The following is a 115,343-nucleotide window of genomic DNA, read 5'->3' as shown; positions in this document are numbered from 1 at the left end:
GAGAATCGGTTTTATTAAGGCTTAATCCAGATTTTGCATCTGCAGTGGATGCGATTTGAGTTACATAATCGCAGATTTGAGTGGTGGTTGCAACTACGTTTACTTGATTACCGTTAGTCTTTTGATCTGCTGTCTTAGCTGTTGATCCACATGCGCACAAGCCAACAGTTAGCAAAGCGGCGGTGGCTGCGGTGGCAAAAATTCGTGCAGTTTTCACTATTTTCCTTTCCGGAATCTATGAATTCACATTATTGCAAGTCTTGTAATCTGTTTAAAAAGCGTTTTCACTTTCTCCATTATTTTTAATTAGGAAAGATTATCGTTAGCAATAACGTTTAAAAGCATAGAAAAAATATGATGGATGGTCAATGAAATTTTGAAAATTTATTATATTTTTTCAAAAGTGGCGTGTCGCAAATTTTTTGTCTGATATAATTGCGATTTTTCTTGCGTTATATAAATAAATGGTGTATATAGCGAATGCAATGTGACAAATAACAAAACCACAAATAACAAAACCACAAATAACAATCCCAGATATTCACTACAATCGTAAGCATGAGTGAACTTCTAAACATAGAAGCAAAAGATGTAAGCAAATGTCTAAAAAAGCCTAAGCCTTTTTACAATAAATACTCGCGTGGGGTTCTAGGATTAGTCACAGGTTCTAATGAGTATCCTGGAGCTGCAATATTAAGCGCGAGTGCTGCGTCACACGCAAATATTGGAATGGTTCGTTATGCCGGTCCTCTTCGCGCACAAAACTTAGTATTACAAACATCTCCAGAAGTAGTAGCCTCGGAACAATTGACTGGAAAAATCGACGCTATAACAGTTGGATCTGGAATACCAGATGCGGATCATTGCAATACTGAAGCTAGCGCAAATCAAAGAAAATACATTGCGAGCATTCTTGCGCAATATGCGAAAGAAAATAATAATTCGAAAGAACAATCAATAAGTCAAAAAGATAATCTTCCACCAATATGCGTAGATGCTGGAGCGTTAGATTTACTGCCAAAACAGGTTTGCACAAAAGTAGTTCTCACTCCACACGCAGGAGAATTAAGCTCACTTTTTACTAGATACGACTTGAATATAAGCGCACAACAAATATATAGCAATCCAACACACTACGCTCAAGAAGCAGCCGATCTTACTGGAGCAACTGTGCTAGTTAAAGGCGCAACAACAGCAGTTGCATCACCATCAGAACTACACTCTCCCATTTATATTGCAAAATGCGCTCCATCTTGGCTTGCAACCGCAGGTTCAGGAGATGTACTAGCAGGAATTCTAGGAGCATTATTAGCGCAACGCGAAAGAAAAGAAAATAATGAAAATTGTGCAGAAAATTGTACAGAAAACTACGCGAATTACGCAGAAAACGAAAACTATGCTTTTATTGCAGCGAGCGCAGCTGTAATCCACGGAATTTCAGCATCATTAGCATCTAAAATCAACAGCGAAAACAATTACACTCAATTGGCGCAAGACATAGTGGAATCAAATGATGCTTCAACTTCAGATCACCCAATTGTAGCAAGCGATATTATTAATGCGCTGCCTTACATTATTGGTCTTTTAATGAATCTTAATTAGTGAAAGAAGAAAAAATGAAAAACACAAATATCAACACAAATGAAAATGTAGAATCTGTTGAAATTCACGACGTAATGTTTGATTATTGCAAGGTCTTACTCGAGTGGAATTGCAGGAATTGTTTACAAAAACAGTTCCCGGATTTAGTAGACACTATTTGTCCTAATGGCACTTTTGGAAAAGACGATTTGGCTGGATTCTATGAGTTTGAAGACCGCATGGACGGCGGCGAACTACTAAAAGACCTTTTGCCAGAATATGAAAGGCGCTTTGGCAAGGAGCTTAGTAACGCTTTTCAATGGTATTGCGCACACTATGACCAAGTTCTTACGCAAATGATGCCTGGAATGGTTGATTTATTGCACGATTTGCGCAAAGCTGGCTACGGAGTTTGGGGATTGACTAACTGGTCTAAAGAAACTTTCCCACTCGCATTGCGTAAATTCCCAGAATTGAACACGCTTTTACAAGGTACGATTATTTCTGGCGTTGAAAAATTGCATAAGCCACAGCCAGAGATTTTTGAACTTGCTATGAACAGATTTGGATTGAAACCGCAAACAACTGTTTTCTTCGACGATAAGCCAGTAAATATTGATGGCGCGCATAATGTTGGTATGCATGGGTTTGTTTTTACTACTACCGAACAAGCTCGCAAAGATTTGGCATCGCTGGGCGTTAGATTATAAGCACTAAGCCAAAGTCGCAAGATTATAGGTGTTAGTTTATAGTTGTTATAGTTGTAATAGTTGGAAATAGTCAAGTATAAATCCCAAAATCGGAAGGCTCTTAATAATGACGCTGCTGCAATTAAAGTACATTGTGAAAATCGTAGAGTGCGGATCTATGAACGAAGCTTCGCATGAACTTTATGTTTCACAGCCAGCGTTAAGCTCTTCCGTAAAAGAATTGGAACGAGAGCTTGGAATTGAGATTTTTACAAGGTCTTCCCAAGGAATTGCATTAACTGTTGACGGAGCTGAGTTTTTAACATACGCACGACAAGTTTTAGACCAGGCAGATTTGCTTGAAGAGCGCTACAACAGTACTAAGCCTAGAAAACAGCTTTGCAGCGTTGCAACTCAGCACTACATGTTTGCTGTTGAAGCTTTTGTAGACATGATTCGCAGCATTGATTCTAACGAGTACGAGTTTTCACTAAGGGAGACACGTACAAAAAATATTATTAATCAAGTGACTTCAATGCGCGCAGACCTTGGCTTGCTTTATCTTTCCGACTACAACAAAGACGTTATTGGAAAAATGCTTCGAGAAAAGCATCTTGAATTCCATCCACTTTTCCGCGCTAAATTGCATGTGTTTATTTCTAGAAACAATCCACTTGCGAGCCATAAAAAACTCACTTTGGAGGATTTGCGACCATATCCGTTTATTCAGTATGAGCAGGGTGAGGATGGTAGCTTCTTCTTTACAGAGGAAGCGGTATGGCCTCAACATCCGCCTAAAAAGATTAATGTTACTGATCGCGCAACCATTTTGAACTTTATTATTGGTCTTAATGGTTTTACGATTTGCACTGGAATCGACAATGGCGACTTGAATAACGAGAAAATCGTGACCATTCCGCTGGATTGCGAAGAAACCATGCTTGTTGGGTGGATTAAGAATGAGCGCACGAATCTTTCTCCTGCAGCGCTTGCGTATCTTTCTCAACTCGAATCTGTGTTAATTAAACACGGATATCAAGTAATAAGTAGAGCTAAATAGTAGAACTGAGCAGCATAACCGAGCAGCATAACTGCGAGATTTTGGGAATTACACTATTCAGCACCGTTACATTATCCAATACTATTTTTGTGCATAACTCAAAAATAGTGTTTAATTTTGACGCTACGCTTATTCTTAAATCAACCTATACGCGAAAAATGTATTAACAAAATGCTGACTAATACCGAGACATACCAGTAGATACAAAAAATGCGGTATATCATACCGCGAAACTGAACAATATTGTGGGTGATATAGGAATCGAACCTATGACCCCTTCCGTGTGAAGGAAGTGCGCTAGCCGCTGCGCCAATCACCCAAAATTTTTTTAATTATGCGTGAAAGGCAATCCTTTCGAGTGGGCGATACAAGGTTCGAACTTGTGACCCCTTCCGTGTCAGGGAAGTGCGCTACCACTGCGCCAACCGCCCAGGTTGTTTATTAAGCTAACCCGCTTAATCGAGGTGGGTACGAGAGTCGAACTCATCTATACGGCTTTGCAGGCCGCTGCCTAACCGCTTGGCTAACCCACCGTAAGGTCGAATAACTCACCGGACCTAGAGCGGACAACGGGACTCGAACCCGCGGTCTCAACCTTGGCAAGGTTGCGCTTTACCAACTAAGCTATGTCCGCAATGCTCTCACACTGACAACTGCCAGCGCCGAAGCACGAGTAACTACTATACCCGAAATATTCTCAAATGCAAGCTTTGCGTCTTTTGGCGTGTCGCTTGGTGCGCTCAAGCAGGTTGTCTCGCCCCGCGTATGCTGGAAAGACATAAATTCGAATCCCATTAAGCCCGCGATATAGTAAAAATGGCTTGTTTTCAACGTTTTTGACAAGCGTTAACAGGTGACGACACACCTAAAACATATGGTTACGAGCAGTTATCGCGAATAGAAACGCTCAACAATTAGCTTCAACACGCTTACTACCATTATACCATTTCGCAAAGGTCAAGGGTATAAAGAATTGCCCCCCGCGTAAAACGAGGGGCAATATATCTACTATTTGTTTCTGCTAGTTGCATCTTCTATATTTGCACTGCGATTAGTAGGCTCTGCATTATCACCAAGAATCGCCGCGTGCTTACCAGCTTGTAATTGCGCTTCGTTTTTCAGCGCATCGTTAAAGTTCAAAAACACTTTGAAAATGCCACTATGCACAAGCTCCGGGTTTAATGCTACGGCATTTTCGAGTACGTTCACTATTTCTGCAAAAATAATATACAAGCATACGGGCGCAATTAAAGGCACCGTGAAACCGAGACTCACATACTGTTGCGCGTGTTCTAGTAGGAAAGCTAACGCGATTACTACAACATAACCTGATTTATGGTATAAACCCGAACGCATTTTACTACTAGAAACAGTTCGAGTTGCGAATGCTTTCATCAGCCCAGTAACATAATCTAAAGTTATTAAAATAGCTGTGAGTCCAATAATAATTACTTCTTGTTTTGTCATATTTTTTCTTCTCCTTATTTATTTTGATTGATTATCTTTTGTTATACACGCGCCATTGATGTGCGTGTAACATTTTTTACCGTCGCCGTCCCAATAGATGCTTCCGTCGGGTTTGACGATGAGGATTCCTGTACCGTCTCCGGATAAGCGGATGGTTGCGTTGCTTATAGGTCGAAACCCGTCTGGCATGTGTTCTAATGCTTTAACCCACGAGCCGCCGGATTTTATCCATCCGCTGCCGTTTACGGTTACAATGCTTCCTGCGCGCGCTATTCGCATTACTTGCCCGTCGTTTTCACCCCATGGAACGTGCATTGTGATGCTACTGATATCGCCGTCATGCTCTGTAGGTGTTATTGATGGTTTAGATGCAGGTTTAGGTGTTTGCGTGGTTGGCGCTTGTGTGCCATGAGTCATACTGTCGTCCCCTTGTTGAACGCGCAACTGAAATCTTTAGACGTTTCGGACTGTTTAGTTTCCTGCTTAGAGTTTTCAGCTTCTTTAGTAGAATCATTTTCCTCTGCTTGCTGAGAATCAGTATCAGACTGTTCGCCGCCGCCAACCGCGTCCGTATTGGCAATAAAGCGAATGTAGAATGGTACTTTTCTGTTCATTTGTTCTCCTTAGTTAGTCGCGCAATTAGCAACGCGGTGCGCGGTGTCCGCGAAAAATAGAAAAGCCACACAATCGTGTGGCTAACAGTATGCTATGTTTTGCGCTAGTTTATAGCGTAAACTCGTTAGTGTCATTTAAGTATTCTTTAAGTTCTCGCTCAAATTCTTCTTGTTTAGCACGATAAACTTTCGTGCAATCAGCACATAAGTGCTGATTGTTCCCAACGCTTATCCAGCCTTTAAGTGGCGAATTCCCTCCCCAGTCAGATCCTAGTGTTGGTTCTGCTTTTAGAAGCACCGCAGTTAGTGCAACGGTATCTAGTAGTACCAGAATTGGCGTGACCATTCTTGCTCATTTTATGATGACAGTTATCGCATAGTGGGTTATTCATACAAATGAAGAATAATCTACATTCGATATGCTACGAGCCTTACTGCTATAAGGGTTATGAGCTTATTTTTTACACACTTTTTGTCCGGGTGGCGAATGTGCAGAAAACAGATTCGATTACCGCAAAACGCTTGTATTGCAATACATGAGACATGATTTCTTACACACTTTTTGGCCTATAACCCTAGTTGTGTCATGATATGGGTATTAAAAAAGCGGCTTTAATGCCGCTTATCGTGTCTATATATAGTCTTATTGCTATTGCTTTTAGCATACCATATTGCTGTACTAAAATACTGTTTTCATATAGAATAAAGGTACAATATGAACTATAATAGTAGGTGTTGGAGGAAGTGCGTAATATCAACGTTTTCAAGAAATATTATACGACACGCCAATATAGAACAAAGGTACAATATGACTGAACAAGGTTTCCAAGCTAAGAAAGGCGCGCCTGTATATTTAACGACTCGCGATGTGGCTGTGTTGCTGGATTTGAAAAAGCGCGCTGTTGCGCAATATTTATTTGTGACGCGTAAGCATTATCGTGACGGTTGCGTTAAGCCGTTTGATTTGCCGCTTCCTGACGCGTTGGCTGGTTTTAATCTTCGTGCGCCATTGTGGTGTTATGAGACTATCCGCGATTGGGCTGCGCGCCGTCCGCAAGCGCCTGTTGAACTGCCTAAGAGTGAGGAGGATGGCTTGGCGTTGCTGCGTGAATATAGCGAGGTCGCTAAGGATTAATATTTTTTGTTCACCCCCTTGCTTATGTTCTCACATTGTGGTAGTATTTTAGTTATGAAAGGAGGTGAACATGGAAACCAAAGATTGGGTAGCACTCGCGCTTAACGCTCTAACTATCGTTATTATGATTTGGTTAGATTTGCGACACGACAATAAGCGTAAGTAAAAAACTGGGGTTCCAACCAGACTTATTGGCTAGAACCCCTAGTCCTCAATCTTCCCATACGATTATGAGTAAAACAAGAGTATTAGGCATTATTTCAGCTGTTTGTGCTATTACAGCGGCAACAAACGTTGTCCTACAGGTACCATTCGCTGGTATAGGGTTCACTTTAGCCGCTGGCATAGCTGGCTTATCTGCTGGCTTAACGGGTAGTAGTAAAGAAAAATAAAGGAGCATATTATGCTAGATGAGAACGGTCAAACTGTGCTCGTATCACTGCATGATATTGCGCGTCTTCTTGGTGTCAGTTATGAGTCTATGCGCCAGTATTTAGTGCGCTCTAGGCGTGCAGCCTTAGAAGGTCAAGATGTGAGTATCCTCCGCGGTTTAATGCCACTGCCAACGCACTCGGTTGGCATATTAACGACAAAGCCCGCGTGGGATTATGACATGATCCGTAATTGGGCAGCACTGAGACCGCATCGCCCTGTAGAGTTGCCGCCATCATGGCACGCGCTACAAGCGGCGGTTAGTAAAGCGGCTAAAGCCGAGTCAAGCAGCCAACAGTAAAAAATAAGGGGTAGGCAAGTTTTTTATTTGCCTACCCTATTGTTAAAGACAATCAGCGCACTGTTGACGATAGCGCGCAATATTTTCATAGTGTTTCGCACCATGTACGGTTGTAACGCGTCTAAACTATCGCGGAACTCGTTTACCATTTGCGTGCTTAATTCTGCGAGCGCAATCTCGCCGAGCACTGGCTTAATGTGAGGATCACCCCCGCACACGCGGGAAACTCTATCAAAAGTGATTATACATCAACAACATCATTATTTTGATTCCTTAATCTAGTTGCGTATCCAGTTAAGCCAGTCTGTAATGAAAATCCTAGATTGTTTAGAGTGTTATAAACTTTACGAACATTATGCTTATTAGAAATTACATCAATCAATAAATCAGCATCCAAAGTAGGACGTGCTGTAATTTCATTCATTATTGCATGCAACTGAACCATAAGTCCGCCAGTTAAGAGCCATAGTGAACTATCACACGATTTAGATAGTGCATATATCGTGCTCCACGGATGTGCACTGCTAGAAACTTCAACTGTAGGTGTAGATACACTTATGTCAATCATAAAATTCCCCTCAAAACTCCCAAATATTATTTTTTAAATTTTAGCAAAAGGCATAATTTTTATTCTTTTATTGCATGATTATATTTAGTGATTATATTTAGTGATTATATTTAGTGATTATATTTAGTGATTATATTTAGTGATTATATTTAGTGATTATATTTAGCAAGCAATTCCGCAAGCTTGTTTAATCCTGCTTGGCGCTCGCGAACATCAATAGATTCAGACAAATCTGCAGCACACACAGCGATTGGCATAAAGGATTTTGCCAGCGTTTCTTGTGTGCATTCAGTAATATGCAAAGACATATTTTGGTGAATAAAATCGAAAACTTTAGAATCTTCAATAACACGAAGTTTAACGTTGGCTATTGAACTACTTACACCATCTTCACTATTCTTAAGATGAAATTTATTTACCAAATCTTCTAAATTATTACTGATTATATATCCTTCTATTTTGTCAGTTTGCGTAAGCTGGAATTGTGAGTGCATATTTCCAGTTGCAGCAGAAAGTATTAAGTGGTCCGAAAGTTCTGCTAAACGCGATTTTCTACACCAATACTCCATTGTTTTCGCGCGATTTTTAGATCTATTAACCATCTCTTGTGGAGTAATTGAACGCAAATATGCTTCTATACGATACTTCTGTTGCCTATTGATCCTGATATGTACCCCTTTTTCTGGACTGTTAGTGAAAAAAGGGGGTATTTAATGCCAACTAGTAAATATAGTTACGAGTTCAAAAAGAAGTGTGTTGAACTATACCGTCAAAACCTAGAATTACCAACACCTAATACTATTAGTAGAAATAATTTCCGCGGTATTGTCTCATACTGGTCGTGTCTAGTAGAAGCTAAAGGGCTTGAAGTACTTAAACCACGTATTAAAAAACATCGGTATTGGGATCCCAAGGAAGAGCTTTGCTTGGTTAATCAAGTTCTCTCTGGGAGCAGTATGAGACAGGTAGCAATTAAGAACGGGTTACTAGAAGGACAATTAAGAAGATGGGTACAAATATATGAAACGGAAGGTTATAGTGGTTTAGTAAAACATACTCGTAAAAAACCAGTAAAAGAGACTTGTATGAGTCGTAAAAACACAAAAAATTCCCAGCCTTTAACCGTGAGCGAGCGTGAAGAACTTAAGTTTCTTCGTGAAAAAAACGAGTATCTTAAAGCAGAAAATGCAATACTAAAAAAACTAGATGCCTTGAGGAGGGCAAAGAAAGCTGCTCTACTCAAGGCGAAAAAGCAGAATCAGTAAAAGAACTAGTTTGTCAAGGATATAAGCTGAAACATCTTCTTCATACTATAAGAATGTCGAAGTCTACTTACTATTTCGAGTTAAGCAAAATAAATGTGGTAGGACTACGCAATAAAACCTTAATGAGTATTATTCAAGAAATATTTACTCACCATAAAGGCAGGTATGGTGTTAGAAGAGTATATGGTGAGCTAGTAAACCGTGGGATTAACGTTAATCACAAGCGTGTTCAACGTTTAATGCACATCATGCGACTGGTTGGGAAACGTCCAAAGGAAAAATATCACTCATACTTGGGTGAGGTTGGTAGAGTCGCAGCTAATGTTATTAACCGTGATTTTTCTACTACTGCTCCTTTACAGAAGTGGACTACTGATGTTTCACAGTTTACTTTCCAGTGGGGTAAGTGTTATCTTTCGCCAATACTTGATATGCATACGAATGAGATTATTGCTTATGATTTATCGTTGCACCCTAATTTAGGTCAGGTAAAACGCATGTTAGATAAGGCTTTTAAACGTTTCCGAATGGTTGAAGGGCTTGTGTTTCATTCTGATCAGGGTTGGCAGTATAGGCATGCTTATTTTAGGAGTGTTTTGAAGGCACATGGGATTATTCAGTCTATGAGTCGTAAAGGTAATTGTTATGATAATGGGATTATGGAATCGTTTTTTGGTAGGCTTAAGAACGAGATGTATTACGGGCATGAGCATGAGTATGCTTCGTTTACTGAGTTTGCTAGAGCGTTAAAAGAATATATTTATTATTACAATAATGAGAGGATTCAGAAGAAGACTGGGTGGATGCCTCCTGTTAAATACAGGGAAGCATCCACGCGGGCGATATGATTAAGTAAAAGGGATATGTGTCCAGAAAAAGGGGTACATATCATCCACGAAACTTCACAACCGCTAAGCATAAACAATGCTGCAAAAGCTAATGACGGAGCATATGCCCTACCGCTTTTAGAGTTTTGTTGTTTATAACGATTTACAGAATCTAATGAAATTAAAATCTTCCTACTTCCAAATGCGTATGTTGTTAGTAAATGATTAGAGCATAATGCGCTAACTCTTTGAGCGCTAACTGCTAGCTTGGCTGCAGCTTCCTCACGCGTAAGAAGAGTATCATTCACAAAAATAGACATAACACGAGTGTATCAAAATTGTTGCATTAAGGAAACAGTTTTGATACACTAGGTTGGTCTGTTATTAAATAATTTGTGAGTTAATTGATAATGGCAAAATATTGGTTACTAAAGCGCAGTGTGCTAGAGCTCAATATATTTATCATTTTGCTAAGTTAATTTCAGATTTCCACTTTTCTATGAGTTGCAATCCTTCTCGCTCATACGCATGATTAAAGTCATCATTACTATTTTCATAATTCAGCACAAACGACGCTAATATTATTTGCTCTTCTTTAGTAAATTCATCTAAATGATTTTTAGCGTAATCTTTAATTTCATTGTAAAGATCTTCTCTAGAAATATAAGTTGAGTAACTTTTTAAATCAATATCCCATCCATAATAATTCGAGTCACTGAAGAAATATGCTTTAGTGCATATAAATTTAAGCTTACTGACTCTATCATTAAATAGTTTTTTAACATAATTTTCAGCTCCTTCTTTATCAAGATCTTCCCACAAATAAAATACTATGTTAAATACTCGCATATTTATCATATTTTCAGATTTTGCAATGAGTTTAATTTTATCAATATAAATTTTTTCGAGATATTCTAAATGCTTTAAGCTAACGAATTGCAAATCCGTACGTTCGGTTTTATTACCAAATCTCCCAAATGCCATTTCTTCTTGATTAAGAATATCTGCAATAAGTCCAATATTAGATTTATTAGAATTTTTAAGAATAGAATAAATTATTTCATAACGTTTACATTCAGAGTCTATTGTTTTAATAAAACAGAGTACAAATTTAAGTACTGAATCAGAAATATTATTTATCTTATTTCTTTCTGTTACTTTATTTACAAATTCTCCATACAAATTTACAAGCGTAAATGCAACGAACTTAAAACGCTCATAATGTTCTTTGTCAAACAATGACTCCATGTTTCTTAACAAATAGTCAAGGCTGCCTTGTGAATTAATATTTTTAACAGTACTAATTAAAAGATTTTCATCATATTTATACAAGCAATCATAAATTTTCTCTCTTGAAACCTTAATTCTATTTATATCGAACATAAAATATAAATCGAATTTTTCAACAGATGCGATGCGATTATCTCTTAAAAGTTGCAAATCATCTGTATGAGAATATTCGCCAATGTAATGAATCGACCTAGCAAATGGAGGAAACATCAATATAAGCATTCGCATAGATGATTCTGAATTTAATCCTAACTGTTTGAATTCATTTTTATAGTATTCATAAGTTCTTTTTTCATATTTTCTTAAATCGTCATATGATTGTGGTCCACATACATAGATTGCATTATCAATAATCCATTCATATAATTTAGGCTCGAAAATTTCTATAGCAGTAATAGCTAATAAATCAACAAATGATGTTTCCTTCCATAAAGCGCCATATTTGAATTGGAACGCGTTAAGTAATCTATTAATATCTCTCATATTTTTAATATAAGGATTTACGCAATATTCAAGTACTTTTTCAAAATAATTATTGTTTTCAAATTCTTCTTCACAATCATTTTTGTGTATAAATTTACTGAGTCTACCTTTTAGTATTTCAGGCAATAGTGATCTATCAATTTCAGGAACTTCAAAAGAAACTTGAACAATTTTCTTTAAATACTCATCTCCATCAATATTGTGATATTCAGACAAAGCATTGCAAACAATTTCCCTATCCATAGTAAGAACATAAATGATGTTAGGAAAATCGCCTACTTGTTTCACCAATTGGAAAATGTCTTTAATCTGAGGAGTAGTCAATCTATCTATATCATCAATAAAAACAATAATTTTGTGGTTAAAATCTTCTAGCGCCTTACACAGTTTCTCTTTAGCTTCATACAAACTAGGAGCTTGCATCAATTTAGCTCCTTTTGATTTGGAAATAGTTTTTAATATAGGAGCAATTGCAGGCCCAGCTACTGGAATAAATGATAAAACGTCAATAATATCGGAATATTGACTTATAGCCTTTCCCATTTTTTCTTTATTCTCTTCGTCTTTAGCTACACCTAATTTATTCTTCAATTCATAAAAGAACAAACTGATTAAATTGTTCTTGTCGGAATAATTCCATGGTGAGAATTTGATAATTATTGGATTATGATTTTGATCTTCTTCAGTTTTTTGTGAAGTAAAAATTTTTTTGATTCTTTTGTATACTCTTGAATACCATTTTTCATTCTCTATTTTTTGGGCTTCGACTACTGGAATCTCGGATATTGCCATGTTAATAATAGATGTCTTGCCACTACCCCACTTTCCATACAAACCGATTACAAGACCATCTTTGCTATCATATTCGCAAATCGATTTTCCAAATTGTTTCGCAAAATCAGATCTTCCCAATAAATCTTCATCAGCTTTTTCAATAGGTTTATCTGCGACGTAACTCATATACTTTCTCCCTACTTTTGCAATTGCAGTATTTCGTATAATAATTTATATTCTAATTATTTATGCAAATTATTCTTTAGCTAATCCTTACAATATTAGGTATTTTAAAAAATTGAGTTATAAGGTTATAAACACAAAAATTTGAAAATACTATTAAATAAAATACAAACTGGCATACAGAGTATTGATGGTTGAAAATCAAAAAAATAAAGGAGCCCACACAACGCCTAAGGCGAGTAAATCAACCGACGGAATGAAACCGACTTTCAACGCAGGAAGACTCCTATAAAGGATATTAGTAAATATTGCATTATTACACAACATTGATCTTGTTTGTATACCAAATCTAATTTACAAAGTTAGTGTGAAGATGTATCAAAATTGTTGCGTTAAGGAAACAGTTTTGATACACAGGTGCGTAATATTCTCAAAAGAAATTATCGATTGCTGTATTGGTTTATAGTACTAAAACTGCAAACAATAAATTGTAGTAATTTACATTTGTATATTAAAATATTCTCATTAAAAGTAGAAACTTAGTTGGAGATTAAGAGATTATGGAAGATAAAAGCCTTGATTTAACTAAACCCATTCTTGGTTTTTTGAAGACAGAGAATAATGATTCCTCTGAAACTGTAGTTATGTTACATGATAACGGACTGAAATTTGAACTGTCTGTATTATTCAAAGAGCTTAGTGGTCAAATTTTTAGGTGGTTTTTAGGAAATAGCGTTATATATGTAAACTCTGATGCAGGAGATGAAATAATAAATAGATTGCCTGTACCTAATATTTTGCAAGTTTTATCACCAAGTAAAACATATACATTAGTTGGATGTAGATATGTAAAATCATCTACGAATGTAATGCGTCAAATTGGAATTGGTACAATTAAATGCAACTACATAATCGTTGGTTCAAATGAAAAACAATTCGAAAAAATAACTAATTTGCGAACGAGTTGTTCCAACCTATATGATTGGTTCACCTCGGGAGGAATTAGCGTTAATAAGCTTTCTGATGATGGTGAAAGCATAAAAATAGATATTAAAAAATCTAGTAGCACAGAATTATGCAAAATAAATCCAATGCAAAATGAAAGCAATAAATCATCCATCAGTCTATCGCTTGCTATTAATCAGCATTTAAGAAAACTATCAAAAAATGGCAGTATTGTAAGCTTTACAGAAGAAGCATTTATTGAGACTCATAGTGAAACTGAATTGAATTGGGAAAAGCATATTTCAATTCATAATTGGATTTTAAATCTTATCTCTATATCTAAATTAGAGCGATGCGAATTTTCAAAAATGGAAGTAGGCGTGGAAAACAATAATACTCGCAATGATTCAACAGTAAAATGGTTCCATGTCCTTCATCATTTAAATGCTGGCACACAAAACATTTATAAAAAGCACAATAAACAATTCTTGTTTGATTTTTACGATATTAATATTTGTGGAATAGAAAAATGGTTTAAATTATTGCAAAAATATGGAAGAGCGATGGGAGTAATATCTCACTTAGCAAAAGAGCAAGATAATCTTCCAGTCGAATCTGTGAATATACTCTTAGGTGTTGCACTAGAAGATATTGGGTGGGAAATAATAAAAAGTACAGGTCGTGAAGATAGAATGAAAAAGAGAAAGGGAAAAACAATTGAGGAATTGAAATGTTTTTCTTGTGCATTAGACGCTATAAAAGACGAATTTGGCGAATATTTTCCAATAGATATCAAAGATTTTGATTGGGTAAAAGAAATGAGTGATATTTATAGGAAAAATAAACATGCGGATGCTAACAAAAATATAGAAAAAACTCCGAAAGATTATGAAAAAATGTACAGAATTAATGTTTGCTTTATAAATATTATTAGATTGTGGATTGGCAAACAGCTTGGAGTTGAGTTACCAACAATGCTTGAAAGACTTAATTTGGATATCTTTAAATACAATGAAACGTCTATATAAAAACAAGCATACCGAATCATTTTATCTTGTATAAATATTAATTTTTATGCAAGATAAAATGATGAATAGAGTAAAAAATAATTAAGATAAACCTAATTTACTTTTTAGGTACAATTTAGCCAAACTAGTGAGAATATCAAAAGGAATATTAATAATTTTATCCGAAAAATTATTTTTTATCTTTTCCCATATTTCGTTAGAGCTTATAGAATCAAGAAACTCATTGCCATGCCAGGTTATGTCCATAACGTAAGCATCTACAACGCCAACTTCGCGCTCATCGATATATACATTAATTAAATTACCTTCCCCCATTATTTTTATGTTGTAAATAATTTCTTCAAGAGAGTATTTACTACTTTTCTCAGCAATATCGCTTGCTTTAACTTCTTTATCACTTTTAGAAGCTTCAATTAAAATTTCACGAACTAAATCCATATTCCTTCTCATAACTCATTTCTCCTTTATAGATTGTTATTTAAATTTTTTACACAAATATCATACACAAAGTTATACAAGCGTATCAATCACATCTAAACCATTTAATTTATGTTCGGAATCCAGCGCGCCCCAATATATCGAATCTTTAGTAAGTTTTGATTTTAGAAATTTTAGGTTTCATAAGCCTAGTCTGTAGTGATTGGTACAGATATTTTACCTTTTGCTATTACCACGCCGTAGTATATAGCGTAGCATTCAACATAGTGTTCTCCTCGAAAAACCGTATATTCTTCTCTGGTGTTAGAGCTTGTACCATCAATAATTTGTCCTCTTATACAATTTCGTTTTTTAGCTTCTTCTCCACAGTTGCATACTTTCCATTTGAGACTATATGGTGTTGGGAGATCTGTATTTGTTATATAAAATTCTAGTTTTTTGTTTGGTTTAAGCCAAATATGATTCATTATCATATCTCTTAAATTAGCTGGTCTAAATCCATCTTGTGTTACTTTGCACTCAAGATTAAGCTCATATTGTAAATCAATAGGATAAAAACTTTCGATAAACTGTTCCGTGTCATCATACGACGTAAAAAGATCCTTGGCTACTTGTTCATGGTCACTTAATGGAACAAATCTTCCAAAGACCTCCCGCCATTTCTTGTATGACTTAACTTCATCGCTTTCATCAATAGCAGCACAACAGAGATCATAGGCTTCTAAAGCTTTTACTTGAAAATTTTTCTTGACCTTTACTCTTTGATTGCTGCCTAGAGCATTCCAGGATTCTTGTTTGGGTAAATTGCTTAGATATTTAAAGAAATCTCTAATCATATAATCAGGATGATTTATAGCATTAAAATATTCATCGTTATCATTGAGAAATCTCCATGCCATAGTATCTATGAGAAGACCACCCATAATAACATCGTGTTTATTTTTCCATGCCCGAGCCAATTTGCATATTTTTCTAGCATTTCCATTAGAAGCTGTATCAAGGTCAGATATAGCCTTAATCTCATCTCGTGGTTTTGTTGTTTTCCAAGAATCGTAATACGTATCTGGATACGAAAATGAACCATCATTTTGTTCAAAGACAGGTTGCACTTCAAATTTATAATTTTCGAAATTAACTACAACAACTAGTTGATTTACTCGAATATCAGTTCGTGAATAATGAGTTACTATAGCTTGTTTTACTTTGGACAAAACCTTTGTCGTGCCATCAATTGTATGATAATCATCCCATAAGCTAGAAGGTAAAATATAAAGTAAATCCAAGTCAGAAACGCCATCTATGGCTGTACAACGTCCCCATGAACCTACCATTAACCGATTGTCTGATTCTGAATCTAAATCTCTAAATTCTCTATTAAGAGCTTTTGTAATTTCATCTCTACGGTTTCTAATTTCTTCCTTATTAGAAATCTTAAGATTGTCGAAGATTTTATCAAAAACGTCTAATGCACTCATGTAACTGATATTTCTTCCTTATTCTATTCTTCCTGGGGTTCTGTTATCAATTTCTTCTTGTGATGACTGAGGTTTTTCATTACCGTTTATAGCAGCATTAGCCTTGTTATAATCTCTGGATGTTGTTCTAGGTGCTGTTGATAGTACGTCATGTTCTTTAAGTTCTAGCTCATCTCGAATTTTACGTGCATTTTCGTCTGAAATGGCTGAAGATCCAAGATCAGAAATTAATGATTCATATCTTTCGAATAAATAGCGAATTTCAACAGCTGACTTTTGATGTTCTGCTATTTTTGCCTTAAAATCAAAAAATTCACCCGAAAAAGAAGCACCTGTTGCTAAGGTCGCGATAAGTGCTACGGCGAAATTTCCCCAAATTTCGTTTAACATAATCCCAGCAACACTTGTAATCAGTGTGCCTGTAGTCACGACAGTTAAGCCAATTGAGAATCTTTTGCGCCATCTTTCCCAAGATTCATATCTATCAGCAGCTTTTTCTTGTGTGCGATAAGTGTATAAAAGACGATCTGCGCGAGCATCAAGTAAATGGATTAGTTTGCTTTTATTTTCCATGGCATACCTCGCACTATTCCATATCTTTTATAGAGTTACGGATATGCTGCTTTTCTTCCTCGTTTAGACCATAAAAGTTGAAAAGCTGCTCATCAATTTCATTTAAAGATAAGTTCCAATTAATTGGTGAATCTTTACTTAAATCAGGAACCGGCACAAAGCGATAAGTTTGTTTTGAAGCATCCTGACTAACTTTAATTAATCTATGCAAAAAGCGAGCAAATTTGGTTTTCATGTACTTAGCTAGGAATGTTGCAGTTTCTTCAGTCAGAGACATTTGAGCACCAGCTAAAATATAGGTCTCTGAGCAGACTTCTTTTGGTAAACCAACAAATACATTTTGGTTATCATCGTTTAATTCTGTGCCAATATTATTAGCACGTGGTATGAATACCTTGTAGCAATCAATCCATTCTGGATGATTCGGTATAGATGACCTTTCAACATATCCTTTTAGCTGAGCTTTCCCATAACATAAGATAGGTTCTTGCATTTTAGAAGGTTCTTTATGGAATTGACTTGATTGTATTATTTTTCCGTCATATCCGAAGGGTTTACGGCTAGATATTTCGTTTGACAGAGGAGAAAACGTTTCATTCTCTATAAGTTTTTCTGCGATTTCTACACCTATAGAATCACGAATAAAAATACCTAGCGATAATGAATTTAGTGGGCGTATGCTAATAATATCGTTTTCCACTTTAGTATGAGTAATTATCTTAGTTTGATGCTCAGTTTGATTACACATGGACTTGTCAATCAAAAAATAGCAAACACCACCACGATTATTTGTACCAGGGAATACGGTTTCTGGGTTAATAAAATCATGAAGCTGACTTATGTGTGTATTTGCAAGCATATGCTCTCTAAATTGATCGAGTCCTTTTCCTCCTGCGTACCAACGTGTCGGGATAATAAGAGTAGCCTGATTTGTACTAAGCTGATTAGTGATTTCAACAAATTTATGGTAAATAGGGCGAGCGCTAGCTTGAGCTCCGCCATCACTTTCCTGATACGGAGGATTCCCCACAACTGCTCCAAATTCCACTTTTTCACCCCCTTGAATGTTATCTTGTAGTGTAATCTTTTCAAAATCTTTCTTCTGACTAAGAAGTTCAGTTATTCGATTATAGTCCACCTCCTCGTTATCTTTTTTAATATCGAGAAGATTGTAGCTTGTAAAGTTCTTGGCAATGCAAGCAATATTTAGTCCAAGTATTTCGTAGAAACGTCTTGTGAACTCATATGCAACGCTTGAAGTAGGAATAGCGTAGATGCTGTTTCTTATTTCGTCAAGCGTAAAGCCTAATGCCTGTAGACGTTTTACGAGTGCTACTGTATATTCTCCTGCCTTTGATGCAATATCAAGTAATTTTTCACCTGATTTAATGATGTTGCGCAATTGGTCTTCGGAAAGCATCGCCACCATTTCATCAGCCACTTTTATTGGAGTTATGATTTCAGAAGCAGACATACGGCTAAATTTAGCAAGTGAAGTTACAGCACGATCAAGGGGTTGCAAGTTTTCGTCAGTGGCAAGTGTAGATATATTTTGGATTTTATAATCTAAAGCACTGAGCTTAAAAGCATTGAGTGAATTTCGCAAAACCTCGATATCATCCGTATTGATACCTAAGTTGTGAGCAAGTCTATGATTTTTACCTTGACGCAAATTTTCTAAAATATCATCAAGCGATTTTACAGGTTCATAACAAAGGAATGAGAAGAATAATATTCGCTGATAATAAGTTCGAATCTTATTTTCTAAATCTTTGATTCTCTCATTATTAACGTTCAACGTATATTGGTCAAATTCTGATTGTTTAGATTTATTATCTTGCTTCGACTGCTGTTCGTCATCCAAATCCTCATATTCAACATCAAAATCCTGACCATCTGTTTCACTTTCATTGGCTTCCAGAGTTAAGCCTGCCTTAGAGCCAAATGGATTTTGCGCTTCAATTACATCCCGCATATGCTCGTTATTTAGGATAGAGAGATCTATCGGTAAATCCATTACCTCGTCGCTAATTGAACGAGAATTGTTGTAATGACTAACCTCTTTTAAGATATCAGTAGCTTGCACCTGTTCCAGGCGATTATGATTCATCGTAATAACTGGCGATATACGAAGCTCATCAGCAATACGCTTGTCAAGCAATGAATTACCATTCTTTTCAGTATTAGCATTGTAAATCAAAGATTTTTGCTCCTGCATAGTAAAAAGACGATGTGGATCAAAATCTACCAGCAGAGTTTGCGGTTTTAGGCACTCTTTGATAACTTTTGTGCCGTCACTTAGTTCACGAACATATTGGTTTTGTAAGCGAAATATCGCTTGATCGTATTCTTGCGGACTAGATGTGTCTTTTAGATAAATCATCGTATCCCATTGCTCAACAGTTGAGCCCGTAAGCATTCTATTCACTGTTAAAGTGAGTGTCTTTTTACCTTCTGATTCAAGTTTTGCAATACGATTTTTAATATCGGTTGGCGTGTGGAAATGGTGTTGTGCATCTACGCCCGAAATATTTAAAATCTCATACTCACCGAGATTCTTAAATTCTAAAGCATGATCTGAAATTAGCTTTTCCATTGCATCGCAAGAAGCACAATATGGCAAAACCATTACCATATGCCTGCACATTTGACCTTGCTTAATTTTATCGTAGTCTAAAAATCCTAAAAGTTTTGAGTCACTAGAAGTACCATCAATAATTTTTAGAAGGTCCAAAACTTCATCTTCGTGTACAAATTTTTGATGCGCATTTGTTTTTGTATCTTTCTTAATGGATTGCGGCTTAAAGAGAGCAGATAAAGCAAGACTTACACCATGCTTTTTCAGCTCGTTCATTTTTTCTATAGCTCGCTCGCTTGGGTGAAAAGCAAAACGAATCATTTGAGGAAAACCAAAATAAGGGTTGTCCCATTCCTCAACATCATCCTTATATAAGTTTTCAGCATCCCAAGCTGCCTGTTCGTGAGCGATATCTGTAAATTGAACAAAAGAAATAATATCTTCTGGTTCAAATTCTGATCCCATTAAAATTCGATAAGGTGTGCCGGAGAGATGCAACCGCACTTTAGCCTTTAATTCCTTGATTTGCTTATTGGCATCTTCCAGATCTATTTGGTCATCTTCCTGCTTATCAAGAAACTTAATATTTTCTTTTAGGTCTTTTTTCTCGTCTGTTTGCACATTGCGCAAAATTTCGCCATAACTTTGAGCGCGAGCGCCAAAATGTGTTTCATCAACAATTAATAAGTCAATTTTATTTTCAAAGACTTGTGCATGTTTTGCCTTAATCTCAGTGCCTTGTAAGTCTTGTAATGTTAGGAAAATGACTGCCGTTTCATCTTTGGCATGAATATCTGAAATTGCGTTATCGTTCTCTAATAATTCTTTTGAAGTTAAAAAGTTGTAGTCTTCAAAATTGCCGGGTTGTTCTACGTTCTTCTTCCATTCTTCACGAACGTCTGCTTTAGCAGAAACAATAAGCACAGTCTTTGCATTTATGGCTTTGGCGCATGCAAGTGACGTGAATGATTTGCCAAATCGCATAACAGCATACATTAAAAGATTTGTACGCCCCAAGTTCACTGCTTTTATAAAATTATCAACTGCTTCTTGTTGATTTGGGCGTAGTGTCCACTTTGCTCCTCGCTCATAGTGTACTGTAACAGCCAATCGTTTATTGGAATCATAGTATGCATATGTAGAGTTTTTTAATTTATATTGCTCGCATATATCGTTAATAGCTTCATCTAGTTCAGAAGTATTAACATCTTTAAAAAATTCCCTACTATAGTAAACATTATTTGTAGATAAATCTTCTGGTTCAAGGCGTTTTTTGCCAAGCGAATTTTCTAAATAATCATGCACAGCATAATCACGAAAATATACATTATCCGAAACTGTTGCTTTATGCTCATATTTTTTGATTAAATCAGGGAATTTGCGCTCCCATTCTTTTAAACGAATACTAACAGGTCGATAGGTATCTCCTACCTTTAAATAATTTGGTATTGTACCAGTTTGGAAAGCATAAATGTGAGGCGTTACTCTTCCAACAATAAGATTATCTAACAATTCAAGATTATCTACTTTCTTCATTCTTTTTCTCCTGTGAAAGTAAGTCATTAAATTTGTTGATTTTATTAGCGCGCCAATCTTTTATTCTGCAGGATGATGAAGTTTGTGAATCTACATTCTCTTCAAATTCTTCAAAATCAAATAAAGTTGGCTGAGTATTTGCATGTATCTCACTACAATAAGGCGGATACCCTGTAAGTCCATCCATTTGCCAGATGTTCCAAGAGATAATCGTTGCTATGTTTAAAAGCTCTGATTCTGTAGGTTTTCTATTAAGTGAATCACGCATATAATCAACATATGTTGCAAGAAGATTTTCTCTTGCTAGAAGCAGACTATCTCCTTGATATTCAAAACCATATATAGATTCAAATGCACGTTTAGACCATTTGAGCCAATCTATTTCATCACTAGTATTCTCTTTAACTACTCTAAGCTTGCGATCCAAAAGTCCGATACGTTGCTTAAGTGGAATTATTTCGCCAGTTGTTGCATCATATCTGCTAACTAAATAAGGAGCCTCTCCGCATGTTATTTCCATTCGACGTTCATCTACATACGCCATCCAATTTTTTGAGCGATTATCTGAAAACTCAATTTTTTCTGTGGTAGAAATCCAACTTTTGTCATTAGTACGATTAAAAACATTAGATCTACCAAACCATGCTTCATCAACAATATTATTTTGTTCATTGCAAATCCAAGATGGAGTAAATACCTCAGCCTTATTTTTAGTTCGAGATATTTGCAATTCACGAGATTTTGATGTTCTAGGTGCAATCAACCCTGCATATTTACCAGTAATTGAAGCAACGGTTATTTCGGAATGAGCTTGATGAGTATCACCATAATTTTTATAGTCATTCGTTGCCCAGCAAATATTGCGTTTTGTTGTATGATCTAACAATAAAGCAGAGAAAACCTTAGGATATTTCTCATATAATGTTTGTTCATCAACATTTTGCTCAAAAGTATAATCAAGAATTGATTTACTCATTTACTCATTTCCTTAAAATCAACCACCGTTTCAATCAGTCTTCAATTTTTAGTCAAATAAGCAAATAATTTTGTTGATATACCAATATAATTAAACTATTTTTCTTTTAAACTTACTAATCAAATTACCGCCGCAATGACCCTATTCTTAAGTTATATTTTACATATATTTATTAAATTTGTATCTATATAATCTGGTTATAATTCTCATTCTTACACTATAAATTACACATAAATATCACTTATCCCTACTCATTTTGAGAAGAATAATCAGATAGACTTATCCTTATTATATTTAAAAATTATGACTGCAACAACATAGTCATAAAATTTGTAAAAATATCAAAATTTATATATGCCCGCATGAACAACAAGCTCGCATCACTATAGGAAGTGTGATTGCTGTTATAAAAGAGTCACAAGTTTTGCGTGCCGCTCTAGCATATTTACGTTTACAAAGCAATACACAATTAAATTGTAAATCTTCTAATATCTTTTAGAAACAATTTGAAGGTTATAAACCAAGAGCGAATAACTATTAAAGATTCAGTCGACTATCTACAAAATTAACACTCAAATCTGATTGACATTTGGGGAATAAACCCAAAAATCCCGATGCGATTTACACACCGGGATTTTCGTTATTTAGAATATTTTCGTTATTTAGAACTCAACATCAAGACTCAAAATCAAATCTCAACATCAAGACTCAACATCAAACTTTATACCGCGGAAAATAAACTCCCCCAGCAAACCTTCGCCTTCCGCATCAACTTCAACGCGTTCACCATCTGTTAAGTCGCCAAGCAAAATCTTCTCACTTATGGCATCCTCAATATCGCGCTGAATAACTCTTCGCAACGGTCTTGCTCCAAGAAGAGGATCAAAGCCCTTTTGCGCAAGAAGATTCTTAGCTGCATCTGTAAGCTCCAAAGTCATATGACGTTCAAACAGACGGTCATTCAAACGCTTAACGTCCAAATCAACAATCTGACGAACCTCTGGCTCAGTAAGCTGACGGAATACAATCGTATCATCCAAACGGTTTAGGAATTCCGGACGGAACTGACGCTTCAATTCCGAATTAACCTGATCCTTCATTCTCTGGTAAGATGCATCCGCATTATTGCCAAGACTAAAACCAGTATTCGCTGACTTAGCAATATCACGAGTACCAAGATTTGTAGTCAAGATAATAATCGTGTTCTTAAAATCAACTTTTCTTCCTTGGCCATCTGTTAAATGACCGTCGTCTAACACTTGCAACAAAGTGTTGAAAATATCTGGATGAGCCTTTTCAATTTCGTCAAAAAGCACCACCGAGAATGGCTTTCTACGAACCTTCTCTGTAAGCTCGCCACCCTCCTCGTAGCCAACATATCCTGGAGGAGCACCGAAAAGACGAGAAGCCGCATACTTTTCCGCAAACTCCGACATATCCACACGAATCAAAGCATCATCATCGTCGAACAGGAATTGAGCCAAGGTTTTAGCAAGCTCTGTCTTACCAACTCCTGTAGGACCAGCGAAAATAAACGATCCAGAAGGACGCTTTGGATCTTTCAATCCTACTCGCGCACGACGAATAGAACGAGAAAGTGCAGAAACAGCCTCATCTTGACCAATAATACGCTTATGAAGCTCCGCTTCCATACCGAGCAACTTTTTGGATTCCGCTTGAGTTAGCTTAACAACAGGAATACCAGTTGTATTAGAAACAACAGATGCAATAACATCCTCGTCTACAACCATATTCACATTAGACTCGCCCTCACGCCAAGCCTGCTCTTTATTCTTACGTTCTTCCTCAAGCTTTTCCTGCTCATCTCGCAAGTCGGCAGCCTTCTCAAAGTCCTGATTCTTAATAGCTTCATCTTTCTTTTCTGAAAGTTTAGAAATCTTAGAATCAAGTTCCTTAAGCTCTGGTGGCTCTGTCAATCGCTTAATACGTAGGCGAGCTCCAGCTTCATCAATAAGATCAATCGCCTTATCTGGCAAATTCCTATCTTGAATATAGCGAGCAGACATTTCTGCTGCAGACTGCAAAGCAGCATCCGTAATAGTTACGTGATGATGATTCTCGTAGCGCGCACGCAAACCTTTCAGAATCTCAATTGTCTCTGCAATAGAAGGCTCTTGAACTTGAATAGGCTGGAATCTTCGTTCCAAAGCCGCATCCTTTTCAATATACTTTCTATACTCATCGGTAGTTGTAGCACCAATCGTCTGTAGCTCACCACGCGCAAGCATAGGTTTAAGCATGTCAGAAGCACCCAAAGCACCATCTGCAGACCCAGCACCAACAATAGTATGAATCTCATCAATAAATAGAACTATATCTCCACGAGTCTTAATTTCTTTAAGCACCTTCTTTAAGCGCTCTTCAAAATCGCCACGATAACGAGATCCAGCAACCATCGAACCCAAGTCAAGAGAATAAACCTGCTTGCCCTTTAACGTTTCTGGCACATCTCCAGCAACAATCTTCTGTGCAAGACCTTCCACAACAGCTGTTTTACCAACACCAGGTTCACCTATAAGAACAGGATTATTCTTAGTTCTGCGAGAAAGCACAACCATAACGCGCTCAATCTCTTTTGAACGACCAATAACAGGATCAAGCTTCCCTTGCTCAGCTTCTGTAGTAAGATTCCTTCCGAACTGATCTAGCAGCGCAGAACCAGACTGATTCCTCTTATCCTGCACTCCTCCAGCATTAGCCAAATCACCCTTCTGACCGTCTTCTGGTAATCCAGAATTTCCTCGAATCAAATCCATTGCAGTGCTACGAAGATCTCCTAAATCGACCTCCATCTTAATAAGCACCTGCGTTCCAACACCTTCGCCTTCTCTAATAAGACCTAAGAGAATATGCTCGGTACCAATATAGCTGTGCCCCAATTGCAATGCTTCACGCAAACTAAGCTCAAGCACTTGTTTAGCATGCGGAGTAAAAGGTATGTGTCCACTAGGCGAGACAGTACCAGTGCCAATCATTTCTTTTATTTGTTTACGAGTATTGTCTAATTCTACGCCTTTGGCGTTTAAAGCTTTTGCTGCTATTCCTTCGCCTTCTCTAATAAGACCTAAGAGAATATGCTCGGTACCAATATAGTTATGCTGAAGAGAGCGCGCTTCTTCCTGAGCTAGCACAATCACACGCCGAGCGCGGTCAGTGAACCGTTCAAACATAATTGCCTTCCGTTCTTATCCTTCGTTCTATGGTAACGAGTTGCCATGACTCTAACACTATTTTTAGTGTTACTCATTGGTTAATGACGACTTATTTAAATCTTCAGAATTGTCTGCAGAATCCGAGTCATCTGCAGAATCCGAGTCATCGCCAGATTCTGCATAATCTGCGCTATCTGCATCATCCGAAACATCACTCTTATCAACATCATCAGAATTATCAGTGCTATCTGCAAAATCTTCTGATTCAATATCTTCATTAACTTTATTATCTTTATTATTACTTCTATCAATTGAATCAATTGCTGCAGAATCGCTATTTTCGCTATTTTCACTGAACTCGTCAGACTCGTCTTCAATTATCAACCTGCGATGTCTTTTACGATTTTCCTTACTATCTTCAATCGCTTCTTCGATAAGCTCTACATCTGCTCTCTCGTCTCTAGGAGCTTGAGGAGCTATCTCAATATGATAATCGTCATAGGCTGGAGTCGATTGAATCCAAAGTTGTGATGGCTCTGGTGGCTCTATTTCGGAATGCTCTCCACACCCGTGATCTAATGCCACCACTCTCCCATCGTCTGGGCTCCACATATTTGCGCAAACTCCAAACATGTTTCCTAAGCTGCCAGCTAGCGGAATCATAAATCCGCAGGATGAACACGCTTTACCATCCGCAATTTTAGTAGAAAGCGATTTAGGACCATGTTGTCCCGAATACCATCGCTTCGCCGTTTGAGCTATTGCCTCAGCAGTCATAACCCTCTTACGAGTTAATCTAAAAGTCTCAACTGCTTCTTCAAAATCTTCTTGAGATTCTTTAGACTCATTATCTTCTTTAGATTCATTATTTTGCTCTGTTTCGCCATCCTGTTCGGTTGCTGGCGACTTTTCCGATCCAGAGCATTCAGTTTCTACAGAATCTTCAGAAACATTTGCTTTAGATTTTTTATAATCTAAATCTTCTGGATTAACTCCAGACTCAAGCCTTTCATCATCTTCGGCTGTACCAATAGAGTCCATAACCGAAAGATCCGTTGGCTTAAGTCTATCTTTCCAAGGAATCCAAGGTGGAGGTAGTAAAGAATCCTCAGTTGGGGCAAGAGTTGACTCATCAACTGTCCAACAATCAACATCAGCATCGTGGTACAGCGTTACTGACCACTGCCAACCTTCATACCCAGGCATATTGCAAACAAATCTAAAATCGGTAACATCACTACCAAGATCTGTAGCACTTACGAAATCTCCAACAGCGTTTTCACGCTCTGAAGTTTCCACAGCAATACTATATGCAAGCTCCTGAGGATTAATTACTTCATCTGCCATAAAAAATCCTGTTAAATATCAGTCCTGCACGTCAAAATTGTCTGCTACAGCACGCAACAAATGCGCAAGTTTCTTACTCTCAGCAGTAGACGGATAATGACGACGTCGTAAACCATTGCCTGCAGAATCTAAAAGCTTAATAAGATCTTCTACTATTGCAGCCATATCTTCAGCTTTTGGTCTTGTGGCTTTTACTAGCGAAGGCGCAGAAGCCACAACAGTGAGACCCATTGCCTGTGGCCCTTTACGACCTTCAACAACAGAGAATTCAACACGCGTACCTTTACGCAGCTCTTTCACTGATTCTGGCAGCGCAGAAGATGGTAAGAATACATCTTTGCCATCCTCATCGCATATAAAGCCATATCCTTTTTTAGAATCGTACCAACGAACACGCCCGTTGGGCATAACACACCTCACTCGAATTCATTAAATTCTATGCGAATCATCATATTCTACTATAATCCACATAACATTCACTCGGCTCACGCTTTATCAATTGTAGCGCATGAATCCCGAACAATCTAAAACAAAAACTATAAGCAATAAATTATCCGAAAAAACATGTCAAAACAAGCAAAATTATAAATAAAATAATTAATAATTTAAACTATTATCGATTTTTACAATATTATTATCGGTAATCATGCTAGAAGTATCTGTATTCTTAACCTTCTTATTATTCTCATCGTCAAATATCACATTCGGCAACACAACCGTAAGAGTTAAACCATGAGGCTTAGATTCAGACGATTCGCTTCCTGCCATTGTGTCATCAATAAGCTGATCGCTGCTGGTCCTAGATGCACAAGACGTAGTAGCACATATAAAACCACGATGAGCTTTAACAACAGACTGAGCAATAGACATACCTAAGCCAGTACCACCCTTTTCTCTAGCGCGAGATGGATCTGCAATATAGAATCGCTCAAATATGTGAGATAAAGATTCTTCAGGTACGCCAGGCCCATGATCTACCACGCGAATAACCACAAATGAGCTGCCTGTTCCAGTAGATTGGCTCACTTCCGCAGCTTCCAAAAAGTCTTTCAATGAACGAGATACAGATCCCATTTTTTGAAGAGCTTCAGGAGTAATAGAAGCCTTGAGAACACCCATACCTATCTCTACTGGAGAATCGCTTGGAGTATATCGATGAATGTTTCCAACAATATTTGTAAGAACTTGTCGCAATCTAGCTCCGTCACCCTTTAAAGTGACTTTAGGTAACTCACCTGGAGTAAAAATAAACTTTCTATCAAGACTGCAATTTGTTGGCTTAGAGCAATTCATCAACTTCCAGTCATCAGCTAAATGCAAAGTGCCTTGCTGAATAACTCGAACTGGATCTAACGCTCTCAAATCATTTGCCGCATCAGAAAGAATAGGAGTTACTTTAACTGTCTGAGAAACATTTATTCCTCTACCCTCGTCAAATCGCGCCAGTGAAAGCAAATCTTCTACAAGTTCCGTCATTCTTTCACTAGAAGCCTTAATATGAGCAATAGAATCATCAGCTTTTTCTTGCTGACCAGGCACACCTCTCCACATGTAGTACAATTCAGCGTATCCATGAATAGCAGCTAATGGAGTACGGAGTTCATGACTTGCATCAGAAACAAATTGTTTCATTTTCTCAGTCATTGCTTCCTGGTCGTTAAATCCTTGTTCAATCTTAGAAAGCATAGAGTTCAACGAAGCAGCTAAAGATCCAACCTCCGTGTTCTCTGGTGCGGAAGGTACTCGCCTACTTAAATCTCCTGAAGCAATCTTCGACGCAGTTTTTTCTATTCTCTTTAGTGGAACAAGAGTAGATTGAATAATAAGAGCGGCTAAAACAGCACCAAGAAGGATAACTGTTATACTAACCATCACACAATAGCGTGTAAGCGTATTAACAGTATCTAATTGGTCACTTAAAGAAAGAGCTATATAAACATACCCTCTAACATGCATTTCGGAATTATATCCGCTTCGCTGACCCCATGTAAGAACAAGAACTCGCCAAGGAGATTCCGCAGCTTTTGCAGTTGTTTCATCAATGCTTTTTACATCTCCATGTACACGCGCTGGAGCAGTAAAAGGCCTACGTCTTACAACAACATTATTAATTTCTCCATCTTCTGGAAGAGTTGGCATAGAAACAACATCACCTTTAAGTTTTGGAATCAAAGGTGTAGTAATAATCTTGTTATTAGTGTCTCTAATCTGCAAGAAATAATCATTAGGACCTGCAGCCTGTTCTCCAGAATCCTTACTACGAAGTAAATCTATATTGTCGTAAATAAGCTGAGCCTGATCTGTAAGCTGAGCATCGGTTTTATCCAGAAGATAACTGCCAACTAATTGCCTAATAGAAAGAGAAATACACAATGCAGCAATTGTAAGAACAACCAAAGTACACGCCACCAAACGAGTACTCAACGGTATAGCATCAATATGCCTCCGCAACCATTTGGACTTAGATTTATTCTTAGTTTTTTTAGGATTATCACCAGAATAAGTCACTAATTCGGCTTTAACATTTCGATCAGCACTAACTTCGGACTGATTTAATCCGCTGTTATCAGAACCAGATGTTTTGGAACCATTATTGTAAAGCGAACCATCCACAGATTTGCTCTCACGCATAATCAGGCTTGACCTGCTTTCGGAACGCGAATCATATAGCCAATACCACGCTTCGTTTCAATAAGAGGAACAACCTTCTTTAAGCTTCCATCCTCATTTTTAATTTCAATACCATCAATCTTTTTACGAAGATAAGAAATATAGGATTCTACGATTGCCGCATCTCCACCCCAATCATATTGCCAAACATGATTGAGAATCTGACTCTTAGACAATACTCTACCTTCATTGTCCATCAAATAATGAAGCAGTTTATACTCCGTAGGACTTAATTCAATTGGAACACCAGATCTGGAAACATCATGCGAATCCTCATTAATTTCCAAATCAGCAACGCGCACAACAGGAGTATCTTCATCTGGATCTTGAGTTCTACGCAATATTGCACGAATTCTCGCAACTACTTCTTCTAGACTAAAAGGCTTTGTAACATAATCGTCGCCACCAACAGTAAGACCCATAATCTTATCCTGAGTGTCGTCTCTAGCAGTAAGGAATAACACAGGAACAGCAACACCATTCTGGCGAATTCGCCTTGTAACCGTAAATCCGTCTATATCTGGGAGCATAACGTCCATAACAATAAGATCTGGATGTACACGCTCAATAACATCAATAGCTTCTGATCCAGAAGCTGCTGTTTCTACATCAAATCCTGCAAAGTGTAGCGATGCTACCAAAAGCTCACGAATTGAAGGTTCGTCATCGACCACAACAATAGATGCTTCTACATTCTTACCCATACTGATTAGCATCACTTATAAAACTGAATGTTTCCTGAGTGTTTCCTGAAAAAAATCGATTTATTTACGCGCCGCATGGCGTCTCTTAGCTCTTCTCAACCCTAGTGATACTTGTTTTAGAATATAGTTTCTTCTCCACAAAATAAGTGCAACAAGAACAAACAAAGCAACAATAATAACAACCATAACGATTGTTGAAACTACACTTGTTCTGGAAGTTACAGAAGTTTTCTTAGACCGAGCAATCTGCTTCATAAGCATGATTGCAGATTGAGACCAATCAGCACCTTGAGAACTAATAAGAGGACGATACGCCGCATCAGAAAGCAAATCCACGGTTGTTTTTCTTTTAAGCCATTCATCAGAATTAGATGAAACTGCTACTACAAGCTTTCCATCATGAGTAGCAACAGCAAGAAGAACAGTATTACGATCTGGATTAGTGCTTGTAAGTAAATCACTAGCCCATTTTGACGGATTTTTATTTCCAGTAAAATTAGATAAATAAAGTAATTTAACCGATACACCTGTTTGTTTTTTGGTTATTGAAATCATATCTGAAACTTTTGTAACAGAATCTCCAAGAAGATTTTCTGTATCCGTAATAGAATCTGTTGCAACAATACCCAAATTCTTAGTGCTTTTATTCTGAGAATCCGCTTTTGATAATCCATCATTAGCAAAAGCTGTTGTTGGAAACAAAACACTTTCGCTCAAAAATACAATAATTACAAAAGCAGATAAGCCTTTAACCACATTGATAAAAAAATCTTTTATAAACTTTCTAGACGGCATATATTCATAATACCGTGTTTTTAGATTACAAGAAACAAGCGCAAAATAGAGCAATTTATGCAAAACAAAAGTTAAAAAAATAAATTTAATTTATACAAAAGATAAGTTTGCACGGCAAAAACTAAATGAATAACCATAAGAAAATTAACTACACTAAATGAGGAGAAAAAATGACACAATTTAGAGTTGATTCAGAACAAATTCAGCAATCTGCTGCAGCAGTTGCATCTTCGATTAATGCGATTCGAGACGCCACAAATGGAATGTACGCAAATCTCCAACAATTGCAAAGTGTATGGACTGGTCCTGCAGCTACACAATTTGCATCAACAGCTGGGCAATGGCGTGCAGCACACCAGCTAATGGAACAATCATTGCAATCCATTCAACTCGCTATGCAAAATGCTTCTAACATTTACATGGATACAGAAGCGCAAGCTACATCTTTGTTTGCAATGGGATAAACAAAATAATTAAACAATAGAATAAATAAAAAACGTGAGCGATGACTTGTATTTTATAACAACTCACCGCTCACATATAACAACTAGCTAAAAGCTAAGCAGTACATCTAACTTTTATTTAGTAGCCCATCTCTGCGCCAGCCTGTGGTGCAGCAGCTGGCTTCTCAGGCTTATTAGCAACCACAGCTTCTGTAGTTAAGAACAAGCCAGCGATAGAAGCAGCATTCTGTAGAGCAGAACGAGTTACCTTAACTGGGTCGGTAACGCCTGCAGCCAACAAATCTTCATAAGTATTAGTTGCAGCATTGAAGCCTTCGCCTTCTGGAAGCTCACGGACCTTGTTGAGTACAACGTCTCCAGAAACGCCGGAATTCTGAGCAATCTGCTTGATTGGAGCTTCTACAGCACGGAACACAATTGCAGCACCCGTGGCTTCTTCTCCACTAAGAGCAACAATATCAGCAGACTTCTCAACCTTAGCGGCAGCCTGAACAAGAGCAACGCCACCACCTGGAAGCAAACCTTCCTCGATAGCAGCCTTAGCATTACGAACTGCATCTTCAATGCGATGCTTACGTTCCTTAGCCTCAACTTCCGTAGCAGCACCAACCTTAATAACAGCAACGCCACCAGCGAGCTTAGCAAGACGCTCCTGAAGCTTTTCGCGATCGTAATCGGAATCAGTGTTCTCAATTTCGGCGCGAATCTGAGCAACACGAGCCTCAACATCTTCCTTAGAGCCAGCGCCAGAAACGATAGTTGTTTCATCCTTAGAAACAATAACCTTTGCAGCATGGCCAAACACAGAAGCGTCGATAGAATCAAGCTTCAAACCAAGGTCGTCAGAAACAACCTGAGCACCAGTCAAAATAGCCATATCCTGAAGCATTGCCTTACGGCGATCGCCAAATCCTGGAGCCTTTACTGCAACAGTGTTGAAAGTACCGCGAATCTTGTTAAGAACAAGAGTTGGCAATGCTTCGCCATCAACATCTTCAGCAATAATAAGCAATGGCTTACCAGACTTCATAACAAGTTCAGCAACATGAACAATGTCCTGCTGGCTAGAAACCTTGCCAGAAGTGAGCAAAATGTATGGATCTTCAAGAACAGCAGTCTGATCTTCTGCATTAGTGACGAAGTAAGGGGAAATATAACCCTTATCAAAACGCATACCTTCAGTGAAGTCCAAATCAAGACCAAACTTGTTGTTGTCTTCAACGGTAACAACACCGTCTTGGCCAACCTTATCCAAAGCTTCAGCAATCTTTTCGCCAACTTCAGGATCTGCTGCAGAAATAGTTGCAGTAGCTGCAATCTGATCCTTGGTTTCAACATCCTTAGCAGATGCGAGCAATTCCTTAACAATTGCTTCTGAAGCCTTTTCAATTCCGCGACGAAGAGCGATTGGGTTGCTACCAGCAACAACATTCTTTAAGCCTTCGTGCACCAAAGATTGAGCCAACACAGTAGCGGTTGTAGTGCCGTCACCTGCAACGTCGTCAGTCTTCTTAGCAACTTCCTTTACCAATTCGGCGCCAATACGCTCGTACGGATCTTCAAGATCGATCTCCTTAGCGATTGAAACGCCATCATTAGTGATGGTTGGGGCGCCGTAAGACTTATCAAGAACAACGTTACGACCCTTTGGACCAAGAGTCACCTTTACTGTATTTGCAAGCTTATCAAGACCAGCAAGCATACCCTGACGGGCATCTTCTTCATAGGCAATAATCTTTGCCATTATTCCTCCACATAACTTAACTATGGAACACTCACTCAAACCGTCGAAATCTAACCAACCGTCAGCTGTTGATTAAACCTGCAACATTAGAGTGCTAAATGAAGATTAGCACTCTAAGTGCCCGAGTGCCAACTATATTCAAAAATATATAGAAAAAATCTATAAGTAAAATCAAAAATAGCCAAGCAAAAAGCCACTCTAGATGACTTTCTACTTGACTATTTAAGAAATTATTTATTATTGAAATTTATTGCAAAATGAGTAAATCGTAATTTACTTGCACAAAACAACAACTATTGTGGTAGTTATTTCACTAGTTGCCTCAACATTGCTAATACCCAAAGTTTTAGCAACATCTTGTGCAGCAGCACGATTTTCATCTCCCTTGTACCAAACAACAGAATCCGAAGGAACATTACCTTTAGGATTTGCAGCTTCTACATTTGCATAACCAGCTTGCTTAAGCTTTTCAGCTTCTTGAGCTGCATGACCCTGAATTTTAGTTGCATTAACAACTTTTACTTGAACTGCCTTGTTAATATCTGCTGTCGAAGAGTCATTGTTAGCATTAGAGTCTTTAGAAGAATTCTTATCTTCTTTATCTTGTTTTTTATCTGACTTATCTGTTTCTTCTGGATCTTTATCCTCGTCTGAATCATCGCCATCAGCTTTGTCAGATTTACTCTTGCTCTCATCAATTTTGCCATTTTTACTGCCATTAGAAGACTTGGAAATTGCTGAATTATTTGCACTCCAAGGCATATGGATATTGTTGATTTCTCCAGACATAACCGCCCATGCCAGAAGACCCAACACAACAGCAACAACTAGCACAACAACATATGGGAACAATACAGCATACCACGTGCGATTTCCACGATGTACTCCAACAGGACCTTCTGGTGGATTATCGAAATCATCAGTCGTGAATGACACGTTCTGGCTATTGTTCGCCATAATTGTATCCCTTCCAAAAAATCATTAAAACAGTATGGAATACATACTAGCGAATGCCTCGCACAAAACATAAGATAAATGGAAATATAAAAAATTATTATTATTTGCTGCACATATTTGTCATTTATGTTTTAAAGTTATTAACCATGGAGATTAAACAGCGAAAGTCTTTACACGATTTAATAGACCCAGATTGGGCAGACGCTCTTGAACCAGTAGAACCACAAGTTCACAAAATGGGAGACTTTTTAAGAGATGAACTATCTAACGGGAGGCGATTCCTGCCAGAAAGTCACAATATTCTCAGAGCTTTTACAATACCTTTTAAAGAAATAAAGGTTCTTATTGTTGGTCAAGACCCATATCCTACTCCAGGTCATCCTGTAGGACTTAGTTTCTGCGTTGCTCCAAACGTTAAACCATTACCTAAAAGTCTTATTAATATTTATAAAGAATTAGTTAGTGATTTAAATGTACCAATGCCAAAGAATGGTGACTTAACACCGTGGACTCAAAAAGGCGTTATGCTACTAAACAGGTGCCTTAGCGTTGAAGTAGGTAGACCTAATAGTCATCAGGGAAAGGGCTGGGAAGAAATTACCGATGCAGCTATTACCGCATTGAATAACCGTGTAGATAATAACGGCAAGCATATTCCTCTGGTTGCAATTTTGTGGGGAAGAAATGCTCAAAGTCTTGCTCCTCTTCTTACAAACGCAATCATTATTCAATCCCCTCACCCAAGTCCTCTTTCTGCCTCTAGAGGATTCTTTGGTTCTCGTCCATTTTCAAGAGCAAACCAGGCTTTAATATCGTTAGGATCAACACCAATAGATTGGACTCTCCCTAGCGAATAGTAAAGATTATTTAAAGTAGTAAAATCATCTAAAGTAGTAAACATCAGTTAGAATGAAACGCATGGCATTATTCCCTCCACAACCAAGCAAACAAAACGATAACGCTAATACTGGCGTATTTAATCTTCCTCCACAACCACGTGCAGTTACACCTAACAATACAATGGTCAGCAATACAATAGCTAATCAAATTGTTGACTCTATAAATCAACCAGTATCTGCTGGTGTTTCTAATGAAGATATTAAACGAGCTCAACAGATCGCTGATATTCTTCGTTCTAGGTTTGCACAAACACTTGTTGGACAGGATTCTCTCAGAGAATCACTTATTTTAACTCTTGCTGCTGGAGGACATATTCTTATTGAGTCCGTTCCTGGATTGGCTAAAACCACAGCGGCTCAGACTCTTGCTACAGCAATGTCTGGAAGTTTCAAAAGAGTGCAATGCACTCCTGATTTAATGCCAGCAGATTTGGTTGGAACACAAGTTTTTGACTTCGCTTCTCAAAGATTCACAACACAAATTGGACCTATTCACGCTAACGTAATTCTTCTAGATGAAATTAATCGTTCTAACGCAAAAACACAATCCGCTATGCTTGAAGCAATGGCAGAAGGCGCCACAACTATTGGTGGAGAACGCATTAATCTTCCTCAGCCTTTTATGGTTATCGCTACACAAAACCCTATTGAAGAAGAAGGAACTTTTAATCTTCCAGAAGCACAAATGGATCGCTTTATGATTAAAGCAATTATGTCGTATCCTTCCTTCAAGGAAGAAGTTAGTATGCTGAAGCTTTTAACCAATAGAGGTAGTGACGTTTTCAATCCAGAATCTTTAAATAATCAAAAGATTAGCCTTCAGGATGTCACTTTCTTAAGATCGGCAACTCGCAGAGTACATGTTTCGGAAGCAGTTATGAAGTATGCAGTAGATATTGTTGCAACTTCTAGAGGAGAAGGTAGTCACCCTCTTAAAACTATTTCTTCTCTAGTTAGAATGGGCGCAAGCCCTAGAGCTTCTATCGCGTTAATCCGTATCGGTCAAGCACAGGCTTTGCTTTCTGGAAGAGATTACGTAATACCGGAAGACGTTAAAAAGTTTGCTCATGATGTTCTTAGACACAGGATTCTTCTTACTTTTGAAGCTTTAGCTGATTCTATTACAAGTGATCAGATTATTGACGCAATAGTGAAAACGGTTCCTGCACCATGATCTTTGCAAATCCGTTTTTTACAAGAATGTTAAAATCTTTTACAAAATCTGATTTTGTGGTACAAGATACTAAAAGAAGCTTATTAGTTTCAAATTCTGCTAAAAAGATTAGGCGAAAGATTGAAGAATTAGATAATCGTCTGAATTTACCTGTAGCCAAAAAATCGTTGGGCGTTTTTGAAGGAGAGCATCCGTCCAATCATAACTTTGGAAATGGTGATTTAGTTGACATTCACTCATGGCAGCCTGGTGATGAAGCTAGAATGATGAACTGGAAAGCTAGCGCTAGACTTGGCGAGCCAATGGTTTCTTCTAGAGAAAGAAACTGTTCTTCTAAGACTTGGATTCTTGTAGATTCTAGCGCAAACATGAATGCTTCATGTTCTTGTAATGGACTTAACGAGTATTTGTACGAGGCAGCTTCTAATTCAGCGTGTTTCTTTGCATCTTTAAGTATAAAACGTAACGATTCATTAAACTGCGTTTTATTTGACGGTAACGATATTATAAAGATTCCTTCATCTAGGAATCTTCCTGATTTTGAACGTAATTTGGATAAAAATATATATAAAACACGTAAAAAACTTAGAGATACAAATACGATCATAAATTTTGCTAATTCAATTAATCAATCACGCGGATTAATAGTAATTATCACGGATGAATATGCAATTTCGTCAAAACATTTTGATGATTTGCAAAAAATTTCAAGACTACACTCATTGATCGTGGTAACAATATGTCCAATTAATCCATTTAATTCATATAAAGTCACGCCAATAATTGACGGTACAACAATGCGAGAAATTCCAGCATTCTTAAAAGATGATTCTTGCGCTAAAGAAGTTAATACACATAGAGCTTTTGTCAATAACGCATTGCACGAAATTCTAAATAACACGGGATCATCGCTTATACGCGGTTCTTCTAGTGAACAAATATTCCATTCTTCGACGAAATTTATATCGAAAGCTACCTTACAGAGTATGTTTTCTGGCGCTAAAAGAAATAAAGATTTACGCTTGAGTTAGTGGGGTAAGTCGATGAGTATTCTTGATGTTAATAAAATTCTAAACGATGATTCAATGCTATTCGCATTTATTGGCTTAAGTCTAATAATCGCATGCGCTGCTTTCGTAGTTCTATATGCTGCAATTTATAAAATAAACACTAAAGTGGATTCTAAGCAAAAAGTTAAAAATGCTGCTCATACATTGAATGCCAATAAGCAAGAATGGCGTAAAAAGATTGATTTAGTGGTAAGCCAATATCATGAAAATAAAATTGAGAAAGATCAGGCTTTTGCAAAATTAGCGCAAATAGCTAGACAATATGTTTCCATAATGAGTGGCGAAAATATTAAATCGCATACACTTGGAGAAATCAGTTCACTTAGAAAATCTTGGAAAAACACTCATGGAGCAGATCTTTTAAGACAAACAATCGCAGCATTATATCCTCCTGAATTTGCAGATAGCACATATAATAATCAAGCTAAAAATACAGATGTGGATCAAGGTGCAAGATGGGTTCTTATTCTGCTAGAAAGTTGGAAAACAAAGGAGAATAAAAGATGACATTCTCCACATTATCATTCTCAACATTATGTAACTGCCAAATATATAACTATTCAACACTAGTTTCATCTATTTTCTCTATGCGACTTAAATGGCCAATAGTCCTATTTTTTGGTGTTTTAGCAAGCGTAATAATTCTTATAACTGTATTAGTGATTAGCGAGGTTAAACGACACAGCTTAAAGAATCATTCGTACAATTCAAGAAACATTTTAGAATCAAGCTTTTTGAGAACATTTACTTTAGACGAGGATTTGCAAGGAAGTTTATGTGCTAGAAAATGGAGACTATGGAATATTCTTCGCAAATTCTCTTTTATAATGCTTATCCTAGCTCTTATATGCACTACAATTCTCAGCTCTAGACCTTCAAGAGTTTTAAACGCAAACGAACAATCAAGCTCCAGAGATATTGTTCTATGCTTGGATGTTTCTGGATCTACTCTGCCGTATGATTTGGAAGTTATTAACGCTTATTTGAAATTTGTTGAGCATTTTCAAGGCGAGCGCATTGGTTTGAGTATTTTTAATTCAACTTCTAGAACTGTTTTTCCTCTTACAGACGATTATTCACTTGTTAAAAAACAGTTGCAATACGCCTCTAAGCTGTTGGATGGAGTTCAAACACAAGACAAAATCGACAATATGCAACAAAAGCAGTATCAGCAGATTTCCACGTGGCTTGATGGTACGCAAAACCGAAAAGAAGCAACATCGTTAATTGGCGACGGTCTTGTTAGTTGCGCTGCAATGATTCCTGGAGTTGTATATGGTTCTTCTAGCAACTCCCAAAAACCTCATAATCGTCTTAATCGTAGTGCATCTATTGTTTTAGCTACAGATAATGTTGTTTCTGGAAAACCAGTTTACTCTCTTAAGCAAGCTTTAGATTTAACAAAGCGAGCTAATATTCAAGTCGATGGATTGTATTCTGGATCTACTCAAAGCGAAAATGAGAACACTACTAATCAGATGCGTGAACTTATTGAAAAAAATGGTGGCATTTTCTTAACTCAGCATAATTCTGATTCTGTTTTAGCTTTGGTACGTAAAATTGAACAGCAACACACAATTATGCAAAAGGACTCTACACAATCAGCGTTAAGCGATGATCCTAGTATTGTAACAATATTTGCGGTTATTTTTGTAACTCTCTGGCTTATTTCAGCGAGAAGGATAAAACGATGAAAATATCTTTTAGTTGGATTTCGCTAGTTGCTATTGCGATTCTTGGCATTTTGGCATTATACGAAATTTTCCCAATTAATCGCAAAAACCTTAGTTCGGACGAGACAATTTATATGAGGGTTAGAAGAGTGTTAATATGCGTTCTTCTAGCTATTTGTGCATTATGCCCTTGTGTTATGAAAAGCACTTTGCAACGCTCTCTTAATGCTACAAATGTTATATTTGTTTTAGATGTTACTGGCTCTATGAATGTTAATGATTCTAAGGATTTAAACAACAACACAACCACTAGGTTTAATTCTGCAAAACAAATAATAAAACAAATTACAAATAATTACATAAACGCAAGTTTTACTGCTATTAGGTTTGGAGCGTCTTCTAGTGTTGATGTTCCACTTACGCCAGATTCTAATGCAATTGAAAATTGGGTTGATACTATCAACACTGAACCTGTTGGAGTTTCAAATGGAACTAGTTTGGATGCTCCACTAGATAAAACTCTTCTTGAAGCTAAGGCAATTCATGACGCTCATCCGCAAGACGTTACAGTTTTATATTTAATAAGCGATGGAGAAGAAACAACTTCTAGAAAGCGTAGAACATTCTCATCTCTACGCGGATACGTGAATCATGCTTATGTTATTGGCGTAGGTTCTAAAAATGGCGGAAAAATCCCAAATACCACCACTAAGCTAAATGATTTAGATGATATAAATTCTACAGATTCTTCTACAAAACAATCTGGTAAATGGATTATTGACCCATCTACTGGAAAACCTGGAATATCTAAGATGGATCCGCAGAATCTTAAGAATATAGCTGATGAGGTTAGTGGAAAATATGTTGACTCTAGCAAAAATCACTCTATTGGATTAGAAGCAAAAAATATTCTTTCTAAACAATGGAGACAGAACAATACTGTTAAGCCGAGACTTAGACCTGAGCCAATCGTTTGGCCTTTTGCTATTCTTGCAAGCATATTGATTCTTTGGGAATTATCATGCTGGATTACAAAATCAAGGAAGCTTATATGATTAGCAGAATCACACCTAAGTCACTCCTAAGATTTTCTCTTGTTACTTTATCTTCTATTGTTATAGCCTTATGCGCTATATCAGCTTATTTGTCTATTACTAATCTTAAAGCAGAATCAACGTATAATTCTGCCACAAAATCACTAATAAATAACATAAAAGCGTCAAAAAAAGTTGATGCAGATAGAGAAATATTGCTCGTATCTCAAAAACAGGTTGATGATCAATTTAGCGAAGCAAAATCGCCATACACTATTCTTTTACCTCACATAAAAAATAGTATTGAACACAACGCACTAATATCTAAAAGACTTACTAGATTCTTACAAAAACAAATTGATGAAGATAAAAAGAATACTGATTCTAGTACTCAATCCAACTATAATGACCGAAACCAAAAAAATAATTTGCAGGACAAATCTGGGAATTCTAGTTTAAGCGATTCTCAAAAAAAGAAGGTCGAAGACTTATTAAAACAAAACAATCAAAAAGATCAAGACCAGAATCAAATAAACCAATCCGAAAAAGATTACAGCAATAATGATTCAAATAGTAAGTCCGGAAAAACAAAGTCTTCTAAACAAGAAGATTCAAGTAACAAGCCGTGGTAAAGGTAATAAAAAATATCTAATATAATATAAACCCTTATATTTCAATATTTTGGAACCTTTAACCACATTAAAAGATTTTTCGTGACTATTTAAAAAATATTGTGTGTAATACTTTGTATGCATACATTTAATAATTATTACTGGCTGATAGCAAGAACAGAACAATGTTCTAACAGCGTGCTTGGAGAAGCACATTCAAATACTCTTAAAGATTGGCATGGAAAAGCCGCAAACGCGTTCAATGAAGAAATGTTTAATGTTGCCAAAAAAGCATGCGAAATTAGCTCTATTAACTCAAAAATCAACTTATGGAGGTGAATTTAATGCCTTGGAGAGTTAAATCAACAATAACAGGTGGGAAAACCATTAGCGTAGCTGATGCTAGCGAATACAAAACAAAATCCGCAAAATTACAAGAACTATCCAACGATTTCCACTCGTTAAGCACAAGCTGGATGCAAGTTGCGATGCAGATTGAAAACCAAAAATCGTCTGTTTTCTCTGAAAATAACAAAAATTTTAACGGATATTTTAATGACGATTCTTTACAACCTATATTGGATCCTGCAGAATGCAGAATAAAATCAAGCCAATGTGAATCGTTATCAAATAAACTTGATGAATTATCTTCTCTAATAATCAGAGCAAACAATCTATATTCTAATGCAGAATATAAAAATAGAGAAAACTTAGATAATCTTGTATCGATTGGTACAAGTATCTTTCCTGTTACAGCAATACCATTCTTTGCAAGCGTAGGATTTAGCATACTTTTAGATATGACTCAAAAAAGCGGTATGAAAAACTTTTCTAAATGGAGTCATGAAACTGCACCAATTCAACAAGGCTTTATTAGAGGATTTTCTAAACATATTCTAATAAACCCTGTAACGGGAATTCCTGTGCATTTTATTTCTAGTATTCAAGAAAGAAATTCAAATAAGCATTCAAACGATCCAATTTCTAAGCTTGCAAGTGCATTAAGCTTGTTTAGCGCAAAAATCAACTATGCAAAACAAGGGAATAATCTTAAAGTAACAAAAATTAGATTACCTCACAGAGAATATTCAAAAATATTGCATTATAGAGGAAGTAATATTAGTCAAGCTCTTGGAAATCTAACAGATCTTTCAAATGGAAACCTTGGCGTAAAACCGCCTAAAATAAACGCAGATGCAGCAACAATAGCAATACAACGCTTTAAGAAAAAAGACGGTAGCATATCTTGGCTTGTTACAATACCTGGAACAGATGGCAAACCAAAATCTCCTTTTGGATGGCCACAAAACGCAGAAGTTATGAGTAGTTCTAAAAACGTAAGACAAAATGCAGACAGCACAAGAATGGTTATAGAAGCCATGAGGAAAAGCGGAATTAAAGCAAAAGACTCAGTTATTCTTGTTGGGCATTCACAAGGAGGAATTGTAGCTGCAAGCATAGCTAGCGATTACTCAAAACAATACAACATAAAACACGTCGTAACTGCTGGATCTCCAATAGCAAACCATCCAATACCAAATAAAACTTGGGTCACAAGCATAGAAATGGAAGACGAACTAGTTCCTACATTAGATGGCGCATCTAATCCAAATAGAAATAATTGGGTTACAATACATGGAACTGCAAAGAAAAGCGCTATTGCCCACAATGCCACAATAGCCCCTGAAACAGCTCATAATGCAATATACAATTCACTTGTTGCAAATAGAATAAAATCACAAAACAAAAATAAAGAAAATAATAAGAAAAACAATAAACAATACAGAACTAAAAGTTATAAAAATGAAAAACTTTTTGAAAAAGATGGAATCTTAGTAAAAAATGTACCAGAAGAAGGAACACTCACGCATGATTTGAATTATCATAAAGCAGCTTATGAAGATGCCCATCAACTTGGATCTAAAGAAATACGAATGCAAGAAGAGCATTTTAGAAAAACACTAGGTGACGAATTAGAAGAAACAACACTATGGCAAGGAATTATGAGCCATTAACTATGAGCCATTAACTAATAACCACCCAAAACACCTAGTAGTTTCATGCCATGCTGTAACCTTTAAAGTATGAAGCTTACTGATATTTGCCCTGCTATTGCTTTGACTCCGCTAGACGGAAGATACCACAATCAAACTGTTGATCTTGTAGAATTTCTAAGCGAACCAGCCTTAAACCGCGAGCGCATGCGCGTAGAGGTTGAATGGATGATACTTTTAGCAAACGGATACAAGGGAAATGGATTCAAAACCATTGTAGACGGCGTAAATCCTTTAACAGATGAAGAATGCGATTATTTGCGTGCAATTCCAGAAAATTTTGGAGCAGAAGGAATAAAACGCCATGCAGCTCACGAAGCTATAACACATCACGACGTTAAAGCTGTTGAATACTACATTGACGACGAGTTAGACAAAGCAGAGCAAGTATTAGGGCATAAAACCCAGCTTAGCAATCTTAAAACATTAGTTCATTTCGCATGCACGAGTGAAGATATAAACAATCTTTCTATAGCTAGGTGTGTAAAAAATGCGGTTGAAAACGTATACACGCCAAATTTGAAAGCTATTGTTGATTACTTAACTCAAAAAGCACAAGAGTATAGAGATATGCCAATGCTATCGCTCACTCACGGTCAGCCTGCCACTCCTACAACTTTAGGTAAAGAGCTTGCCGTGTTTGTTTACAGGCTAAATCGACAGCTAAAACACCTTAGCTGCCAAGAATATCTTGGAAAAATAAACGGTGCTACTGGAACTTTTGGCGCTCACCTTGCAGCTTTCCCTAATGTCGATTGGCTTAGCGTTTCTAAAGAATTTGTAGAAAATAGAATGGGTCTTTGCTTCAATCCTCTTACAACGCAAATCGAAAGTCACGATTGGCAAGCAGAGCTTTACAGCACAGTAAGTCATATTAACCATATTCTTCACAATCTTGCTGTAGACGTGTGGATGTACATTTCTCGCGGAGTTTTTGTACAAGTTCCAGTTAAAGGAGCTACAGGATCTTCCACAATGCCTCACAAAGTGAATCCTATTCGATTTGAAAACGCGGAAGCAAATCTTGAGATTTCTTGCGCACTTTTCGACACTCTTTGCGCAACTCTTACCGAAAGCCGTTGGCAGCGAGACTTAACGGATTCAACTACTCAACGAAACGTTGGATCCGCATTTGGCTACGCTCTTCTTGCTTTAAACAATCTTCTTGGAGGCTTAAAGTCGATTCATCCAAACACGCAAATGATGAGTGAAGAGCTTAACAGCAACTGGGAAGTTCTTGGAGAGCCAATCCAAACTGCTATGAGAGCTCAAGAAATTGCTGGCGTAGAAGGAATGGAACGCCCATATGAGCAAGTTAAAGAATTAATGCGCGGACATAGTATTTCTAGGCAAGATGTTGAAAAGTTTATATCTTCTAGAAACTTTGATACAGAAACAGCAAATAGGTTAAAAGCTCTTACACCAGAATCTTATACTGGTATTGCATCTAGGCTAGTTGATTTTATTCGATAAATTTTATTTAATAAATAAACGGTGTGATTATGCAATCGCAAGTAGAAGAAAATTTGGTTATTAATGACACGAGGCCTAAATTAGTTCGTAATTGGGCCGACTTGATTTACGCGATTATATCTCTTGCATTAGGAACTGCGGTTGTACTGTTTACAATGTGTTTTTCTGGCACAACCGCAGGCGTAGAACACGATGCAAAAAACGCTGGAAAAATTATTGTGTGGATTGTAACTGGATTACCATCTTCTCTTTTCCAGCAAGCAATTACAATCGCCATCGTAGCTAGCGTAGTAATTTCTATGATCAATGCAAGGCGTTGGATTGACACAACGATATCTACACTAACCTTGCTATTAACATATCCGCTAGTATGGTATATTTCTTATCTTCTCACTGCTTTAAATAATGCTCCACTATTTACATCATTTAATTCGATTTCCAGCAGTCACGGTACTGAATTATTGCCAGACATATACGCTGTAATAGTTGCTTTTTTAACCGTTAGTGGTCCTAGACGAGATAGTAAAGTCGTAAGAATATCTTGGAAAGCATTAATAATTGCTTCACCTATACTAATAGTCACATCGTGGCATTCACTAACAGGAGTTTTAACATCTTGGTGTATTGGTCGCGCCATAGGTACAATAATCAGATTTATTAAAGGCACTCGCAGCAAAGGTGCTTGGGGAAAAGATATAGTTGACGCATTAGAAAATATTGGAATTACTCATCTTGTTCAATTAAACAGACGTACACTAACTACAGACCATAATGGTGTTCTGAAATCTAGCCTTGATGACGATCTGATTGAAAATTCAAGGCTATACGATGCGATTGATATTCATGGAACAAGATACGTAATTTCGGTTCTAGATAATCAGGTTCACTTGCCAGGATATCTAAATCAGCTATGGCAATGGATTAAGCTAATAGATATACCAGTTAGACGAGATCGTTCTGCAAGGCACTCCATACATCATCATCTTTCAATGCTTCTCGTTCTTAGAAGCTTGCACTTAGCTACAGCAAACGTTTATGGAGTAACAGATTGTGGAAAATCTTCAATAATGGTATTCCACACCGATAATGTACTTGTGCCATGCAATTTAAACACACTTACAATTAAAGATGCGGAAAGACTTATGCGCTACCTCGATATTGCAAACAATCGAGGAATAACACATAGAAGAATAAGCCCAGAAACACTTGCAAGACTAGAAGATGGAACTCCAGTTATTGCAGGATGGCAAAATGGCGATGTGGCTAGTGACGACACCAATATTGCTTTAGACAAAGTACAACTTTTATCAATAATCGCAACATGCATTGATACAAGTAGCGCTATAGAAGCTGCTATGAATACTTGGGGCGCAGATAAACTAGCGCAAATAATGCCTTTTATGCAAAAAGCTGCCATTCCTTCATCAACTAGAGCATTAACGTCTTGGAATAAGAAATTATTTGAAGAACTTAAAACTAAGCTAGGTGAAAAGGTATGCGAGCACACAGATGACGAAGATTATGATACAGTGCGATTAGCTCGTTTTAATATTAGATTCTTCGTTACGCTGATTCTTATTGTTGCAGCTCTGGCTGCTATTGCAACACAGTGGCATCCTCAAGAAATTGTATCTGCTCTTAAACGCGCGGATACATTAATGGTTCTATTATGCTTTGCGTTCAGCTTGCTAGCTTGGGTAGGTTCTGCGATTACAGTTGGATCTTTTATGGACGATTCACGCCCTTCTGCTGGCGTCCTGTTTACATCACAAGCTGCTTCTGGGTTTACAGCTGTTTCCATGCCAGCTGGCGTAGGACCAGCCTTTGTGAACATGCAAATTATAAAAAAGAATGGGTATTCGGCTGCTCAAGCCACAGCCATTACAAGTGCAGTTTGGCTTTTACAAGCACTTGTTACAGCTTTAGTTATGTTCTGCGTAGGCATTTTTACTGGTAAAAATGTGCTTTCTGGAATGATTCCTACACACATGCTCATAACAGTAATAGGAATAGTAACGCTAATCATATGCACTTTTATGATTATTACACCTATTCGAAAATTTATACGTAAAAGATATCTTCCTATTCTTTCAGATTATGGTAAACAGATTAAAGAGCTAATAAGTAGCCCTAAACAGCTCATTAAAGGCACTGTAGGCGGTCTTATTCTTGTTTTTGCAACAGGACTGGGATATTGGGTAGCTCTTCTTGCTTTCGGCTACTATGCAAACCCTTGGGAAACAGTGCTACTGTTCCTAGTTGCCAATACTGCTGGTTCCGCTGTTCCTACACCAGGTGGATTGGGAGCTGTTGAAGCTTCACTTACTTTTGCTTTTACCTCAGTTGGAATTCATCCAACTATCGCATTATCTGCTACCCTACTTTACAGACTCATGTTCTACTGGCTAAGAATACCAATAGGCGCTTTTGCTATGAAAAGTCTTAGTAACCGCGGATTAGTTTAGACCATGTAACATATGCTTAAAAAGCTAGACAGCTTAGTATGGTCTACTTAAAATCTTGAAAACAAACTCTCTTATTTATATAAGATTATTTAGTTGATAATAGTATAAATAATCCTATATAAGGCATTTCTACGATTTTAAAGTATTTTATCAAGCAAAAAATCTAAAAAATCGTAAAAAAATCTCGGAAAAACGGCGAAAAACCGCGCATTTGTAGGGAAAATGTATTAATATCTATGAGTGAAAGTGGTCTTTGGAAGAGAAGGCCCCTAACACAAAGGATGCTTGTATGGCATACAACAAGTCTGATCTCGTTTCGAAGATCGCTCAGAAGTCCAACCTTACCAAGGCACAGGCCGAGGCCGCTGTCAACGCATTCCAGGATGTGTTCGTTGAGGCTTTGCAGTCTGGTGAAGGCTTGAAGCTCACTGGTCTGTTCTCCGCTGAGCGTGTAAAGCGCGCTGAGCGCACTGGCCGCAACCCACGCACTGGCGAAACCATTAAGATTCCTGCATCTTACGGTGTTAGAATCTCCGCTGGTTCTTTGCTCAAGAAGGCAGTTACTGAGTAGGTTTAAACGATAAGCGTAAGACTTACAAGCAAACGAGGAACGCTCCCAAAGTTGGATTTGTTCCTCGTTTTTTTATACCTAGTATGATTTAGATGCGTTAAACGGAAAACAGAATAAAAAAAAAACGCGGTGAAAATCACCGCGCCACCTGTGCGCCAGACAGGATTCGAACCTGCAACCTTCTGATCCGTAGTCAGATGCTCTAATCCGTTGGGCTACTGGCGCATGTTTCCGAAGCCTTAGGAAATCGTTCCCTTGTTTTCGGCAACTTGACTAATATACAACCATATTCACAAAAACACAACCCTTGGCGTGTCGCCAAGGGTTGCAGCTAAAACATAAAAATCTAAAAAGTAAAAACTACTTAAGACCTATGTTCAAGAACTTCATCTACCATACCGTATTCTTTAGCCTGAGGAGCCGTAAGAATCGTATCCACCTCAATATCTTTACGAATACGCTCAATATCCTGACCAGTATGCTTTGCAAGAGTGGATTCCAACCATTCACGCAAACGCAACATTTCCTTAGCCTGAAGCTCTATCTCAGTAGCCTTACCAAAATCCTGACCCATAGCAGGCTGATGAATAAGAACACGAGCATTTGGCAGAATCATACGCTTACCAGCAGCACCAGCTGCAAGCAAAATCGCAGCAGCCGAAGCAGCTTGCCCCAAACACACCGTCTGAACATCTGGCTTAATATACTGCATAGTGTCGTAAATTGCCGTCATAGCCGTCATAGAACCGCCTGGAGAGTTAATGTACATCATTACATCCCTGTTTGGATCCATGCTTTCTAGAACCAAGAGCTGAGCCATAATGTCATCAGCAGAAGTGTCATCAACTTGTACACCCATGAAAATAATACGATCTTCAAAAAGCTTAGTGTAAGGATCTTGAGTTTTCATACCATAAGGAGTCTGCTCGCCAAATTGAGGCAAAACATAACGATTCGTAAACACACCACTGGTCTGACCAAATCCACCCAAACGCTGGGCGCGTGCAACAAACTTTGCTTCTTCACTTGCCATATAAAATCACTCCTCCCCACGCATAGAAGCTGGAGTGGTGACAATCTTATCCACGAAACCATACTCCAAAGCCTGCTGCGCAGTAAACCAATGATCATACTCATTGTCACGGTAAATTTCTTCAACTGTATGGCCAGTCTGCTGTGCAGTAAGCTCAGAAAGGGTTTTCTTCATATCCATAATTAACTCAGCATTAATACGCACGTCAGTTGCAGTACCACCAACGCCTCCAGAAGGCTGATGCATAAGAACACGTGCATGAGATGTAATAAAACGCTTACCAGGAGTACCAGAACTCAGTAAGAACTGACCCATAGAAGCAGCCATTCCCACAGCAATAGTAGCCACATCTGGCTCAATAAGCTGCATAGTATCATAAATTGCCATTCCTGCCGTAATAGACCCTCCAGGCGAATTTATATAAAGCCAAATATCTTTTTTAGGATCTTGCGCAGCTAGCATAAGCATCTGTGCACAGATGATATTAGCATTTTCATCCTTGACTTCAGAACCAAGCCAAATAATACGATCCTTTAAAAGTTGATTAAAAATCGAATCCATTGGATTTTGTGGCTCCCCTTCTTGCATAATGGTAGAAGCCGTAAACAGCTCAGTCACCTTATCTCCTTACAAACATTTTGAATATATCTAGACTATCGTGTGCGCGTGACCGCAAAAAAATGCGAAATAAATCGCTCAACACAATTAGCTACGCAATTGGACACAATTGCAGCAAATAGCATAAGAAAAAGTAATGCAAACGGCGCATTTACTAATTCAGCAACTAAAAGCCACGCCATAATCGGAGCTTTTCTAGAAGACGCAAGTAAAGAAACAGCGCCAATAATAGATACAGAAATTGCAGAAACTTGCGAAATCTCAAAAACTTGCGAAAGCGCAGACATTGAAAAAATAGCGTATAAAATCACACCAAAGCAAGCACCCGTTGAAATACTAGGTTGCAAAACGCCTCCAGAAGCACCGTAGCGCAAAACAAGCACAGTCATAAGCATTTTAATTAGCGCAAGAAGCAACAAAATAGTCACAATATGCGAACTTTCTGCCAAATACGGAAAACTAGCTACAGAAAAAGCAAGCTGAGAAAGCGACCTACCATTCCCCATAATATGCGGAAACCAACAAGCCGCAACACCAATAACTAAGCCAGCTACAGGCATAAAACACAGCATTTGTACGCCACGCAAAGCATGAGAGCGACACCAAATAATGCCAGATCGAAAAACGTAACCAACTAAGCCGCACACCACACTAACAGCAACAGCTAAAACGCAAATTTGCCAAGAAATCACGCAAGAAAATTGCGGAATATTGTAGTAGCTAGAATGATGCAATAAAAATGCAGCAACAAACGTAGCAACATAATTCATAACAAGAGCAAAAGGCAAGCAATGCAAACGCTCCGAGCGCGCAATATTTTTAGCTGCATTATCTATTAGCGAGCCATTTTCGCGATTTAGCCACGCATAAAAACCAAAACCTTGAGTTTTACTAAGCAAACCTAAAGAAAGCACGGTGCCAGCTAAAGGCGCATGGTACACTGCAGCCAAGCCAGCGCCTGCAGCAGACGCAACAAGTATGCGCTGAGTTTTGGAAGACACATGAAAAATACTGCTGCAACGCTGAGCAATCATTGCAGCTAATTCTCTAGGAGCTACTTCCCTTCCGATTGAAATTCCAGAGCCAACAATGCCGATTTGTAGCAGAACATGTGCAATAGTAGAAAAAATTGGCATTCTACTGCCACTAACGGCTTGTGGAATAGTAACGATTCGAGGAGGATTTTCTCTTTTTCGCAAAAAATACCAAGCTAGTGCAGCAACAGTCATCGCAATTGTGCAAGACAACACGTAGCGATACCAAGGAAGAGCTGAAAATACAGTGTTTTTAGCAGATTCAATTGAGCCAAAGGCAATATATTGTACTGCATAAAGAATAAACGTAAGAATTGTTGCACCTAAGCCTATAAGAATGCCAAGAACAATAGAAGCTGCAACAAAACGCACTACTCGAATTGCAAAACTAAATAATTTGCAAGATTTGCCGAATTTGCCAAATCTGCAACAAGATTCATGCTTAGTTTTAGCACTATTATCCATAATGTCTCGCAATTCTTAAGATTTCCCTATAATAATCGTAATTATTTAATCAGATATAAGTAAGACCCAGCAGAGTTATGCTCTACTAGGTCTTAAATAACAAGATTATTAGAAGATTCTAATTTAGAAGACTCTAACTACTTTTCAGAGGTAAGCTCATCAGCTACTGCAGCAGCAGCGGAAGCAGCTTTAACGCTTTCATCTTCTGGCTCTTCATCTTCCGACAAGAAAGCACTCAAATCAAGAGCTTCTCCGCCAGCAACGAACTTTACAGCACGCATACCAGCAAGCAAGCCCTTAGAACGAGCAACTTCCTGAACAGCGGAACCAAGCTGACCATTGCGAACAATAGCGTTAATAAACTGGCTTGGATCCATACCATACTGCTGAGCAACAGAAACCAAGAAGTTGGTAACATCTGCTTGAGAAACAGAAACATCGAGGCTTTCTGCCAAAGCGTCGAGAACCATTTGGTCACGAAGCTCCTTTTCTGCAGCCTTCTCAGCTTCTTCCTTCTGCTCTTTAGTAGCCTTTTCAGGATCTGGAGTCATACCCTTAAGATGTTCAGCAACAGCCTTTTCTTTAACACCCTTTGGTACAGGAATCTCAACCTCTTCCTGAAGCTTAGCAATAAAGGCATCTCGAGCCATAGTAGCCTGACGACCCTCATTTGCCTGCTCGCAAGACTTACGAACATCAGCTTTAAGCTCTTCAAAAGTATCAAACTCAGAAGCTTCCTGAGCGAAGTCATCATTAAGCTCTGGCAATTCCTGAGTCTTAACAGAGTTAACCTTCACCTTAACCTGAGCTTTTTTACCCTGGTTCTTTCCAGCCTCAAGAGTGCCTTCAAAAGTGGTCTCTTCGCCAGCGGAAAGACCTTCCAAAGCCTCATCCAAACCATCAAGCATGGTGTTGGAACCAAGCTCATAGCTAACGCCATTCTGAGAATCAGCAACCTCATCGTCGATTCGAGCTTCCAAATCAATGTTAGCAAAATCACCCTTCTTAGCTGGGCGATCAACACCAACAAGAGTACCGAAGCGCTGACGCAAAGCCTCAAGACGAGCATTAACATCATCGTCTGTAACTTCTGGCTTTTCTACTTCGATTTCTACACCCTTGAACTTGTTCAGCTTAAACTCTGGACGACGCTCAACAGTTGCAACAAACTTAAGCTTAACCTCATCTTTAGCGGATTCTGGAACTTCCTGAACATCAAATTCTGGCTGATCCATTGGGCGAATCTTCTTTTCTTCCAAAGCCTTAGAATAAAGCTCTGGAACAGCAGAATTTACAGCTTCACCGGCAACAGCTCCGAAGCCAACTCGCTGATCGACAATCTTGCCTGGTACATGTCCCTTACGGAAACCTGGCACGTTGATTTGCTTTGCAATCTCTTTACGAGCCCCATCCAAGAATGGCTCAAAATCTTCGAGATCTGCGGTAATGGTGAGCTTAACCTTAGTTGGCTCAAGATTCCTGACGCTGATTTTCACGCTTCATGCTCCTGAAATTACGTTTTCTAGCTTCTGCCATACGGCACAACCGTTACATAATAGCGCGAGTTACGGACTCAGCGATTAAATCACTTTGCCACATTCTTGCGCCTTGCTCATCTAAGAACTCTTTAACATTAATATGCTCAACATCATCCTGCCAGCAAAGATTACGTATAATTTGCGGCTTAATAATAACTTCCGAAGGAGTGTGAGTATCTTCAGAAATCTTAATTAAAGATCGCTTGACATTTTGCAAACGCTCATATCTTTTGGGATGATGCTCACGCCAATACTTCATAGAACGTGGAGCCGCTTGCGACTCTTGAACATCTTGCGATTCTTGAGCATCTTGCACATTTTTTGCAATTAAACTTGATTCGTTTGAACAACCACAGTCATCTTCATCATTAGAAGATTGCGCATAGTCAATAATTGCAACTTCCCCACTTTTAGCGCGACTAATCGCGTCTTCTATAACAGCTTTCCACACATTTGGCTTGATTTTGCGCTGAATCGGAGCATAGCGTTCAAACATCTTGTCTTGCTCGCTGCCTGTGTGAATCCTAACACGTTCGTTAAGAATGCGAATTGAGCGAAACTCCCTAGAATTACTTGGCTTTCGCTTGCCTGCCTCAATAATCGCAGCATCCGAAAGCAATAGAGTTGGCGCAATATCGTATTGACGAGCAAGCTCATCTCGCTTTTGCCAAAGCTCTTTTGCAATCATTAATCCGATTTTATCGTGCATAAGAACGCTTATATGAGATATTCTAAGCCAAGGATTTGGGTGAGGAGCCTTCTTTTGCGCACCTTTACTTAATAAGTGTGCAAACTCTTGATTTGCCCATAAAAGCTTGCCTTGCTTTTTTAACTCGCCGCTCATTACTTCTTCTAATTCGATTAGCAATTCAACGTCTAAAGCAGCGTAATTTCGCCAATCTCTAGGAAGAGGTCTATATGACCAATCCGCTGCAGAATGTTCTTTTGCAAGAGTCAACCCCAAATAATATTCAGTTACAGAGCTTAATCCAAATCGCTTTCTACCAAGCAATTTAGCTGCGATCTCGGTATCAAATAAGGCGCGCGGGCGCAAACCAATATCGAAAAATCCTGGCAAATCTTGCATAGAATCGTGAATAATCCAAGGCGCATCCCCTACTGCCTCATTAAATTCATGCCAATCAACGCCAAGTTTTCCTAAAGCTATTGGGTCCAGCAATCCAATTCCTGCACCTTTGCGTTTAAACTGAATCAGCCAATCTTCGTGACCATATCTAAAACCAGATGCGCGCTCTGCGTCTGCAGCCAAAGGCCCCGACCCTGCTGCCAACAAATTACAATATTCTTTATATGCTTCAAGCGTATCAATGACTTCTGGAACTCCTTCTCTAGGCTCTTTTAAGAGCTTTGGTTCCTTATTCAAGAACGCCTCCCGATTCCACGCTTTAGCCAAATTCTTACGCTTTTTGCATCTTACTTTGTAATTTTTTGCAAAATATCCGTAAAAAATATTTAAGCCGTGTTATAGATTATGCATCTTTTAACACGGCTTCAACTTTCGCACACAACTACGACTAATCAAAATAAGTAATAAATTAAATAATCATTTAAATAATCAATCTGTTTTATTGTTTGATTCTTATTGAGTTATGCGCTTAACAAGCCTAGTTTTAAGGAATCTAGTAAGAGTAAATGCGACTGCCGAAACTAAAACTGTTGGAATAACGTAGCCAACATGTAAACCTAAATCCGAGAACTTGGATATTGGGAAAGTAACAAGTTCTATAACAAAAGTTATCGCAATAGATATTATTGGCACTTCAATAAGAAGTTTCTCATCAAACGATGCAACAATGTTTATTGGCAACAAAATTATTGGCAAAATAACGAAAACAGTAAGCGCTGTGGCAAAACCAAACTGATCGTTACACCGCACAAAAATAGCTAACGCTAATGTAAAAGCTAATGCAATCCAACAACCTATTCTGCGCTTCATTGCGTATCCTTTCTCTAAAAAAGGTTATTTGTATAATTATACAAAATCCTTTAAAAAAAAAACAATACAATACGCAAAAATTGTCTAAATTACAGTTACATTTTTGATGCAATCTAAACGCAGTCTAGTACACAACAAAACCGTGGTCTTTGAACTGGTTTACAACTCGCTCTTTAAGCGCCCTAGAAGGTCCTTTTTGATTCTCAAGAGGGTATGGAATCCTAAGCTCATGCCACTTTGGGCGGCCTAGTTGATGGAATCCAAGCACGTCAATATGCTCAACAGCATCACCAAATGAATCGCAAATCTCAGCAACTTTTTCAACATTTTCTTCGCTGTCTGTAAGACCTGGAACGAGCACAAAACGCACCCAAATCTTCTTACCAGCCTTCGCCAATCGCTGACCAAAGTCAATAGTTGGCTGAAGCAAGCCGCCAGTTACTTTTTTATACGTTTCTTCAATACCAGATTTAACATCTAGCAAGCAAAGATCAATGTCGTCAATCATTTCGTCCGTATAATTGCGATTCAAAAAGCCCGAAGTATCTAAGCAAGTATGCACACCCATCTCTTTTGCTGCACGAAACACTCTAGATACAAAAGCTGGTTGCATCATGGATTCTCCGCCAGAAAAAGTTATTCCGCCGCCTGTTGCCTTAAAAAGACTTTGATAACGGTCTACTTTTTTAATCATTGCATCTAAGTAGACTGGCTTGCCGTCGCGCATTTTCCAAGTATCTGGATTTTGGCAATATTGGCAGCGAAGTGGGCAGCCACTCATAAACACTGTCATGCGAGTGCCAGGGCCATCAACAGAAGTATTAATATCCCAAGAATGCACAAATCCAATATCGCCAGTTTTAAGAGCAACTAAGCGGTCTTTTCTGTCTAATCCAATTGGAGATTCAAAACCAGAAAGACCACCCATTAAAGTTTGTCGGGCATACTCTTTTGACTCCTTTAACATGTGCTGAGTCGTGGTACGAAATGCTGTGTTTTCAACCATCTATATGCCCTCCTATAACCGTCTTTGGTTTAATTTATTCGATTTTAAAAACTACGTTTATTTTAAAAGCCGCCAGGAGCAAAACCTACTCACTCCCGGCGGCATTCGCAATCAATCAGAATCAGTCAGTAACTGAACCCTGGTGGAATGTACGAGAAATAACGTCGAGCTGCTGTTCCTTAGTGAGCTTTACGAAGTTCACTGCGTAGCCAGAAACGCGAACCGTAAGGTGTGGGTACTTTTCTGGGTGCTCAACAGCGTCTTCAAGCTGTTCCTTGCGCAAAACGTTGATGTTTGCGTGGTACAAGCCGTGACCGTTGCCAGCGTCCAAAATACCAACCAAATTCGTTATACGCTCGTCTTCATCTCTTCCCAAACCATCTGGCGTAATGGTGTTGGTCAAAGAAATGCCATCAAGAGCATCGTCATAGTCAATCTTGCCAACGGAGAACATGGATGGAAGCATACCGTGAGAATCCATACCATTTTCTGGGTTTGCGCCTGGAGCGTAAGGAGTACCCTTCTTGTGACCAGATGGGAAGGAACCAGTGTTCTTGCCGTATTCAACGTTAGAAGTAATAGTCAAGATAGACTGAGTTGGAACAGCATTACGGTACACAGGCAAACGCTTTACCTGACCCATAACAGTGCTTACAACCCACTTTGCCAAGTCATCAGCACGATCGTCATCGTTACCGTAGATTGGGAACTCGCCAACCGTCTTGTAGCCAACGATTAAGTCGTCGTCTGCGCCTTCGATGTACTCATACTCATGACCTTCAGTGGTCTTAGCATCCTTGTTGTAGATTGGGTAAACCTTTGCATACTTCAAAGCAGCCAAGGAATCTGCAGCAATAGACAAGCCAGACATACCGCAGCCAAGTGTACGATAGACTTCCCTATCGTGCAAAGCCATCTCAATGGACTCGTACGCGTACTTATCATGCATGTAGTGGATGATGTTCAAAGCCTCAATGTAGGTTTCGGAAAGCCATTCCAAAGCCTTCTCGTAATTGGCCTTAACCTTCTCGTAGTCAAGAGTTCCGTCGGCTTCTGGCTTGATTGGGTCAATAACACCCTTATCAATAACCTGCATGCCAGTCATTTCATCGCGACCACCGTTAATCGCGTAGAGCAAAGCCTTTGCGGAGTTAACGCGTGCAGCGAAGAACTGCATTTGCTTACCAACGCGCATTGGGGAAACGCAGCAAGCAATAGCAGCGTCATCGCCCCAGTGCTCACGAATATCTTTATCGGACTCGTACTGAATTGCAGAAGTGTCGATAGAGATTTGTGCGCAGAAACGCTTGTAGGCTTCTGGAAGCTTTGGATCCCAGAAAATAGTGATGTTTGGCTCAGGACCTGGCCCAAGATGCTCAAGAGTCAAAGTGTTGAGCAAACGGAACGAAGTCTTAGTAACAAATGTGCGACCATCATCGCTGAAGCCAGCATCGGACCAAGTTGCCCAATATGGATCTCCAGAGAAGATTGCGTCGTAATCCTTAGTACGCAAGAAGCGAACAATACGAAGCTTCATAACCAAAGCATCAATGATTTCCTGAGCGTCGGTTTCGTTGATTAATCCAGCCTTCAAATCACGCTCAAAGTAGCAATCAAAGAATGCAGAAACACGACCGAAGCTCATTGCAGCGCCATCCTGGCTCTTAACAGAAGCAAGATAGCCCATGTAAGTCCACTGAACAGCTTCCTTAGCAGTTTGAGCTGGGCGGCTCAAATCCAAGCCGTACTCGTTGCCCAAGTTAATAAGCTGCTTCAAAGCCTTGATTTGCTCATCATGCTCTTCGCGGAAGCGAATCCAATGCTCAATCTCGGTCTCAGTAAAGTCGTTGCGGTATGGAATCGAATCCTTATCGCGCTTCTTGAACTCAATAAGCATGTTTACGCCGTAAAGAGCCACGCGACGATAATCACCGATAATACGACCACGACCATAAGCGTCTGGCAAACCAGTCAAAATCTTATTGTGGCGAGCAATCTTAATATTCTTGGTGTAAACACCAAACACGCCATCGTTATGAGTCTTGCGATAAACGGTGAAAATCTTCTTAATTTCTGGATCTACTTCCTTGCCGGCTTCCTTAATAGCCTGCTCAACCATTCGCCAACCACCGTTTGGCATCATAGCGCGCTTGCAAGGTTCGTCAGTTTGCAAACCGACGATTACGTTATCTACTTCTGGGCTTTCAATGTAGCCTGCTGGCATTGCGTCAATGCCTGCTGGAATATGGGTTTCAACGTCGTATACGCGGCGCTCACGCTCAACTGCCAAGTAATTGTCATCGAGATACTTCCACATATGCTTCGTTTTCTCGGTAGCATTCGCCAAGAAGGATTCGTCGCCTTCGTATGGGGTGTAGTTCTCTAAAATAAAGTCGCGTACGTCAATATCTTTTTCCCAATTGCCGCTTGTAAATCCATCCCACGCTTTTGCACGAAGATCCTCTTCGGTGAGAACGGATGCATCCACTGATGCCATATTTGACTCCTTTCGTATCCACGACGCTTCTTCACGCCGTCTTCTCTACTATGTTAAAGCAATGTTTAAACAGTACACGTCGATTTTTTACTATTTTAAAGTGAGTTACCTCACATTTTATGCTTTTATGTATTCAATTTAGTAAAAAACGCTAGTTTGAATACTCAAACTAGCGCATATGCAATATGTAGTTAATCAACGGATGCTTGCGACTTTTCCCAAGACGTATCCAAGATTTCGTCTACTCTCTAAACGCGGTTGTTACTGGAATTCGCCTATCTCTTCCAAACGCAATCGCACTAACTTTTGGCCCTAACGGATACTGCCTACGCTTCCATTCTGCGCGGTCTACAAGCCTAATAACTGTATTAACTGTGCGCTCATCAAAACCATCTGCAAGCAAATCTGCGCGACCATGAGCAAGCTCAATATGAGCTTCCAACACTTTATCTAGCAAATCGTATTCTGGCAAAGAATCAGAATCCTTTTGCCCTGGTCTTAGCTCTGCGCTTGGAGGCTTAATAATCGAGTTTACAGGTATAAGAATGCCATCTTTTGGAGCATTGTCTTTAGGAAAATCTTCTCTTCCTGCAATAGGTAACATTCCAAGACCTACTCCATTTTGAGCAGCACGATTTCGCCATCTAGAAAGCGCCCAAACGCGAGTCTTAAACAAATCTTTAATAGGAGCATACCCTCCTACTGCATCTCCATAAATCGTAGAATAACCGCATGCAAGCTCCGACTTATTACCAGTAGCTAGAGCCAGCAAACCTTTTGAATTAGAGTACGCCATAACAATCACGCCTCTAACTCGCGCTTGCAAATTTTCTGCAGCAACACCTTGTAAATCAAGCTGATTTTGGAATGACTTAAAAAGTGGCTCAATAGGCTGAATATCGTAATGTGCTCCAAGTCGCTTAGCTAAATCGCAAGCATCGTCTTTAGAACCAAGCGAAGAATACATGCTTGGCATTGAGATTCCCCAAACGTTTTGCCCTCCGCAAGCATCTGCCGCCATAGTTGCAACTAGAGCCGAGTCAATTCCGCCAGAAAGTCCTAAGCAAACGCCCTTAAATCCGTTTTTGCGCATGTAATCTCTAAGTCCCAATACACATGCACAATAAACTTCTTCGTCTGGGTCTAATTTTTGAGCAATCGTTGAGCATTTTTGTGCATCTAAATCTGTATTAAAATCAACAAAACTTAAGTCTTGATCAAACATTTTAGAACGCTCGATCAGGGATCCATCTGCGTTTACTACAAAACTGCCGCCATCAAAAACAAGATCATCTTGAGCACCAACTTGATTTACGTAAACAAGAGGAGCATTAACCTCTTTTGCACGCTTTTGCGCCAGCTTTAAGCGAATATCCGTTTTGCCTTCTTCGTACGGAGAACCGTTGATTGTTACTAAAACATCAATCCCCTCTTTAGAAAGACGCGCAACTGGACCGCCATCTTGCCAAATGTCTTCGCAAATCGCAAATCCTAATTTTGCGCCTTTAACGTTTAGAATTCCGCAATCATCTCCAGAAGAGAAAATTCTAAATTCGTCAAAAACGCCATAATTTGGTAAGAAATGCTTGTCGTAAACAAGTGCCACTTTGCCGTTGTTAATAACAAGCAAGCGATTCCTTGGCTTACCTAACTCGTTATCTACACCAACTGTTCCAACAACAACGTATAAATCACCTAATCCGCTATCTTTTAAGATTTTTGCAAGACTATAAGCAGCGTCGCCAGCTGCTTTTCTAAATGTTGCACGCAAAGCAAGGTCTTCGATTGGATACCCTGTTAGTGTCATTTCTGGAAACACAACAATATCGGCGTCTCCCTTACTTGCGTCTTTGCAAAATCGCAATATTTCATCCGTATTTTTGCTTATGTTTCCAACGCAAGTGTCAATTTGAGCTAAAGCTAAACGCAAAGAAGTCATGTTTTTATTATAATCCATGTTGCATAAGCCGCATTTTATAAAGTCATACTGCAATAAAAGCATCCACTAAACAGAAAAATCGCAAAACGCCAATCATAAAAAACAAGCGAAAAACAAAAAATTAATCGCAAGTATAAAAAATTAATTGTCACATATCTGCCTGATTTCATTAGTATTGCTAACTCGTCATAAATTATACAAATAGAAAATAGGTAGCGAAGAAGATACAAAATCGCATATATTGATATTCCGTTGCTAAGAAACAAAAAATCAACGAACAAAAAACATTAAAGGACAAGGGGAAAAATATGAAAATCACAAAGAAGAACACAAAGATTATTGCAGCTTTTACAGCACTAACTGCGATTTTGGGGCTTTCACTAAGCGCATGCGGATCTTCTGCAAATGGAGCAACTAAAGACGATAAGGTGATTAAGGTTGCAGCTTCCCCAACTCCTCACAGCGATATTTTGAACAAAGTAGTTAAGCCAATTTTGCAAAAACAAGGCTATAAGTTGGTTGTTAAGGAATTTACTGACTACGTGCAACCAAATACTGCTGTAGAAGAAGGCGAAGCAGACGCAAACTACCATCAGCATTTGCCATACTTAGATAACTTTAATAAAGAAAGAGGAACGCATATTATTTCTATTGCTGGAATACACTTTGAACCATTTGGACTTTACCCAGGAAAGACTAAAACAATTAAGGACTTAAAAGATGGCGCAACAGTTGCGGTTCCTAGCGACCCAACCAACGAAGCTCGCGCACTTCTTCTTTTGCAAGACGCAGGTCTTCTTAAGCTAAAGAATCCAAAGGATGTTAACGCAACAAAGAAAGATATTGTTTCTAATCCAAAGAATCTAAAGTTTAAGGAAATAGACGCCGCTTTGGTTCCAACAGTTGTTAAAGACGTTGATTTAGCTGCTCTAAACGGAAACTACGCTATTCAAGCTGGATTTAACCCAACTAAAGATCCTCTTACAAGCGAAAAAGTTGGAGGCGTAGCTGCTAAAACATACGAAAACATTATTGCTGTTAAGAAAGGATCCGAAAAGCTTGCTAAAATCAAGGCTCTTGTAAAAGCGTTAAAAACAGATGCAGTTCGTGATTTTATAAAGAAAAACTACAACGGCGCTGTTTTGCCAGTTTTCTAAGATGATTGCATTGTTCTAACCTTAAGCAAATATGAGACATGTGCCTCACAAAAGCATAGAGGCACGTGCCTCATATTTGCTTTTCAAAATCAGTGAGAGATAATATGATTCAAATTGAGCATCTTTATAAAACTTACTCAAGTGGTAAGCAATCGCACGAAGCACTTAACGATATTAATTTAACTATTGAATCAGGCGAAGTATTTGGTATTTTGGGATCTTCTGGAGCTGGAAAATCATCATTAGTCAGATGCATGAACTTGTTAGAACGTCCAACATCTGGAAGAGTGCTAATAGACGGAAAAGATATTACGGACGCCAAAAATAGAGATTTATCTAAAATAAGATCGAATATTGGAATGATTTTCCAAAACTTTAGTCTTTTTCAACAGCGAACTGTGTTACAAAATGTGACTTTTCCTTTGGAACTAAACAACACTCCTAAAGAAAAAAGAGAAGAACGAGCAAAGTATTTACTCGATCTAGTTGGATTAAAAGATTTAGCAAACCGCTACCCTGTTCAGCTTTCTGGCGGACAACAGCAAAGAGTTGCAATAGCGAGAGCACTTGCTAATAATCCTTCTATAATGCTTTGTGACGAAGCAACAAGCGCCTTGGATTCAACAACTACAGCACAAATACTTGACTTGCTTAGAAGAATCAACCGAGATCTTAACGTAACACTGGTTATTATTACTCACTCGTTAGCAGTAGCAAGAAATATTTGCGATAGGGTTGCTATGATTGACGGCGGAAAAATCGTAGAGATCGGCGACACTTCAACACTTTTCAAAAATCCTCAAAGCAATATTTTAAAAACGCTTATTGCAGACGAACATGTTGAAAACCATAGGGGAACTAAATCCAATAATAGTAATTCCGAAAATGAAATAACCACTAATAGCGCAACAAACAATGGGGTGAAATAAAAATGCCAGAAAATATTTCACAATTTATAGACGAATATGGAGAACTACTTATTGAAGGCACAAAAGATACAATATCTATGACTTCAATATCTACACTATTCGCATACGTAATAGGATTACCAATAGGAGTTCTTCTTATAACAAGCGCAAAACAAGGAATACGTCCTAACTCATATTTGAATGCGGTTTTAGGTTGGATTGTAAATATTGTTCGCTCAATACCGTTTATAATCCTACTTGTTGCAATAATTCCACTTACTAGACTTATTGTTGGAACGTCTTTGGGAGTTTCTGGCGCTATTGTTCCTCTTGTTTTAACAGCTGCACCATTCGTAGCGCGAATTGTTGAGCAATCTCTTGCAGAAGTTGATGTAAGTCTTATAGAAGCTGCACAAAGTTTTGGCGCAAGCAATACGCAAATAGTATTCAAAGTATTGCTTTTTGAAAGCTTGCCTTCATTAATTCGTGGAGCGGCATTGACTTTCATTACACTTTTTGGATTCTCTGCAATGGCTGGAACTGTTGGCGCAGGCGGTCTAGGAGATATTGCAATTCGCTACGGATATCAGCGTTACCAATACGATGTTATGAGTGTTGCTGTTATTTTCTGTATTCTTCTTGTGCAAGTAGTACAAACTGTTGGAGATTTAATATCCAATAAAATCAACCATCATGAACGTCGATAATATCCAATAAAAAGTCACAAATAAAAAAGTCACAAATAAAATCCTAGTAGCGTAAGATACAGTAAAATCTATTAATCGCTTCTAGGATTTTCTATTTATCAAATGATCAACCATTCAACATGCCTACGATTTATTAAAAAGCTACTAAATAATGTAGAATGTCTGCGTCACAACATTTTGCAGGGGTGCTTTCTTTTTAAAGAAGGCTGAGATAGGTGAAAAACCTGACCCTTCGAACCTGTTAGTTAATACAACGTAGGGAGCAACGATTAAGTATGACCTCAAACTATCCATACGCATCAATGCGTGACCAGTTCAACCTAAACACATGTTTTATTGCAGATCCTAAACTATGCAAAAGTCGCGCACTCACGGATATAGTTGACGACTCTTTACGCGCAGGATCAACATTCATAAGGCTTAATTGTGCGGATGAAAGCGCAAAAGAAATCACATCAATCGCACGAGATATTGCACAAATCATAGAAGATAACGATAAATGTGATTCAGTAACTTTCGTAATAGACGGAAGAGTTGACGTTGTCTGGCAGGCAAGAAATCAAGGAATTAAAGTCGATGGAGTTCATCTTGCGCAAAGCGACATGGAACCTAAAGAAGCACGAGCACTTTTGGGAGAAGACGCAATAATAGGCTTGTCCGTAGAAACAGAAAGTCTTGTTAAGGTTATTAATGAACTTCCTGATGGCTGCATTGATTATATTTGTGTAACGGCAATGCATAATCCAGAAGATGGTTGCGAAAACATTACTCCAACTTATGAATTAGAACCAAATCACACTATTTTAGATGGAGCAAAGATTAATACTATTTGCTCAGCAAGCGATTTTCCAGTACTTGTTGGAGGAAGAACATCTTTAGAAGATGTTGACATGATTGCTCGCAGTAAGGCTGCAGGATTGTTTGTATCTGAAGCATTGTACGCAAGCGAAACACCAGAATCCACAATGAGTGAATTCGTGGAACGCTTTACGCACATTCGCGGCAATCAAAAGCACGGTTATGCAAAACGCGTTATAATTCAGGAAAAAGCTGATGAGAAAGCTAACAATACGCCAAAGTTCATTAATGCTAAAGAAGCAAAAGATGCTGCAAAATTAGCAAAGCAACAGCGCGTTGATATTGCTTCTCGCGGATGTACTCAGAGGGACAAAGCTCATATTCGTAAAACTACGCCAGTTCACTTTGAATATGAATATGGTTCTTACGATTTGGAAGTTCCTTATACAGAAATTAAGCTTTCTGATACTCCAGGCGTTGGTCCTAACCCACCATTTAAGGATTACAACACAGAAGGTCCTAAGTGCGATCCTAAGGAAGGCTTGGCTCCACTTCGTCTTGATTGGATTAGAGATCGTGGCGATGTTGTTGAATATGAAGGTCGTAGTCGAAATCTTCAAGATGACGGCAAGCGAGCTATTAAGCGAGGAAAAGCTTCAAAAGAGTGGCGTGGTCGCACTCATAAGCCAATGAAGGCTGCAGATCATCCTATTACACAGATGTGGTACGCGCGTCATGGAATTATCACTCCAGAAATGCAGTATGTTGCTACTCGCGAAAATTGCGATGTGGAACTTGTTCGCTCTGAAGTTGCATTTGGTCGCGCTGTGATTCCTTGCAATATCAACCACCCTGAAGCAGAACCTATGATTATTGGTTCTCGCTTCTTAACTAAGCTAAACGCAAACATGGGTAATTCTGCTGTAACATCTTCTATTGACGAAGAAGTAGAAAAACTTACGTGGGCTACTAAGTGGGGTGCAGATACCGTTATGGATCTTTCCACAGGTAACGATATTCACACAACTCGCGAGTGGATTTTGCGTAACTCCCCTGTTCCGATTGGTACCGTTCCAATGTATCAAGCTTTGGAAAAAGTTGAGGATGATGCTTCTAAGCTCAGCTGGGAGCTTTTCCGCGACACTGTTATTGAACAGTGCGAGCAAGGCGTTGACTACATGACTATTCACGCAGGCGTGCTTCTTCGCTACGTGCCTCTTACTGCAAACCGCGTAACTGGTATTGTTTCTCGAGGCGGATCCATTATGGCTGAATGGTGCTTGCAACACCATCAAGAAAGCTTCTTATACACTCACTTCGAAGAATTATGTGAGATTTTTGCCAAGTACGATGTTGCGTTCTCTTTGGGAGATGGTTTACGACCAGGAAGCTTGGCTGATGCAAACGATGCTGCTCAGCTTTCCGAGCTTATGACGCTTGGTGAGCTTACTAAGATTGCTTGGCAACACGATGTTCAGGTTATGATTGAAGGCCCAGGACACGTACCATTTGATACGGTACGCATGAATATTGAAATGGAGAAAGCGATTTGCCAGAATGCTCCATTCTATACTCTTGGTCCTTTAACAACCGATACTGCACCAGGATATGATCACATTACTTCCGCTATCGGCGGCGTTGAAATCGCTCGTTATGGCACAGCAATGCTTTGCTACGTCACTCCTAAAGAGCATTTAGGACTTCCTAATAAGGACGACGTTAAGCAAGGTGTTATTGCTTATAAGATTGCTTGTCACGCTGCGGATCTTGCTAAGCATCATCCGCATGCCATGGATAGAGATAACGCTATAAGCAAGGCTCGTTTCGAGTTTCGCTGGCTGGATCAGTTTAATTTAAGCTACGATCCAGATACCGCTATCGCTTTCCATGACGAAACGCTTCCAGCAGAGCCAGCAAAAATGGCTCACTTCTGTTCCATGTGTGGACCAAAATTCTGCTCAATGGCTATTTCTCAGAATATTCGCAAGCGTTTCGGTGGCGCAGATCAACAAGAACAACTTGTTGAAGAAGCCCGCAGTCAGGCTATTGCCGAGGGTATGAAAGAGATGAGTAAAAAGTTCCAGGAAGCTGGTTCAACGTTGTATCAAAGCGCCAAAGCGTAGAGTATCTATGTTTCTAAAGTTTTGATATTACGAAAATAAGGCGAGTTAATGCAAGATTAATCCTGCTCAAGCTCGCCTTATTTTTATTTGCAACAGTTTTATTTGCAACAGTTTTGAACAGTCTTTAACATATGGGAAAATCGCATTATGACACTTATCAATATGCATACGTCCGAAGGCGATATAAAGATTAATCTTTTTGACGATAAAGCGCCTATTACAGTAAAAAATTTCGTTGACTTGGCGACTGGTTCAAAAGAGTGGATGAATCCTTTTACGGGAGAAAAATCCAACGAACCATTCTATGACGGTTTGACATTCCATCGTATTATCAAAGACTTTATGATTCAAGGCGGATGCCCTCTTGGAAACGGAATGGGTGGTCCTGGCTACGAATTTGACGATGAGATTGACCCATCCTTAAAGTTTGATAAACCGTATCTTCTTGCAATGGCAAATGCTGGAAAACAGCGCGGACGAGACGGACGCTTACACGGCACGAATGGATCTCAGTTCTTTATAACTACCGTGCCAACTCCTTGGCTTGATGGTCATCACACCATTTTTGGAGAAGTCGTGGATGATGAATCTAAAGCTGTTGTAGATAAGCTCGAATCTGTTCCAACAGATAGGTCTGATGCCCCACTAGAGCCAGTTGGAATTATATCTATTGAGGTTATTAAGTAATAACATTAATTAAAATAAAGCATAAATAATATAAAATTGCAATAATAAAACTTCCAGCCAAAACATTATTTGACTGGAAGTTTTATTGTTTAGGTTTTCTTGTTTAGTCGCGTTCCATTTTTCTGAGTCGCGGTTCCGCACTATCTTTTGCGCCCGTAATTCTATAAACGTCAAAAACGCCATCAATCTTACGAATTGCAGCAAGAAGAGTGTTCAAATGCTGAGGATCTGCCATTTCAAACGTAAATTGACTTGTAGCAACGCGGTCATCTCCAGTAGCAATCGTTCCCGAAAGAATGTTTACACCATGATCCGAAAGAACTCGCGTAACATCCGAAAGCAAATGCTGACGATCCAAAGCTTCTACTTGAACTTTAACAAGGAACAAGCCTTTATCGCTAGTCCATTGAACAGGAATAACACGCTCCGACTGTGACTTTTGCAAATCAATCATATTCTGGCAATCCGTTCTATGAACAGAAACACCCTGATTTCTAGTTATAAAACCAACAATGTCATCTCCAGGAACAGGCATGCAACAGCGAGCAAGTTTAACCCACACATCTCCAACGCCCTTTACGGAAACACCAAGAACACCATTAGATTTGCGATTACGCTCAACTCTCCTAAGCGGAAGTGCTTCTTCCTGAGCTTCTTCAGCTACTTCTTCACTACCAGCATCTTTAACAAGACGAGAAATAACGTTTTGAGTGGAAACTTGACCTTCGCCAATTGCAGCGTAAACAGCTTCTACATTAGCAGTTATATTAAGCTCTTCTGCAACACCTATTAACGCTTGTGGAGTAAGTAAAGTAGATAAAGGCAAATTACGTTTACGCATAGCTCGCGTAAGCTCGTCTTTACCCTCTTCAATCGCCTCCGAACGGCGTTCCTTGCTAAACCATTGACGAATCTTATTTCTAGCTCTAGGGCTTTTTACAAAGCTGAGCCAATCTCTTGAAGGACCAGCAGTATCAGACTTTGATGTAAGAACTTCTACAGTATCGCCATTGTTAAGCTTAGTGTCAAGTGGCACAAGCTTTCCATTTACGCGAGCGCCCATCATTCTGTGACCAACCTCAGTATGCACAGAATAAGCAAAGTCAACTGGAGTTGCATCTTGCGGAAGAGCAACAATACTTCCCTTTGGAGTAAACACGTAGACTTCCGAAGCTCCAAGATCTTGCTTTAAGGAACCCAAGAATTCGTCAGAATCTGGCGTTTCACTGGTCCAATCTGCAAGCTGCTGAATCCACTTTAAATTATCTAATTCGCTAAGCTCTTTGTTTTCTTCTTGTTCACGCTTAACATCACCTTTATCTGGCTTACTTAAAGCGCGACCAGCTTGTCCGTTTGCCTTATACTTCCAGTGAGCAGCAATACCAAATTCAGCACGCCTATGCATGTCCCATGTGCGAATCTGAATCTCCACAGGCTTTCCACCAGGACCTACAACAGTAGTGTGCAAGCTTTGATACATATTTAGCTTAGGCGTTGCTATATAGTCCTTAAAACGTCCAGGAACAGGACTCCAGCGCGCATGAACTGCGCCTAATGCAGCATAACAGTCCCGAATAGAATCAACGATTATTCGCACACCTACAAGATCGTAAATATTTTCAAAATCATGTCCTCGAACAATCATCTTTTGATAGATTGAAAAATAATCTTTTGGACGCCCCTTAACAGAAGCTTTTACATGTTGCTGGTTTAAATCTTCATTGATTTCTTCTAGAATTTGACGCAAATAAACTTCACGTTGACCAGCTCTACGAGCAACTAAAACTACTATTTCGTTATAAATTTTTGGATATAAAACTTTAAAGCTTAGCTCTTCAAGCTCTGTCTTAATTGCGTTCATACCGAGTCGATTTGCAAGAGGAGCGTAAACATCTAGAGTTTCACGAGCCTTTTTATGCGAGCTAGATGGCTTAACGTATCTCCATGTACGAGCGTTATGCAAACGATCTGCAAGTTTTACTACCAACACTCGCACATCTCGGCTCATTGCAACAACCATTTTTCTGATTGTTTCTGCCTGAGCGCTTTCTCCATATTCCATGTTTGATATTTTTGTAACACCGTCGACTAATCCTGCAACAGTATCACCAAAATCAGCCCTACACTCTTCTAGCGTGTAATCCGTATCTTCAACAGTATCGTGTAATAATCCTGCAGCAACAACTATAGGACCCATTCCTAGGTCAGCTAAAATCTGAGCAACAGCAAGAGGATGAATAATATATGGTTCGCCTGATTTACGCCTTTGACCAGTATGCTGTTTTACGGCTCTAGCATAAGCTTTGTGCAAAATCTCCATATTCTCATCGGGATGATGCCACTTACACATTCGCAATATTGGGCACAATGGGTCTCGCATATCTTCGCTAATTTCACATCCGAGCATGTTAGCGCCCTTAATGTCGTCTTGATTTTCACCCATCGAATATCACCTCCCGATTTATAGTTACTATCCTACATTGTAAAACAAGCTAAATCATACAATAATCTACATGTCTAATATTAAACACAATAAACTTAATATTAAATACAATAAATCCGACTCAGTCTAATAAACTTAGCTCTGGCCGGATTTATGTAATTTATTGCACTCCAGTAGATCCAAATCCTTTTGTAGATCTATCTGATCCTGGAAGCTTATTTGCTTCAATAAAATTAGCTTCAACATAACGCTGGATAACTAGTTGAGCTATACGATCTCCACGATGGAACTGCACAGTATTGTTCGGATCCATATTTATCAACGGAACCTTAATTTCACCGCGATACCCAGCATCAACGGTTCCTGGCGCGTTAAGAACTGTAACACCTTGTTTTACAGCGAGACCAGAACGCGGATGAACTAGAGCAACGTATCCAGCTGGCAAAGCTATAGCAACACCAGTTGGAACCAGAGCACGTTCAAATGGGCGCAAAGTCACATCTTGCGTAGTTCGTAAATCCGCCCCAGCATCTCCAGCATGAGCGTAAGAAATATGTTCCATAGCAGGCTGATTACTATCAGTATCATTCAAATTATCCAAATACTTGATAAGAACTTCTACCTGTTCTGGACCAGTGTAGGTCTCGTCATAAGACATTAGGCTGCGCACTCCTTACAAACTGGCTGACCATCTTGAGACATTTGTGCAAGCTGACTACGATGCTTTACGAGGAAACACTCTGAGCAAATAAATTCATCACCCTGCATTGGTATTACTGTAACAGACGCATCTTCATTGCTTAAATCTGCACCTGGCAACTCGTAATCTTCTGCAATAGCATTCTCATCATCGTCTATATCGTTAGCAGAGCTTTGTGAACCCTTACTCAACGCTTCCAATGACTCCTCGTCTTCGTCTTTACTACGAGGAGAATCATAATCCTGTGCCATTATGGTCCTTTCGTTTTTAAAACTACTTACTAAATCTACTTTTATACTTTTAGCTATCTAATAAAAGCTACCTACGCGCATAGCATACATGAAAGCTACCCCGCATAGAATACTCGCTTTTTTATTCATAGAAAATGGCAAAGAAGGCAGACTATGGACTAAAGTATGTTATAAGTAGCGTTAAAAGCGAGGAAAGTGGTGCACAATGCTTGAAAATCCGCCAAAAGAGGCGAGTTTCGATCATGTGGATAATAATGGCGATTTAATTTTTATTTTTGAAAACACGCCGTTAAAAATTCATGTTGACGACACGCTGGAGCGCGCGATTGCCGAATCAAAAAAACTAACAAATGTTGGTGGCGATAATCAAAACACAGTTAATTCTATTGGTAAATCTGATGATTCGCCAGCTGCTACCACGGCAACACTACCTATATCTCAGATACAAGCACTGATACGTGCTGGCGTCGATCCAGAACATGTTGCAAAGCGATATAACGTAAGCGAATCTCAAGTTAAAAGATTCTCTAGTGGCGTTGAAACAGAAAAACAGTACGCTATTGAGCAATTCTTAACAGTTCCAGCTCCAAAACAAAGCAATATGAGAACTATTTCAGATTTGATCGAACGAACTCTCGCAAAAGCACATATTGGAATGGAAACTGTAAAATGGCGTGCCACAAGACGCGGACTTGAACCATGGCTTATAACAGCAGAGTTCAACACTGCTACTCGAACAATAAAAGCAGAGTGGACTTGGAATATGCACGACAACTCTATTACGTGCGCAAACCCTTCATCTAGATTGTTGCTTGGCGAAGAAGTTATGAACAATGATTCTTCTTCTAAAAAATCACAGTTTGGAGGAGCTTATAGAGACACAGTAAGCATAAACTTCCCATTCGCAAATGATGAGCTTCCAGGAAATTCGATTCGTTCTGCAAGAATAGAACGTGCTGTGAGTCAGTGGGAATCAAGGAATAGCGTTAATCTTGCAAATGTTGCTATTCAAACAGAGGCTGCACAAAAAGAACAAAACAGCAACAATACTAATAATTCTTTAGATGGTTATACAGAAAATCCAATTCTAAGCGATTTGGTATCAAACTCTACTCCATCTAACAATCCAGATAATACAGAACAGTCTTCTGCAAACGTAAAAAACATAGAAGCCGCAGAAACTGCTGCAAATATTGCAAACTCTTCTTCTAATTCTGGAATCTATAAGTCTAAAGAAAATTCAGAGAATGAAGATAGTAGCGAAAATACGAGCGCAAACATTTCACAAGATAATTCTAGTGAAAATGCGGTAGTCGATTCTTCCAATTCTGCTTCTGCAAAAAGCAAATATGCAAATTCTAAATCAAACACTTTTGGATCAGATTCTGAAGATGCGCATGTTCAAGCAGATAAAACAGTTGCTATAGAAACTCCAAAAACTGAACCAAAACAGCATATGAACGAGCATACTAGGGCTAAGAAGAGCACGAGAGCTGCTGTTCCTAGTTGGGATGAGATTCTTTTTGGAGAGGCTTAATTTATCATAAATCAAGCTATATCAACTAAGCATGGAATATCCATTTCCATGTGACTCATAGAGCCATGAACGCTTGGTAAGTTCATGGCTTTTTCTGTTTCTATCCTGGAATCCACTATAGTTACAGATGACTTTGCTTGAACAAGAACATCACCTATGACGCTTAATGCTAACGGGCTGACTTTCCCAAAAACACCATCTTTAACAGCTTGCTCTTTAGTTCTTACACGCGCTTTATCTTGCAAAACGTTAGACCATCTTAACGCAATGTCATCTGGATTTTCGCCATCTTCCGCGTAAAGCATAACAGACCTAGGCTCTCCCCCAACAAGCTTAACTCCTTTAGTAAGACGACTATCTTTTGCAATATCTATTTTCAAATCTGGATTTGATTCAATCATTCCATGGTCTGCAGTAATAACAATCAAAGTGCCTTTTTGACAATTCTTTTTTAAAAGACTCAGTTGCGCGTCTATCTGCTCAAAAGCTGAAACCCAATTCTCAGATTTCCAACCGTAATTGTGACCAACTTTATCAATATCTCTAAGGTACAAATATGTTAAACCAGGCGTTTTAGTACTATTGGCAGCATTCATAATTCTTGCTCTAGGAGTTGATCCACTTATGAATTTAGCTCCCCTAAAAGCTGCTTGAGTTAGAGGAGAATCCTCAAATTTTGAAAGACTTACATGATTCGCTCTAACACCTAAATTAGAAAGCGACTCAAATATTGTAGGCTGGCGTTGCAAATCTAATGGATCTGGAGCATCCCTAAATTGGATTAATTGACATAATGCCCCCGTTTTAGGATTTTTTTGCGTGTATCCCGTCATTGCAGTAAGACCAGGGCATGTTCCAGTGCCAAAAGTTGCCATTGCTGCAACCGTAGTACTCGGAATACAAGTCTTTATTGGACGCTGATTTGCGCAATCGTTAAGAAGATAGCGCAAATAAGGAGCATGACCTTTTCTAATAGCAAGATTCCAATAGCCAAGTCCGTCTACAAGCACAACAACAGCACTCTGTGACTTCGGAAATCCAAGACTAATGCGCGCAGTATCAGGATCATTATAAACAGCTGTACTAATCGAAGCATCAATCGAAGAGCTTACTGCTGGAAGAATCGCAGACAAACGAAGATTGGAGTTACACGAATCATCAACAAAATTCAGCAAATCATCCACAGACGGAATCTCAATACTCATAAGCAACATTGTAGTCAAAACACAAACTATACAAAATCATGAATAATGCATAACAGACTATGAGTAAAATAAGCATAAAATAAGCATTTAATAAAGTTTTGTGCACATAAATTGGTATTATAAAGGCTTGTAAATCACTTCAAGGAGTTCAAAACCATGCCTTCACGCAGCAAATCAGCAAAACAAACCTTCGACCCTAGAAAGGTTAAGGAAAACATTGTTGAAACGCCGCTTAACGAAGAAATGAGCAAATCATTCCTCGAATACGCATACTCGGTGATTTACGCGCGCGCATTGCCAGACGCTAGAGATGGAATGAAGCCTGTACAGCGCCGAATCGTGTATCAAATGGGAAACATGAACCTTACCCCAGAACACGCATACATGAAGTCTGCTCGCGTTGTAGGCGAAGTTATGGGAAAACTGCATCCGCATGGAGATTCCGCAATTTACGAGGCAATGGTGCGTTTGGCTCAGCCATTTTCTCTTAGACTCCCTCTGGTTGACGGTCATGGAAACTTTGGTTCCTTAGACGACGGTCCTGCAGCATCTAGGTACACGGAAGCGCGACTAGCTCCAGCAGCACTTGGAATGAATGCAGATATAAACGAAGACACTGTTGACTTTGCTCCAAACTATGACAATAAGCTAAAAGAACCAACTGTTCTGCCTGCCGCTATACCAAACTTGCTTGTAAACGGAGCTTCTGGAATCGCAGTTGGAATGGCCACAAATATGGCTACTCACAATCTTGGCGAAGTCGTAGCTGCAGCAAAATACGTTATGAAGCATCCAAATGCTACTCTAGACGATTTAATGCAAATAGTTCCAGGACCAGACTGGCCTGGCGGCGGCATAATTATTGGGCGAAGTGGAATCCGCGAAGCGTACGAAACTGGAAGAGGCGCTTTTACAACTAGATCGAAAACGCATATTGAAAACGTTACAGCGCGCAAAAAGGCGATTATTGTTACCGAATTACCATTTATGGTTGGACCAGAGCGCGTGCTCGAACGCATATCTCAAGGCATAAAAGCGCGCAAACTAGACGGAATATCTGGAGCAATAGACTTAACAGATAGACATAACGGAACGCGAATCGTAATCGAAATAAAAACAGGATTCGACCCAAACGCGGTTCTTGCGCAACTTTTTAAGCACACTCCGCTGCAAGAAAGCTTTACGATTAACAACGTTGCACTAGTTGATGGAAGACCTCACACAATGGGTCTTCGAGAGCTTCTAGACGTGTGGATTTTGCACAGAAGAACCGTTATTAGAAGGCGCAGCGAATTTAGACTAAACAAAGCCAAAGAGAGACTGCACCTTGTAGAAGGATTGCTTCTTGCAATGCTAGACATTGACGAAGTAATTCAAGTAATTAGGTCTTCCGAAGATGCAGAAACCGCAAAATCAAAGCTTATTAGCGTATTTGATTTAGACGAGATTCAAGCGCAATACATTCTTGACTTAAGACTTAGAAGACTTACAAAAATGAGTCGAATCGAGCTAGAAGGCGAAAAAAACGACTTATTGCAAAAAATAGATGAACTTAACGAGATTCTAAGCTCCGCAAGCCAGCTAGACAAAGTTGTGATTGCAGAAATGGATTACGCTGTAAAACAGTGGGATACTCCGCGCAGAACTATTCTTTTAGACGAACAAGAAGACGGCAGCTTTACGCCTGTTTGCACTAAAAACAGTAAAGAAGTTAATTCTGATTCAGCTATGGACGCAGTTATTGCAGCAAATCAATTGACAAATGCCCAGGCAGATGTTGCAGCAGCCGCAAGCGCCGCTCGTAAGTCTGGAGACACTGACGCAACCTCAGCGGCTTTGCAATTAAGCGACGAACCGTGTGCCGTAGCTTTGAGCACATCTGGGCTTATAGCAAGAACTAGTGTTGAAACATTCAATAGATGGCAATCACATTCTTCAAATATCTTTGACACTCCATGCTTAAACGTGTTTACTACTACTACGCGAGCAACATACGCTTTAATAACATCCGCAGGGCGATTAGTAATAGCGCATGTTGCAGACTTGCCACATTTAAATCAAGGAGATGAAAACGTTTCGGAATCTCTTTCCAATGGTGTTAAAGCAAGCGAATTATTAACTTCTACTCAAAGCACAGACCCAATTAGAGGAGAGAAAGTCGTAGCTGCTATTGCGTTGAGCGAATCTGATTCTAAAACTCCTCTCGCAATCGGAACAAAGAATGGCGTTGTAAAACGATGGAATTTTGAATCACCAACAACAATGGATTCTTGGAGCATTATTGACTTAAAAGACAACGATTCAGTAATTAATGCAGCACTTGCTAATGATGAAGATAGGCTTGTGTTTATAAGCAGCGATTCTTCCCTACTTACATTCGATGCAAAGCAAGTGCGTGCGCAGGGGCGAAGCTCTGCAGGAATGGCAGGAATTAGGCTTAATGAAGGATGCACTGTTTCTGCTTTTGCTGTAGTTGCTAAAAATGATGTTGAATGGAATTACGAAGAGGGCGAAAATGGTCTATTTTCTGCTTCTGGAAGCGTAGTATTCACTCTTGCTGGAGATAGCGACGCGCTTGCTGGAACAGAAAACGGAGCTGCAAAGATTACGCCGCTAGAAATGTACCCTACAAAGGGTCGCGGCACCGGAGGCGTGCGATCACAGCGATTCCTTAAGGGGCAAAACACGATTTTGGCAGCATACGTTGGAAACTATCCGCTTTACGCGACTACACAACGTGGAGCGAACGTAGAGCTACCTAAGCCAGATATGCGAAGAGACGCTTCAGGAACCGAGTTAGTTTCCCCAATTGCGCATATTGGGTAATCTCTTTACTGCTATAGTTGCGATTTTGTTGCTACAGTGGTAAAGAACTTGAACGATTTACGCATCATGAGGAGCCTTGGATACTTACTCGCGGCAATCTAAAAACTAATGATTCATCAAATAAAATAATCAGCAAAAACACAATAAAATCAAATTCCCCCTGCAAACAACCATACAAGTTACACAACAGGGGGAATTCTTGAATCACAATATCAACACAACATAACTTAGATTCTTACATAAAATCAACCTACTACATGCATATTTAATGCTTGCGGCGAGACTTGAACATAGACAAACCAAAACCAGCAAACAAAGACACAAACAAAGCACTTATAGACATAACCAGTGAAACACCAGTATCAGGCAAATGCTTAGCAGGAGCCTTAACATTGTAATCCTCACCAGCATCAACAGCTTTAAAACTCTGCTCAACAGAATGCTCCACCGGCTTATCCGAAGAATGAACAGGATTCAACACAGGCTGCTCAACAACAGAATACTCTGGATTCTCAGGAACAATCTCAGGAACAGGAATCCACGAATCGTCAGGAACATCAGGAACAGGCTTCGGCTCAGGTTCAGGAGTCACATCTGGCTCAGGCATAGGAGTCGGCGTTGGCGTTGGTTCAGGAGTTGGCTCAGGTGTAGGTGCAGGAGGTATTTGCGTATAAATAGCGTAAACAGTAGTATCCTCGCTTACAATTGTGGACGCAGTAAACGCATCCCCAGTTCCATTTTTATCCTTATACCAACCATTAAAAGTAAAACCAGCTTTAGTAGGATTAGCTGGCATAGACTGATCAGTTAAACCATCACCACTAATAGAGAGACCTTGCTGAACTTTCACAGTAGCATACGGTTTCTTGTCATCATCATTTATAAATTTGACGGTAGCAATCTTTCTTCTCAACACAAAAGTAACAACTTTTTGAGTAGAAATTGAGTTATCCTTATGAATCGCAATATTAAATTTTGCATCAATTGTAGCGCTATTAATATCTGCTGAATTTTCTGGTTCAACAACCCACTCATAGTTTGTAGGCGCTTCAGCAGCAGACTTTACGATGTAGTTTCCAGGAGACAAATAAGCAAAACCATTGGAAAGATAACCAGCAGCTTCACTAAGCAAAGCCGTATTTTTATTTGTTATCATTGATTGTAATGCGTTTAACTCTGGAGCTGCGCTAGACTCAGATGACTTGAAATCACCAGCAATTTGCTTATCGCCAACGTAAAGTCCAAATTTCTTACCACTCTCGATCTTGTTTTGCAAATCTTTGTATCGCACAACAAGCTGAGTAGGAATTGGTCTAAATGTCACATAATAATGCTTTGTATTTAGTTGATTGTCATCTTTATCTCGAACAATACCGTAATTGAAATTTCCAGGTTTTTTGTCAGCATTTTTAGTAGTAAAAGTACCGTCTTTTGGCGTGTCTATATCATTACTGTAATACAAATAACCAGTGATTTGCGTGTTTTTAAGCTCTTCCATAGTTGGGCGCTTAATAGAATCTTTCTTGGGATCGCCTTCGTAGCTTAGAAGAGGCGTATACATATTTCTGACAACCTGATTATTACCAAACCTAACTTTGGAAATATTTTTCGCGTCAGACAAATCGGATAAATCCAACTTGGTAAACGGTTTAGTAGAGAACCTATCAGCTTCACCAGAACTACGTTGTGGAAGATCATCATTCCCTTTAATGTTTGCTGCCTTGCGATATTGCAAATCATCTACAAAGTGAAATTGCGCGCCACATTCAGGTAGAAAGGCGACATATCCAAAAATTCCAGATGAGTCTTCATGATTAAATCCTTCATAGCCAAAAATAGCTTCATGAGTGTTGTCACCCTCCATAACAACATGAATAAACGTTTGGTTCTTTCTCATATATACTGTGATATTTGTCTTATCAGCCAAATTGGATCCAATAAGCTTCCCATTTACCTCGAGCCTGTATGAGATCTTATTGTCGGGAGCTTTATTAAAGTCAAAATCTGCTGATCCATCTGGATTTTTTAGCTCGCGGGATGATCTGTATGGGTAAAATTGACCATCGGCAGTATATACACTTTCTTTATCAACCCGCGGGAAAAATATGAATGTATCAACTCTTCCAAGCCTGCCATTATATGTATTGATAATCTCATTAATACTTCTAGTATCGCCAGATGCTTGACCATTCTCTACAGAAAATTTCTTGCCATAAGGCGTATAAAAAATCTTTTGAATAGAAGGCAGAGGTCTAACAGATGTTGTTTTATCCTGCAGCTCTTTGACTTCAGCAGGTGTAATAACATTCGGGAACGGATTGGTTACATTCTTGTCATTACTAAAATCATATATGCCATCTTTATTAGGCTTAACTTCGCTTTTCTTCTCGCCATTATTTGTAGAATCTGTTGACGCCCTATCATCTTTTGCTGCTTTAACTGATTTTTGTGTACTTACTTCATCGTTTTTTGGTTTATCCGCATCAGTAGGATCATTTCTTTTATCAGCTTTGTTATCGGCAACAGAACCACTATAGTCAGAGGAAGATGTCAACCTAGTTTCACTACTGGAAGGATCAGCATTAGCAAAGTTAGATTCATGATCTTCAGAATCAGACTTCTGTTTTCTAATAATTTCTTGTGACTGTTTAGAAGCATGTGACTGCGCCAAATCGCGCGACTTTGCAGATATATCATTCTGCACATTTTCTTGTGATTTTACAGATTTTTGTGACTTTGCTAAATCACCGGGAACCCCCCCCCATTAGAAAAATCAACACTAGTGACATTCTGCTTCACATCTGATGCAGAATTATTTTCAGACGCATTCGCAGTTTGAGCCATGCAAAAAGCGCAAGCCGCAGTAGCAATACTCATCATCGTCGTTGACAACACGATTGCAGTTTTTTTATTCATTTTAGCCTCTTCACTAAAAACTCATAAAATTACATAAATTGTACAAACAACCATTAAGCAAAGCTTAAATCCACAAAACTTATAAACACTTTTGATTATACAATAAATAAACATTAAATATAAGTAGATGCACACAATATTTGCTTGAAAGTAGACAATACGATAGTAACGAATTTCCCCCTGATATATAAAACATCAGAGGGAAATTATCAGCATTCGCTCAAAACATTCATAAATGCAATACTAATTTTTGCGTTTAGCTATTCCAGCAAGCAAACTAGAAAAACCAGCGAAAAGGGATATGATTGAAATCACAAATGTTGAAGTTGCTGAAACACCAGTATCAGGCAAATGCTTAGCAGGAGCCTTAGCATTATAAGCTTCACCAGCATCAACAGCTTTAAAATGCTGCTCAACAGAATGCTCCACCGGCTTATCCGAAGAATGAACAGGATTCAACACAGGCTGCTCAACAACAGAATACTCTGGATTCTCAGGAACAATCTCAGGAAGAGGAATCCACAAACCACCAGGAACATCAGGAACGTCAGGATCTGGTATTGGCTCAGGTTCAGGAGTTACATCTGGCTCAGGCGCTGGCTCAGGCGCTGGAGTCGGTGTTGGTGTTGGTGTTGGTTCAGGAGTTGGAGATGGCGTAGGTGTATAAATAGCATAAACCGTCATGTCACTTTTTACTGGAGTTTGAGCAGTAAATACTTTGCTTTTATCCTTACCTGTAGAATCAGCATTCCACTCTACAAAAGTATAACCTTCTTTAGATGGTGCCGATGGCATCATCTGACCTGCAACACTGTTTTCACTTATGCTTTTGTTTTCCTTAACTTGCACAGAAGCATAATTTTCATTGCTATCATTCACAAAAGTAACTTTGTAGATCTTAGGTTTAGGAACAATGTTGTATGTAAAGTGCGAAATACCAATTATCCTAAATTGTTTGTTGATAATATCGTAAAACAGGCACTGACCTTCAAGCTTGCCAGATTTTACTGCTATATATTTGCCTTCTTTATTCTTCTTAAAATAAGATGAATTTTCAATCTGTACTGGAGTACCATCTTCTTTGAATCCTTCCACTACATTAATACTCTGATTGACACCTTCTTTCGTAATTTTAATAGGACTTTTATATTCGTCTCCTACTTCAATAGTGAAAGTTCCAGGATTCTGGTTATCGAACACAGAATCGCCCTTCTGCGGATTATTAGATGGGAATAATTGATACTTAGCCAAATTATCTTTTACATCAATTTCAGTAATTTTATTACCTTGGAAAGCATCGCTACCAATTCCAGAAAGATAATACGGCTTAGAGTCTGAATCGTGCTCTTTGCCCTTGTCATCAATTACGCCTTCAAACACAACTTTTTCAATTTCATTAGCTACAAAAGCACCATTATGTATTGAAATTACACTTTTCGGAATAGTAACAGTTCCCTTAATTTTGTTCCAGCCGAACGCACCGTATTCGATGATTTTAAGAGATTGCGGAAGAGTGACACTTTCTATATAATGTTCACCCTCGATATGCTCATGATTTTTGCCAACTTGTTTCGCTTTACCTGTAAAAGCAACTTCTCCAATTACTTCTATACCTTCTGGAATTACAATATGTGGATTTTTCTTAAGCTTGGCAAGTCCTTTTTCGTTAAGACCTGGAACAACTTCATTAACAGTACCAGTAGGAGTACTAATGTCTTGTCTATATCCAATCTGCTTCCCATCTTTGGTAATATTAAAATCCTCACGAGTCCAAGTTAAAGATGCATCATCTATAGTACCCGAATCAGTTGAAGCTGCTCTGGATTCTTCAGATGCAGTTACGCTTCTATCTTCACGATTATTTGTTTGAAGATTAGTATTGCTTACATCAATAAGAGTTTGAGTAAGTTTAGTAGTTTCAAAATTTTCAGTAGCGTCTACAGGTTTAGAAGATTTAACAACATCATTATCAGTTTTTGCAGTTTCGGTAATTTTTGCAGCTTCATTAGAATTGGAGGAATTGATATTTTCAGAGGATTTTACGGAAGTGCTATCGGAAGCAGCCCCCCCCCCCCATGCTGATTTTTACTAGAATTTGCAGCATAAGAGTTTGCGTTAGAAGAATTTACAGTTGTATTAATACCATCACTCACTGAGGTATCGGCAGCATTTGCACTTTGCGCTACACAAAAAGCACACGCAGCAGTAGCAATACCCATCATAGTGCTAGTCAAAATTATGTTAGTTCTCTTACTCATTTTTCCTCCCGCAAAACCAAATTTTCTAGAATAATTACCAAAATAACGGAATCAACACCAAAACAAGTATAATACAGGCATTTAACAGCATTGAATCTTCAGACATTCTACAACTTACAACTTCAATCTCAACAAAATGTAACCAAACTCACAATAAGCTTAATAAATCTTAAACAAACAACCATTAAGCCAACAATCACACAAAAACATTCTCATAGTCAACTTTTGCAAATCCGAAGCAATTGCATATGCATAAACGCCATTATAGATAGCAAAATAATCAAATATGCTGGAAGCAAAGACATAGACACGTTTTGACCAATAAACCCAAAGATTGCAGGCATCAACATTGATCCAATATACGCGCTAGCCATTTGCATGCCAACAATCGCTTGCGATTTATCAGCTCCAAAATAATGCGGTGTAGAGTGAATAACACATGGATAAATAGGCGCACACCCTAAACCAATAATCACAAATCCTGCAACTAATGCTATATGATTTGGCAATGGCAATAACAACACAAGAATACCTAGAATCATCACTAGTTGTCCAAGACGAATCATGTTTTCGTCATTAAAACGCATTGTCAAAAATCCGCTTATAAATCGTCCTGCTGTAATACCAACATAAAATAAACTTGCCCATCCCGCTGCAACAACACGGCTAACGGACCCATACAAAACCATGTAACTACTAGCCCATAATCCTGCAGTCTGTTCAATAGCACAGTAGCAGAAGAACATTATAAGAATATTTTTAGCTCCAGGAATGCGCAAAACTTCCGCAAAAGATAGCGTTTTAGAATATTCTTTAGATATCTGAATAGATTTCTGTAATTCATGTGCTTTACGATTATTCCACAATGGCAAACTTATAAACAATATTACAGTTAATATCACTTGAACAATCGCAATATACTGATATCCTGCAGACCATCCAAATCCGTGAGAAAGCGCAAAACCCATAACGTAAGGTCCAGCTGAAGCTCCAATACCCCACATGCAGTGAAGCCAGCTCATATGACGGCTTTCGTAGTGCAAAGCAACATAATTATTAAGAGCAGCGTCTACCCCTCCAGCACCTAGCCCGTACGGGATTGCTAACAAAATAAGCACAATATAATTCGGCGCAAAAGAAAAACCCAACAATGCCAATGCAGTTAAAGCAACAGACACAAACGTAACTTTGCCTGCACCAAAACGCTTAGTCATCCTGTCACTCAGTAGAGCAGAAACAATAGTTCCTGCAGAAATAACCATTGATATTCCGCCAGCCCAAGAAATTTGCGCGCCAATATCGTGACTCATAGTCGGCCAAGCAGATCCTAAAAGAGCATCAGGCAAACCCAAACTGATAAATGCTAGATAAATAATTGCAAGAAGAAGATTAATCATATTCACATATTAATTCATTAAACGAGTTATAAGTTTTTGTATTAGGATCATATTTCATTTGCTCAGCTTCTTCAAGTGCAGCAAGCGTATCAGAATTGGGAATATTATATTTCTTGCAAAGAGCACAATCTGTTGTAGAGAGATCAAAAATAGCATCTAAATCAGTCATGCAACACTCCTACTGCAAATATGTGTTACTAGGAAAGACAAAAATTAGCAACAATAAAAATGATACAATATTCAACAGCATAAGCAATACTGTAAGTGACCAAATGAGTTCAACGTCTTATTTAAACTAAATAAAAGTTTCAAATTTACATTTTATTGAAGATAATCTTAAAGGATAAAAACAAGCCAAATACATTAATAAGGCTAATAAATTTTATTCTAGAATGCTTAGAAATTATTTATGCATCAATAGATGCATTTTTCTTGATAAATGCACCTATTTTTTGTATCATACGACTAGAGGTGATGTATGAACAAGAACTATAATCAGAATTACACAAAAGAAGAAATTTCAGCAATACTTGCAAAGATAAAAGACTGCATAAGGAATGACCGTTTTACCATCTCGTTAAACGAAAATCGTCAAGAAAACATAAACTTCATTCGAGAATACAACATACGATCAGATATTCAGAAAAATATACTTCTCAACATAGAAGTGGAAGATTTTTGTCATTCGTTAAAAAACAAAAAAAGAGGCTATGAATATGAAACGCTTTACGTATTCGCACCACGCGTAAAACTATCACACGTAGGTAAATGTGAGATGGTAAACATTTACACGAAGTTTAATATCATTACTATTTCTCAGCAAAATAGAACAGTTGTTATTTCATTCCATAAAGCAAATAAACAGATAGATTATTTATTTAAATAATCTAATAAACAACTCAAAAAGATAATAAATCTGCTAATTTTCAATAAAAGGCTCATAATGAAAGATAATAAGACATTTTGTGAAGAATGCAGGAATAATGTTGAGTACTCAACAAAATCCGTTCCAATGACTGCATCTATCAAAGGAAAACAATATTCCTACACTGGCACAGAAGCACACTGCAAAGAATGCGATTCTGCCGTATATGTACCTGAAATTATTGACGCGAATCTTCGAGCATTGTATGACGAGTATCGTAAAGAAAACAATATTATTCCGCTTGACAAAATCAACGAAATACCTGCTAAATACTCAATAGGCAAGCGTCCACTTTCACTGCTTCTCGGTTGGGGTGAACAAACGTTTTCTAGATTTGCAGACGGAGACATTCCTTCAAAACAATATTCTGATATTTTGCTACGCATTTATAATGATCCGGAATATTACTTGCAATTATTAATCAGCAATAAGGATAATCTGAAATCTGCAATTAGTTACGAAAAAAGTTATAAAGCAACACAAAAACTAATACGCGAATTACAAAATAACTTTGCAAACAATAACTTTGATGGCAATAAGTCGAGTGACAAAATAAACAATGTAATACAATACTTGCTTATAAAGTGTGAGGATATAACTACCCTAGCCTTGCAAAAATCCTTATACTACATTCAGGGTTTTTATTTCGCTTTTTATAAATCATTCATATTTACCGATGATTGTCAAGCATGGATTCATGGACCTGTATATAAAGACGTCTATTTGCGTTATAAAGACTACACTTTTACTCCAATAGATTCACCGACAACAGAAATATCAGGAATTAAATCATCAGAAAAATTAGCGGATTACAAACATGTTCAAAAAAGTGATGTGACATTATTTACATCAGAACTAACAACCACACTATCAGCTACCGAAAAAGCAGTATGCGATAGCGTTATTGATAATCTTTGCTGCTACAGCGGTAAAGAACTTGAACGATTTACGCATCATGAGGAGCCTTGGATACTTACTCGCGGAAATCTAAAAACTAATGATTCATCAAATAAAATAATCAGCAAAAAGATAATTGGCGAATACTTCACAAAAATAAAAGAAAAATACAATATGATAAATCCAGATGATATTCGCCAGTATGCGAAAGATATGTTTGCCAGTAAATAAAGCGAAACAGAAACAAAACACAATAAAATCAAATTCCCCCTGCAAACAACCATACAAGTTACACAACAGGGGGAATTCTTGAATCACAATATCAACACAACATAACTTAGATTCTTACATAAAATCAACCTACTACATGCATATTTAATGCTTGCGGCGAGACTTGAACATAGACAAACCAAAACCAGCAAACAAAGACACAAACAAAGCACTTATAGACATAACCAGTGAAACACCAGTATCAGGCAAATGCTTAGCAGGAGCCTTAACATTGTAATCCTCACCAGCATCAACAGCTTTAAAACTCTGCTCAACAGAATGCTCCACCGGCTTATCCGAAGAATGAACAGGATTCAACACAGGCTGCTCAACAACAGAATACTCTGGATTCTCAGGAACAATCTCAGGAACAGGAATCCACGAATCGTCAGGAACATCAGGAACAGGCTTCGGCTCAGGTTCAGGAGTCACATCTGGCTCAGGCATAGGAGTCGGCGTTGGCGTTGGTTCAGGAGTTGGCTCAGGTGTAGGTGCAGGAGGTATTTGCGTATAAATAGCGTAAACAGTAGTATCCTCGCTTACAATTGTGGACGCAGTAAACGCATCCCCAGTTCCATTTTTATCCTGATACCAACCATTAAAAGTAAAACCAGCTTTAGTAGGATTAGCAGGCATAGACTGGTCAGTCCATTCATCACCACTAATAGACTTATTGTCTTGCACTTTTACTTGTGCATATTGAGTATCTCCATCCATAAAAGTAACTGTATGACCAGCAACCTCCCACTTAGGGAATACAACAAATGTGTGATTTGTAGAGCAATATTGCGTACCGAGTTTACTGCCAAACGTATTAACGCCCTTGTTATCCCTTATCAGCGCAAAAATATACGGATAATCAATAAATGGCTTAGTACCAAAATCCGAATACGCAACAGTTGTACTATTAATGATCTTTTTATCGTCATCACTCATACGGTCAAACGACGTGTATGGACGATTATCTGTTTTTTTAGCAACATAGAACTGCCAACCAACAAACTTGTAACCAGCTTTAACAGGAACCTTAGGTTTGCCATTTTCATCCGTTGGGAACTGAATAGCATTATCTTTTACACGAATACGCTCAAAAATATTATCCTTGTTATACTTGAAATTCCAGTTACCATCAGATCGATAGTTTCCGTCATACTTTTTTGGCTGCTCATACGAGAAGCACTTGTCTGCCACAGACTCATCCTTCGCATAAACAATTTCCAATACATTTAAACGGAAATATTTGTTTTGAGACTTTTTATTAGACCCTTTAGATGGGTTCCACGTAAAGTTGCTAACACTAGGTGTAAATTCATCACCTTCATCTACAGAAACATTATTGTATGTCACATAATACGGGCTTGGAACTGTGCTATTCACCACTGACACTTCATATGTATGGCTTGAATCATAACTACCCAAGCTTTTGGTTGCACTAGTAGCAGTATAAGGATCATAAGTTCCAGTAGTTGTTGCTACTACCTTGTTATCAGTTGTATCTTTTATCTGAAACTGGATATTCTTAAACGCGTCCTTTACGTCTTTCCTAGAAGAATCTAGCGTGGAACCAAAGTCCCAATTCTCAAAATTCAATTGACCAAAATCGCTATCGCTCTTAATAAATGCATTTTTATTATCTTTGTTCATGGTTTCCCAGCAAAGACTTACCTTAAGCTCAGTCGTTTGTGTTTGAGGTTTAGGAGTTTGATTAGGAGCTGGCTTACCACTAGCAAAAAGCGCTTGATTAAAAATTGTTGGTGAAACTGGAGCTTCCTCACCCTTAGACTTTGAATAAATATTTAATTCAGTCTTTGTATCAGTATTTACAACAGAATCTGCATTAGATTTAGTAGTAGTCTCAACTACAGAATTTACATTAGTATTTGCAGAAAGCTTGATACTAGACTTTACATTACTCTTAGTCTCAAGCTTGGATTCAGTCTTTGTATTAGAATTTGGTTTCGAATTCGTTTCAGGTTTTATATTATCTTTATCAGAAGAATCAGAAGGATCAGAAGACTTTATGCCATTTGTCTCAGAAGAATTGGTTTTTTGAGAAGAGCTATTTTCAATGGGGGGGGGGGGGTAGTAACTTTTGCAGTTGAAGTGCCAAAATCCACGTAAGTATCAGCAGCATTTGCAGTTTGAGCCATGCAAAAAGCGCAAGCAGCAGTAGCAATACTCATCATCGTAGTCGATAATAAAATCACAGTTTTCTTGTTCATTTTTCCCTCTTATAAAACAAATTCTAAGAAAATCAATAAATGCAAAATCCCAGATTCACTTCCACTATTGAAGCAAACCTGCATTCGCAATTATATCATAAAATCATTATAACTTAACTAAATGTCATAATGTAATTACAATTCAAAATTTGTAATACACATTATATAATGCGAAGAAAATTACAAATTAAGTAACTTAACGCACAAGTAAAACAAAATCAGGTATCGATTTTGGAACGATCGAAGTCGTCAGCGTTATCAACAATAAACTGCTTGCGCGGAGGAACATCATCACCCATAAGCAAATCGAATACTTCGCTCGCCTGCTGAGCATCTTCCATACGAATCCTTCTTAGCATTCGCGTTCTAGGGTCCATAGTGGTGTCTGCAAGCTGATCCGCATCCATCTCACCCAATCCCTTGTAGCGCTGAATATCGCTGTTAAAATCAATGCCCTTAGCTTGCAAATCATCAAGTTTTCCAGCCAATTCGTCATCGGAATACGTGTAAATATACTCGCCTTTGTGCTTTCCAGCGAGAGCAATTCTGTGAAGAGGCGGCACAGCAGCATAAACATGCCCGTTCTCAATAAGCGGACGCATATAGCGGTAGAACAGCGTTAGCAACAAAATACGAATATGCGCGCCATCAACATCTGCATCGGTCATCATAACAATCTTGTTATAACGCGCTTGCGAAATATCAAAACTTGCGCCCGACCCTGCTCCAACAACTTGAATAATTGCAGCGCACTCCTTGTTGGATAACATTTGCGCAAGACTTGCTTTTTGAACGTTCAAAATCTTACCGCGTATTGGCAAAAGCGCTTGGAAAGCAGAATTTCGAGCAGCTTTTGCAGTGCCTAGAGCAGAATCACCCTCGACGATGAAAAGTTCTGCAACATCATCGTTTCCAGGCTGGCAATCAGAAAGTTTTGGTGGCATTGAAGCAGACTCAAGTGCATTCTTTCTACGAGTAACTTCCTTAGTTTTACGCGCTTGAATACGCGCATGCATTTCGGAAACAATTTTTTCTAAAACTCTGGCAGACTGTTCTTTGAATCCTCGCTTGGATCCGCTAATCATTTCCCCAAATTGAGCGTCAGTCATTTTTGTAACGATTGGCTTAACTTGAGCAGTTCCAAGAACATCTTTAGTTTGACCTTGGAATTGAGGTTCAGCAATGCGAACTGTTACAACAGCCACCATTCCAGCTAGAATATCGTCTCGCTCAATCTTAGTGTTTGAATCTTTAAGATTTACTTTTAGCTTGCGAGCATTATCTTCAACAGCTTTACGAATTTGCTTAGTCAATCCTTGCAAGAATCCGTCTACATGCATGCCTCCGCCAGGAGTTTCAACAACGTTTACGAAACTAATAATCGTTGAATCGTAGCCATTTACCCAGCGCATTGCAATGTCAACGCCACATTTACGCGTCACTTGCTGAGCATGTAAATCTCCAGCAGAATCAACAGCTTGTGTCTCCTCTACATACGTATCTTCGCCAGAAATACGCCAAATATCTGAGACTGCTTGACCCTTTGAAAGAAAATCAACGAAATCTTTTACTCCGCCGTTATGCAAAAATTCAACCACTCGAGGATGATGCTTATTTTGCAATTCTCTAGAAGACTCACTATTTGCAACAGATTGCGCAGTGGTTTCTTCTGATTCGCCATCAGATTCAGATTCTTCTGATTCATATTCAGATTGATTTAGCTCATTAGATTCATTATCTACGGTTGCTTGCGATTCATCCTTAAAAGCCAAATCATCTGTTAAATCACTAGTATTAGCATTCGCATCATCACTAGCGCTAACATCAATCTCTTGAATATCGCTAAATTCGCCTTCTGGCACGTGTTCGTCAATAACAGTAATGCGCAAGCCTGGAACCAAAAAACTAGTTTGACGAACTCGATCAATTAACTGTTCATAACTAAAGCGAGCTGTTGAGTTAAAAATCTCGGGATCAGCCCAATAGCGAACTCGAGTACCTGTAGTTTTTGGCGAAACAGTACCAATAATCTCAAGCTCAGTAGGCTTGTTTTTGCGAGTGCGCTTAAACGGAGAAGCTGGAGACGGATGCATTGGATCTGCGTCACTATAAACTCCAGTATGCCCCTGATGGAAAGCCATGTGATGCGTTTTACCATCACGATCAACTTCAACATCCAATCGCAAGCTCAACGCATTTACAACAGAAGATCCAACGCCATGCAAGCCACCTGCAGCATTGTACGAAGCATTACCAAACTTAGCTCCAGCATGAAGCTTAGTTAAAACGACTTCAACACCTGTAAGTTTTGTTTTAGGCTCTACATCTACTGGAATACCACGTCCATTATCTGCAACTTCAATAGAACCATCGTCGTGAAGAGTGACGATAATATGGTCACAAGCCCCAGCTAAAGCCTCATCAACAGCATTATCAATGATTTCCCAAAGGCAATGCATTAAACCTTGACTATCAGTGGTGCCAATATACATGCCTGGGCGCTTTCGTACAGCATCCAAGCCTTCAAGCACAGTCAAACTGTCGGCATCATACTGTTCTCGATCTTTATTAGAGACCACTTCTACCCCTTGTACAACACGAATATTAAGCAACCACTAAGCAATAAGTGTCGCATCCCTGCTAAACAAAGCAACAATACGACACTTTACTTGTTAATTATTCTAAAATCACTGATCTAAGAAGTCACGCAAAGTTTGCGATCTGGAAGGATGACGCAACTTAGACATTGTCTTAGACTCAATCTGACGAATACGCTCACGAGTAACACCATATACTCGACCAATATCATCCAAAGTCTTTGGCTGACCATCTTCCAAACCGTAGCGCATTTTAATAACGCCAGCTTCCCTAGGAGACAAAGTTTCAAGAACTTGTCTAAATTGTTCCTGAAGAAGCGAGAATGCTACAGCGTCCGATGGAGCGATTGCATCAGTATCTTCAATCAAATCGCCAAACTCAGAATCACCATCTTCACCCAAAGGAGTGTGCAAAGAAATTGGCTCACGACCATACTTCTGTACTTCTTGCACCTTTTCAACAGGCATATCAAGCTCGCGCGCAAGCTCATCTGGCGTAGGTTCGCGACCCAAATCTTGAAGCATCTGGCGCTGAACTCTAGAAAGCTTATTAATAACTTCAACCATATGCACTGGAACTCGAATAGTACGAGCCTGATCTGCCATAGCACGAGTAATAGCCTGGCGAATCCACCAAGTAGCATAGGTTGAGAACTTAAAGCCCTTCTTCCAATCGAACTTTTCTACTGCGCGAATTAAACCAAGATTACCTTCCTGAATCAAATCAAGGAAAAGCATGCCTCTACCTGTATAACGCTTTGCAAGAGAAACCACAAGACGCAAGTTTGCTTCAAGAAGATGATCTTTAGCTTTCTTACCGTCTGCTGCAGCCCACTTAAGCTCACGCTTACGCTTAAACTCCATTTGGTCAATTTGCGTATCAAGCAAATGCTGAGCATACAAACCAGCCTCAATACGCTCTGACAAATCAACTTCCTGCTCTGCGTTAAGCAGGCTCACGCGACCAATCTGCTTTAAATAATCCTTAACAGGATCCGCTGTAGCGCCAGTGGCGATTACTCGACGCTTAGGATTTCCAGAAGGCGTAAGATTATCGTCGTCATCATCATCTCGAACAATAAAAGCACCTTTTGCTTGTGGAACTTGTGGCGCTTCTTCTTTATTATCGTCAGAATCTTCGGAATCTTCATCATCTGGAATGTCATCCAGATTATTCATATCGTCAACGTCATCTAAATTGTCAACATCGTCTACATCAAGATCATCATGGATTTCATCAAAATCTTCTAAATCCATATGTTCTTCATCTGTATCCATGTCTGCATCAACGTCAACATCTACATCTTGATCATCAACATCTTCTGACATTTTAAATTCCTGATTTTCTTCCTTGCCCATCTTGGAATCGACAATAGATGTATCTTCGCTCGCCAAACTTTTCCTCCTGTAGATTCCCTGCTATGTGCAAAGTAATCCGCCATATTAAGGCATTCATCATACCTTGCTATGCCCTTTAAAGGCATCTCACTATACCACAAAGGCATAGTTATGGCAAGGGCAACTTTTACTTAAGAAGTAAATCATCTTCTAAGGACGATTTTTTCTGCTTCCCTACTTGCGGCGTGGCGAATTTTCTACACCATGCTGGCTCAACATGACTTTTGTATGCATTATCCACAATCATAGCCATAGAACAATCAGGATCGATTTCTAGCGCCATTGAAACGTATCTTTCAACATCTCCTAGCTTAAACCACCAGCTTATATAAGACATTAATGCGTAAACTTGTACTTTTAATTTAGGATTATTATCTACAACATAAGTCATAGCTTTTAGCAAGTTAACAACGTCTAGCGCTTTACAAATATCAGGCAACTCATATTCTTCGTTAAATTTTTCTTCTAGAAAATCTCTTAATTCCTTAGATCTTTCTTTTTCTCGTGGAGCTAAAGCTAGCACGAGTAGATCATTTATGTTGTAATACTCGCCTTTACTGTCTAGTAAAGACACAAGCAGAGTATCTCGAACATTAATGTTATTTAGCATTGCAATCGGCAACATTATTAAGTCATAACCCACAATATTGCCGTCTTTTTTAGAAACCATGTTATGCCAGTTTCGTATAGATTGTGTAACAAAAATATCATAACTTGAAAATACAGCTTCCTCTTTTTTAACATTCAAATTTTTGCTCATATAATCTATGCCTATGTATTTTTCAAAAAGATCTGGCGTTAAATCTCTAAGACATTTAATCCAATAATCTTCATAATTATGATGTTTGTTAATATAATCTTTAGGAATATCTAAAACTGTCATACATTCTTTTGGAACATTACTGATATTCACTTTTTCTATACTATTTCCAGCAACACAAGTCATAGCAAAGTACTCTTCAGATATTCCGCAAAACGTACCTGCAGCATATAAATTTGTTAATTCTTTCAAAGTTGAATATTCATGATCATTATCTTCAAAAACTTGCTTGTTTTTCAATTCACTTTTTATTTGCATAATTCCTCCTTATTTTGTTGTGTTTTTATACTGTTTTTAACTTGGTAATAAGAGTTTTGCAGCAGAAACAAATTAGTGCAATAAAAATAACGCAATGTGGTTAAAGGCTATAAAATCCTAGAAAATACTAGAAAAATACTCATTTTGTAATGTCTAAGGCATGTGGATAACTCTTAATATGAGTTTAGATTCGCAAAAGTCATGTATAGAGACGCGTATAAGCGAATTAATTTATGACCAATTTAATTCTTTAGCTTGTAAAAACCTTATTTCTAGTTGTGATAAAACACTTAAAGATGTAGTGAAACAAGCAATTTCTTCTAGTGAAGGCGGCAAAAGACTCAGAGCTTACTTAGCTTTAGAAGCTTTCGATGCAGTACGCTGTAACTGCTCTAAAGACACTGCATATTGCGCAATGCTAGATGTTGCATGTGCTTTAGAAGTCTTTCAAACTGCAGCACTTGTACATGACGATATAATCGACGAATCTGCTTTAAGACGAGGAAGACCAAGCGCATATTGCGCATTGAGCAAAGCATGCAATAGCAAGCATATCGGCATTGGACTTGGATTAATGCTTGGAGATATTTTAGCAACTCAAAGCTTTGACATAACTAGAAAAGCATGTACTAATTTGCGCAATCCTCAAGAAGTTTTAGGCGAGTTTGCAAATATGCAAAGAAATGTTGGTATTGGTCAAGTTTTAGATCTTTCCATAGAAATGATGAGCCTTAAAAATCCAAAGAAACTAGCAGAATCCTCAATAAATGTTTTTCGTTGGAAAACTGCAAGTTACACAACTATAGCTCCACTTGCGCTCGGATTTTTATCTGCTGGACTTAATAAAAATTACGCTATTAAGTTGGCGAATGATATTGGTGAACCATTGGGAATTGCTTTTCAGATTGCAGATGATCTTATTGATATTGTTTCAGATTCTGCTCACACTGGAAAGCCTATTGGAGGCGATATTCGAGAAGGTAAACGCACTGTCCTTTTGGCTGATGCTCTAGATCTTTCTTCAAGCGAAGACCGTCTATTTTTGATAGATGCTTATAATTCTAATAATCGCAATGAAGATGATGTTAATAGGATTATTAACATTTTCAATCAGAGTGGTGCTATAAGTAAGTCTAAAAAGCGCATTCACAATCTTTGGGTTGAATCGCAAGAAAAAATAGATAACAGTACATTATCTGAATTTGGAAAATCCATATTGAACGAGGTTTCTAGCAAATTCATTCCTAGAGAATGGCAGTAAAATCACTGATATACTAAATATTTAGTGGATACTGTATTGCCTGTACACTTTTAGGTAGTTGGTTTAATACGCGTATAAGGGATTTACTACATGAGTGAAGTTCAAGCGCAACCAGGAATGTGTATTGAGAATCGCTATCGCATAATGCGGAAGATAGCAGAAGGCGGCATGGCTACCGTTTATCAAGCGCAAGATGAGCGTCTTAATCGCCCAGTTGCGCTTAAAATCATGCATACTCAACTAGCTCAAGGAGTGCATAGAGAGCAATTTATTGCAAGATTTAGGCGTGAAGCTACATCTGCCGCTGCAATAGCGAATCCTCATATTGTTCAGGTTTACGATACTGGCGAATTTGAAGGGCTTGACTACTTGGTGATGGAATATGTTCATGGAGTAAATCTTAGATACGAAATGAACAAATATGGCACATTTAGCCTAAAAGACACTCTTCGAGTTCTCGCGGAAACTTTAGATGGTCTTGCATCCGCACACCTTGCTGGTGTTGTACACAGAGATATTAAACCAGAAAATATTCTTATTAACGACCGCGGTCACGTGCAAATAACTGATTTTGGTCTTGCTCGCGCTATATCGCAAGCTACACTTTCTTCTACTGGTCTTCTTCTTGGAACCGCCGCATACCTAGCTCCAGAAATGATTGAAAAAAATCTTGCCACTCCTCAAGGAGACTTATACTCTGCTGGAATGATGGCTTGGGAAATGCTTGCTGGACGTGTTCCATTTAGCGCAGATAATCCTGTTACGCTTGTTTTTAAGCACGTTCATGAAGACACTCCATCTATAAAAACAATTTGTAGCGACATCAACTCTTCTATAGCTGATTTTCTTGCCTCTATTACTGCTCGAGAAATGGAAAAAAGACCGAGTGACGCTTCTAAAGCACTTAGTATGCTTAGACAAATTTGCGCTAACATGCCTAAAGAAGATTGGCAATATAAGTTTGATCCAAATTACGATAGTGAAGATCAACTTTTAAATACGACTTTAGACGCAATCAAAACTGAAAATAGAATGTCTGATTCAGATAAATTCGATAAAAGTAATTACTCTAACATACCTCTTCCTCCTAATGCGAACAATGCGAATAATGCTGATAAAGTTAATAAAGAGAATGTAAATCAGAGTAGTTCTAATCCTAACAATATTGGAAATGAGGTCTTGTCTAAAACTAAAGACCTTGATAAAACAACTGATATTGATAAAACAACTGATATTGATGCAACTATGACAATAGTTCAAAAAAACAGTAACAGTGATTTTAACTATTCCAATAGTCAAAATTCTTCAAACAGTGTGAATCAACTTGAAGATTTTAATGATAGCAATATGCTAACTATTGCTATGCGTGCGCCTCAATTTAATAAGAATGATTTAAGTACTGACGGTAAAAGTCAAAACTCTAATCATAAAAAATTACACAATAAAGTTGTTATTATAGCTGTTAGCAGCGCGGCAGTTGTTGCAGCAGCAATCGCATTTGGTTCTTACTGGTATTATCTAGGACCTGGAAGCTACTGGTCTTTGCCGAAGCCAAATACGCAGTCATGCAAAACACAAGAAGCTTGCAAAATCACAAATATTCCATGGTTTGATTACGAGCAAACTCTTAAAATATCCAATATTCCTTATTCTGTTCAAAAAGAATTTAGCGATAATATACCTTCTGGAAACATTATTTCCACTAATCCTGATTTCAGTGGCGGTCATGTATCTAAGCACGGAAATAATAAAGTTCATGTTATTGTGTCAAAAGGAATACGACAATCTACAATTCCTGAAGATATTATCGATCCAACATCAACAACTGGTAAGAATCCTATAAAAGCTTTACGCAAAGCTGGTTTTACTTCTATTAATCACAAAGAAAGCAACGACGTTTATTCATTAGATGTTCCTAAAGGCTGTGTTGTAGAAATTTCTCCAACACCAGGAATGCAAATGAATCACAATAAGAATATTACTGTTGTATTATCTAAAGGTCCTATGCCTGTTTCTATGCCAGATGTTGTTAACCGAACAAAAGAAGATGCGGATAAAGCATTTAACGACGCAAAACTTGTTCCAACATACAGTGAAGAGTTCAATGATACCGTTGAAAAAGGCAAAATTATTAGCACATCTGTAGAAAAAGGAGCGCAACTTCATTGGGGAGATAAACTAAATGTCGTTGTTTCCAAAGGTCCAAGAACTGTTACTATGCCAGATGTTCGCAATAAAAATGCTAACGACGCTCGAAAAGCTCTTGAAGCCCTAGGACTAAAAGTAAATGTTTCCGCTCCGCTTGGAGACTTTATGCACACGGTAAGATTCCAGTCTGTAGCTCCTGGTACGCAAGTTCGTGTTCTTGATGAAAGAGGAAACCCAACAGTTGTTACATTAACCGTTATTTGATTTATACAAATAACGTAGGTAATGCTACACACACATTGTATGAAATGTTGTATGAAATGTTGTGAGTTATGTTGTAGGTTGTTTGAATCAAAATATTTTTACTCAAATAATCTACAACAAACAATTTACCAGCTTATTTCGCTGATTCTGTCATAATACGCTTTTTAACGGTTTGAGCATATTCGTCAACATATTCTTGACCGCTCATTTTTTGAATTGTCTTGGTTACTCTATCGGTAAGCTCACGAAGAATATCGTGCGTAATATCTTCTGGATTCATTTTTTCAACTTCAATAGGCTCGCCATAAATAGCCTTTGTATAGCCCTTTGCAGGCATAACCTGACCATGCCTTTGCAATTCCCTAGTACCAATAATCGCAACTGGAATAATCGGGCATCCTGTTTCCAAAGCTAAGCGAGCTGCACCAGTATGTCCCTTATACAATCTTCCATCAGGACTTCTAGTTCCTTCAATATGAATTCCAAAAAGCTGTCCATTTTCTAATATCTCACGAGCATGATTCAATGCCCCAAGAGATTTAGAACCTCCAGAACGATCCACTGGGAATACGCCAACGGACGTAAACCACCATTTTTTAAAGCGACCCTTTAATCCTTTGCCTTCAAAATACTCGGCTTTACCCATAAAATGAATCATCCTAGGGCATGTGAGAGGCAAAAGTGCATCGTCAATCACGGCAAGATGATTTGCGGCAATAATAGCCCCACCTTTTTTAGGAATGTTGTTAACGCCTTGAGCAATAGGATTAATCCGTAAACGCGCAATAAATCCAAACCCCTTTACAAAGAACCAATACAACATTCTAAAAACCCCTTCTAGCAAGAGTTACTAAAAGCGAATCATTACGCAATCAAGCAGACTTGCTACAGTATAATTTATGACTTCTTCTAAGAATACCAACTCCCCTCACCCTGAGGACAAAAACTCAAACAACAATAATGACGATTCTTTTGGCGATAATTCTTTTAATGAGAATTGGTCTGATTTTATTAGAGATCATGCAGAAGATTTTAAAGAAATAGAGAAATCTAAAAGTGCGAAAATCTTTAAAAAACGTATTAGTCAGGCGACAAAACCACTTACTAAAATAGCGTCATACAATAATGCTGGTCCAAGAGATAACGTTAAGACCAGTTGGTTAGATGTTGATGAAACAATGGATTCTTACGGAGACGATTTTGTTCCACCAAACCCACATTTTAAGAATATTTCTATTACCCTCATAGTTTTATGGACTATTCTTATTCTGGGTATTTTGGGCGTAATTCTTAGCGTCTTAGTGCCATATTTCGCAGCATACTCAGGTACTATAAGCGCTTTTCTGTTTCTTGTTGGATCTGCAGGCTTACTTATGAGTAGAAAGAAAAATTATACTTCTAGTGAAGATTACAACGACTACGGAAAAGGCGCACGAGTTTAAGTGCATTTATACAAAAGAATGAGGCTGATGTTAAAGCACCAGCCTCATTTTTTAAAGATTACAACTTAAAATTTAATCTTCGTTTAAACTAAAATTATTTTAATCCTCATTCTGACCATGGCATAACTTGTACTTTCTGCCAGAGCCACATGGGCACTCATCATTCTTGTTCGTTCCTGGGAAGGTACGACCATCAGCCCAAGGAGTCTTCCATTCTTCAACCTTTGGACGCTTACTCAATGGCACTTCACCATCAGCATGGCTCATAGGAGCAGGACCAACGATTCCAGAATGCTCATCTTCTTCTTGTTCTGCTTGCTGAATATCGGCATCAACATAAGAATCATCTTGGTTTTCAGTTTCCGCAACAATCTGCTCGAGATTCATACGGAATAGAAGCTGAATAGACTCTTCCTTAATTGCCTCAATCATTGAGTTATACATCTGGAATCCTTCGCGCTGATATTCAACCAGAGGGTCACGCTGACCCATACCGCGCAAACCAATACCATCCTTCAAATAATCCATCTCATAAAGATGTTCACGCCACTTTCGATCAAGAACAGCAAGAACAACTCTACGCTCAAACTGGCGCAAGTTATCAGAACCCATTCTTTCTTCAAACACAGCGTAAATAGTAGTAACGCCATCCACTATAGTGTCTCGCAAAGCTTCAACAGCTTTTTCTCCCTTAAGAGACTCAATCTGCAGGCGAAGCTGATCCCAATCCAAAATAATTGGCATAACAGCATTAACAGCGTCTTTAAGACCTTCCCAATCCCAGTTCTTTGGCTTATCAGAACCGTTCATAGCTCCGCGAACATAGCTATCGGCAGTATCTTTAATAAACTTCAAGATATCTTCATGAATATCTTCACCTTTAAGAACAATCTGACGTTCTGAATAAATAACAGTACGCTGCTTATTCATAACATCATCGTACTTCAAAACGTTCTTACGCATTTCAAAGTTACGCGCCTCAACAGTCTTTTGAGCCGTGCGCACGCCATTAGAAACATACTTAGATTCGATTGGTTCACCTTCTGGCAAGCCCTTAGCCATAACACGCGCAACAAGCTGAGTGTTGAACAAACGCATTAAGTCATCTTCCAAGCTTAAGTAGAAGCGCGATTCGCCAGGATCACCCTGACGGCCAGAACGACCTCTAAGCTGATTATCAATACGACGAGATTCGTGGCGCTCAGTGCCTAAAACATATAAGCCACCAAGCTTCTTAACTTCTTCGTGCTCGTCTTTAACTTGTTCCTTAACTTCTGCCAAAACACCTGGCCAACGCTTCTCGTACTCCTCTGGAGTATCGTCTGGAGAATAGCCTTCTGCTTTAAGCTTTGCATCTGCCAAAAACTCAACGTTTCCGCCAAGCATAATATCTGTACCACGACCTGCCATGTTTGTAGCAACAGTCACAGCACCCTTACGACCTGCAACAGCAACAACAGCTGCTTCCTTAGCGTTTTGCTTAGCATTCAACACTTGATGAGGAATACGAGCAACATCCAAAAGCGAAGAAACGATTTCGGAAGATTCAACCGATGCAGTACCAAGCAAAACAGGCTGACCCTTTGCATGACGCTGAGCTACGTCTCGAACAATCGCAGCAAGCTTTTCCTTCTTAGTGCGGAAGATCAAATCATCCTTATCCATACGAATAACTGGACGGTTAGAAGGAATTGGAAGAACGCCAAGCTTGTATGTTCCCATAAACTCGGCAGCTTCCGTTTCTGCAGTACCAGTCATGCCAGCAAGCTTGTCGTACATGCGGAAGTAATTTTGCAAAGTAATAGTTGCAAAAGTCTGATTTTCTGCTTTTACTTCAACATTCTCTTTAGCTTCAATCGCCTGATGCAAGCCTTCGCTATAACGACGACCTGGAAGAACACGGCCAGTGTGCTCGTCAACAATCAAAACTTCGCCATTAGTAACAACATAATCGCGATCAAGAAGGAACAATTCCTTAGCTTTCAAAGCATTGTTCAAGTAGCCAATCAAAGCAGTGTTGCTTGGCTCGTAAAGATTATCAATACCTAAATAATCTTCAATCTTTGCAATGCCTGGATCCAAAATACCAGCAGTCTTGCGCTTCTCATCAATTTTGTAATCAACATCGCGATCAAGCTTTAGAACAAGCTTTGCAAACTCGCGATACCAACGCGTAACATCACCTTCGGCAGGTCCCGAGATAATAAGTGGCGTACGAGCCTCATCAATAAGAATGGAATCAACCTCATCGACGATTGCATAGTGATGACCACGCTGAACAAGATCGCCCTTTTCCCAAGCCATGTTGTCTCGCAAATAGTCGAAACCAAACTCGTTGTTTGTGCCGTAAGTAATATCTGCGTTGTATTGCTTCCTGCGCTCTGGAGGCTGCTGATCTGTAATAATGCATCCAACGCTCATGCCAAGGAACCTGTAAATACGACCCATAAGCTCACTTTGATAGCTAGCAAGATAGTCGTTAACAGTAACAACATGAACGCCCTTACCTTCCAAAGCGTTCAAATAGCTAGGCAGTGTTGCAACAAGTGTTTTACCTTCACCAGTCTTCATTTCTGCAATATTGCCCCAATGCAATGCTGCACCACCCATGAGCTGAACGTCAAAATGACGCTGACCAAGAGTACGCCTTGAAACCTCTCTTACTGTAGCAAATGCTTCTGGCATTAAATCATCAAGTTTTGCACCATTGTCTAACTTCTGCTTGAATTTTGCCGTTTGCCCTTTAAGCTCTTCATCGGAAAGCGCAGAAATCTCATCTTCTAGCGCATTCACAGCCTTTGCAACATTCTCAAGGCGCTTCAATTGACGGCCTTCACCCATGCGCAAGGCTTTATCGACGATATCTACCACGTTTAGCTCCCTTAGGTCGTGTCTATTATTCGGCTAGCCAATATAGACGTAAACTGTGCCTATATTACGCGACGGCTGCGATTTTTATAAGATAGCGAGTCTGACACTGCGCATAAAATGCCCGCCTAGACTTTTACTAGACGGGCATTGACTCATATGAGTTAATTTCTATTTAATAATGTTTTACCCTTATTTGCTTTATTACTTCTTTATTACTTCTTTTTAGAAACGTTTTCTGGAGTATCAATTTCAAACACACCATAACTCCATCCATGCCTACGATACACAACCGAAGGTCTCATTGTTTCCTTATTTACGAACAGGAAGAAATCATGACCAATAAGTTCCATTTCATACAACGCTTCGTCAATGCTCATTGGCTCAGCAATATGAAGCTTGCGACGAATCACAATAGGAGTATCTCCAACACTCACCTCTACTGATTCGCCAGGACCCAAGTCGGAAGCAACCGCAGCATCTGCACTATTCGTTCCATCTTCTTGTGCAACTTCTTCAACAGTTGTTTCAACTTCTGGCTCTGCAACACCCAAATCAACTGGAACCATTTGCTCATATCCACGACGATGGTCCTTACGACGATCGCGAGTTCTGCGCAAACGAAGCGTCAACTTATCAAGAGCCATATCCAATGCACTGTATTGGTCTGTGCTAGATGCTTCTGCGCGAATAACCGTACTTCCTGCAACTACAGTAATTTCAACTCTTTTTGCAGTATCTGCCTGCCTTGGATTGCCCTCAGTGTTAAGCACAATCTGAATGCGCTGCGCATCTGGAGCAATGGCGGTCACACGATTCATCTTGCTTTCCACAACGTCACGGAATCTTTGCTTAATCTGCGTATGACGTCCGGTGATGACGATTTCCATGCGAACCTCCTTAAGTAATCCGATATAAATCGGTTTGTGTACACGTCAACGGCACCAGCGCCGCTGATACATTCATTATATCCGCTAAAAGCCGCCATTTTCTAGCGAGTCGCAAAATATGCGCAAAATTAAAACGTCTGTTATAATTGGGAAGGTTGAGGTTTCACGATGACCGCGGCTGCAATGTTCATTCGGAGTAGCTGAGGAACTTCCGGGCTCCGTAGAGCACAATGGCGGATAACGTCCGCCCAGGGCAACCTGAGAGATAGCGCAACAGAGAATAGACCGCCTAAACTTTTGTTTAGGTAAGGGTGAAACGGCGGTGTAAGAGACCACCGGGCTTCTGGTAACAGTTAGCCGCATGGCAAGCCTCATTGGGAGCAAGGTCAAGTAGAAGGTGTTTAAGGGCTGCTCGCCTAAGTCTTCGGGTAGACTGCTAGAGTTTGGCGGTAACGTCAAATCGAGATGGATGGTCATCCGTGTGCATTTTGCACGCGACAAAACCCGGGGTATGTGAAACCTCAACTTAATTTTGATTTTCACTTAGTTTTTTGCATAACACTTTTGGAGCGAAATCAAAATCACAAAAAACTGTGCAACAATTATTAAATTCTGGATTTAAATCACTATTATCTAAATCCGCTACACCACAAGTTTTCATTCCAGCCAAACGAGCCGACTTTAAAGCTATAGCTGAATCCTCAAAAACAGTGCAATACTCTGGTTTTACACCTATTCTATTGGACAAATCTAAATAAGTTTGAGGACTATTTTTCCCATCTGATTGTAAATCTTCACCAAAAATCATCAAATCAAAATATTGCCATAATTCTGTTCGCTTTAAAGATGATTCGCATAAAGATTTAGAAAGAGTAGTCATAAGAACTAATTTTGCACCTGTTTTATGCAAATAATCCACGTAAATTTTTGCACCTTTTCTAAGAAGCAGTTGATTAGAATAAGCTTCATTAGCCATATCATTCCATTCCTGCATTAAATCTTCGGGAGAATCCGTAAAACCAAAACGTGCAATAACATAATCAGCCACTTCTCGAGGAGTCATTGTTGCAGTGGAATCAGCAAAATCATCAGGCACTTTAATACCGCGTTTAGCAAAACTCTTTTCGTCTATATCATCCCAAACATGTAAAGAGTAAAGCAAAGTACCATCAAAATCAAAAATTGCTGCACAATTTGAATTATCAACTAACACATTTTCGCTCATATTATTAATCCTGATATTAATCCTGTTTTATAAAAATTACTTTGAATTAGATTCAGATTTTAGATTAAATTTTGCTTGTTTTTAACAATTCTCTAGCATGCTCTAAAGAAGCTTGCGACTGACTTCCAGAAAGCATTCTGGCTATTTCCTGCTCACGCTGTGAATCATCCAACTTAGTAACAGTAGTATCTACGACTAATGAAGAGTTAAAATCATTAGAAGAATCACCAGAAACCGATGAATCACTAAAACTTTTTCTAACCACAAATTGAACATCAGCAAAAGAAGCAACTTGAGCCAAATGCGTTACAACAATCACCTGAGAACTTTTAGCAAGTTGAGCTAAGCGTTTGCCTAATTCCACTGCTGCAACTCCTCCAACTCCCGCATCAACCTCGTCGAAAATAAAAGTCATAGAATGAGAGTCGCTGTTATTGAATTTTGCCGCAACCAACTCCATAGCTAACATAAGTCTACTTAACTCTCCACCTGAAGCACTGCTACCCATTGGCAAATAATCAGACGACGGGAAAGGCTTAAAAAGAAACTCAACGTTGTCTAAACCATGAGAATCTAAGTCAACTACTCCAGTTTCATCTACTTTACGCCTATTAACTTTGATTAAAAGCTGAGCATCTTGCATAGCCAAAGATTCAAGCTCTTTACTAACTTCAAAACTAAACTTTTCTGCTGCACTTTTGCGCAAATCATAAAGTTTATCCGCTAAATTTTTGGCATTAGAATAATACTTATCACAGGCTTTTTTAGCGCGATCAATAGCCTCAGGTGAATCATCTAAATCTTCAAGCTCAAATTGTGCCTTTTTAGCCCACTCTAAAACATCGTCGATCTGTGGACCCCATCTGCGTGTTAAATCGCTTAAATCGTGAATACGATTGTTAATAGCGTCTAAATCTTCCTGACTCTCATCAACATCTAATTGCTGAGCGAGCTGCATAACAATGTCGGAAATTTGGGAAGAAATATCGTCAAGTTGATTTGCAATCGCGCTATAATCTCCATCAACTCGAATCGAGCGAATTGCCTTAGATGCATTGTCAACCAAATGTAATGCGTCAACGGAATCTATTGCGCCGTAGTCAATTTGACTTGCGTCTAACGAAGAAATTGCTTCGCTAATAGCTCCAACGATTTGAGCAGCGTTTTCTATGCGATCTCTTTTAGCTTTAAGCTCTTCATCTTCATTCCGTTTTGGATCGATTTGGCGAATTTTTTCTAGCGATTCTCGCAAATAATCTGCACGCTGCCTAGAAGAAGATTCTTGATTTATAAGCCTGTTATAAGATTCAACAGAATCCTGCCATTCTTTAAATGCCACAGAATATTCTTGTAATTCTTTTGAATCACAAGAAATTGAGTCCAAGAACTCACGCTGTTTTGCACTTGTTGCTATACGCAACTGATCACTTTGCCCATGAATTGTTATTGTTTGCGAACAAATTTTATCCAGCAAAGTCTTAGGAACAGAACAACCAGATACTACCGCCCTAGACCTACCAGATTTTGGAACAGTACGAGATACATAAACATCTATTTTAGAATCATCGCCTTCAGATTCTTCAACATCTATCCCAGATTCTTGCAAAAGATTAGAAACAATTCCTGACTTTGAAACAGAAAAAACGCCTTGCGCCCATGATTCTGACGCAAAAGATGCAATTCTAGAAGAATCAGCTTTTCCTCCAGATATAAGTCTTATAGCGCTTAGAAGCATAGATTTTCCAGCCCCTGTTTCTCCAGTAATAGCAGTCATTCCATATGAGGGAGTAATAACCGCGTGAGAGATTGGTCCTAAATTACGAATTTCTAATTCTTCAAGCAAGGATGCCCCCTACGAGTTTAAGCTATTAGGGTTATGGTAGTTATTTGAGACATTTGGAACATCTTCATAATTCCTATCGGTTTCATTATGCAGATTAGCCTCATATTCCTTAGGTTTGGAAGACTTTTTACGACGATTTTCGCGCCAACCAACTACAGGCAAATCAAACTTAGTAACTAATCTTTGCGTAAATGGAACACCAGAAAGACGCGCTAAAAACAGCTCATCTTTGGACTGACGAATTTGAATCCTAGAGCCTTGCGGTAAAGCCCTTTGACGCCTACCATCACAACAAATCCAACCACCAGAAGCTGAATCTTCCAAAATATCAATAGTAAAAGTTGAACCTGCTCCGATAATCAATGGTCTAGAAAAAAGCGCGTGTGCAGCCAAAGGAACCAGTTGCAAAGCCTCAACATTTGGCCACATGATTGGACCTCCTGCCGAAAATGCGTACGCAGTAGAACCAGTAGGAGTAGAAACAATAACACCATCGCAGCCAAAAGACGACATTTCAACATTATCAACGCGAATCGAAAGCTCCACCATTCTACCGCGATCTGCCCTATCTAAAGTAATATCGTTAAGCGCCCAATCACTTAAAGGCTCACTCGCTCCAGGAAGCCAAACGTCTACATGAGCTTCCATCCTATGCTCTAAAAAGTAATCTTTTTGAGCAATTCTTCTAATAGCCTCATCTATTTGGAAGCTTTCAAATTCCGCCAAAAATCCAACATGACCAAGATTTATACCTATGATTGGAACAGGAGTGCAATGCACCAATTCTGCAGCTTGAAGCATTGTGCCATCTCCACCAAGCACAACAACAATCTCTGTGTTTTCATCAATAACATGTGCTGTTTTTTGCGCAAAATCAGATACGGCAGCACTATGAAACACATCTACATGAAAACCAGCACTACTAAGCTGCGTGGTAACTTGATTTACAACGGCACTGTGACTATCAAGACGCGCATGCGTAACTACCAGAGCGCGACGAGCATAAGAAGCATCATCATCTACTAAAAGTTCTGGCATAACACAGCCCCTTTGTGGTTTTGCAAATAACAATAAATATTGTAATTGTTGCACTACATATTGCGCATTGTACTGCTTATGTAAAAAATATTTATCAAATAATTATTTTTAACTATTAAATTGCGCATAAAGAAGATATTCAATATTTCCATGAGTTCCTTCTATAGGAGATTCATGAGTTGAAACAACTTTTAAACCACTATTTTTAGCGCATTCTTTAATATTTTCTAATGCTTTAAGTCTTAGGTCTTTATCTGTTACAATTCCGCCTTTTCCAAGATTTCCTTTACCAACTTCAAATTGTGGCTTTACAAGAAGAACAATATTCGCGTTGTTTTGCGCAATACGCGCGATTACTGGAATAACAAAAGTAAGAGATATAAAAGAAACATCTGAGACTATAAGATTAGGCTTGTAAGGCAGATCTTGCGCGTAAACATTTCTAATATTTACGCCACTCATTTCGATAACGCGCGGATCGCTTGCGATCTTTGGGTGCAATTGACCGTGTCCAACGTCTAAAGCAATAACGCGATTAACGCCATTTTGCAACAAATAATCGCAAAAACCGCCAGTTGAAGCACCAATATCTAGCGCTTTAGTATTTGAATAAACTTTTAATCCTAAATCTTCAAATAAAGAGAACGCACCTTCTAATTTGAGTGCTCCTCTAGAAACATATTTAAGACAAGAATTTTCTTTTTTTGATTCATCAAAACTTATTTCTTGCGCTTTTTCCACTAAAAATGATGATTTATAAACAATTCGATTATCTACTTTTACTAACCCAGACTTAATTAAACGCTGAGCTGTCGTTCTACTTTTCACTAATCCGCGATTTACAAGTTCACAATCTAATCGCTGAACTAAATCATCTCCGTCAGACATTGAAAAATCCTCATACACACATATGCAAACTCATATATTCATAAAGAAAACTCTGGAAGAATGTAGTCTTCAAGCGATTTTCCACTATCCTTTAAACACCAAGCGAGCACACAAGCAGCACGCAAAGCGTTGCAATCATTAGGATTGTTTACTTCAATAGAATTACAAACAATTTGTGCTCTAGAAGTTCCGCATACAAATGTAACGTCGTCAACACGCTTTGGAGACTCATGAGCCTCGTTTAGTCCTCTTAAATCCTTAGAAACAAAGCTTGGTCGCAAGTGTTTTGGAGCCTCAAGCAACATACGCGGATTGGTGACACCAGTAAGCACTAGAAGAGACTCATATCCCCCTCTGGTACCAGCTTCGATGTCTGTATCCAATCGGTCTCCTACGGCTAGCGAACGCGAAATACTTATTACAGGATTCCCAAACTCATCTTTTTCTGCATATTCTTTAACATCTTCATCATTGTGATTTGCATTTGCAGCAACCAACAATCTCGCTTCGTCATACATTGCGCACTCGGGTTTTCCAGCAGAAGCAATAGGCTCAACTCCAGTTGCATTTACTACAGCTTGAATCATAGAACCGCATCCAGGAGCTATACCGAACTCACGTGGAATTGTTAAATCGCGATTAGTAACAAAATACTTAGCTCCATGCTCTACTGCGAAAGCGACTTGTGCCATTTCTTGCCAAGTCATTTGCGGATACCAGCCTTGGATAACAGCTTTTGGATTGTCTTTACAAGACTTTACTGGATTAAGACCAGCACTACGAACCTCTTGTACGAGATGATCGGCTCCAAGCACTAAAACATTAGAATTTCTCGGAACGTAGCGAGCAACCATTCTTGCTGCAACAACAGAAGAAGTTATAATCTGCCACGGCTCTACTTTTAAGCCGAAACTTTCTAGTTGACTTGCTACAACTTCTTGAAAACGAGAAGAATTATTAGTCGTATATTCAATAAACATGCCATTTTTTTGAGCATTTTCAATTGATTCAGCAGCATATTCAACGGATTTTCCGCCTCTATACACTACGCCGTCTAAGTCAAGCAAAGCTAAGCGAAAATTCTTGCTTAACGCAGATTTACTATTTGAAAAATTCGTTCGTTCATCAAGTTGCATAGAATATCCCCACATGATTTTAAAAATATCAAAGTAGCAAACGCCCGGCTTACTATACTCTCATAATACAGAAGCCGGGCTTAGAAAATATGGTTGTACTATTCCTCTTCAGACTTAACTGCACTCATCTCTATAGTTTCAGTATTGTCTGCGATTTGTGAATCATCGTCTGAATCATCCGAATCATACGAATCATCTGAATCATCTTCCAAATCATCATCTGGAGCAAATTGCGCATCATCTTCACTAATGCCAACTTCGTCCATAATCGCGTCATTAAGATGTTCCAAATCGTAATCAATCACAACATCTTCTGGATTTTCTTCGTCTTCAATATCTGCGTATTGCTCTTCTAAACGGTCAAGCAAAGAGTCAAGCTCAATAGCCTCATCACTTCGCCCAGCCTCCTCTAGGAAGTACTGTTCCGCCTGAACTGCACGCATTCTATACTCGCCAGGCAAACCCTTAGACCTACCCATTGCGTGAACAAGCTCAATAGCCTTATCCGAATGGTTTGTATCTGCCAAAACACCTGCGTACACAAGGAACATTTCTGCCTTGACTTCGCCAGTAACCCTTCTAGCTTCATCCGACATGCAGATTTCCAAAGCCTTATCAAGGTTGCCCATACCGCGCTCACAATCGGCAATAAATGGAAGATAATCCATGTAGCCATTCATTCGCATAGCTGTTCTAAACTCGCGCGCAGCAAGCTTGTAATCACCCTGACGGTATGCAATAAATCCTAATGTTTCGCGCGAAAAATCAATACGCGATGCCTGCTTTGCAGCCCACTTTGCATGTTCCAATGCAAGCTCTGGATCTTCTTCTTGCAAAGCATAAGCTGCGAGAATATGCAAACCAATATTTTCAGAATGTTCCTTAGAAAGACCGCGCAAACGCTCACGAGATTCTTTAGAAAGCATGGAATATTCTAAGCCCTTAGGCATCTTAGGTTCGCCTGGACGCCTATCAGTATAAGGGTTTTGAGATGGGTAAGAAACAGTTCCATCCGAGTTTCTACGAGGACCATTTTCAAAGCGGAAAGACGACTTTGAATCGCGCTTTCTAGAATCATTCTTCTTAAAATCACCCTTGTGGAAGCCACCGCGATTATCTTCAAAGCGGCGATCATTGCGCTCGCCACGATTATCACGATCAAACTTCTTGTACCTTGGATTGCCATTTTCTTCCGACTTGGCATCAAAACCACGATTTCTGCGAGTTTCGTGATTATCTTTTCTATCGAATCTGCGATCACTGCGGTTATCACGATCATCACGGTTGAACCTATGATCATTATCACGATGGTTAAACCTACGATCGTTATCCTTCTTAAAACCGCTCTTATTGAATCCACCTTTGTGGAATCCATTGCGTCTTAAACCTTCTGAACTACCAGAATCACGCTCAAAATCGTCACGACGACCGTTCTTATGATCATCATATCTGCGATCATTGTGCTCAAATCTACGTTCGCCATCACGGTGATTAAACTTTCTGCCACCATCTTTGTGGAATCCACCCTTATGGAATCCGCCACGATGCTCGCCGTTTCCACCATTTTTACCGCCATTTTGACGGCTAAAATGGCCACGATTACCAAACGACTTACCACTACGCGATCCGCGTTCTTCGCCCATTATTGGCATACCTTTCAAATTCTAAAAATATAAAATTATACTAAAAATCTAATATTAAAAACAAATCAAACACGCTTAAAAAACTAAGCACGCTCAACAGCGCCAATAGCCTTCTTGCCCCTACGAATCAAAGCAAAACGACCATGCAAGAATGAATTATCATTCAAAATGTCATCGACACTGTCTACTCGATTATTGTTAACGTACAAACCACCGGCTTCAATAGCACGACGAGCTTCAGAAATTGTGCGGAACAATCCAGCAGCAACAGCAGCTTCAACAACGCGATCACCACTATTTGCTTTAGCAAATTCTAAACTACCATCCTGCGCCTTAACCTTAACACCATCCAAGGCAGCTTCAAGAGTTTGCGCATCAATAGCGTCTAAATCACCCTTACCAAACAATGCCGAAGAAGCAGCAATAGCCTGATTCGTAACATCTTCACCATGAACAAAGCTTGTAACTTCCCAAGCGAGAACACGCTGAGCTTCACGACTTCCTGGGTCTTCTTGAATTTGCTTGTTCAAACGCTCAATCTCGCTCTTAGGCAAGAACGTAAAAGCTTTAAGAAGCTTAACAACTTCATCGTCTGGCTGATTAAACCAGAACTGATAGAAGCGATAAGGGCTAAGCATTGTAGGATCAAGCCACATTGCGTTACCCTCCGACTTGCCAAACTTACGACCTTGATTATCCGTAATAATCGGGCTTGTAAACACGTGCACAGAAGCTCCGCGAACCTTACGAATCAAGTCCATGCCAGAAGTCAAATTACCCCACTGATCAGATCCGCCAAGTTGCAAAGTAACATTGTAATTATCAAACAAGTACAAGAAGTCGTTTCCTTGCAAAACCTGATAGCTGAACTCAGCAAAAGAAATTCCTTCGTCGGAGTTTAAGCGGCGAGCCACAATATCCTTAGAAAGCATTGTGCCAACACGGAAATTCTTACCAACATCACGCAAAAAGTCAATAGCAGACATCTTAGAAACCCAGTCGTAATTGCTAACAAAACGAACAGGATTTTCACCATCAAGAGGCAAAATTCTGCCAATCTGCTTGCGTAAGCGCTCTGCCCAACCAGCCACAATATCTTTAGAATTAAGCGTGCGTTCTCCACTTTGACGAGGATCACCAATCAAACCAGTAGCACCACCAACTAACGCAATAGGATGATGACCTGCAGCTTGCAAATGACGCATATTAATAAGCTGAACAAGATTACCAATATGCAATGAAGCAGCAGTAGGATCGTAACCGCAATAATACGTTAATGGTTCTCCGTCAAGCGCTTGAGCAAGCTGCTGCTCATCAGTAGATTGTGAAATTAATCCACGCCACTTTAGCTCTTCAAACAAGGAAGCAAATCCAGCTTCCTTGTAATTCCTGACCTGAGCCATTCGTATCTCCTTATTATTGCCAAAACTTACCTAGGCATCGGGCGCTAAAAGCGCAATCCAAGCCTTTCAATTTTGGCAGCACAGGGCGACACTCTTATAAGCAGTTCCATCACTTACAGATTCAGAAAATTTCTTATACTCATCAATCGCAAGCTGAGCTTGAGTAATTTGTTCTTTTACGCGAACAAAAGCCGTTCCACCTTTTCCACATCTAGAAGCTACTGATCCATCACTAGAAAGAACAAGTTTAAGATTCTCAATATCGGCTCGATCTACAAAATCATTCAGAATATTATCAAAATCATCATCACTTAAAACGTCTAAATCCACACCAAGTTCTTCAGCACGTTTTACGCATAATCCTGATAACTTATGCGCATTTCTAAATGGAACACCTTGTTTTACAAGCCATTCTGCAATATCTGTAGCTAAGGCAAAACCAGTAGCAGACTGTTCACGCAACCTAGCAATATTAAATTGCATTGTTCTAACCATCCCTGCGAATGCTGGAAGCAGAACTTCTAGAGTGTCAATTTGGTCAAAAACTGCCTCTTTATCTTCTTGCAAATCTCTTGCATAAGCAGTAGGAAGACCTTTAAGAGTGGCCATTAATCCAGTTAAATCTCCGATTAATCGTCCTGCTTTACCTCTAGCAAGCTCCGCAATATCTGGATTCTTCTTTTGAGGCATAATAGAAGATCCAGTAGAATAAGCATCGTCTAAAGTTACGAACGCAAATTCTTGAGTATTCCATATAATAATCTCTTCGCTTAAACGAGAAATATCAACGCCAATCATGGCTGCAATAAATGAAAACTCCGCAACAATATCTCTACTTGCTGTAGCATCAATAGAATTCGCGCAGACAGCAGAAAAACCAAGTTCTTTAGAAACTTCTTCGGGATCTAGCCCAAGAGTGTTGCCAGCCAATGCCCCTGCTCCGTATGGGCTTTCGTTTGCGCGCAAATCCCAGTCCGCAAGGCGATTTACGTCTCGCAAAAGCGGCCAAACATGAGCCATTAGCTGGTGTGCAAGCAAAATAGGTTGAGCATGCTGCATGTGAGTACGACCAGGCATTACAGCGTCTTTTGCTTCTAAAGATTGAGCAACTAAAGCATTACAAACATCTAACACGAGAGCAGCCAAAACGCGCGAGTGTCTGCGCAAAAACATGCGTATTAAAGCTGCGATTTGGTCGTTTCTAGAGCGTCCGGCTCTAAGCTTTCCTCCAAGTTCGTTTCCTGCAATCTCAAGCAAACCGCGCTCTAATGCAGTTGCCTCATCCTCGTCTTCTTCAATTGGCGTAAAAGTGCCATTATCCACGCGATTTTGCAACTCGTCTAGAGCTTTTTGAAGATCCTCGTATTCTTGATTTGTTAATAAACCTGCACGATGCAACGCATGCGCATGAGCGCGAGATCCTGCAATATCGTCATCCGCTAATCGCCAGTCAAATTGAGTTGATTTGCTAAGCTTTGCAAGCTCTGCGGAAGGTCCTGAGCTAAAACGTCCGCCCCACAAGGCTATTGGATGGTTTGCGTTGGCATTTGCGTTGGCATTTGCATCGTGCATAGTTATATTCTTCTTTCTGCTTTCCTCTTGTTAGTTGTTCTTTGCAACGCGCATATCTCGAGCCGCTGCAACCTTGCTAGACAATCCGTAGATTTCAATAAATCCGTTGGAAGCGCGCTGGTCGAAAGTATCGGAAGAATCGTAAGTAGCCAAGTTAAAGTCGTACAAAGACTCATCCGACTTTCTGCCTGTTACAACAGCCTTTCCAGCGTATAAAGTCATGCGAATATCGCCAGAAACATGCTCTTGCGTTTCGTTTATGAACGCGTTCAAAGAACGCACAACTGGCGAGAACCACTGGCCGTCATACACAAATTCCGCCCACTTTTTATCAAGAGCACGCTTAAGCCTATGCTGTTCGCGCTCCAAGCAGCAATTCTCAAGCTCTTGATGAGCCGTAATCAAAGCTTGCGCGCCTGGAACTTCGTACAATTCGCGAGACTTAATGCCAACTAGACGATCTTCAATAATGTCGATTCTACCGATTCCTTGTGCCCCAGCTCTTTTGTTCATTTCTTCGATTGCTTGCAATGGAGTTACGCTATGACCGTCAATTGCAACTGGAATACCTTTTTCAAACGTGATTGTAACTTCGTCTGGAGTTGTAGCTTCCAAAGGATTCTTTGTGTAAGAGTAGCATTCTTCGGTTGGAGCATTCCACGGATCTTCCAAAAAGCCTGTTTCAATAGCCCTTCCCCAAACATTTTGGTCTATAGAATATGGGCTTTTCTTGCTTTGAGTAATCGGAAGCTTGTGCTCGTTTGCAAAAGCGATTTCCACATCGCGAGTAAGCGACAAATCGCGAATTGGGCTAATTGCCTTTAAATCTGGATCCAAAGACTGGATTGCAACTTCAAAACGAACCTGATCGTTTCCTTTGCCAGTGCAACCGTGTGCGATTGTATCAGCATCAAATTCGTGCGCTGCGTGAACTAAGTGACGAGTGATAAGCGGCCTAGAAAGCGCGGAAACTAAAGGATACACGTCTTCGTACATTGCATTTGCTTTTAATGCGAGCATGCAATAGTTATCCGCAAATTCTTCACGAGCATCAACTACATACGATTCAACAGCACCACAAGCCAAAGCACGATTTTTAATAACTTCGAGCGCTTCTCCACCTTGACCAACGTTTAGTGACACAGCTACAACGTCTTGACCTGTTTGCTCTTTAAGGTACGGAATAGCTACAGATGTATCGAGGCCACCCGAATACGCCAATACAATACGTTTCTTACTAGTCATAGTGACCTCCCAAGGTCATATATTGAATAAATAAACGATATATAGTATATTATACAACCATAGATAAAATCTCAACACGCTTAGAAATACAACGTTTTTATTACATTCCGAAAAATAATATTTAAAAAAATAAGACAATAAAAATAATACTTATGCAATTGATTACACTATAACAAAGTGCAAAACCACAACACTGTGGTCTTTGCAGCAAGTATTATAAATTCAACATCCATCGATGCATATTAGACACAAATATAACTATAAAATGAATAAACTAATACAAAATCACCTAGATGCAACTGAAAGCATCCAATTAGCTCTATCTTCTGCTTCTTCGTTAGAAACACAAACCATAAGCACTGTATCATCGCCAGCAACCGAACCTAAAATACCTTTTAAAGGCTGCCTATCAATAACACTTGCAACATATTGAGCAGCGCCCGAAGGAGTGTGAATCACAACAATATTATTAGCAAATCCAACTTCTGTAATAAGACCAGAAAGAGTCCTAGCAACCTGTTGATCAATCCTAACGGTATCCATTGCGTGACGATTACCAGTTCCATCTCCTAGAACATAAGCAATTCTGCCGTCTGTAAGACGAATTTTAACCGCATTTATTTCATCCAAATCTCTACTCAAAGTTGCTTGAGTAACCTCAAAACCATGACGAGCCAAAACTTTAGCAAGCTGAGACTGTGAAGTAATAACCTCACTTAAAAGCGCCTGTTCAATCGCATTTAAACGTGCAGCTTTAGTCGTAGGACGCTGCTTTCCAGCGGATTCAATAGAACCAAAATCGTCATTATCATCAAAAGCATCGTCAAAATTATTATCTTCATTCACATAACTATGATTAAGCGCATCATCGCTACTAAAATTATTTGACTTCCTATTAGACTCAACCATAATTGGCAATACCTTTCTAAAGAGCACTCCAATCTAATATACATGAATACATAAATATATTCATGAATATATACATTTTAACAAAGCCATAAATACTATTTTATTTACCAAAAAATACGGCTGAACAACCAGATAATACTAATCATTCAGCCGTATCAATTTAAAAAACGCAACTCTGTAACTTATACTCGAACTTATACTCGCAATGTTGCATGCAATTTTTGAGCAGACTTTGTAATAGCCTCTCGAACCGCTTCCATATCATCGCTAGAAAGCGTTCTATCAGCAGCCCTAAATGTTACAGAATAAGCAAGAGATCTTAGCCCTTCTCCAAGTTGTTCGCCTTCATAAACATCGAACAACTCTACAGACTCAAGCAAATCACCAGAAGCTTTAACAATAGCTTCCTTTAAATCGTGAGCAGTCAAAGAAGAAGGAGCAACAAACGCAAAGTCCTGCTTAACAGGAGGGAATGTAGAAACAGGTTTTGCCTGAACAGGCTTAACTTGCATAGCATCAAACAATGCGCTCAAATCAAGCTCGAATGCTGCAGAGTGCTTTGGCAAACCCAAATTCTCATCAACCTGAGGATGAAGCTCTCCAACAATACCAATTTCAACATCGTCGGCACCATCAACAGGAATATACACCTTCGCGGTACGACCTGGATGCCAAGAAGCAGGAACATCATCAGAATTAATCTGACGAACGTCAAAAGCAACGCCGATTCGCTTTCCTAAACGATTAACAGCTTCTACAGCATCACTCCAATCAACTTCTCTATGAGTTCCAAGCCAACCTGTTTCTTCAGCATTACCAGTTAAAAGAGCTGCAACATGCAAAGGCTGCTCAGGCAAACCTGCATCCAACGCAGCAAGCTGAGCATCCGTAGGACGAACCGAACCAGGCAAAGCAGGAATAGCTGGAGCATTAGGATCCGCAAAATACACGTGACCAAGCTCATAAAGCGAAACATCACTTAAGCCACGACGAATATTTCTGCGAACCGTTCCAGCTAAAGTGGTAAGAACATTCCTTCGAAGCCAAGGACGATCGCCAGCCAAAGGATTTGCGATTTTTACGCTGACTTTAGCAACAGAATCAACGTCTTCACGGAAAGCTTTAAAATCTTCCTGACCAACAAACGGGTAGCTCAAAGATTCAATCAAGCCCATTTCAGAAAGTTCATATGCAATAGCTCTACGAGTTGCTTGATCTTGCGTTAAACCAGTTTTGCCAGTAACAGGAACAGCTGGAACCTTAACAGGAATCTCATCGTAGCCAACCAAGCGCGCGATTTCTTCGACCAAATCGCATGGCTCATTTAAGTCTGGGCGCCAAGTTGGAGGCAAAACAGAGAAGGATCCGTTTCCGCCGCCAGCAACAGAGCAACCAATATCCGTAAGAATATCGCTAATACTATTCAAATCAATGCTTAAGCCAGAAACACGCTCTACTTCGCTAGCTTTGAAAACAATAACACTTCTATCAACAGTATTGTTTACGTCTGTAGGCGTATTAGAAGGCTCTCCAGAACCAAAATCGCTGAGCATTGTAACAGCCATTTGCGCAGCTGCTGGCTGCAAAGCAGTATCAACACCACGCTCAAACCTGCGAGATGCCTCAGTTGGAAGCTTATGTCTACGAGCTGTACGTGCAATAGAAACGGGGTCAAAGTGTGCAGCTTCAACAAGAATATTCTTCGTTTCGCTCGTTACTTCTCCATAGATTCCGCCCATTACTCCAGCAAGTCCAAGAACACGCGAACCGTGATTTCCCTTTGGAGAATCGCAAATAAGCAAGTCCTCAACGTTAAGCTCTCTGTCTTTGCCATCTAAAGTTGTTAAATGCTCTCCAGCTTTAGCGCGGCGAACAACAATAGGACCTTCAATCTTATCTAAATCATAAGCGTGAAGAGGCTGACCTAAGTCGAGCATTACGTAATTTGTAACGTCTACTGCAAGAGATATACCACGCATTCCAGCACGAGTTAAACGCCTACGCATCCAATTAGGGCTAGAAGAATCTGGATTAAAGTTTCTAACAACGCGAGCGTAGTAACGGTCGCATCCAACAACACCATGAATAGGATTATTATCTTCAATACTAACTTCTATATCTTTAGAAGCTCCATCAGACATAGAAACTACTTGATCAGCTTTATCATTAAGTTCAATTACTGGATCAGTGTAAGTTGCACCAGTTGAATGGTGATATTCGCGTGCAACACCCCTGTAAGAGAAAGCATATCCACGATCAGGAGTGATGTTAATTTCCAGCAAAGGCTTGTTTAAGTGAAGAAGCGACATTGCGTCGTCTCCAGGTTTCAAAGCATCATATTCAGCTTTAGAGAAACCGTATTCGCGAAGCAAAATAATGCCATCGTGGCTATCTCCCAAACCAAGCTCGCGCTCGGATGCGCACATTCCATTAGAAATGTGGCCGTAAGTTTTGCGAGGCTCAATCTTAAAATCGCCAGGCAAAACTGCCCCAGGAAGAGTTACAACAACTTTTTCTCCAGCAGCCATGTTTGGAGCACCGCAAATAATTCCACGAGGAACCTTATTACCATTTTCGTCTACCTCGTTGTATTTATCTCCAACATCAACATGGCACCAATTAATAATTTTGCCATTTTTTTGCGGCTCAGGAGTAGCATCAACGACGTATCCTACAACAATAGGACCTGTAACTTGAGAGTCGTGAATCTCTTCTTCTTCTAAGCCAACTCGCACCAAATCTTTAGCAAGCTGCTCGTAAGTCAAACCTTCTGGCACTTCAACATGATCTTTAAGCCAGTCAATATCTACCATTGGCATGAGTACTACTCTCCCATCACAAACTGTTCACTGAAGCGCTTATCGCCTTCAACCAAATCGTGCATATCGTTAATATCGTGACGAAGCAGCAAAGTGCGCTCCAAGCCAACACCGAAAGCAAATCCCGTATAAACATCTGGGTCTAAGCCTGCAGACTTAAGAACATTCGGATTCACCATTCCGCATCCGCCCCATTCAATCCAACCTGGGCCACCCTTCTTATCTGGGAACCAAAGATCCAACTCCGCACTAGGCTCCGTGAACGG

Annotated in this window: 89 protein-coding genes, 5 tRNA genes, 1 other RNA gene, 4 pseudogenes and 1 riboswitch (2 of these 100 only partly in view); of the genes and pseudogenes, 34 read left to right on the top strand and 65 right to left on the bottom strand. The window is 39.0% G+C overall.

Annotation, left to right across the window (positions count from 1 at the left end; genetic code table 11):
- A protein-coding gene (locus HXT60_RS02455) for a metal ABC transporter solute-binding protein, Zn/Mn family (protein ID WP_004115334.1) crosses the window boundary here: on the bottom strand, nucleotides 1–217 show its beginning. 968 nt of this gene lie to the left of the window's left edge; the window shows 217 of its 1,185 coding nt (coding positions 1–217); the start codon lies at nucleotides 215–217; its stop codon lies beyond the left edge, outside the window.
- A gap of 341 nt (nucleotides 218–558) precedes the next feature.
- Here HXT60_RS02455 and HXT60_RS02450 point away from each other — a divergent pair, with 341 nt between their 5' ends.
- The 3 genes from HXT60_RS02450 (at nucleotide 559) to HXT60_RS02440 (ending at nucleotide 3,330) form a co-directional block, all read left to right on the top strand.
- Nucleotides 559–1,602 carry an ADP-dependent NAD(P)H-hydrate dehydratase gene (locus HXT60_RS02450; protein ID WP_421791322.1) on the top strand — a complete coding sequence of 348 codons (1,044 nt, stop codon included), beginning with the start codon at nucleotides 559–561 and terminating at the stop codon, nucleotides 1,600–1,602.
- The gene (locus tag HXT60_RS02445; RefSeq protein WP_416351129.1) at nucleotides 1,602–2,291 is read left to right on the top strand and encodes an HAD family hydrolase; all 690 of its coding nucleotides are present in this window, start codon (nucleotides 1,602–1,604) and stop codon (nucleotides 2,289–2,291) included. Before HXT60_RS02450 ends, HXT60_RS02445 begins: the two co-directional genes overlap by 1 nt.
- Before the next feature lie 106 nt (nucleotides 2,292–2,397).
- Entirely contained in the window at nucleotides 2,398–3,330 is a 933-nt protein-coding gene (locus HXT60_RS02440) for a LysR family transcriptional regulator (RefSeq protein WP_415681184.1), read from the top strand.
- Between the two features lie 246 nt (nucleotides 3,331–3,576).
- Here HXT60_RS02440 and HXT60_RS02435 read toward each other — a convergent pair.
- The 9 genes and pseudogenes from HXT60_RS02435 to HXT60_RS02395 all read right to left on the bottom strand — a co-directional run.
- Nucleotides 3,577–3,649, bottom strand: a tRNA-Val gene (locus HXT60_RS02435).
- 40 nt (nucleotides 3,650–3,689) lie between these two features.
- A tRNA-Val gene (locus HXT60_RS02430) sits at nucleotides 3,690–3,761 on the bottom strand.
- A gap of 31 nt (nucleotides 3,762–3,792) precedes the next feature.
- Nucleotides 3,793–3,863: transfer RNA gene (locus HXT60_RS02425), tRNA-Cys, on the bottom strand.
- Nucleotides 3,864–3,891: 28 nt separating this feature from the next.
- A tRNA-Gly gene (locus HXT60_RS02420) sits at nucleotides 3,892–3,964 on the bottom strand.
- A gap of 374 nt (nucleotides 3,965–4,338) precedes the next feature.
- Nucleotides 4,339–4,797 carry a phage holin family protein gene (locus tag HXT60_RS02415; protein WP_020761154.1) on the bottom strand — a complete coding sequence of 153 codons (459 nt, stop codon included), beginning with the start codon at nucleotides 4,795–4,797 and terminating at the stop codon, nucleotides 4,339–4,341.
- An 18-nt stretch (nucleotides 4,798–4,815) separates the two neighbouring features.
- Nucleotides 4,816–5,214, bottom strand: coding sequence for a hypothetical protein (locus tag HXT60_RS02410; RefSeq protein WP_116692162.1), 399 nt, complete (start codon nucleotides 5,212–5,214; stop codon nucleotides 4,816–4,818).
- A complete protein-coding gene (locus tag HXT60_RS02405; RefSeq protein WP_020761073.1) occupies nucleotides 5,211–5,411 on the bottom strand; it encodes a hypothetical protein in 201 nt (66 codons plus the stop codon). Before HXT60_RS02405 ends, HXT60_RS02410 begins: the two co-directional genes overlap by 4 nt.
- A gap of 109 nt (nucleotides 5,412–5,520) precedes the next feature.
- Nucleotides 5,521–5,709 (bottom strand): hypothetical protein, encoded by a 189-nt coding sequence (locus tag HXT60_RS02400; RefSeq protein ID WP_155237606.1) that lies wholly within the window; start codon nucleotides 5,707–5,709, stop codon nucleotides 5,521–5,523.
- Nucleotides 5,693–5,803 (bottom strand): annotated as a pseudogene (locus tag HXT60_RS02395) (transposase-like zinc-binding domain-containing protein); the annotation flags it as partial. The pseudogene HXT60_RS02395 and the gene HXT60_RS02400, both read right to left, overlap by 17 nt.
- A gap of 416 nt (nucleotides 5,804–6,219) precedes the next feature.
- Here HXT60_RS02395 and HXT60_RS02390 point away from each other — a divergent pair.
- Both HXT60_RS02390 and HXT60_RS02385 read left to right on the top strand, forming a co-directional pair.
- A complete protein-coding gene (locus HXT60_RS02390) occupies nucleotides 6,220–6,546 on the top strand; it encodes a hypothetical protein (protein ID WP_116692163.1) in 327 nt (108 codons plus the stop codon).
- Nucleotides 6,547–6,776: 230 nt separating this feature from the next.
- Nucleotides 6,777–6,938, top strand: coding sequence for a hypothetical protein (locus HXT60_RS02385; RefSeq protein WP_080649393.1), 162 nt, complete (start codon nucleotides 6,777–6,779; stop codon nucleotides 6,936–6,938).
- Between the two features lie 582 nt (nucleotides 6,939–7,520).
- Here the strand turns inward: HXT60_RS02385 and HXT60_RS02380 are convergent.
- Nucleotides 7,521–7,847 (bottom strand): hypothetical protein, encoded by a 327-nt coding sequence (locus tag HXT60_RS02380; protein WP_410310790.1) that lies wholly within the window; start codon nucleotides 7,845–7,847, stop codon nucleotides 7,521–7,523.
- A gap of 149 nt (nucleotides 7,848–7,996) precedes the next feature.
- Complete coding sequence (locus tag HXT60_RS02375) at nucleotides 7,997–8,473, bottom strand: hypothetical protein (protein WP_421791317.1); 477 nt, start codon at nucleotides 8,471–8,473, stop codon at nucleotides 7,997–7,999.
- An 87-nt stretch (nucleotides 8,474–8,560) separates the two neighbouring features.
- On the opposite strand from HXT60_RS02375, the gene HXT60_RS02370 reads away from it, so the two are divergent.
- Together HXT60_RS02370 and HXT60_RS02365 are read left to right on the top strand one after the other, a co-directional pair.
- A complete protein-coding gene (locus tag HXT60_RS02370; protein WP_421791315.1) occupies nucleotides 8,561–9,112 on the top strand; it encodes a transposase in 552 nt (183 codons plus the stop codon).
- 5 nt (nucleotides 9,113–9,117) lie between these two features.
- Nucleotides 9,118–9,960: pseudogene (locus HXT60_RS02365) on the top strand (IS3 family transposase); the annotation flags it as partial.
- On the opposite strand, the gene HXT60_RS02360 reads toward HXT60_RS02365, so the two are convergent.
- A complete protein-coding gene (locus HXT60_RS02360) occupies nucleotides 9,897–10,259 on the bottom strand; it encodes a helix-turn-helix domain-containing protein (protein WP_410310542.1) in 363 nt (120 codons plus the stop codon). The pseudogene HXT60_RS02365 and the gene HXT60_RS02360 sit on opposite strands and share 64 nt — an antisense overlap.
- 142 nt (nucleotides 10,260–10,401) lie before the next feature.
- Nucleotides 10,402–12,672 carry a KAP family P-loop NTPase fold protein gene (locus tag HXT60_RS02355; protein ID WP_410310543.1) on the bottom strand — a complete coding sequence of 757 codons (2,271 nt, stop codon included), beginning with the start codon at nucleotides 12,670–12,672 and terminating at the stop codon, nucleotides 10,402–10,404.
- 557 nt (nucleotides 12,673–13,229) lie between these two features.
- On the opposite strand from HXT60_RS02355, the gene HXT60_RS02350 reads away from it, so the two are divergent.
- On the top strand, nucleotides 13,230–14,642 hold the full coding sequence (locus HXT60_RS02350; protein ID WP_421791312.1) for a hypothetical protein: 1,413 nt from the start codon (nucleotides 13,230–13,232) through the stop codon (nucleotides 14,640–14,642).
- A gap of 81 nt (nucleotides 14,643–14,723) precedes the next feature.
- Here the strand turns inward: HXT60_RS02350 and HXT60_RS02345 are convergent, their stop codons facing one another.
- The 11 genes from HXT60_RS02345 to HXT60_RS02295 form a co-directional block, all read right to left on the bottom strand.
- A complete protein-coding gene (locus tag HXT60_RS02345) occupies nucleotides 14,724–15,092 on the bottom strand; it encodes a DUF2513 domain-containing protein (protein ID WP_410310546.1) in 369 nt (122 codons plus the stop codon).
- A 176-nt stretch (nucleotides 15,093–15,268) separates the two neighbouring features.
- The gene (locus tag HXT60_RS02340) at nucleotides 15,269–16,555 is read right to left on the bottom strand and encodes a nucleotide-binding domain-containing protein (RefSeq protein WP_410310547.1); all 1,287 of its coding nucleotides are present in this window, start codon (nucleotides 16,553–16,555) and stop codon (nucleotides 15,269–15,271) included.
- Between the two features lie 18 nt (nucleotides 16,556–16,573).
- Nucleotides 16,574–17,128, bottom strand: a complete 555-nt coding sequence (locus tag HXT60_RS02335) for an SLATT domain-containing protein (protein ID WP_410310548.1) — start codon at nucleotides 17,126–17,128, stop codon at nucleotides 16,574–16,576.
- Nucleotides 17,129–17,141: 13 nt separating this feature from the next.
- On the bottom strand, nucleotides 17,142–21,242 hold the full coding sequence (locus HXT60_RS02330) for an Eco57I restriction-modification methylase domain-containing protein (RefSeq protein ID WP_421791309.1): 4,101 nt from the start codon (nucleotides 21,240–21,242) through the stop codon (nucleotides 17,142–17,144).
- Nucleotides 21,226–22,218: a restriction endonuclease subunit M gene (locus tag HXT60_RS02325; protein WP_421791307.1), complete on the bottom strand. Its 993-nt coding sequence runs from the start codon at nucleotides 22,216–22,218 to the stop codon at nucleotides 21,226–21,228. The genes HXT60_RS02330 and HXT60_RS02325 overlap by 17 nt, the downstream gene beginning before the upstream one ends.
- 701 nt (nucleotides 22,219–22,919) lie before the next feature.
- Complete coding sequence (locus HXT60_RS02320) at nucleotides 22,920–25,409, bottom strand: ATP-dependent Clp protease ATP-binding subunit (RefSeq protein ID WP_004112655.1); 2,490 nt, start codon at nucleotides 25,407–25,409, stop codon at nucleotides 22,920–22,922.
- 69 nt (nucleotides 25,410–25,478) lie between these two features.
- Entirely contained in the window at nucleotides 25,479–26,738 is a 1,260-nt protein-coding gene (locus tag HXT60_RS02315; RefSeq protein ID WP_421791305.1) for a DUF3027 domain-containing protein, read from the bottom strand.
- 18 nt (nucleotides 26,739–26,756) lie between these two features.
- Complete coding sequence (locus tag HXT60_RS02310; protein ID WP_004112652.1) at nucleotides 26,757–27,146, bottom strand: cold-shock protein; 390 nt, start codon at nucleotides 27,144–27,146, stop codon at nucleotides 26,757–26,759.
- A gap of 189 nt (nucleotides 27,147–27,335) precedes the next feature.
- Nucleotides 27,336–29,369: a sensor histidine kinase gene (locus HXT60_RS02305; RefSeq protein WP_421791303.1), complete on the bottom strand. Its 2,034-nt coding sequence runs from the start codon at nucleotides 29,367–29,369 to the stop codon at nucleotides 27,336–27,338.
- 2 nt (nucleotides 29,370–29,371) lie between these two features.
- On the bottom strand, nucleotides 29,372–30,112 hold the full coding sequence (locus HXT60_RS02300) for a response regulator transcription factor (RefSeq protein ID WP_004112649.1): 741 nt from the start codon (nucleotides 30,110–30,112) through the stop codon (nucleotides 29,372–29,374).
- Between the two features lie 60 nt (nucleotides 30,113–30,172).
- Complete coding sequence (locus HXT60_RS02295; protein ID WP_004112647.1) at nucleotides 30,173–30,907, bottom strand: hypothetical protein; 735 nt, start codon at nucleotides 30,905–30,907, stop codon at nucleotides 30,173–30,175.
- Between the two features lie 170 nt (nucleotides 30,908–31,077).
- On the opposite strand from HXT60_RS02295, the gene HXT60_RS02290 reads away from it, so the two are divergent.
- A complete protein-coding gene (locus HXT60_RS02290) occupies nucleotides 31,078–31,371 on the top strand; it encodes a WXG100 family type VII secretion target (protein WP_421791301.1) in 294 nt (97 codons plus the stop codon).
- 118 nt (nucleotides 31,372–31,489) lie between these two features.
- On the opposite strand, the gene groL is transcribed toward HXT60_RS02290, so the two are convergent.
- Together groL and HXT60_RS02280 are read right to left on the bottom strand one after the other, a co-directional pair.
- Nucleotides 31,490–33,115 (bottom strand): chaperonin GroEL, encoded by a 1,626-nt coding sequence (groL, locus tag HXT60_RS02285; protein ID WP_004115364.1) that lies wholly within the window; start codon nucleotides 33,113–33,115, stop codon nucleotides 31,490–31,492.
- 273 nt (nucleotides 33,116–33,388) lie between these two features.
- On the bottom strand, nucleotides 33,389–34,072 hold the full coding sequence (locus tag HXT60_RS02280; protein ID WP_421791299.1) for a LytR C-terminal domain-containing protein: 684 nt from the start codon (nucleotides 34,070–34,072) through the stop codon (nucleotides 33,389–33,391).
- 146 nt (nucleotides 34,073–34,218) lie between these two features.
- Here HXT60_RS02280 and HXT60_RS02275 point away from each other — a divergent pair, with 146 nt between their 5' ends.
- The 12 genes from HXT60_RS02275 to HXT60_RS02220 all read left to right on the top strand — a co-directional run bounded on the left by HXT60_RS02275 (nucleotide 34,219) and on the right by HXT60_RS02220 (nucleotide 47,096).
- The gene (locus HXT60_RS02275; RefSeq protein ID WP_004118032.1) at nucleotides 34,219–34,929 is read left to right on the top strand and encodes a uracil-DNA glycosylase; all 711 of its coding nucleotides are present in this window, start codon (nucleotides 34,219–34,221) and stop codon (nucleotides 34,927–34,929) included.
- 61 nt (nucleotides 34,930–34,990) lie between these two features.
- The gene (locus HXT60_RS02270) at nucleotides 34,991–36,145 is read left to right on the top strand and encodes an AAA family ATPase (protein ID WP_421791297.1); all 1,155 of its coding nucleotides are present in this window, start codon (nucleotides 34,991–34,993) and stop codon (nucleotides 36,143–36,145) included.
- Nucleotides 36,142–37,176 carry a DUF58 domain-containing protein gene (locus HXT60_RS02265; protein WP_016812951.1) on the top strand — a complete coding sequence of 345 codons (1,035 nt, stop codon included), beginning with the start codon at nucleotides 36,142–36,144 and terminating at the stop codon, nucleotides 37,174–37,176. The genes HXT60_RS02270 and HXT60_RS02265 overlap by 4 nt, the downstream gene beginning before the upstream one ends.
- A gap of 12 nt (nucleotides 37,177–37,188) precedes the next feature.
- Nucleotides 37,189–37,722 carry a hypothetical protein gene (locus HXT60_RS02260; protein ID WP_415686200.1) on the top strand — a complete coding sequence of 178 codons (534 nt, stop codon included), beginning with the start codon at nucleotides 37,189–37,191 and terminating at the stop codon, nucleotides 37,720–37,722.
- Entirely contained in the window at nucleotides 37,719–38,909 is a 1,191-nt protein-coding gene (locus HXT60_RS02255) for a vWA domain-containing protein (RefSeq protein WP_019261540.1), read from the top strand. Before HXT60_RS02260 ends, HXT60_RS02255 begins: the two co-directional genes overlap by 4 nt.
- Nucleotides 38,906–39,943, top strand: a complete 1,038-nt coding sequence (locus HXT60_RS02250; protein ID WP_004118050.1) for a vWA domain-containing protein — start codon at nucleotides 38,906–38,908, stop codon at nucleotides 39,941–39,943. The genes HXT60_RS02255 and HXT60_RS02250 overlap by 4 nt, the downstream gene beginning before the upstream one ends.
- On the top strand, nucleotides 39,940–40,554 hold the full coding sequence (locus HXT60_RS02245; RefSeq protein ID WP_014554651.1) for a DUF6466 family protein: 615 nt from the start codon (nucleotides 39,940–39,942) through the stop codon (nucleotides 40,552–40,554). Before HXT60_RS02250 ends, HXT60_RS02245 begins: the two co-directional genes overlap by 4 nt.
- A 117-nt stretch (nucleotides 40,555–40,671) precedes the next feature.
- The gene (locus HXT60_RS02240; RefSeq protein WP_004118052.1) at nucleotides 40,672–40,872 is read left to right on the top strand and encodes a hypothetical protein; all 201 of its coding nucleotides are present in this window, start codon (nucleotides 40,672–40,674) and stop codon (nucleotides 40,870–40,872) included.
- Between the two features lie 5 nt (nucleotides 40,873–40,877).
- The gene (locus HXT60_RS02235) at nucleotides 40,878–42,548 is read left to right on the top strand and encodes an alpha/beta hydrolase (RefSeq protein WP_421791411.1); all 1,671 of its coding nucleotides are present in this window, start codon (nucleotides 40,878–40,880) and stop codon (nucleotides 42,546–42,548) included.
- Between the two features lie 69 nt (nucleotides 42,549–42,617).
- On the top strand, nucleotides 42,618–44,060 hold the full coding sequence (gene purB, locus HXT60_RS02230; protein WP_004121686.1) for an adenylosuccinate lyase: 1,443 nt from the start codon (nucleotides 42,618–42,620) through the stop codon (nucleotides 44,058–44,060).
- A 29-nt stretch (nucleotides 44,061–44,089) separates the two neighbouring features.
- Entirely contained in the window at nucleotides 44,090–46,525 is a 2,436-nt protein-coding gene (locus tag HXT60_RS02225) for a lysylphosphatidylglycerol synthase transmembrane domain-containing protein (protein WP_016812941.1), read from the top strand.
- 289 nt (nucleotides 46,526–46,814) lie between these two features.
- Nucleotides 46,815–47,096: an HU family DNA-binding protein gene (locus HXT60_RS02220; RefSeq protein ID WP_004112617.1), complete on the top strand. Its 282-nt coding sequence runs from the start codon at nucleotides 46,815–46,817 to the stop codon at nucleotides 47,094–47,096.
- A 151-nt stretch (nucleotides 47,097–47,247) separates the two neighbouring features.
- Here the strand turns inward: HXT60_RS02220 and HXT60_RS02215 are convergent.
- The 10 genes from HXT60_RS02215 to HXT60_RS02170 all read right to left on the bottom strand — a co-directional run bounded on the left by HXT60_RS02215 (nucleotide 47,248) and on the right by HXT60_RS02170 (nucleotide 59,183).
- Nucleotides 47,248–47,321, bottom strand: a tRNA-Arg gene (locus HXT60_RS02215).
- Between the two features lie 139 nt (nucleotides 47,322–47,460).
- Complete coding sequence (locus tag HXT60_RS02210; RefSeq protein WP_004121692.1) at nucleotides 47,461–48,129, bottom strand: ATP-dependent Clp protease proteolytic subunit; 669 nt, start codon at nucleotides 48,127–48,129, stop codon at nucleotides 47,461–47,463.
- Nucleotides 48,130–48,135: 6 nt separating this feature from the next.
- The gene (locus HXT60_RS02205) at nucleotides 48,136–48,747 is read right to left on the bottom strand and encodes an ATP-dependent Clp protease proteolytic subunit (protein WP_421791292.1); all 612 of its coding nucleotides are present in this window, start codon (nucleotides 48,745–48,747) and stop codon (nucleotides 48,136–48,138) included.
- Nucleotides 48,748–48,782: 35 nt separating this feature from the next.
- A complete protein-coding gene (locus HXT60_RS02200; protein ID WP_421791290.1) occupies nucleotides 48,783–50,246 on the bottom strand; it encodes a chloride channel protein in 1,464 nt (487 codons plus the stop codon).
- A 137-nt stretch (nucleotides 50,247–50,383) separates the two neighbouring features.
- Nucleotides 50,384–51,742: a trigger factor gene (gene tig / locus HXT60_RS02195; protein ID WP_019261534.1), complete on the bottom strand. Its 1,359-nt coding sequence runs from the start codon at nucleotides 51,740–51,742 to the stop codon at nucleotides 50,384–50,386.
- Nucleotides 51,743–51,794: 52 nt separating this feature from the next.
- Entirely contained in the window at nucleotides 51,795–53,168 is a 1,374-nt protein-coding gene (locus HXT60_RS02190; RefSeq protein WP_421791288.1) for an HRDC domain-containing protein, read from the bottom strand.
- Between the two features lie 216 nt (nucleotides 53,169–53,384).
- Nucleotides 53,385–53,741, bottom strand: coding sequence for a hypothetical protein (locus HXT60_RS02185; protein WP_116438350.1), 357 nt, complete (start codon nucleotides 53,739–53,741; stop codon nucleotides 53,385–53,387).
- Nucleotides 53,742–53,865: 124 nt separating this feature from the next.
- Nucleotides 53,866–54,747, bottom strand: coding sequence for a pyruvate formate-lyase-activating protein (gene pflA, locus HXT60_RS02180; protein WP_004112608.1), 882 nt, complete (start codon nucleotides 54,745–54,747; stop codon nucleotides 53,866–53,868).
- 121 nt (nucleotides 54,748–54,868) lie between these two features.
- Entirely contained in the window at nucleotides 54,869–57,244 is a 2,376-nt protein-coding gene (gene pflB / locus HXT60_RS02175) for a formate C-acetyltransferase (protein WP_421791285.1), read from the bottom strand.
- Between the two features lie 241 nt (nucleotides 57,245–57,485).
- Nucleotides 57,486–59,183, bottom strand: coding sequence for an NAD+ synthase (locus HXT60_RS02170; protein WP_421791283.1), 1,698 nt, complete (start codon nucleotides 59,181–59,183; stop codon nucleotides 57,486–57,488).
- Nucleotides 59,184–59,491: 308 nt separating this feature from the next.
- Here HXT60_RS02170 and HXT60_RS02165 point away from each other — a divergent pair, with 308 nt between their 5' ends.
- From HXT60_RS02165 to HXT60_RS02145, 5 genes are all read left to right on the top strand, one after another.
- The gene (locus HXT60_RS02165; protein ID WP_004112601.1) at nucleotides 59,492–60,340 is read left to right on the top strand and encodes a MetQ/NlpA family ABC transporter substrate-binding protein; all 849 of its coding nucleotides are present in this window, start codon (nucleotides 59,492–59,494) and stop codon (nucleotides 60,338–60,340) included.
- A 104-nt stretch (nucleotides 60,341–60,444) separates the two neighbouring features.
- On the top strand, nucleotides 60,445–61,269 hold the full coding sequence (locus HXT60_RS02160; protein ID WP_014554658.1) for a methionine ABC transporter ATP-binding protein: 825 nt from the start codon (nucleotides 60,445–60,447) through the stop codon (nucleotides 61,267–61,269).
- A 2-nt stretch (nucleotides 61,270–61,271) separates the two neighbouring features.
- Entirely contained in the window at nucleotides 61,272–61,955 is a 684-nt protein-coding gene (locus HXT60_RS02155; protein WP_421791281.1) for a methionine ABC transporter permease, read from the top strand.
- Between the two features lie 171 nt (nucleotides 61,956–62,126).
- Nucleotides 62,127–62,234, top strand: a riboswitch (TPP riboswitch).
- A complete protein-coding gene (gene thiC / locus HXT60_RS02150) occupies nucleotides 62,231–64,876 on the top strand; it encodes a phosphomethylpyrimidine synthase ThiC (RefSeq protein ID WP_032841035.1) in 2,646 nt (881 codons plus the stop codon). Its footprint overlaps the riboswitch before it by 4 nt.
- Before the next feature lie 147 nt (nucleotides 64,877–65,023).
- Nucleotides 65,024–65,563, top strand: coding sequence for a peptidylprolyl isomerase (locus HXT60_RS02145; protein WP_004112594.1), 540 nt, complete (start codon nucleotides 65,024–65,026; stop codon nucleotides 65,561–65,563).
- 103 nt (nucleotides 65,564–65,666) lie between these two features.
- On the opposite strand, the gene HXT60_RS02140 is transcribed toward HXT60_RS02145, so the two are convergent.
- From HXT60_RS02140 to HXT60_RS02130, 3 genes are all read right to left on the bottom strand, one after another.
- Nucleotides 65,667–68,006: a RelA/SpoT family protein gene (locus HXT60_RS02140; RefSeq protein WP_004138463.1), complete on the bottom strand. Its 2,340-nt coding sequence runs from the start codon at nucleotides 68,004–68,006 to the stop codon at nucleotides 65,667–65,669.
- Between the two features lie 160 nt (nucleotides 68,007–68,166).
- The gene (gene dut, locus HXT60_RS02135) at nucleotides 68,167–68,664 is read right to left on the bottom strand and encodes a dUTP diphosphatase (RefSeq protein ID WP_009993670.1); all 498 of its coding nucleotides are present in this window, start codon (nucleotides 68,662–68,664) and stop codon (nucleotides 68,167–68,169) included.
- Entirely contained in the window at nucleotides 68,664–68,957 is a 294-nt protein-coding gene (locus HXT60_RS02130) for a DUF4193 domain-containing protein (RefSeq protein ID WP_004112589.1), read from the bottom strand. The genes dut and HXT60_RS02130 overlap by 1 nt, the downstream gene beginning before the upstream one ends.
- Before the next feature lie 205 nt (nucleotides 68,958–69,162).
- On the opposite strand from HXT60_RS02130, the gene sepH reads away from it, so the two are divergent.
- Entirely contained in the window at nucleotides 69,163–70,494 is a 1,332-nt protein-coding gene (gene sepH / locus HXT60_RS02125; RefSeq protein ID WP_410309673.1) for a septation protein SepH, read from the top strand.
- 11 nt (nucleotides 70,495–70,505) lie between these two features.
- On the opposite strand, the gene HXT60_RS02120 is transcribed toward sepH, so the two are convergent.
- The gene (locus HXT60_RS02120) at nucleotides 70,506–71,699 is read right to left on the bottom strand and encodes an alkaline phosphatase family protein (RefSeq protein WP_161796623.1); all 1,194 of its coding nucleotides are present in this window, start codon (nucleotides 71,697–71,699) and stop codon (nucleotides 70,506–70,508) included.
- Nucleotides 71,700–71,855: 156 nt separating this feature from the next.
- Between HXT60_RS02120 and HXT60_RS02115 the strand changes: the two genes are divergently transcribed.
- A complete protein-coding gene (locus HXT60_RS02115) occupies nucleotides 71,856–74,525 on the top strand; it encodes a DNA gyrase/topoisomerase IV subunit A (protein WP_004118080.1) in 2,670 nt (889 codons plus the stop codon).
- A 265-nt stretch (nucleotides 74,526–74,790) separates the two neighbouring features.
- On the opposite strand, the gene HXT60_RS02110 is transcribed toward HXT60_RS02115, so the two are convergent.
- The 5 genes and pseudogenes from HXT60_RS02110 to HXT60_RS02090 all read right to left on the bottom strand — a co-directional run bounded on the left by HXT60_RS02110 (nucleotide 74,791) and on the right by HXT60_RS02090 (nucleotide 81,265).
- Nucleotides 74,791–77,229 carry an InlB B-repeat-containing protein gene (locus HXT60_RS02110; RefSeq protein ID WP_065189737.1) on the bottom strand — a complete coding sequence of 813 codons (2,439 nt, stop codon included), beginning with the start codon at nucleotides 77,227–77,229 and terminating at the stop codon, nucleotides 74,791–74,793.
- Nucleotides 77,230–77,264: 35 nt separating this feature from the next.
- Nucleotides 77,265–77,441, bottom strand: coding sequence for a hypothetical protein (locus HXT60_RS02105; RefSeq protein ID WP_004138544.1), 177 nt, complete (start codon nucleotides 77,439–77,441; stop codon nucleotides 77,265–77,267).
- Nucleotides 77,442–77,684: 243 nt separating this feature from the next.
- Nucleotides 77,685–79,699 (bottom strand): annotated as a pseudogene (locus HXT60_RS02100) (InlB B-repeat-containing protein).
- Between the two features lie 218 nt (nucleotides 79,700–79,917).
- Nucleotides 79,918–81,096: an MFS transporter gene (locus HXT60_RS02095; RefSeq protein WP_014554663.1), complete on the bottom strand. Its 1,179-nt coding sequence runs from the start codon at nucleotides 81,094–81,096 to the stop codon at nucleotides 79,918–79,920.
- A complete protein-coding gene (locus HXT60_RS02090; RefSeq protein ID WP_004112568.1) occupies nucleotides 81,089–81,265 on the bottom strand; it encodes a hypothetical protein in 177 nt (58 codons plus the stop codon). The genes HXT60_RS02095 and HXT60_RS02090 overlap by 8 nt, the downstream gene beginning before the upstream one ends.
- A 309-nt stretch (nucleotides 81,266–81,574) precedes the next feature.
- Between HXT60_RS02090 and HXT60_RS02085 the strand changes: the two genes are divergently transcribed.
- Together HXT60_RS02085 and HXT60_RS02080 are read left to right on the top strand one after the other, a co-directional pair.
- On the top strand, nucleotides 81,575–81,982 hold the full coding sequence (locus HXT60_RS02085) for a hypothetical protein (RefSeq protein ID WP_004112566.1): 408 nt from the start codon (nucleotides 81,575–81,577) through the stop codon (nucleotides 81,980–81,982).
- Between the two features lie 57 nt (nucleotides 81,983–82,039).
- Nucleotides 82,040–83,149, top strand: a complete 1,110-nt coding sequence (locus HXT60_RS02080) for a type II TA system antitoxin MqsA family protein (protein WP_103013127.1) — start codon at nucleotides 82,040–82,042, stop codon at nucleotides 83,147–83,149.
- Between the two features lie 144 nt (nucleotides 83,150–83,293).
- Here HXT60_RS02080 and HXT60_RS02075 read toward each other — a convergent pair.
- The 4 genes and pseudogenes from HXT60_RS02075 to HXT60_RS02060 all read right to left on the bottom strand — a co-directional run bounded on the left by HXT60_RS02075 (nucleotide 83,294) and on the right by HXT60_RS02060 (nucleotide 90,483).
- A pseudogene (locus tag HXT60_RS02075) lies at nucleotides 83,294–85,410 on the bottom strand (InlB B-repeat-containing protein).
- Nucleotides 85,411–85,628: 218 nt separating this feature from the next.
- Nucleotides 85,629–87,989 (bottom strand): DNA gyrase/topoisomerase IV subunit B, encoded by a 2,361-nt coding sequence (locus tag HXT60_RS02070; RefSeq protein ID WP_014554667.1) that lies wholly within the window; start codon nucleotides 87,987–87,989, stop codon nucleotides 85,629–85,631.
- Between the two features lie 108 nt (nucleotides 87,990–88,097).
- Nucleotides 88,098–89,402, bottom strand: a complete 1,305-nt coding sequence (locus HXT60_RS02065) for an RNA polymerase sigma factor (protein ID WP_004112553.1) — start codon at nucleotides 89,400–89,402, stop codon at nucleotides 88,098–88,100.
- Nucleotides 89,403–89,532: 130 nt separating this feature from the next.
- Nucleotides 89,533–90,483: a hypothetical protein gene (locus tag HXT60_RS02060; protein WP_004112552.1), complete on the bottom strand. Its 951-nt coding sequence runs from the start codon at nucleotides 90,481–90,483 to the stop codon at nucleotides 89,533–89,535.
- A gap of 178 nt (nucleotides 90,484–90,661) precedes the next feature.
- Here HXT60_RS02060 and HXT60_RS02055 point away from each other — a divergent pair, with 178 nt between their 5' ends.
- A complete protein-coding gene (locus tag HXT60_RS02055) occupies nucleotides 90,662–91,744 on the top strand; it encodes a polyprenyl synthetase family protein (RefSeq protein WP_048730343.1) in 1,083 nt (360 codons plus the stop codon).
- 90 nt (nucleotides 91,745–91,834) lie between these two features.
- Nucleotides 91,835–94,156, top strand: coding sequence for a Stk1 family PASTA domain-containing Ser/Thr kinase (locus tag HXT60_RS02050; RefSeq protein WP_116437186.1), 2,322 nt, complete (start codon nucleotides 91,835–91,837; stop codon nucleotides 94,154–94,156).
- A 133-nt stretch (nucleotides 94,157–94,289) separates the two neighbouring features.
- On the opposite strand, the gene HXT60_RS02045 is transcribed toward HXT60_RS02050, so the two are convergent.
- Complete coding sequence (locus HXT60_RS02045; RefSeq protein WP_048730344.1) at nucleotides 94,290–94,979, bottom strand: lysophospholipid acyltransferase family protein; 690 nt, start codon at nucleotides 94,977–94,979, stop codon at nucleotides 94,290–94,292.
- A gap of 76 nt (nucleotides 94,980–95,055) precedes the next feature.
- On the opposite strand from HXT60_RS02045, the gene HXT60_RS02040 reads away from it, so the two are divergent.
- On the top strand, nucleotides 95,056–95,598 hold the full coding sequence (locus HXT60_RS02040) for a hypothetical protein (protein ID WP_004112548.1): 543 nt from the start codon (nucleotides 95,056–95,058) through the stop codon (nucleotides 95,596–95,598).
- A 99-nt stretch (nucleotides 95,599–95,697) separates the two neighbouring features.
- Here the strand turns inward: HXT60_RS02040 and secA are convergent, their stop codons facing one another.
- Together secA and hpf are read right to left on the bottom strand one after the other, a co-directional pair.
- Nucleotides 95,698–98,469, bottom strand: coding sequence for a preprotein translocase subunit SecA (gene secA / locus HXT60_RS02035; protein WP_004115494.1), 2,772 nt, complete (start codon nucleotides 98,467–98,469; stop codon nucleotides 95,698–95,700).
- A gap of 212 nt (nucleotides 98,470–98,681) precedes the next feature.
- Nucleotides 98,682–99,356 (bottom strand): ribosome hibernation-promoting factor, HPF/YfiA family, encoded by a 675-nt coding sequence (gene hpf / locus HXT60_RS02030; RefSeq protein ID WP_004121791.1) that lies wholly within the window; start codon nucleotides 99,354–99,356, stop codon nucleotides 98,682–98,684.
- Between the two features lie 156 nt (nucleotides 99,357–99,512).
- Between hpf and rnpB the strand changes: the two genes are divergently transcribed.
- An RNA gene (rnpB, locus tag HXT60_RS02025) (RNase P RNA component class A) lies at nucleotides 99,513–99,884 on the top strand.
- On the opposite strand, the gene HXT60_RS02020 is transcribed toward rnpB, so the two are convergent.
- The 12 genes from HXT60_RS02020 to pheS form a co-directional block, all read right to left on the bottom strand.
- Nucleotides 99,883–100,581, bottom strand: coding sequence for an HAD family hydrolase (locus HXT60_RS02020; RefSeq protein ID WP_020760152.1), 699 nt, complete (start codon nucleotides 100,579–100,581; stop codon nucleotides 99,883–99,885). The genes rnpB and HXT60_RS02020 overlap by 2 nt on opposite strands.
- Before the next feature lie 64 nt (nucleotides 100,582–100,645).
- Complete coding sequence (gene recN, locus HXT60_RS02015) at nucleotides 100,646–102,424, bottom strand: DNA repair protein RecN (RefSeq protein WP_004112544.1); 1,779 nt, start codon at nucleotides 102,422–102,424, stop codon at nucleotides 100,646–100,648.
- A gap of 9 nt (nucleotides 102,425–102,433) precedes the next feature.
- Nucleotides 102,434–103,462: an NAD kinase gene (locus HXT60_RS02010; protein ID WP_004112543.1), complete on the bottom strand. Its 1,029-nt coding sequence runs from the start codon at nucleotides 103,460–103,462 to the stop codon at nucleotides 102,434–102,436.
- A gap of 108 nt (nucleotides 103,463–103,570) precedes the next feature.
- Complete coding sequence (locus tag HXT60_RS02005) at nucleotides 103,571–104,350, bottom strand: TlyA family RNA methyltransferase (RefSeq protein WP_004112542.1); 780 nt, start codon at nucleotides 104,348–104,350, stop codon at nucleotides 103,571–103,573.
- Between the two features lie 38 nt (nucleotides 104,351–104,388).
- Nucleotides 104,389–105,486: an HAD-IIA family hydrolase gene (locus tag HXT60_RS02000; protein WP_116437188.1), complete on the bottom strand. Its 1,098-nt coding sequence runs from the start codon at nucleotides 105,484–105,486 to the stop codon at nucleotides 104,389–104,391.
- Nucleotides 105,487–105,584: 98 nt separating this feature from the next.
- Nucleotides 105,585–107,129, bottom strand: a complete 1,545-nt coding sequence (locus HXT60_RS01995) for a tetratricopeptide repeat protein (protein ID WP_248903165.1) — start codon at nucleotides 107,127–107,129, stop codon at nucleotides 105,585–105,587.
- Nucleotides 107,130–107,212: 83 nt separating this feature from the next.
- Nucleotides 107,213–108,532, bottom strand: coding sequence for a tyrosine--tRNA ligase (gene tyrS / locus HXT60_RS01990; RefSeq protein WP_004112539.1), 1,320 nt, complete (start codon nucleotides 108,530–108,532; stop codon nucleotides 107,213–107,215).
- Between the two features lie 66 nt (nucleotides 108,533–108,598).
- Nucleotides 108,599–110,104, bottom strand: coding sequence for an argininosuccinate lyase (gene argH, locus HXT60_RS01985; RefSeq protein ID WP_421791272.1), 1,506 nt, complete (start codon nucleotides 110,102–110,104; stop codon nucleotides 108,599–108,601).
- Between the two features lie 30 nt (nucleotides 110,105–110,134).
- The gene (locus HXT60_RS01980) at nucleotides 110,135–111,349 is read right to left on the bottom strand and encodes an argininosuccinate synthase (protein WP_004115510.1); all 1,215 of its coding nucleotides are present in this window, start codon (nucleotides 111,347–111,349) and stop codon (nucleotides 110,135–110,137) included.
- Between the two features lie 285 nt (nucleotides 111,350–111,634).
- Nucleotides 111,635–112,258, bottom strand: a complete 624-nt coding sequence (locus tag HXT60_RS01975; RefSeq protein WP_004115512.1) for an arginine repressor — start codon at nucleotides 112,256–112,258, stop codon at nucleotides 111,635–111,637.
- Between the two features lie 194 nt (nucleotides 112,259–112,452).
- Complete coding sequence (gene pheT / locus HXT60_RS01970) at nucleotides 112,453–115,077, bottom strand: phenylalanine--tRNA ligase subunit beta (RefSeq protein ID WP_415706637.1); 2,625 nt, start codon at nucleotides 115,075–115,077, stop codon at nucleotides 112,453–112,455.
- A 5-nt stretch (nucleotides 115,078–115,082) separates the two neighbouring features.
- On the bottom strand, nucleotides 115,083–115,343 hold the final stretch of the coding sequence (gene pheS, locus HXT60_RS01965) for a phenylalanine--tRNA ligase subunit alpha (RefSeq protein WP_004112530.1). Its footprint extends 807 nt past the window's final position; 261 of the gene's 1,068 nt are visible here — the last part of the coding sequence; its start codon lies beyond the right edge, outside the window; the stop codon is at nucleotides 115,083–115,085.

It is taken from the genome of Gardnerella sp. KA01002 (genome assembly GCF_049244015.1).
Classification (GTDB): Bacteria; Actinomycetota; Actinomycetes; order Actinomycetales; family Bifidobacteriaceae; genus Bifidobacterium; species Bifidobacterium vaginale.
This window is presented reverse-complemented; position numbering and strand designations above follow the sequence as displayed.

Bases quoted from the DNA above. Each gene is read 5' to 3' on its own strand.
- HXT60_RS02450 (WP_421791322.1), top strand. From the start codon at position 559: ATGAGTGAACTTCTAAACATAGAAGCAAAAGATGTAAGCAAATGTCTA.
- HXT60_RS02440 (WP_415681184.1), top strand. From the start codon at position 2,398: ATGACGCTGCTGCAATTAAAGTACATTGTGAAAATCGTAGAGTGCGGA.
- HXT60_RS02415 (WP_020761154.1), bottom strand. From the start codon at position 4,797: ATGACAAAACAAGAAGTAATTATTATTGGACTCACAGCTATTTTAATA.
- HXT60_RS02410 (WP_116692162.1), bottom strand. From the start codon at position 5,214: ATGACTCATGGCACACAAGCGCCAACCACGCAAACACCTAAACCTGCA.
- HXT60_RS02405 (WP_020761073.1), bottom strand. From the start codon at position 5,411: ATGAACAGAAAAGTACCATTCTACATTCGCTTTATTGCCAATACGGAC.
- HXT60_RS02390 (WP_116692163.1), top strand. From the start codon at position 6,220: ATGACTGAACAAGGTTTCCAAGCTAAGAAAGGCGCGCCTGTATATTTA.
- HXT60_RS02385 (WP_080649393.1), top strand. From the start codon at position 6,777: ATGAGTAAAACAAGAGTATTAGGCATTATTTCAGCTGTTTGTGCTATT.
- HXT60_RS02380 (WP_410310790.1), bottom strand. From the start codon at position 7,847: ATGATTGACATAAGTGTATCTACACCTACAGTTGAAGTTTCTAGCAGT.
- HXT60_RS02370 (WP_421791315.1), top strand. From the start codon at position 8,561: ATGCCAACTAGTAAATATAGTTACGAGTTCAAAAAGAAGTGTGTTGAA.
- HXT60_RS02360 (WP_410310542.1), bottom strand. From the start codon at position 10,259: ATGTCTATTTTTGTGAATGATACTCTTCTTACGCGTGAGGAAGCTGCA.
- HXT60_RS02355 (WP_410310543.1), bottom strand. From the start codon at position 12,672: ATGAGTTACGTCGCAGATAAACCTATTGAAAAAGCTGATGAAGATTTA.
- HXT60_RS02350 (WP_421791312.1), top strand. From the start codon at position 13,230: ATGGAAGATAAAAGCCTTGATTTAACTAAACCCATTCTTGGTTTTTTG.
- HXT60_RS02345 (WP_410310546.1), bottom strand. From the start codon at position 15,092: ATGAGAAGGAATATGGATTTAGTTCGTGAAATTTTAATTGAAGCTTCT.
- HXT60_RS02340 (WP_410310547.1), bottom strand. From the start codon at position 16,555: ATGAGTGCATTAGACGTTTTTGATAAAATCTTCGACAATCTTAAGATT.
- HXT60_RS02335 (WP_410310548.1), bottom strand. From the start codon at position 17,128: ATGGAAAATAAAAGCAAACTAATCCATTTACTTGATGCTCGCGCAGAT.
- HXT60_RS02330 (WP_421791309.1), bottom strand. From the start codon at position 21,242: ATGAAGAAAGTAGATAATCTTGAATTGTTAGATAATCTTATTGTTGGA.
- HXT60_RS02325 (WP_421791307.1), bottom strand. From the start codon at position 22,218: ATGAGTAAATCAATTCTTGATTATACTTTTGAGCAAAATGTTGATGAA.
- HXT60_RS02320 (WP_004112655.1), bottom strand. From the start codon at position 25,409: ATGTTTGAACGGTTCACTGACCGCGCTCGGCGTGTGATTGTGCTAGCT.
- HXT60_RS02315 (WP_421791305.1), bottom strand. From the start codon at position 26,738: ATGGCAGATGAAGTAATTAATCCTCAGGAGCTTGCATATAGTATTGCT.
- HXT60_RS02310 (WP_004112652.1), bottom strand. From the start codon at position 27,146: ATGCCCAACGGGCGTGTTCGTTGGTACGATTCTAAAAAAGGATATGGC.
- HXT60_RS02305 (WP_421791303.1), bottom strand. From the start codon at position 29,369: ATGCGTGAGAGCAAATCTGTGGATGGTTCGCTTTACAATAATGGTTCC.
- HXT60_RS02300 (WP_004112649.1), bottom strand. From the start codon at position 30,112: ATGGGTAAGAATGTAGAAGCATCTATTGTTGTGGTCGATGACGAACCT.
- HXT60_RS02295 (WP_004112647.1), bottom strand. From the start codon at position 30,907: ATGCCGTCTAGAAAGTTTATAAAAGATTTTTTTATCAATGTGGTTAAA.
- HXT60_RS02290 (WP_421791301.1), top strand. From the start codon at position 31,078: ATGACACAATTTAGAGTTGATTCAGAACAAATTCAGCAATCTGCTGCA.
- groL (WP_004115364.1), bottom strand. From the start codon at position 33,115: ATGGCAAAGATTATTGCCTATGAAGAAGATGCCCGTCAGGGTATGCTT.
- HXT60_RS02280 (WP_421791299.1), bottom strand. From the start codon at position 34,072: ATGGCGAACAATAGCCAGAACGTGTCATTCACGACTGATGATTTCGAT.
- HXT60_RS02275 (WP_004118032.1), top strand. From the start codon at position 34,219: ATGGAGATTAAACAGCGAAAGTCTTTACACGATTTAATAGACCCAGAT.
- HXT60_RS02270 (WP_421791297.1), top strand. From the start codon at position 34,991: ATGGCATTATTCCCTCCACAACCAAGCAAACAAAACGATAACGCTAAT.
- HXT60_RS02265 (WP_016812951.1), top strand. From the start codon at position 36,142: ATGATCTTTGCAAATCCGTTTTTTACAAGAATGTTAAAATCTTTTACA.
- HXT60_RS02260 (WP_415686200.1), top strand. From the start codon at position 37,189: ATGAGTATTCTTGATGTTAATAAAATTCTAAACGATGATTCAATGCTA.
- HXT60_RS02255 (WP_019261540.1), top strand. From the start codon at position 37,719: ATGACATTCTCCACATTATCATTCTCAACATTATGTAACTGCCAAATA.
- HXT60_RS02250 (WP_004118050.1), top strand. From the start codon at position 38,906: ATGAAAATATCTTTTAGTTGGATTTCGCTAGTTGCTATTGCGATTCTT.
- HXT60_RS02245 (WP_014554651.1), top strand. From the start codon at position 39,940: ATGATTAGCAGAATCACACCTAAGTCACTCCTAAGATTTTCTCTTGTT.
- HXT60_RS02240 (WP_004118052.1), top strand. From the start codon at position 40,672: ATGCATACATTTAATAATTATTACTGGCTGATAGCAAGAACAGAACAA.
- HXT60_RS02235 (WP_421791411.1), top strand. From the start codon at position 40,878: ATGCCTTGGAGAGTTAAATCAACAATAACAGGTGGGAAAACCATTAGC.
- purB (WP_004121686.1), top strand. From the start codon at position 42,618: ATGAAGCTTACTGATATTTGCCCTGCTATTGCTTTGACTCCGCTAGAC.
- HXT60_RS02225 (WP_016812941.1), top strand. From the start codon at position 44,090: ATGCAATCGCAAGTAGAAGAAAATTTGGTTATTAATGACACGAGGCCT.
- HXT60_RS02220 (WP_004112617.1), top strand. From the start codon at position 46,815: ATGGCATACAACAAGTCTGATCTCGTTTCGAAGATCGCTCAGAAGTCC.
- HXT60_RS02210 (WP_004121692.1), bottom strand. From the start codon at position 48,129: ATGGCAAGTGAAGAAGCAAAGTTTGTTGCACGCGCCCAGCGTTTGGGT.
- HXT60_RS02200 (WP_421791290.1), bottom strand. From the start codon at position 50,246: ATGGATAATAGTGCTAAAACTAAGCATGAATCTTGTTGCAGATTTGGC.
- HXT60_RS02185 (WP_116438350.1), bottom strand. From the start codon at position 53,741: ATGAAGCGCAGAATAGGTTGTTGGATTGCATTAGCTTTTACATTAGCG.
- pflA (WP_004112608.1), bottom strand. From the start codon at position 54,747: ATGGTTGAAAACACAGCATTTCGTACCACGACTCAGCACATGTTAAAG.
- pflB (WP_421791285.1), bottom strand. From the start codon at position 57,244: ATGGCATCAGTGGATGCATCCGTTCTCACCGAAGAGGATCTTCGTGCA.
- HXT60_RS02170 (WP_421791283.1), bottom strand. From the start codon at position 59,183: ATGACTTCTTTGCGTTTAGCTTTAGCTCAAATTGACACTTGCGTTGGA.
- HXT60_RS02165 (WP_004112601.1), top strand. From the start codon at position 59,492: ATGAAAATCACAAAGAAGAACACAAAGATTATTGCAGCTTTTACAGCA.
- HXT60_RS02160 (WP_014554658.1), top strand. From the start codon at position 60,445: ATGATTCAAATTGAGCATCTTTATAAAACTTACTCAAGTGGTAAGCAA.
- HXT60_RS02155 (WP_421791281.1), top strand. From the start codon at position 61,272: ATGCCAGAAAATATTTCACAATTTATAGACGAATATGGAGAACTACTT.
- thiC (WP_032841035.1), top strand. From the start codon at position 62,231: ATGACCTCAAACTATCCATACGCATCAATGCGTGACCAGTTCAACCTA.
- HXT60_RS02145 (WP_004112594.1), top strand. From the start codon at position 65,024: ATGACACTTATCAATATGCATACGTCCGAAGGCGATATAAAGATTAAT.
- HXT60_RS02140 (WP_004138463.1), bottom strand. From the start codon at position 68,006: ATGGGTGAAAATCAAGACGACATTAAGGGCGCTAACATGCTCGGATGT.
- dut (WP_009993670.1), bottom strand. From the start codon at position 68,664: ATGTCTTATGACGAGACCTACACTGGTCCAGAACAGGTAGAAGTTCTT.
- HXT60_RS02130 (WP_004112589.1), bottom strand. From the start codon at position 68,957: ATGGCACAGGATTATGATTCTCCTCGTAGTAAAGACGAAGACGAGGAG.
- sepH (WP_410309673.1), top strand. From the start codon at position 69,163: ATGCTTGAAAATCCGCCAAAAGAGGCGAGTTTCGATCATGTGGATAAT.
- HXT60_RS02120 (WP_161796623.1), bottom strand. From the start codon at position 71,699: ATGAGTATTGAGATTCCGTCTGTGGATGATTTGCTGAATTTTGTTGAT.
- HXT60_RS02115 (WP_004118080.1), top strand. From the start codon at position 71,856: ATGCCTTCACGCAGCAAATCAGCAAAACAAACCTTCGACCCTAGAAAG.
- HXT60_RS02105 (WP_004138544.1), bottom strand. From the start codon at position 77,441: ATGAATAAAAAAACTGCAATCGTGTTGTCAACGACGATGATGAGTATT.
- HXT60_RS02095 (WP_014554663.1), bottom strand. From the start codon at position 81,096: ATGATTAATCTTCTTCTTGCAATTATTTATCTAGCATTTATCAGTTTG.
- HXT60_RS02090 (WP_004112568.1), bottom strand. From the start codon at position 81,265: ATGACTGATTTAGATGCTATTTTTGATCTCTCTACAACAGATTGTGCT.
- HXT60_RS02085 (WP_004112566.1), top strand. From the start codon at position 81,575: ATGAACAAGAACTATAATCAGAATTACACAAAAGAAGAAATTTCAGCA.
- HXT60_RS02080 (WP_103013127.1), top strand. From the start codon at position 82,040: ATGAAAGATAATAAGACATTTTGTGAAGAATGCAGGAATAATGTTGAG.
- HXT60_RS02060 (WP_004112552.1), bottom strand. From the start codon at position 90,483: ATGCAAATAAAAAGTGAATTGAAAAACAAGCAAGTTTTTGAAGATAAT.
- HXT60_RS02055 (WP_048730343.1), top strand. From the start codon at position 90,662: ATGAGTTTAGATTCGCAAAAGTCATGTATAGAGACGCGTATAAGCGAA.
- HXT60_RS02050 (WP_116437186.1), top strand. From the start codon at position 91,835: ATGAGTGAAGTTCAAGCGCAACCAGGAATGTGTATTGAGAATCGCTAT.
- HXT60_RS02045 (WP_048730344.1), bottom strand. From the start codon at position 94,979: ATGTTGTATTGGTTCTTTGTAAAGGGGTTTGGATTTATTGCGCGTTTA.
- HXT60_RS02040 (WP_004112548.1), top strand. From the start codon at position 95,056: ATGACTTCTTCTAAGAATACCAACTCCCCTCACCCTGAGGACAAAAAC.
- hpf (WP_004121791.1), bottom strand. From the start codon at position 99,356: ATGGAAATCGTCATCACCGGACGTCATACGCAGATTAAGCAAAGATTC.
- HXT60_RS02020 (WP_020760152.1), bottom strand. From the start codon at position 100,581: ATGAGCGAAAATGTGTTAGTTGATAATTCAAATTGTGCAGCAATTTTT.
- HXT60_RS02010 (WP_004112543.1), bottom strand. From the start codon at position 103,462: ATGCCAGAACTTTTAGTAGATGATGATGCTTCTTATGCTCGTCGCGCT.
- HXT60_RS02005 (WP_004112542.1), bottom strand. From the start codon at position 104,350: ATGTCTGACGGAGATGATTTAGTTCAGCGATTAGATTGTGAACTTGTA.
- HXT60_RS02000 (WP_116437188.1), bottom strand. From the start codon at position 105,486: ATGCAACTTGATGAACGAACGAATTTTTCAAATAGTAAATCTGCGTTA.
- HXT60_RS01995 (WP_248903165.1), bottom strand. From the start codon at position 107,129: ATGGGCGAAGAACGCGGATCGCGTAGTGGTAAGTCGTTTGGTAATCGT.
- tyrS (WP_004112539.1), bottom strand. From the start codon at position 108,532: ATGGCTCAGGTCAGGAATTACAAGGAAGCTGGATTTGCTTCCTTGTTT.
- argH (WP_421791272.1), bottom strand. From the start codon at position 110,104: ATGCACGATGCAAATGCCAACGCAAATGCCAACGCAAACCATCCAATA.
- HXT60_RS01980 (WP_004115510.1), bottom strand. From the start codon at position 111,349: ATGACTAGTAAGAAACGTATTGTATTGGCGTATTCGGGTGGCCTCGAT.
- HXT60_RS01975 (WP_004115512.1), bottom strand. From the start codon at position 112,258: ATGGTTGAGTCTAATAGGAAGTCAAATAATTTTAGTAGCGATGATGCG.
- pheT (WP_415706637.1), bottom strand. From the start codon at position 115,077: ATGCCAATGGTAGATATTGACTGGCTTAAAGATCATGTTGAAGTGCCA.